This is a genomic window from Nostoc sp., from assembly GCF_036917275.1.
Classification (GTDB): domain Bacteria; phylum Cyanobacteriota; class Cyanobacteriia; order Cyanobacteriales; family Nostocaceae; genus Nostoc.
In genome coordinates this window covers 57,672-173,014 of sequence record NZ_JBALDF010000041.1, presented here as the reverse complement: position 1 = coordinate 173,014, position 115,343 = coordinate 57,672, and the positions used below count along the sequence as shown (strand labels likewise).

Annotated in this window: 103 protein-coding genes and 1 pseudogene (1 of these 104 only partly in view); 53 read left to right on the top strand and 51 right to left on the bottom strand. The window is 42.4% G+C overall.

The features are described 5' to 3' along the window. Nucleotides 1-533 precede the first annotated feature (533 nt). From V7K35_RS15960 to V7K35_RS15950, 3 genes are all read left to right on the top strand, one after another. The gene (locus V7K35_RS15960) at nucleotides 534-4,943 is read left to right on the top strand and encodes a CHAT domain-containing protein (RefSeq protein WP_335080225.1); all 4,410 of its coding nucleotides are present in this window, start codon (nucleotides 534-536) and stop codon (nucleotides 4,941-4,943) included. 313 nt (nucleotides 4,944-5,256) lie between these two features. Further along, on the top strand, nucleotides 5,257-5,451 hold the full coding sequence (locus V7K35_RS15955; protein WP_335080224.1) for a hypothetical protein: 195 nt from the start codon (nucleotides 5,257-5,259) through the stop codon (nucleotides 5,449-5,451). Between the two features lie 90 nt (nucleotides 5,452-5,541). Continuing rightward, nucleotides 5,542-6,267, top strand: a complete 726-nt coding sequence (locus V7K35_RS15950; RefSeq protein WP_334793267.1) for a TerC family protein — start codon at nucleotides 5,542-5,544, stop codon at nucleotides 6,265-6,267. A gap of 177 nt (nucleotides 6,268-6,444) precedes the next feature. Here V7K35_RS15950 and ndk read toward each other — a convergent pair whose 3' ends face one another. Beyond that, nucleotides 6,445-6,894: a nucleoside-diphosphate kinase gene (gene ndk / locus V7K35_RS15945; RefSeq protein WP_334793268.1), complete on the bottom strand. Its 450-nt coding sequence runs from the start codon at nucleotides 6,892-6,894 to the stop codon at nucleotides 6,445-6,447. Between the two features lie 229 nt (nucleotides 6,895-7,123). Here ndk and speA point away from each other — a divergent pair, with 229 nt between their 5' ends. Then, nucleotides 7,124-9,142 (top strand): biosynthetic arginine decarboxylase, encoded by a 2,019-nt coding sequence (gene speA / locus V7K35_RS15940; RefSeq protein ID WP_335080223.1) that lies wholly within the window; start codon nucleotides 7,124-7,126, stop codon nucleotides 9,140-9,142. Between the two features lie 351 nt (nucleotides 9,143-9,493). Here speA and V7K35_RS15935 read toward each other — a convergent pair whose 3' ends face one another. The 3 genes from V7K35_RS15935 to V7K35_RS15925 form a co-directional block, all read right to left on the bottom strand. Beyond that, on the bottom strand, nucleotides 9,494-10,663 hold the full coding sequence (locus tag V7K35_RS15935) for an NDP-sugar synthase (RefSeq protein ID WP_335080222.1): 1,170 nt from the start codon (nucleotides 10,661-10,663) through the stop codon (nucleotides 9,494-9,496). 231 nt (nucleotides 10,664-10,894) lie between these two features. Then, nucleotides 10,895-11,728 carry a ScpA family protein gene (locus V7K35_RS15930; protein ID WP_335080221.1) on the bottom strand — a complete coding sequence of 278 codons (834 nt, stop codon included), beginning with the start codon at nucleotides 11,726-11,728 and terminating at the stop codon, nucleotides 10,895-10,897. 329 nt (nucleotides 11,729-12,057) lie between these two features. Further along, nucleotides 12,058-13,143 carry an AI-2E family transporter gene (locus V7K35_RS15925; protein WP_335080220.1) on the bottom strand — a complete coding sequence of 362 codons (1,086 nt, stop codon included), beginning with the start codon at nucleotides 13,141-13,143 and terminating at the stop codon, nucleotides 12,058-12,060. Between the two features lie 112 nt (nucleotides 13,144-13,255). On the opposite strand from V7K35_RS15925, the gene pdxH reads away from it, so the two are divergent. Next, nucleotides 13,256-13,900 carry a pyridoxamine 5'-phosphate oxidase gene (gene pdxH, locus V7K35_RS15920; RefSeq protein ID WP_335080219.1) on the top strand — a complete coding sequence of 215 codons (645 nt, stop codon included), beginning with the start codon at nucleotides 13,256-13,258 and terminating at the stop codon, nucleotides 13,898-13,900. 5 nt (nucleotides 13,901-13,905) lie between these two features. On the opposite strand, the gene V7K35_RS15915 is transcribed toward pdxH, so the two are convergent. Continuing rightward, complete coding sequence (locus V7K35_RS15915; RefSeq protein ID WP_335080218.1) at nucleotides 13,906-14,526, bottom strand: FMN-dependent NADH-azoreductase; 621 nt, start codon at nucleotides 14,524-14,526, stop codon at nucleotides 13,906-13,908. Nucleotides 14,527-14,673: 147 nt separating this feature from the next. Here V7K35_RS15915 and V7K35_RS15910 point away from each other — a divergent pair, with 147 nt between their 5' ends. Next, on the top strand, nucleotides 14,674-15,078 hold the full coding sequence (locus V7K35_RS15910) for a winged helix-turn-helix transcriptional regulator (protein WP_335080217.1): 405 nt from the start codon (nucleotides 14,674-14,676) through the stop codon (nucleotides 15,076-15,078). Between the two features lie 149 nt (nucleotides 15,079-15,227). Here V7K35_RS15910 and V7K35_RS15905 read toward each other — a convergent pair whose 3' ends face one another. Then, nucleotides 15,228-16,130, bottom strand: coding sequence for a DUF3153 domain-containing protein (locus tag V7K35_RS15905; RefSeq protein WP_335080216.1), 903 nt, complete (start codon nucleotides 16,128-16,130; stop codon nucleotides 15,228-15,230). Nucleotides 16,131-16,247: 117 nt separating this feature from the next. After that, nucleotides 16,248-16,790 (bottom strand): tetratricopeptide repeat protein, encoded by a 543-nt coding sequence (locus tag V7K35_RS15900; protein ID WP_335080215.1) that lies wholly within the window; start codon nucleotides 16,788-16,790, stop codon nucleotides 16,248-16,250. A 170-nt stretch (nucleotides 16,791-16,960) separates the two neighbouring features. Here V7K35_RS15900 and V7K35_RS15895 point away from each other — a divergent pair, with 170 nt between their 5' ends. After that, on the top strand, nucleotides 16,961-17,359 hold the full coding sequence (locus V7K35_RS15895) for a hypothetical protein (RefSeq protein ID WP_335080214.1): 399 nt from the start codon (nucleotides 16,961-16,963) through the stop codon (nucleotides 17,357-17,359). Between the two features lie 447 nt (nucleotides 17,360-17,806). On the opposite strand, the gene argB is transcribed toward V7K35_RS15895, so the two are convergent. Continuing rightward, a complete protein-coding gene (argB, locus tag V7K35_RS15890; protein ID WP_335080213.1) occupies nucleotides 17,807-18,703 on the bottom strand; it encodes an acetylglutamate kinase in 897 nt (298 codons plus the stop codon). A gap of 189 nt (nucleotides 18,704-18,892) precedes the next feature. Between argB and V7K35_RS15885 the strand changes: the two genes are divergently transcribed. Both V7K35_RS15885 and V7K35_RS15880 read left to right on the top strand, forming a co-directional pair. Continuing rightward, the gene (locus tag V7K35_RS15885) at nucleotides 18,893-19,120 is read left to right on the top strand and encodes a hypothetical protein (RefSeq protein ID WP_335080212.1); all 228 of its coding nucleotides are present in this window, start codon (nucleotides 18,893-18,895) and stop codon (nucleotides 19,118-19,120) included. Then, nucleotides 19,110-19,499: a type II toxin-antitoxin system VapC family toxin gene (locus V7K35_RS15880; RefSeq protein ID WP_335080211.1), complete on the top strand. Its 390-nt coding sequence runs from the start codon at nucleotides 19,110-19,112 to the stop codon at nucleotides 19,497-19,499. Before V7K35_RS15885 ends, V7K35_RS15880 begins: the two co-directional genes overlap by 11 nt. Before the next feature lie 17 nt (nucleotides 19,500-19,516). Here the strand turns inward: V7K35_RS15880 and V7K35_RS15875 are convergent, their stop codons facing one another. Then, entirely contained in the window at nucleotides 19,517-19,783 is a 267-nt protein-coding gene (locus tag V7K35_RS15875; RefSeq protein WP_335080210.1) for a pentapeptide repeat-containing protein, read from the bottom strand. A 204-nt stretch (nucleotides 19,784-19,987) separates the two neighbouring features. Between V7K35_RS15875 and V7K35_RS15870 the strand changes: the two genes are divergently transcribed. Further along, a complete protein-coding gene (locus tag V7K35_RS15870; RefSeq protein WP_335080209.1) occupies nucleotides 19,988-20,590 on the top strand; it encodes a Uma2 family endonuclease in 603 nt (200 codons plus the stop codon). Between the two features lie 11 nt (nucleotides 20,591-20,601). Here V7K35_RS15870 and V7K35_RS15865 read toward each other — a convergent pair whose 3' ends face one another. Further along, nucleotides 20,602-21,147 (bottom strand): shikimate kinase, encoded by a 546-nt coding sequence (locus V7K35_RS15865; protein ID WP_335080208.1) that lies wholly within the window; start codon nucleotides 21,145-21,147, stop codon nucleotides 20,602-20,604. Between the two features lie 1,345 nt (nucleotides 21,148-22,492). Here V7K35_RS15865 and V7K35_RS15860 point away from each other — a divergent pair. Continuing rightward, nucleotides 22,493-22,687 (top strand): hypothetical protein, encoded by a 195-nt coding sequence (locus V7K35_RS15860; protein ID WP_273768857.1) that lies wholly within the window; start codon nucleotides 22,493-22,495, stop codon nucleotides 22,685-22,687. Between the two features lie 19 nt (nucleotides 22,688-22,706). On the opposite strand, the gene V7K35_RS15855 is transcribed toward V7K35_RS15860, so the two are convergent. The 3 genes from V7K35_RS15855 to V7K35_RS15845 all read right to left on the bottom strand — a co-directional run bounded on the left by V7K35_RS15855 (nucleotide 22,707) and on the right by V7K35_RS15845 (nucleotide 26,942). Beyond that, complete coding sequence (locus V7K35_RS15855) at nucleotides 22,707-23,408, bottom strand: LapA family protein (RefSeq protein ID WP_335080207.1); 702 nt, start codon at nucleotides 23,406-23,408, stop codon at nucleotides 22,707-22,709. Nucleotides 23,409-23,949: 541 nt separating this feature from the next. Next, the gene (locus V7K35_RS15850; protein ID WP_273768855.1) at nucleotides 23,950-24,570 is read right to left on the bottom strand and encodes a flavin prenyltransferase UbiX; all 621 of its coding nucleotides are present in this window, start codon (nucleotides 24,568-24,570) and stop codon (nucleotides 23,950-23,952) included. A 17-nt stretch (nucleotides 24,571-24,587) separates the two neighbouring features. Beyond that, a complete protein-coding gene (locus V7K35_RS15845) occupies nucleotides 24,588-26,942 on the bottom strand; it encodes a ribonuclease R family protein (RefSeq protein ID WP_335080206.1) in 2,355 nt (784 codons plus the stop codon). Nucleotides 26,943-27,806: 864 nt separating this feature from the next. Between V7K35_RS15845 and V7K35_RS15840 the strand changes: the two genes are divergently transcribed. Further along, nucleotides 27,807-28,694, top strand: coding sequence for a hypothetical protein (locus tag V7K35_RS15840; RefSeq protein ID WP_335080205.1), 888 nt, complete (start codon nucleotides 27,807-27,809; stop codon nucleotides 28,692-28,694). 80 nt (nucleotides 28,695-28,774) lie between these two features. After that, a complete protein-coding gene (locus V7K35_RS15835; protein ID WP_335080204.1) occupies nucleotides 28,775-29,077 on the top strand; it encodes a hypothetical protein in 303 nt (100 codons plus the stop codon). 367 nt (nucleotides 29,078-29,444) lie between these two features. Here the strand turns inward: V7K35_RS15835 and clpP are convergent, their stop codons facing one another. Beyond that, nucleotides 29,445-30,056: an ATP-dependent Clp endopeptidase proteolytic subunit ClpP gene (gene clpP / locus V7K35_RS15830; protein WP_298914379.1), complete on the bottom strand. Its 612-nt coding sequence runs from the start codon at nucleotides 30,054-30,056 to the stop codon at nucleotides 29,445-29,447. 697 nt (nucleotides 30,057-30,753) lie between these two features. Here clpP and V7K35_RS15825 point away from each other — a divergent pair. Together V7K35_RS15825 and V7K35_RS15820 are read left to right on the top strand one after the other, a co-directional pair. Next, on the top strand, nucleotides 30,754-30,909 hold the full coding sequence (locus V7K35_RS15825; RefSeq protein ID WP_273768851.1) for a hypothetical protein: 156 nt from the start codon (nucleotides 30,754-30,756) through the stop codon (nucleotides 30,907-30,909). Nucleotides 30,910-31,038: 129 nt separating this feature from the next. Further along, nucleotides 31,039-33,096, top strand: a complete 2,058-nt coding sequence (locus tag V7K35_RS15820; RefSeq protein WP_335080203.1) for a thioredoxin domain-containing protein — start codon at nucleotides 31,039-31,041, stop codon at nucleotides 33,094-33,096. A 101-nt stretch (nucleotides 33,097-33,197) separates the two neighbouring features. On the opposite strand, the gene V7K35_RS15815 is transcribed toward V7K35_RS15820, so the two are convergent. Both V7K35_RS15815 and V7K35_RS15810 read right to left on the bottom strand, forming a co-directional pair. Then, on the bottom strand, nucleotides 33,198-33,620 hold the full coding sequence (locus V7K35_RS15815; RefSeq protein ID WP_335080202.1) for a type II toxin-antitoxin system VapC family toxin: 423 nt from the start codon (nucleotides 33,618-33,620) through the stop codon (nucleotides 33,198-33,200). Then, nucleotides 33,617-33,844, bottom strand: coding sequence for a hypothetical protein (locus V7K35_RS15810; protein WP_335080201.1), 228 nt, complete (start codon nucleotides 33,842-33,844; stop codon nucleotides 33,617-33,619). The genes V7K35_RS15815 and V7K35_RS15810 overlap by 4 nt, the downstream gene beginning before the upstream one ends. Nucleotides 33,845-33,942: 98 nt before the next feature. Here V7K35_RS15810 and V7K35_RS15805 point away from each other — a divergent pair, with 98 nt between their 5' ends. Then, on the top strand, nucleotides 33,943-34,545 hold the full coding sequence (locus V7K35_RS15805) for a molybdenum cofactor guanylyltransferase (RefSeq protein ID WP_335080200.1): 603 nt from the start codon (nucleotides 33,943-33,945) through the stop codon (nucleotides 34,543-34,545). A gap of 92 nt (nucleotides 34,546-34,637) precedes the next feature. On the opposite strand, the gene V7K35_RS15800 is transcribed toward V7K35_RS15805, so the two are convergent. The 6 genes from V7K35_RS15800 to V7K35_RS15775 form a co-directional block, all read right to left on the bottom strand. Continuing rightward, entirely contained in the window at nucleotides 34,638-36,137 is a 1,500-nt protein-coding gene (locus V7K35_RS15800) for a family 10 glycosylhydrolase (protein WP_335080199.1), read from the bottom strand. Nucleotides 36,138-36,545: 408 nt separating this feature from the next. Further along, nucleotides 36,546-36,824: a hypothetical protein gene (locus V7K35_RS15795; RefSeq protein WP_335080198.1), complete on the bottom strand. Its 279-nt coding sequence runs from the start codon at nucleotides 36,822-36,824 to the stop codon at nucleotides 36,546-36,548. A gap of 116 nt (nucleotides 36,825-36,940) precedes the next feature. Continuing rightward, the gene (locus tag V7K35_RS15790; protein ID WP_335080197.1) at nucleotides 36,941-37,888 is read right to left on the bottom strand and encodes an FTR1 family iron permease; all 948 of its coding nucleotides are present in this window, start codon (nucleotides 37,886-37,888) and stop codon (nucleotides 36,941-36,943) included. A 201-nt stretch (nucleotides 37,889-38,089) separates the two neighbouring features. After that, nucleotides 38,090-38,524, bottom strand: coding sequence for a ferritin-like domain-containing protein (locus tag V7K35_RS15785; protein WP_104906910.1), 435 nt, complete (start codon nucleotides 38,522-38,524; stop codon nucleotides 38,090-38,092). Between the two features lie 123 nt (nucleotides 38,525-38,647). Further along, a complete protein-coding gene (locus tag V7K35_RS15780; RefSeq protein WP_335080196.1) occupies nucleotides 38,648-39,679 on the bottom strand; it encodes a ComEA family DNA-binding protein in 1,032 nt (343 codons plus the stop codon). A 164-nt stretch (nucleotides 39,680-39,843) separates the two neighbouring features. Next, nucleotides 39,844-40,869 carry a multicopper oxidase domain-containing protein gene (locus V7K35_RS15775; RefSeq protein WP_335080195.1) on the bottom strand — a complete coding sequence of 342 codons (1,026 nt, stop codon included), beginning with the start codon at nucleotides 40,867-40,869 and terminating at the stop codon, nucleotides 39,844-39,846. A gap of 691 nt (nucleotides 40,870-41,560) precedes the next feature. Between V7K35_RS15775 and V7K35_RS15770 the strand changes: the two genes are divergently transcribed. Then, entirely contained in the window at nucleotides 41,561-43,162 is a 1,602-nt protein-coding gene (locus tag V7K35_RS15770; RefSeq protein ID WP_335080194.1) for a glycosyltransferase family 39 protein, read from the top strand. Between the two features lie 55 nt (nucleotides 43,163-43,217). Then, nucleotides 43,218-44,366: a 7,8-didemethyl-8-hydroxy-5-deazariboflavin synthase subunit CofH gene (cofH, locus tag V7K35_RS15765; RefSeq protein ID WP_442939732.1), complete on the top strand. Its 1,149-nt coding sequence runs from the start codon at nucleotides 43,218-43,220 to the stop codon at nucleotides 44,364-44,366. Between the two features lie 116 nt (nucleotides 44,367-44,482). Here the strand turns inward: cofH and V7K35_RS15760 are convergent, their stop codons facing one another. Further along, nucleotides 44,483-46,174 carry an alkaline phosphatase family protein gene (locus V7K35_RS15760; protein WP_335080193.1) on the bottom strand — a complete coding sequence of 564 codons (1,692 nt, stop codon included), beginning with the start codon at nucleotides 46,172-46,174 and terminating at the stop codon, nucleotides 44,483-44,485. 414 nt (nucleotides 46,175-46,588) lie between these two features. On the opposite strand from V7K35_RS15760, the gene V7K35_RS15755 reads away from it, so the two are divergent. Continuing rightward, nucleotides 46,589-47,263 (top strand): response regulator transcription factor, encoded by a 675-nt coding sequence (locus V7K35_RS15755; protein ID WP_335080192.1) that lies wholly within the window; start codon nucleotides 46,589-46,591, stop codon nucleotides 47,261-47,263. Nucleotides 47,264-47,333: 70 nt separating this feature from the next. After that, nucleotides 47,334-48,566, top strand: coding sequence for a sensor histidine kinase (locus V7K35_RS15750; protein WP_335080191.1), 1,233 nt, complete (start codon nucleotides 47,334-47,336; stop codon nucleotides 48,564-48,566). 40 nt (nucleotides 48,567-48,606) lie between these two features. On the opposite strand, the gene V7K35_RS15745 is transcribed toward V7K35_RS15750, so the two are convergent. Together V7K35_RS15745 and V7K35_RS15740 are read right to left on the bottom strand one after the other, a co-directional pair. Continuing rightward, nucleotides 48,607-48,816 (bottom strand): PepSY domain-containing protein, encoded by a 210-nt coding sequence (locus V7K35_RS15745; protein ID WP_335080190.1) that lies wholly within the window; start codon nucleotides 48,814-48,816, stop codon nucleotides 48,607-48,609. A 146-nt stretch (nucleotides 48,817-48,962) separates the two neighbouring features. Next, nucleotides 48,963-49,238 carry a hypothetical protein gene (locus V7K35_RS15740; RefSeq protein WP_335080189.1) on the bottom strand — a complete coding sequence of 92 codons (276 nt, stop codon included), beginning with the start codon at nucleotides 49,236-49,238 and terminating at the stop codon, nucleotides 48,963-48,965. Nucleotides 49,239-49,472: 234 nt separating this feature from the next. Here V7K35_RS15740 and V7K35_RS15735 point away from each other — a divergent pair, with 234 nt between their 5' ends. From V7K35_RS15735 to psb27, 4 genes are all read left to right on the top strand, one after another. After that, nucleotides 49,473-50,240 carry a COG4705 family protein gene (locus V7K35_RS15735; protein WP_335080188.1) on the top strand — a complete coding sequence of 256 codons (768 nt, stop codon included), beginning with the start codon at nucleotides 49,473-49,475 and terminating at the stop codon, nucleotides 50,238-50,240. A 41-nt stretch (nucleotides 50,241-50,281) separates the two neighbouring features. Beyond that, nucleotides 50,282-51,025: a COG4705 family protein gene (locus V7K35_RS15730; RefSeq protein WP_335080187.1), complete on the top strand. Its 744-nt coding sequence runs from the start codon at nucleotides 50,282-50,284 to the stop codon at nucleotides 51,023-51,025. Between the two features lie 32 nt (nucleotides 51,026-51,057). Then, complete coding sequence (locus V7K35_RS15725; RefSeq protein ID WP_335080186.1) at nucleotides 51,058-51,756, top strand: phosphatase PAP2 family protein; 699 nt, start codon at nucleotides 51,058-51,060, stop codon at nucleotides 51,754-51,756. Nucleotides 51,757-52,026: 270 nt separating this feature from the next. Then, entirely contained in the window at nucleotides 52,027-52,431 is a 405-nt protein-coding gene (gene psb27 / locus V7K35_RS15720) for a photosystem II protein Psb27 (RefSeq protein ID WP_335080306.1), read from the top strand. A 279-nt stretch (nucleotides 52,432-52,710) separates the two neighbouring features. On the opposite strand, the gene polA is transcribed toward psb27, so the two are convergent. After that, nucleotides 52,711-55,650 (bottom strand): DNA polymerase I, encoded by a 2,940-nt coding sequence (gene polA / locus V7K35_RS15715; RefSeq protein ID WP_335080185.1) that lies wholly within the window; start codon nucleotides 55,648-55,650, stop codon nucleotides 52,711-52,713. Between the two features lie 212 nt (nucleotides 55,651-55,862). Here polA and V7K35_RS15710 point away from each other — a divergent pair, with 212 nt between their 5' ends. Further along, a complete protein-coding gene (locus V7K35_RS15710) occupies nucleotides 55,863-56,732 on the top strand; it encodes a Cof-type HAD-IIB family hydrolase (RefSeq protein WP_335080184.1) in 870 nt (289 codons plus the stop codon). A gap of 181 nt (nucleotides 56,733-56,913) precedes the next feature. Here the strand turns inward: V7K35_RS15710 and V7K35_RS15705 are convergent, their stop codons facing one another. After that, nucleotides 56,914-57,825, bottom strand: a complete 912-nt coding sequence (locus tag V7K35_RS15705) for a DALR anticodon-binding domain-containing protein (protein WP_335080183.1) — start codon at nucleotides 57,823-57,825, stop codon at nucleotides 56,914-56,916. A gap of 268 nt (nucleotides 57,826-58,093) precedes the next feature. On the opposite strand from V7K35_RS15705, the gene V7K35_RS15700 reads away from it, so the two are divergent. Then, on the top strand, nucleotides 58,094-58,852 hold the full coding sequence (locus V7K35_RS15700) for a Crp/Fnr family transcriptional regulator (protein WP_190899985.1): 759 nt from the start codon (nucleotides 58,094-58,096) through the stop codon (nucleotides 58,850-58,852). Nucleotides 58,853-58,930: 78 nt separating this feature from the next. Here the strand turns inward: V7K35_RS15700 and V7K35_RS15695 are convergent, their stop codons facing one another. The 8 genes from V7K35_RS15695 to V7K35_RS15660 form a co-directional block, all read right to left on the bottom strand. Continuing rightward, complete coding sequence (locus tag V7K35_RS15695; RefSeq protein ID WP_335080182.1) at nucleotides 58,931-59,977, bottom strand: PstS family phosphate ABC transporter substrate-binding protein; 1,047 nt, start codon at nucleotides 59,975-59,977, stop codon at nucleotides 58,931-58,933. A 205-nt stretch (nucleotides 59,978-60,182) separates the two neighbouring features. Then, nucleotides 60,183-61,160 carry a hypothetical protein gene (locus V7K35_RS15690; RefSeq protein ID WP_335080181.1) on the bottom strand — a complete coding sequence of 326 codons (978 nt, stop codon included), beginning with the start codon at nucleotides 61,158-61,160 and terminating at the stop codon, nucleotides 60,183-60,185. Between the two features lie 96 nt (nucleotides 61,161-61,256). Beyond that, nucleotides 61,257-63,329 (bottom strand): phospholipase C, encoded by a 2,073-nt coding sequence (locus V7K35_RS15685; RefSeq protein ID WP_335080180.1) that lies wholly within the window; start codon nucleotides 63,327-63,329, stop codon nucleotides 61,257-61,259. A 140-nt stretch (nucleotides 63,330-63,469) separates the two neighbouring features. Next, complete coding sequence (locus tag V7K35_RS15680; RefSeq protein WP_335080179.1) at nucleotides 63,470-64,090, bottom strand: PEP-CTERM sorting domain-containing protein; 621 nt, start codon at nucleotides 64,088-64,090, stop codon at nucleotides 63,470-63,472. Nucleotides 64,091-64,569: 479 nt separating this feature from the next. Further along, a complete protein-coding gene (locus V7K35_RS15675) occupies nucleotides 64,570-65,964 on the bottom strand; it encodes an ABC transporter substrate-binding protein (RefSeq protein ID WP_335080178.1) in 1,395 nt (464 codons plus the stop codon). A gap of 65 nt (nucleotides 65,965-66,029) precedes the next feature. Next, on the bottom strand, nucleotides 66,030-67,106 hold the full coding sequence (locus V7K35_RS15670; protein WP_335080177.1) for a PstS family phosphate ABC transporter substrate-binding protein: 1,077 nt from the start codon (nucleotides 67,104-67,106) through the stop codon (nucleotides 66,030-66,032). A gap of 25 nt (nucleotides 67,107-67,131) precedes the next feature. Further along, entirely contained in the window at nucleotides 67,132-68,532 is a 1,401-nt protein-coding gene (locus V7K35_RS15665) for a serine/threonine-protein kinase (RefSeq protein ID WP_335080176.1), read from the bottom strand. Nucleotides 68,533-69,016: 484 nt separating this feature from the next. Further along, nucleotides 69,017-70,030: a LysR family transcriptional regulator gene (locus V7K35_RS15660; RefSeq protein ID WP_334796335.1), complete on the bottom strand. Its 1,014-nt coding sequence runs from the start codon at nucleotides 70,028-70,030 to the stop codon at nucleotides 69,017-69,019. Between the two features lie 212 nt (nucleotides 70,031-70,242). Here V7K35_RS15660 and V7K35_RS15655 point away from each other — a divergent pair, with 212 nt between their 5' ends. From V7K35_RS15655 to V7K35_RS15620, 9 genes and pseudogenes are all read left to right on the top strand, one after another. Further along, complete coding sequence (locus tag V7K35_RS15655) at nucleotides 70,243-70,965, top strand: NnrU family protein (protein WP_335080175.1); 723 nt, start codon at nucleotides 70,243-70,245, stop codon at nucleotides 70,963-70,965. Between the two features lie 382 nt (nucleotides 70,966-71,347). Continuing rightward, on the top strand, nucleotides 71,348-71,587 hold the full coding sequence (locus V7K35_RS15650) for a helix-turn-helix domain-containing protein (RefSeq protein ID WP_335080174.1): 240 nt from the start codon (nucleotides 71,348-71,350) through the stop codon (nucleotides 71,585-71,587). A 639-nt stretch (nucleotides 71,588-72,226) separates the two neighbouring features. Further along, nucleotides 72,227-72,316: pseudogene (locus V7K35_RS29735) on the top strand (hypothetical protein); the annotation flags it as partial. Nucleotides 72,317-72,334: 18 nt separating this feature from the next. Beyond that, nucleotides 72,335-72,469 carry a hypothetical protein gene (locus V7K35_RS29730; RefSeq protein WP_442939731.1) on the top strand — a complete coding sequence of 45 codons (135 nt, stop codon included), beginning with the start codon at nucleotides 72,335-72,337 and terminating at the stop codon, nucleotides 72,467-72,469. A 126-nt stretch (nucleotides 72,470-72,595) separates the two neighbouring features. Next, nucleotides 72,596-72,769, top strand: coding sequence for a hypothetical protein (locus V7K35_RS29725; protein ID WP_442939734.1), 174 nt, complete (start codon nucleotides 72,596-72,598; stop codon nucleotides 72,767-72,769). Nucleotides 72,770-73,188: 419 nt separating this feature from the next. Beyond that, complete coding sequence (locus V7K35_RS15635; RefSeq protein ID WP_334796337.1) at nucleotides 73,189-73,575, top strand: thioredoxin family protein; 387 nt, start codon at nucleotides 73,189-73,191, stop codon at nucleotides 73,573-73,575. 345 nt (nucleotides 73,576-73,920) lie between these two features. Beyond that, on the top strand, nucleotides 73,921-76,023 hold the full coding sequence (locus tag V7K35_RS15630) for an NAD(P)H-quinone oxidoreductase subunit 5 (protein WP_335080173.1): 2,103 nt from the start codon (nucleotides 73,921-73,923) through the stop codon (nucleotides 76,021-76,023). 120 nt (nucleotides 76,024-76,143) lie between these two features. Continuing rightward, nucleotides 76,144-76,335, top strand: coding sequence for a type II toxin-antitoxin system HicB family antitoxin (locus tag V7K35_RS15625; RefSeq protein ID WP_118162850.1), 192 nt, complete (start codon nucleotides 76,144-76,146; stop codon nucleotides 76,333-76,335). Next, nucleotides 76,332-76,517, top strand: coding sequence for a type II toxin-antitoxin system HicA family toxin (locus tag V7K35_RS15620; RefSeq protein ID WP_335080172.1), 186 nt, complete (start codon nucleotides 76,332-76,334; stop codon nucleotides 76,515-76,517). Before V7K35_RS15625 ends, V7K35_RS15620 begins: the two co-directional genes overlap by 4 nt. A gap of 293 nt (nucleotides 76,518-76,810) precedes the next feature. Here the strand turns inward: V7K35_RS15620 and V7K35_RS29720 are convergent, their stop codons facing one another. Both V7K35_RS29720 and V7K35_RS15615 read right to left on the bottom strand, forming a co-directional pair. Further along, nucleotides 76,811-77,074 carry a ParE family toxin-like protein gene (locus tag V7K35_RS29720; protein WP_442939730.1) on the bottom strand — a complete coding sequence of 88 codons (264 nt, stop codon included), beginning with the start codon at nucleotides 77,072-77,074 and terminating at the stop codon, nucleotides 76,811-76,813. Continuing rightward, on the bottom strand, nucleotides 77,071-77,301 hold the full coding sequence (locus tag V7K35_RS15615) for a hypothetical protein (protein WP_334796341.1): 231 nt from the start codon (nucleotides 77,299-77,301) through the stop codon (nucleotides 77,071-77,073). The genes V7K35_RS29720 and V7K35_RS15615 overlap by 4 nt, the downstream gene beginning before the upstream one ends. Before the next feature lie 540 nt (nucleotides 77,302-77,841). Here V7K35_RS15615 and ndhD1 point away from each other — a divergent pair. The 3 genes from ndhD1 to V7K35_RS15600 all read left to right on the top strand — a co-directional run bounded on the left by ndhD1 (nucleotide 77,842) and on the right by V7K35_RS15600 (nucleotide 81,244). Then, a complete protein-coding gene (gene ndhD1 / locus V7K35_RS15610; protein ID WP_335080171.1) occupies nucleotides 77,842-79,419 on the top strand; it encodes a photosynthetic/respiratory NAD(P)H-quinone oxidoreductase subunit D1 in 1,578 nt (525 codons plus the stop codon). Between the two features lie 256 nt (nucleotides 79,420-79,675). Beyond that, nucleotides 79,676-80,398 carry a Uma2 family endonuclease gene (locus V7K35_RS15605; protein ID WP_335080170.1) on the top strand — a complete coding sequence of 241 codons (723 nt, stop codon included), beginning with the start codon at nucleotides 79,676-79,678 and terminating at the stop codon, nucleotides 80,396-80,398. A 150-nt stretch (nucleotides 80,399-80,548) separates the two neighbouring features. Next, a complete protein-coding gene (locus tag V7K35_RS15600) occupies nucleotides 80,549-81,244 on the top strand; it encodes a hypothetical protein (protein WP_335080169.1) in 696 nt (231 codons plus the stop codon). Between the two features lie 34 nt (nucleotides 81,245-81,278). Here the strand turns inward: V7K35_RS15600 and V7K35_RS15595 are convergent, their stop codons facing one another. The 3 genes from V7K35_RS15595 to V7K35_RS15585 all read right to left on the bottom strand — a co-directional run bounded on the left by V7K35_RS15595 (nucleotide 81,279) and on the right by V7K35_RS15585 (nucleotide 82,099). Next, complete coding sequence (locus V7K35_RS15595) at nucleotides 81,279-81,515, bottom strand: hypothetical protein (RefSeq protein ID WP_335080168.1); 237 nt, start codon at nucleotides 81,513-81,515, stop codon at nucleotides 81,279-81,281. 10 nt (nucleotides 81,516-81,525) lie between these two features. Next, nucleotides 81,526-81,813 (bottom strand): BrnT family toxin, encoded by a 288-nt coding sequence (locus V7K35_RS15590; RefSeq protein ID WP_335080167.1) that lies wholly within the window; start codon nucleotides 81,811-81,813, stop codon nucleotides 81,526-81,528. Nucleotides 81,814-81,877: 64 nt separating this feature from the next. After that, on the bottom strand, nucleotides 81,878-82,099 hold the full coding sequence (locus V7K35_RS15585) for a hypothetical protein (protein WP_335080166.1): 222 nt from the start codon (nucleotides 82,097-82,099) through the stop codon (nucleotides 81,878-81,880). Between the two features lie 320 nt (nucleotides 82,100-82,419). Between V7K35_RS15585 and V7K35_RS15580 the strand changes: the two genes are divergently transcribed. Then, nucleotides 82,420-83,394, top strand: a complete 975-nt coding sequence (locus tag V7K35_RS15580; RefSeq protein ID WP_335080165.1) for a hypothetical protein — start codon at nucleotides 82,420-82,422, stop codon at nucleotides 83,392-83,394. A gap of 2 nt (nucleotides 83,395-83,396) precedes the next feature. Beyond that, the gene (locus V7K35_RS15575) at nucleotides 83,397-83,888 is read left to right on the top strand and encodes a hypothetical protein (RefSeq protein WP_335080164.1); all 492 of its coding nucleotides are present in this window, start codon (nucleotides 83,397-83,399) and stop codon (nucleotides 83,886-83,888) included. Nucleotides 83,889-84,033: 145 nt separating this feature from the next. On the opposite strand, the gene V7K35_RS15570 is transcribed toward V7K35_RS15575, so the two are convergent. From V7K35_RS15570 to V7K35_RS15560, 3 genes are all read right to left on the bottom strand, one after another. Next, entirely contained in the window at nucleotides 84,034-84,477 is a 444-nt protein-coding gene (locus V7K35_RS15570) for a DUF29 domain-containing protein (RefSeq protein ID WP_335080163.1), read from the bottom strand. 125 nt (nucleotides 84,478-84,602) lie between these two features. Further along, nucleotides 84,603-84,875, bottom strand: a complete 273-nt coding sequence (locus V7K35_RS15565) for a LapA family protein (RefSeq protein WP_335080162.1) — start codon at nucleotides 84,873-84,875, stop codon at nucleotides 84,603-84,605. Nucleotides 84,876-85,028: 153 nt separating this feature from the next. Next, the gene (locus V7K35_RS15560; RefSeq protein WP_335080161.1) at nucleotides 85,029-86,444 is read right to left on the bottom strand and encodes a phosphoglucomutase/phosphomannomutase family protein; all 1,416 of its coding nucleotides are present in this window, start codon (nucleotides 86,442-86,444) and stop codon (nucleotides 85,029-85,031) included. 146 nt (nucleotides 86,445-86,590) lie between these two features. Here V7K35_RS15560 and V7K35_RS15555 point away from each other — a divergent pair, with 146 nt between their 5' ends. From V7K35_RS15555 to V7K35_RS15545, 3 genes are all read left to right on the top strand, one after another. Then, complete coding sequence (locus V7K35_RS15555) at nucleotides 86,591-87,445, top strand: PD-(D/E)XK nuclease family protein (protein ID WP_335080160.1); 855 nt, start codon at nucleotides 86,591-86,593, stop codon at nucleotides 87,443-87,445. Nucleotides 87,446-87,589: 144 nt separating this feature from the next. Further along, the gene (locus tag V7K35_RS15550) at nucleotides 87,590-88,984 is read left to right on the top strand and encodes a papain fold toxin domain-containing protein (protein WP_335080159.1); all 1,395 of its coding nucleotides are present in this window, start codon (nucleotides 87,590-87,592) and stop codon (nucleotides 88,982-88,984) included. A gap of 20 nt (nucleotides 88,985-89,004) precedes the next feature. Next, nucleotides 89,005-89,703: a hypothetical protein gene (locus V7K35_RS15545; RefSeq protein WP_335080158.1), complete on the top strand. Its 699-nt coding sequence runs from the start codon at nucleotides 89,005-89,007 to the stop codon at nucleotides 89,701-89,703. Nucleotides 89,704-89,790: 87 nt separating this feature from the next. Here the strand turns inward: V7K35_RS15545 and V7K35_RS15540 are convergent, their stop codons facing one another. Next, nucleotides 89,791-91,470 (bottom strand): transglutaminase family protein, encoded by a 1,680-nt coding sequence (locus V7K35_RS15540; RefSeq protein WP_335080157.1) that lies wholly within the window; start codon nucleotides 91,468-91,470, stop codon nucleotides 89,791-89,793. A gap of 491 nt (nucleotides 91,471-91,961) precedes the next feature. Here V7K35_RS15540 and V7K35_RS15535 point away from each other — a divergent pair, with 491 nt between their 5' ends. Both V7K35_RS15535 and recF read left to right on the top strand, forming a co-directional pair. Then, the gene (locus V7K35_RS15535; RefSeq protein ID WP_335080156.1) at nucleotides 91,962-94,832 is read left to right on the top strand and encodes a cation-translocating P-type ATPase; all 2,871 of its coding nucleotides are present in this window, start codon (nucleotides 91,962-91,964) and stop codon (nucleotides 94,830-94,832) included. A gap of 62 nt (nucleotides 94,833-94,894) precedes the next feature. Further along, entirely contained in the window at nucleotides 94,895-96,016 is a 1,122-nt protein-coding gene (gene recF / locus V7K35_RS15530; RefSeq protein WP_335080155.1) for a DNA replication/repair protein RecF, read from the top strand. 403 nt (nucleotides 96,017-96,419) lie between these two features. On the opposite strand, the gene V7K35_RS15525 is transcribed toward recF, so the two are convergent. After that, nucleotides 96,420-96,704, bottom strand: a complete 285-nt coding sequence (locus V7K35_RS15525) for a hypothetical protein (RefSeq protein WP_335080154.1) — start codon at nucleotides 96,702-96,704, stop codon at nucleotides 96,420-96,422. 345 nt (nucleotides 96,705-97,049) lie between these two features. Further along, complete coding sequence (locus V7K35_RS15520; protein WP_335080153.1) at nucleotides 97,050-97,688, bottom strand: histidine phosphatase family protein; 639 nt, start codon at nucleotides 97,686-97,688, stop codon at nucleotides 97,050-97,052. A gap of 659 nt (nucleotides 97,689-98,347) precedes the next feature. Between V7K35_RS15520 and V7K35_RS15515 the strand changes: the two genes are divergently transcribed. The 3 genes from V7K35_RS15515 (at nucleotide 98,348) to V7K35_RS15505 (ending at nucleotide 102,680) form a co-directional block, all read left to right on the top strand. Beyond that, nucleotides 98,348-100,240 (top strand): lipoxygenase family protein, encoded by a 1,893-nt coding sequence (locus V7K35_RS15515; protein WP_335080152.1) that lies wholly within the window; start codon nucleotides 98,348-98,350, stop codon nucleotides 100,238-100,240. 88 nt (nucleotides 100,241-100,328) lie between these two features. Next, nucleotides 100,329-101,678: a cytochrome P450 gene (locus V7K35_RS15510; protein WP_335080151.1), complete on the top strand. Its 1,350-nt coding sequence runs from the start codon at nucleotides 100,329-100,331 to the stop codon at nucleotides 101,676-101,678. 420 nt (nucleotides 101,679-102,098) lie between these two features. Continuing rightward, on the top strand, nucleotides 102,099-102,680 hold the full coding sequence (locus tag V7K35_RS15505; protein ID WP_335080150.1) for a hypothetical protein: 582 nt from the start codon (nucleotides 102,099-102,101) through the stop codon (nucleotides 102,678-102,680). Here the strand turns inward: V7K35_RS15505 and V7K35_RS15500 are convergent. After that, nucleotides 102,651-102,851, bottom strand: coding sequence for a hypothetical protein (locus tag V7K35_RS15500; RefSeq protein WP_335080149.1), 201 nt, complete (start codon nucleotides 102,849-102,851; stop codon nucleotides 102,651-102,653). The genes V7K35_RS15505 and V7K35_RS15500 overlap by 30 nt on opposite strands. A 98-nt stretch (nucleotides 102,852-102,949) precedes the next feature. Beyond that, entirely contained in the window at nucleotides 102,950-104,341 is a 1,392-nt protein-coding gene (locus tag V7K35_RS15495) for a malic enzyme-like NAD(P)-binding protein (protein ID WP_335080148.1), read from the bottom strand. Nucleotides 104,342-104,877: 536 nt separating this feature from the next. Here V7K35_RS15495 and V7K35_RS15490 point away from each other — a divergent pair. From V7K35_RS15490 to V7K35_RS15470, 5 genes are all read left to right on the top strand, one after another. Further along, entirely contained in the window at nucleotides 104,878-105,876 is a 999-nt protein-coding gene (locus V7K35_RS15490) for a helix-turn-helix transcriptional regulator (protein ID WP_335080147.1), read from the top strand. A 145-nt stretch (nucleotides 105,877-106,021) separates the two neighbouring features. Beyond that, nucleotides 106,022-108,637, top strand: a complete 2,616-nt coding sequence (locus tag V7K35_RS15485; RefSeq protein ID WP_335080146.1) for a TonB-dependent siderophore receptor — start codon at nucleotides 106,022-106,024, stop codon at nucleotides 108,635-108,637. Nucleotides 108,638-108,652: 15 nt separating this feature from the next. Further along, the gene (locus V7K35_RS15480) at nucleotides 108,653-108,895 is read left to right on the top strand and encodes a hypothetical protein (RefSeq protein WP_335080145.1); all 243 of its coding nucleotides are present in this window, start codon (nucleotides 108,653-108,655) and stop codon (nucleotides 108,893-108,895) included. Between the two features lie 50 nt (nucleotides 108,896-108,945). Further along, nucleotides 108,946-109,176 carry a helix-turn-helix transcriptional regulator gene (locus tag V7K35_RS15475; protein ID WP_335080144.1) on the top strand — a complete coding sequence of 77 codons (231 nt, stop codon included), beginning with the start codon at nucleotides 108,946-108,948 and terminating at the stop codon, nucleotides 109,174-109,176. A 67-nt stretch (nucleotides 109,177-109,243) separates the two neighbouring features. Further along, nucleotides 109,244-110,500, top strand: coding sequence for a PepSY-associated TM helix domain-containing protein (locus tag V7K35_RS15470; protein WP_335080143.1), 1,257 nt, complete (start codon nucleotides 109,244-109,246; stop codon nucleotides 110,498-110,500). A 61-nt stretch (nucleotides 110,501-110,561) separates the two neighbouring features. Here V7K35_RS15470 and psbA read toward each other — a convergent pair whose 3' ends face one another. From psbA to V7K35_RS15455, 3 genes are all read right to left on the bottom strand, one after another. Next, nucleotides 110,562-111,644, bottom strand: a complete 1,083-nt coding sequence (gene psbA / locus V7K35_RS15465; protein WP_334794848.1) for a photosystem II q(b) protein — start codon at nucleotides 111,642-111,644, stop codon at nucleotides 110,562-110,564. A 344-nt stretch (nucleotides 111,645-111,988) separates the two neighbouring features. Then, the gene (locus V7K35_RS15460; RefSeq protein WP_335080142.1) at nucleotides 111,989-113,488 is read right to left on the bottom strand and encodes an MBOAT family O-acyltransferase; all 1,500 of its coding nucleotides are present in this window, start codon (nucleotides 113,486-113,488) and stop codon (nucleotides 111,989-111,991) included. 203 nt (nucleotides 113,489-113,691) lie between these two features. Then, a protein-coding gene (locus tag V7K35_RS15455; protein ID WP_335080141.1) for a DUF1574 domain-containing protein crosses the window boundary here: on the bottom strand, nucleotides 113,692-115,343 show its 3' portion. 1,357 nt of this gene lie beyond the right edge of the window; only the last 1,652 of its 3,009 coding nucleotides appear in the window; its start codon lies beyond the right edge, outside the window; the stop codon is at nucleotides 113,692-113,694.

The following is a 115,343-nucleotide window of genomic DNA, read 5'->3' as shown; positions in this document are numbered from 1 at the left end:
ATAAGCTGTCACGCATTTAATTTGCACAACTAGGGCAGGCAAGATGCCCACCCCACAAGAGATTTTTTTTTGAGGATGCAAATTAAAAGATTTTTAGCTTAGAACCTAATATCTGTTGAGAATGCGGCTGAATAGTAGACTGTCCGTGAATCCTAAATGCTTATGAGGAAAGGTTTTGACGGATTAGATAGAAATTGCGATCGCAGTTTAATTCCCAGAAAATAATCTTGTAGTCAATTGGATCAACAGCCAAATCATGGCTCCCGGCACTGAGATGCTTCGCTGTACTCAGTATGAGAGCAAAAGACCCTTTTAAAACATCCTCTAAGATGTCTACGACCGGCTACGCCTACGCTTTCAGGCAACTCACCTATCGACTGCAATGTTCATTAATAGGTTCTTTTATTGTGTGCAAGCGTTTTGATGGAATGCTGATGTGGCAGGGCTTTTAAAAAACTTTGTGATCTACTAATTAAACATGGAAAAATATTGTATTCTAAATTAAAGAAACTTCTAAGGAATCAGCAACAATTGTGGGTAAGTTAGTTGTTTTAAAGCTGGAGGATAGTGATCCTGAGCAAGGGTTTCCAGTTACATTGCAGATTGGCGAAGATGACGCTCTCCCTTGGGTACAAATTATAGGTAAGCTACCTCCAGCCCCAGAGGTTCTTCAACACTACATCTACTGGCAATCAACATATCGTAGCTTAGGACTAAGTTCTCGGTTGACAGCTGAAGCCTTTCAAGTCACCAATGTTTCTATTCAAGAGAAATGCTACAATACCGCAAAGGAGTTGCTTAACCACTTGAATGCTTGGCTTAAATCTGAATCGTTTCGCTCTATTAGAGAGAAATTGTTAGAAAGATTAATGGCATCGGACGAAATTCGAGTAATTATTCAAGCCAAAGACATCCGACTTCAGCGATTACCTTGGCATCTGTGGGATTGGTTTGATCTTTATCCCAAGGCTGAAATTGCTTTAAGTACGTCTAGTTATGAATTTGTTGAACAGCCATTACCTCATAGAGATCATGTGAGAATCTTAGCGGTTTTGGGTAATAGTGCTGGTATTGATACCCAGGCAGATCGAGTATTACTAGAGCATTTACCTGAGGCTGAAGTTACCTTTCTAGCAGAGCCTCAACGCCAAGAGTTGAACGAAAAGCTTTGGGAGCAAGATTGGGATATTCTCTTTTTCGCTGGGCATAGCTCAGGTAAAGCAAATGGTGAATCTGGTCAGCTTTACATTAATCAAACTGATAGTTTAACGATTAATGAGCTAAAGTATGCGTTGAGAAAAAGTGTTGAACGCGGTTTGAAGCTAGTAATTTTCAACTCGTGCGACGGTTTGGGATTAGCCAGAGAGCTAGCTGATTTGCACATTCCGCAAGTCATTGTGATGCGTGAGCCTGTGCCAGACCAGGTTGCACAGGAGTTTTTGAAGTATTTCTTAGAGTTTTTTTCTCATGGTAAGTCCTTTTATGTAGCAGTGCGGGAAGCACGGGAAAGACTGCAAGGTCTAGAAGATCGATTTCCTTGTGCTACTTGGTTACCAACGATTTGCCAGAATTCAGCCCAATTGCCACCGACGTGGCAAGATTTGCGCGGTAGGATTGTTTCCAACTCCCACCTAGTTTACGAACCTAGGTTACATCCAATAACTCCCCTAACTCAGCAGAATTACTGCAACCACCAAGATTGGGGAGAGGCGGTTGATATTTCCGATTTTTCCGGGCGTACAGAAGAATTAACCATCTTGAAGCAATGGATTGTAAGAGACCGCTGCCGATTGGTGGTACTACTAGGCATGGGTGGGATTGGCAAAACTGCTCTAAGTGTATGCTGTGCCGAGCAGATTCAAGGAGACTTTGAGTACGTCATTTGGCGCTCATTGCGTAATACCCCACCTATTACAGAAATCCTGGCAGATGTTATCAATTTATTGTCTAACCAGCAGGAAACAAATTTATCAGAAAGCGCAGACGGTAGAATATCGCAATTGATTGAGTGTTTACGTTCCTCGCGCTGTCTACTGGTGTTAGACAATGTAGAGGCTATTCTGCGTAGTGGCAAGCACACTGGACACTATCATGAAGGATACGAAGGATATGGGGAACTAATCAAACGATTAGGGGAAGTATCTCATCAGAGCTGCTTAATGTTAACTAGTCGGGAGAAACCTAAAGAAATTACCTTATTAGAGGGAAAGCAAGTTCGCTCCTTACAACTACATGGCTTGAACCAGATAGAGGGAAAAAATATTTTTAACAATCTGGGTAACTTTTCGGCAACAGATGATCAATGGCAAGTTGTCATTGAACACTATGCTGGTAATCCCCTAGCCTTAAAGATAGTAGCTGCACTTACTCGAGATTTGTTAGATAATAATATTTCTATTTTAATAAAAGATTATCTAAATTCAGGACAGTTTATTTTTAATGATATTCACGATCTTTTGGAGCGACAGTTCAATCGCTTGACAGATTTAGAGAAAGAGATAATGTACTGGATAGCAATTAATCGTGAACCAGTTTTACTATCTGAATTACGAGCAGATATTGTATCCCCATTATCACAAAGAGGATTGATAGACACTCTAAACTCTCTAATACAACGTTCCTTGATTCAGAAAAGTGCAGCATTTTTTACCCAACAACCAGTTGTCATGGAGTACATCACTGAGAAATTAATTGAGAATATTACTCAAGAAATTGAGACTGGTGAAATTGTACTCCTTAACAGCCATGCTCTGCTCAAAGCTCAGGCAAAAGACTATGTTAGGGATACTCAGATTCGCCTCGTGCTCAATCCAATTACGAAATTCTTACTCAATACTCTAGGCAAAACAAATCTGAAATGCCAGCTAATTCAAATTACTTCAATGCTGCAAGAGAAATCTCCGTTACAACCAGGATATGTAGGGGGAAATGTTCTTAATCTACTTTGTCAACTGAAGATTGATTTAAGCGGCTATGATTTTTCTTATCTAACAGTTTGGCAAGCAGACTTACAAGGTGTGAATTTGCACCATGTAAATTTTGCCCACTCAGATCTAGCTAAATCAATTTTTACTGAAACCTTGCACGCTACTATGTCAGTAGCATTTAGCTTTGATGGGAAACTTTTAGCTACAAGTGATGTTGATGGTAAAATTTGCTTGTGGCAAGTTTCAAATGGGAAAAAACTACTCAGATGTAAAGGGCACGCCAGTTGGGTCTGGTCAGTTTCCTTCAGCCCTAATGGTCAAATACTTGCTAGTGGTAGCTTTGATCATACAGTGAGGTTGTGGGATGTCAGTACTGGTCAATGCCTCAAAACTTTGCATGGGCATGCTGATTGGGTATATTCAGTTGCCTTTAGCCCTAATGGTCAAACCCTTGCCAGTACCAGTGTAGACCAAACGATAAGGTTGTGGGATGTCAGTACTGGTCAATGCCTCAAAACTTTGTATGGGCATAGTAGCCGGGTCAGTTCAGCTAGTTTCAGCCTTGATGGTCAAATCTTAGCTAGTGGCAGTGAAGATAAGACGATTAAGCTATGGGATGTCACTACTGGTCAATGCCTCAAAACTCTGCACGAACATACCAATCGGGTACGAGCAGTCGTCTTCAACCCTAACGGTGACATTCTTCTCAGTGGCAGTAATGACCAAACAGTAAAGCTCTGGGATATCAGCACTGGTCAATGCCTCAAAACTTTGCACGAACATAGTGATGAGGTATTGTCAGTTGCTTTCAATCCGAATGGCAGAACTATTGCCAGTAGCAGTCAAGATAGGACAATTAAACTTTGGGATGTCAGTACTGGTCAATGTCTCAAAACTTTGCAAGGGCACATGAGTCAAGTCTGGTCAGTTGCCTTCAGCCCTAATGGTCAAACGCTTGCCAGTGGCAGTCATGATCAAACGGTAAAGTTATGGGATGTTAGCACTGGACAATGCTTCAAAACTTTGCAAGGGTATACCAACTGGATTTGGTCAGTGGCCTGTAGCCCTGATGGCCAGACCCTGGCTAGTGGCAGTGGAGATAAAATGATCAAGCTTTGGGATATCAGCACTGGTCAATGCCTCAAAACTTTGCAGGGACATACAAATTTTGTATCATCAGTCGCTTTCAGCCCTCAAGGTAAGACCTTGGCTAGTGGGAGTCCTGACCAAACGGTGAGGTTATGGGATGTCAACACTGGTCAATGCCTCAAAACTTTACAGGGGCATACTCATTGGATATATTCAGTCGCTTTCAGTATCGATGGTCGTATGCTTGCCAGTGGCAGTCATGATCGAACAGTAAAATTGTGGGATGTCAGCACTGGTCAATGCCTCAGAACTTTGCAAGGGCACACTAATTGGGTCTGTTCAGTCGCTTTCAGTATCGATGGTCGTATGCTTGCCAGTGGCAGTCATGATCGAACAGTAAAATTGTGGGATGTCAACACTGGTCAATGCCTCAAAACTTTACAAGGGCATATTAGTCGGGTGTGGTCTGTTGCCTTCAGCTCTAATGGGCAAACTCTTGCTAGTGGCGGGCATGATCAAACAGTGAAGTTGTGGGATGTCAGCACAGGTCAATGCCTCAAAACTTTACAAGGGCACACTAGTTGGGTATATTCAGTCGCTTTTAGTACCGATAGTCGTATGCTTGCCAGTGGCAGTCATGATGGGACAATTAAACTTTGGGATGTTAACACGGGTGTGTGCCTCAAAACTTTGCACGGATACACCAGTTGCGTTTGGTCAGTTGCCTGCAGCCCTGATGCTCAAACCCTTGCCAGTGGCAGCCAAGATGAGACCATTAAGCTTTGGAATATTAACACAGGTATGTGCCTCAAAACGTTCAGAGCCGCTAGACCCTACGAGGAAATGAATATCACAGGTGTTTTAGGCATTACTGAGGCTCAAAAAGCCTCCTTAAAGGAGCTAGGGGCTGTGGAGTTGATTGATTGACTATGATAATACATGTAGCTTGCTTAATGTTTGCTAACTGATATTAGGGACTTCCAAAGAATAAAATATACACCTAATTAAATTTTTAAGTAATTTGAAAAAAGATAAAAATGTAAAGCTTTTAGACAAACTTTGCCCCTGTTAAAAGAGCATTTAGGAACCGATGATCTAAGCAGAATTAAGCAACAATTCCAACAGAATAGCGATTTTATACTGATAAAGTATCCATCTGTCTTAGCCCGCCCAATACCTCGAAGTTACCTGCGTTTTGTGACAAACTTGTGTACTGTAATTGACCTTTTAGGAACCTTTTATGGTATACAACAGGGACTCCAAGAAATCAATTTATCTACAAAAGATACCAACGAGCGAAATGACAGCAGTCTATTGTCATCACATTAAGCAAAATGTTAAAATCTTTAGTGTATTGAATAACACCCAAAACACCCTAATGGCACGGCGATCGCATCCATTTAACCCCCTTCAAAATGCACCACAACCACGTTAAGCTGAATTAAAGTGGCAATTTATTGCGCTTTTTAATATGCAAATCTCTGTTTTTGTCAAATTTTAATTTTTTCTGCTTGAGAAACCCGGAATGCTAGACCGAATTTTTGATTACCTCGATTTTCATTTCAGCGTTGAAGCCCCGATAGTTCTGCTCATCCTGGTGCTTTTAGAGGCGCTGTTATCTGCCGACAATGCGATCGCCCTGGCTGCGATCGCTCGGGGGCTGGAAGACAAAGAACTTGAGCGTAAGGCCCTCAACTTTGGTTTAGTCGTTGCCTATGTGCTGCGAATCACCCTGATTCTTACCGCTACTTGGGTGCAACAATTCTGGCAATTTGAATTATTGGGCGCTGCTTACCTGCTGTGGTTGGTATTCCAACACTTTAGCTCTCAAGAAAGTGAAGACGATCGCAATCACGAGCCGCGTTTTAATTCGTTGTTGCAAGCGATACCCGTGATTGCCTTTACAGATTTGGCATTTTCTTTGGATAGCGTGACTACTGCGATCGCAGTTTCTCAAGAAAAATGGCTGGTGCTGACGGGTGCAACAATTGGTATTATTACGCTGCGATTTATGGCAGGATTGTTCATCCGTTGGCTAGATGAATATGAAAACTTGGAAGACGCAGGCTATGTAACTGTAGCTTTGGTGGGCTTACGCTTGTTGTTGAAAGTGGTCAACGAGAGTTTAGTTCCACCAGAATGGATCATGATTGCTGCCATTTTCCTGATTTTAGGCTGGGGATTTTCCAAGCGTGTTGGCACTGAATTGCCTCAACCAGTAGAACCGGAAAAGAGCGAAGTCTCGAAGTAAGAGACGCGATTAATCGCGTCTGTACAGGAGTTATACCAATTCTGTATGAAGATGCACAGAATATTAAACGAACCGCCAAGTACGCCAAGAGCGCCAAGAATAGAGAGTTACTCATTTAGTGCAGCTTCACATTAAATTGGTATTAGGAGTTATGAATTTTTAACTCCTAGCTCTCGATCACTCGTGCAACCAAGGTGTTAAGTGTGGTTGCCAATTAACTAATTCTTCATCCTTAAACCATAGGGCTATTTCTTGTTGCGCGGTTTCTGGAGCATCAGAACCGTGGATTAAGTTGCGACCAATATTCAGTCCAAAATCGCCGCGAATCGTTCCTGGCTCTGATGTTAAAGGGTTCGTCGCACCAATAATCTTTCTGGCAGATGCAACCACGCCATCACCTTCCCATACCATCGCCACCACTGGGCTAGAAGTGATAAATTCGACTAGACCAGCAAAAAAAGGACGTTCCCGGTGAACATCATAGTGTTGTTCAGCCAATTCCCGACTGACTTTCAGGAATTTTAAACCAACTAGGGTAAAACCTTTAGTTTCAAAGCGACGGATAATTTCCCCCACTAATCCCCGTTGTACTCCATCAGGCTTAATTGCTAAGAATGTACGTTCCATTGCTATCTCCAAAAACTTAATGAGTTTTTTATTAGTCAGTTGTCATTTGTTCTTCGTCCTCTGTCTTGAGTCTAAGGTTTTGCATTAATGACCAATGACTAATGACTGATAACACATGACTATTGACCAATCAGAGTTTATCTCAGAAATTATCTTTGGGTGCATATACGTTCCCAGATGAATGCGTTAAATTGTTAATTCGTGGGTGAAAAACAGAGGCTAGGAAGAAATGGGTGTTGAGTCAACTGCTACATCTGACGAAGTGGTACAAGTACCGTCCAATGGACAGAAATCTGAAGTGAAAAATCATAAACAGAAAAAGCTATTACCACCTAGTCCTACCACAGGAGATTTACCTCGCTCCTGGAAAATTGAGGATAGCGAAGCCTTATACCGCATTGAAGGTTGGGGACAACCTTATTTTTCCATTAACGCTGCTGGACACGTTACCGTGGCACCCAAGGGCGATCGCGGGGGATCTCTTGACTTGTTTGAATTGGTCAACGCCATGAAACAGCGCAACTTGGGACTTCCTATGTTGATTCGCTTTTCTGATATTTTGGAAGACCGGATTGAGCGATTGAACGCTTGTTTTGCCAAAGCGATCGCCCGCTACAACTACCCTGGCATCTACCGGGGCGTGTTTCCCGTCAAGTGCAACCAAGAGCGGCATTTGATTGAGGATTTAGTGAAATTTGGCAAGCCTCATCAATTTGGTTTAGAAGCCGGTTCCAAGCCAGAATTAATGATTGCTCTGGCTATCCTGGATACACCAGGAGCATTGTTAGTTTGCAACGGCTACAAAGACCGAGAATACATCGAAACGGCAATGTTAGCCCAAAGACTAGGGCAAACACCAATCATCGTCCTAGAACAGATTGAAGAGGTGGATTTGGTGATTGATGCCAATCGCCAGTTAGGTATTAAGCCGATATTAGGTGTTCGTGCTAAACTCAGTACCCAAGGTATGGGACGTTGGGGAGCCTCTAGTGGCGATCGCGCTAAATTTGGTCTGACAATGCCTGAGGTAATCGAGGCTGTTGACAAGTTACGGGAAGCTAACCTGCTCGATTCTTTGCAGTTGATGCACTTCCACATCGGCTCACAAATCTCTGCCATTAATGTGATTAAAGATGCCATCCAAGAAGCCAGCCGCATTTATGTGGAATTAGCGATGCTGGGGGCAGATATGAAATACCTTGATGTTGGTGGCGGCTTGGGTGTAGATTATGATGGCTCCCAAACCAACTTCTATGCATCGAAAAATTACAACATGCAGAACTATGCCAACGACATCGTGGCAGAGTTAAAAGATACCTGTGCAGAACGCCAAATTCCCGTACCAACACTGATTAGCGAAAGTGGACGAGCGCTCGCTTCCCATCAGTCGCTGCTGATTTTTGATGTTCTCAGTACTAGTGATGTCCCCCTCGACCCCCCAGAACCTCCACAAGAGGGAGAATCCCCAATTATTAATTATCTTTGGGAAAGCTTCCAATCCATCAACCAAGAAAATTACCAAGAGTTGTACCACGACGCTGCACAATTCAAAGAAGAAGCCATCAGCCGCTTCAATTTAGGAATTTTACGCCTCAGAGAACGAGCCAAGGCCGAACGCCTCTACTGGGCTTGTTGTCAGAAAATTCTCAACATTACTAGACAGCAAGAATACGTACCCGATGAACTGGAAGACCTAGAAAAAATCATGGCTTCCATCTACTACGTGAATATGTCAGTGTTTCAATCGGCACCAGATTGCTGGGCGATCGACCAGCTATTCCCAATTATGCCAATCCACCGCTTGGATGAAGAACCAACGCGGCGGGGAATTTTAGCAGACCTCACCTGCGACAGTGATGGTAAAATAGACCGCTTTATTGACCTGCGTGATGTCAAATCGGTTTTAGAGTTGCACACCTACAAGCCTGGAGAACCCTATTATTTGGGGATGTTCTTGAATGGAGCTTACCAAGAAATTATGGGCAATTTGCACAACCTATTTGGCGACACCAACGCCGTTCACATCCAATTAACGCCCAAAGGCTACCAGATTGAACACGTTGTCAAAGGTGACACCATGAGCGAAGTGGTGAGCTACGTCCAGTATGACTCCGAAGATATGGTGGAAAACATTCGTCAGCGTTGCGAGCAAGCATTAGAAGAAAAGCGCATTACCCTAGCAGAATCTCAGAGACTGCTACAAACCTACGAGCAGAGTCTCAGAAGATATACGTATTTAAATAGTTAGGAGTTAAGAGTGAGGAGAGACGCGATTAATCACGTCTGTACAGGAGTTAGGAGTGAAGAGTAGCCCTGTCAAAATGACATGATCTCGTTCCCATGCTCTGCATGGGAATGCTCATCTAGAGGCTCTGCCTATAGTCCAAGGAGGCAGATCCTCCCCAAATCCATTCCTATGCAGAGCAATAGGAACGAGAGGTTAATAGTTTTTGCGCGGTCAAAAAAAATACATATGGAACTTGCAAAACCAAATTGAACTTCATAACAAAGGTTTTAGCATACTTGCGACCACCAAAACGCAGGCTAGAGTTAGGAATAAAGGTTATAACTCTTAACTCCTAACTCCTAACTCCTAACTTTAATTTGCGTTTGTCCCCAACAATTCCTCTATCGCTTGTCGTTCAACAGGGGTATGTGATGGCACCGTCTGACGAGCATCGGTAATCAGCCAGTCTAAAGCAGCTGCTTGAACATCGATCGCAGCACCAGTTTTATCTACACAATAACGTCCAAACACCAGTTTATCGACTAAGCGGACTCCAGGACCCAGGCGCGACCATTCAAAAATCACGCTGTTTTCCACTGTTGCACCACTACATATCCAACAATTGGGGCCAATCATCGCTGGGCCGACAATTTTAGCTCCGTCTTCTATTCTGGTCATGCCACCAATGTAAACTGGGCCTGTGATATCCACTTTGTCCCAATTTACCGCAACATTTAAGCCAGTATAGATGCCAGGGGCGACTTCATGACCAGGGATTTGCACATTTTTAATTTCACCCAGCAGTACACCGCGAATCGCCCGCCAATAGTCTGGTACTTTACCAATATCTACCCATTCAAAGTCCATAGGAATGGCGTAAAAAGGAGCTTTGATTTCTACTAATTTGGGAAACAATTGACTACCAATGTCATATTCGACACCAGAAGGAATATAATTAAACACCTCTGGTTCAAAGATGTAAATACCTGTGTTGATGTTGGTGCTGAGGGCTTCTTCAGTTGAAGGTTTTTCTTGAAAAGCTTTGACACGGCCCTCTTCGTCAGTCACAACCACACCGTAGCTAGAAACTTCTTCCTTGGGGACAGATTTCGTAATAATAGTAGCGATCGCCCCTCTAGCTCTATGCCATTTAACCGCCGCACTTAAATCCAAGTCAATCAAAGCATCACCGCACAAAACCACAAAGGTATCATCAAAAAAGGGTGAGAAGTCTTGGATGCGGCGCATCCCTCCAGCTGAACCAATTGCTTCTCCCTCCAGTTTCCCCTCGTCATCAATTTTCCCTTCAAAGGAATAGGCAATCTGCACCCCAAACCGTTGACCATCACGAAAATAGTTTTCTATTTCCTCAGCCAAATGACTAACGTTGACCATAATCTGGTCAAATCCATGTCGGCGTAACAGTTCCAGCAAGAACTCCATCACTGGCTTTTGCAGGATGGGAATCATCGGTTTGGGAATTGTATAGGTAATCGGACGCACGCGAGTCCCCTTGCCAGCTGCGAGAATCATCGCTTTCATAAAAATTTATTCCTCAACCACAAGCCAGTTTACTTTCATCGAGTGATACTTAATCATCAGTTTTTATTTATGCTCTAAGTCATCCCTCAAAACAGGGATAACAGGAATTACTGGTTATCGCAACCATAGGTATACTTAGATGACAAGCGATCGCTTATCTTTTCAATTTACTCGGATTTTAGGGCTGAATCAAAAATCTGTAAATTATCTGTAGGGCTACTTTTGGCTTTTTTAGTTCATCGTCGGGTGCTCAAAAGGTTTGCAGGAGTTAGCTGAATCTGCAAGTAAGCGAATTTTAATCTCATGGTAAAACTCCTCTTGAAATAGCTCTACTTTCGATTGAGCCGAGAGTAGTAGTAGCGCCCAGAAAACGCTAACTAAATGACTGTGTTTAGAATCATGTCCAGACCCATTTTGGTTGAGAAGCTTTGTGTGAGTCCACAACTCTACAAGTTGTTCTAAATTCAACCAATTTTGTTCTAAATTTAGCTCCCTTGCCGATAAATTCAATACCTGCTCCAGTTCTCTAGCTACTTCCGTCAGATTTTCCTGGTGAGCTAACTCCAGCGCCTCCCGCATACTTTGGACGCTAGGTTGACGCCTCGGACGGATAGGTTTGCTGACTTTTTCTACCAGTTTCAGTTGGTTAGCCATGATCTGCAATTGCTTGATTAACTCTTGCAAAGTCACTCGGCGTTTTGGTGGCGGCATTGCCGCTGGACGACGACGCAATTGCCGTTCTAATGGTAGACGATGACCTGGATGTGATATTCCGTCTTCATCTTCCAGTTGGGCATCATCTACTACACCATCCTGGATATCTCCTACTGTTGACAATTGCATCAATGTATTTGCTTTGAATAATACCAGCATTGATGCTGACAAAAAGGCCTGTCCAGATTGAGACAAGTCCGCTTCATAACCTCTTCCTATTGCCTCCGGTGCCATCAGTTCCAAGTAACGGTCAATCACCTCAATCACTTGGACATCCCAAGGGTCAATTTCTCCCTGTTCAGCTTGGTAAATCAGAAGTGTGATTGTTTCTAATAGCTCAGAAGCTTCCATCAACAGGTTCTAAGTTAATTAATGAGAATCAAAAGACCGTAAATTCAACAGTAAACTCATTGACTATTGGCAAAGCGTGTACTTTATGAATTCCCTTGCGCTTCTTTTATTCAGGAATTGCCTGCTGGCAGTATCCCCTGAAATTTGCAAGTCCCTCACCATTGTGAATTGTGAGATCAGAATGTGCAACTTTTAACCATATCAATTTTAGATTTTAGATTAAAAAATCTTTTGGTTCATACCAGAATAACGTCCTGCTATGCGCTTTTATCCCTTGTGGGTGACACAAATCCTCTCATCCAAAATTTAAAATCTGCCCCCCTGCCATCTTAATCGTGGGGCGAGTCACGAGCAATGATCACAGTTGAGAGAAAGTCACCTGACTTGCCGCTCTTAATCGCATCGAAAGTGCCTTTAATAGTACCAGCAATGGGAACAGCAACAAGCGTCCCCAACAACCCAGCAATCTCAAATCCCATCAAAATAGCCACAAAAATCCAGATAGGATTCAGTCCGATAAAATTGCCGAGTAACCTGGGAGCTAACAAGTTATCTTTAAGCTGCTGCATGATAATTGCCGCTATGGCAACTTGAACTGCCAACCACCAATTTTGCAGCAGTACTAAAATTGTTACCAGACCAATGCCTAGAGACGCCCCGATAAAAGGAATGAGTTCTGAGATACCAATCAATATGGCAAACAATAGCGCAAAGGGCACCTTTATCACTAAGAAAATTGGCGTTAGGGTTAGCACCATAAACAGTCCTAGCAACAACTGGCTGAGGAAGAAGTTCTGGAAATTTAGGCGCAAGGATGTGTTGAGGGGATCTCCAATATTAGAGGGCAAAAGATTGATCAGACCATACCAGACGCGATCGCCATATAAAAGCATATAAAATGCAAGCACAATAACTAACACTAAGTCAAGCAATCCTGAGAGCAGTGTTCCAGCAAATCCTACTGCACCAGAAGCTAGCTGTTGCACCACATTTTGAATGTTGGCATTGATTTGACTGCTCACAACCCCCAGATCAATTGGCAAACGTCGTTGTTTTGCCAGCATCTCAAACTGCTCCAAGTTTGCTTGACTGGCACCTAACCAATCAGGGATGTTATTTAATAGCTGGATTGTTTGGTTAATCACCAAGGGCACTAGGGTGACACCTAGAATCACAAACAGGGTTAACGTTGCAAGTAAAACTATGATCACCGCCTGAGTACGCGTGATCTGAGCCCGTTCAAAGAACTTAACTGGGTAATTTAGGAGAAAAGCCAGAATCGCCGCAATGCTCAAGACGGTAATCGGATGCTGGAAATAGCGAAAAAGCACCGACAGTAACCAGACATTGAGAGCGATAATTGGACCGCTTAGACCATAAATTAACAGGCGTTGAAGGGAGGCCGAACGGCGCATCTTATGGAACCTATTTTATATATTTTTTGAGAGAATTTATAAAATTCTTGATGGCACTGATCATCATCATAGATATTTTTAACAAAGACTGATCGCAAGGAAACAAATCACAATGGACAAAACCGTGGCCGACCTTCGCAAGGATTACACCTTGGAAGATTTAAGCGAACTCGAAGTAGACCTCAATCCTTTTATCCAATTTAAAAAATGGTTCGATCAAGCTTTAGCAGGACGACTTCCTGAACCCAATGCGATGACCATTGCTACCGCCACCTCAGACGGGAAGCCCTCGGCTAGAATGGTGCTGCTCAAGGATTTTGATGAACGAGGTTTTGTCTTATTCACCAACTACAACAGTCACAAAGGACAAGAACTGGCAGAAAATCCCCAGGCGGCTTTAGTCTTTTGGTGGGCAGAACTGGAACGTCAAGTCCGAATTTCGGGGTATGTGGAGAAAGTTTCCGAAACTGAGTCTGACCAGTATTTTGACAGTCGCCCTGCCAACAGTCGCCTGGGTGCGTGGGTATCTAATCAAAGCGAGGCGATAGAAAACCGAGAAGTTCTGGAGCGACGCTTGCAGGAGTTTAAGAGCAAATATGAAAATCAGGAGATTCCCCGACCGCCTCATTGGGGAGGCTTACGAGTGATCCCCACAGAAATTGAGTTTTGGCAAGGTCGCCCCAGCCGTCTGCACGATCGCTTACTCTATAGCCGTTTAGATAATGGCACTTGGAATATTAAGCGGTTGTCGCCTTAAAATGGCTACCACTGGCTGATCAAATCTTGAATTGCTGCCCGTGCTTGTAATAGAGATTGGGTACGGGCATCATCACCTTGGGTTATGTTATTAGCGTTAATAAATTGAATGTCTGTAACCCCAATAAACCCGAAAATCGCCCGCAGGTATGGTTCTTGGAAGTTATAGGCAGCAGCAGGGGATGTTGCACTATAGTCACCGCCGCTAGCTGTAATGATAACTGCCTTTTTACCCTCGACTAATCCTCTAAAACCTTGATCATTTAAAGCAACAGTCCGGTTAATCCGAACGATTTGGTCGATATAAGCCTTGAAAGTGGAAGGTATATTAAAGTTATACATTGGCACTCCAAAGACGTAGCGATCGGCAGCGAAAAATTCATCTACTAACTCGTCAGAAATCCTGATTGCCTCAGTTAATTCTGGGGTATGGGTTTCTGGGGGTGAAAATGCAGCTGCAATCCAAGCTTCATCAACATGAGGTACTGGGTGATGCCCTAAATCTCGATAAGCGATCGCATCTTCAAGATGCGCCGCCCTCCAACCACTGACGAATTCCTTAGATAGTTCTCTTGAGTGCGATCGTTCAGCACGGGGGCTGGAATCAATATGTAAAATGTTTACCACGAAATATCTCCTGATTAACTAGGATTTACTGCTTTGACTTTTTGAGTCTAAATTTCAAAGCATTACATCAGATACTAAAAGTAACTAGTTACTAAAGTAAAGTAGTTACTATAAAGTAACTGTTGGACAATTTTGGCTAACTTATCGATGTCTGTCTCTAAAAATCCTGATGCTTGCCCAGTGAGTATTCTGATGTCCTTACTATCAGGGGCCTGGACAATGTATATACTGTGGGTGTTGTGTAATAGTGGACCTACTCGCTTTGGTGGATTGAAGCATCTAGTCGAGGGCATCTCCACCAAAGTTTTGACTGAAAGACTGAGAATGCTTGAGGCAGCAGAAATTATCTATCGCCATTATCAACCAACTGTGCCACCCCAAGTAACTTACGGTCTTACAGAACGTGGTCAAGAATTAATTGATGTGCTTCATCAACTTAATGCACTTGCTGAACGCTGGTATGGCAGCGAACAACCAGAACATAGCAATATTCAAAGGGAACGTTCCATCCACACCGAAAGTTCTTCCATCTCAAACAGAGAAAGTTTTTGAATACCAGCTTTTTCGAGGCTATTGTCTTGTGTACTTCCGCGCCAGATTACGCAAATCACGAAGTCCATTTTACAAAAAGCTGGGGGAAGTGTAAAAAAGCCGATGCATTTTTCATCGGCTTTGTTGACAATATTGAACAGATGAATAGTCTACTGTTCCTGGATCGCTGCTGCTTTAGCAGGAAACTGCATTCTGGGATCTGGCATGAAATTGTATCTCAAGTACAATCCTCCCCAGACAAACAGGGTAATTAACAACGCACCAATACCAAGGGGGCTGGGAAGCCAGAAAACAGCTTCTATGTGGTTTAGCTCACCAGGCTGGAGTTTCCACACTAGTTGATTGCCATTCTTTTCTGGCGCAACGGCAGTTTCAGTTAGTTGAATATTTTTGGCTCCCCAAGGAGTCTTTAAACTAAATTCCAAGTCGAGAATTGAACCAGCATTAGCCAGGACGTTACCTTTGCTGGCAATTAGAGAAAGCGATCGCAAATCCAAATCATAAATCAACCGATTTCGGACTAAAAGTAAAAAATTGTTCTCCTCCAGGAGGACGTTTGATTCAATTTTCGGCAGTTCTGAGTCAGATTTACTCTGCACAGACTCAGATGATTGATTAACACGGGAGTTAAAAAATTCGTTGAACTTCTCTTGCAATTCCTTGCCACTGCTAAAAGGAATTGTGACGATGATTTCTTCAGTGGAAATTCTCTGTGCTTTACCCTCAAGTTTACGGGCGCGGCGCTCTATGGTATTTAACCACTCATATACATAATCGCCACTAAAACTAGTTAGCCGTTCTCCCAACTTAATATGCTGTACTAATTCACCACTATTTGAGTTGTCAAAGTTAAGCCCCACATCGTACTTCACACAGCCAGACAGTAGCAGGGATGTTAACAGTACTAGCCACAGAATAGGATTTCGGATGGGAAAAACGCGGTTGATTCGATTTCGACCATTTAGTGGTAAGAGAAATTTCATCTTTGCCAACACAAAGGTAAATGGTCTGATTAACCACAAGAAAATATTTCCGAAAATTGAAGAATTCATAACTATAAATCTCCCCAAAAGTCAAAGTTTTTAACCAATCTTGACTTGTTTGTATTGTTTGAGATTCGTGGAACACCATTTTGGTCAAAAATTTCAGTCCAAAATCCAAAATTGATATCAGCCAGGGGTTCCTGATAAACTCAACCAAACCAAGTACGAGATGGTTAAACCAATGGCAATTAATGCCACCCAGATAAAGCGATTATCTCTGGTATTGACCTGACTCAGGTCAACAAATTCTGGCTCCGTAGGTTTAGGCTTCTGCTGCACAGAAGATTTAGTAGGTTTAGCAGCAATAGAAATTTTGAGTTCATTATCGGGTAATGTGCCCAAATCCGGGATTTGGGTCATCCATTCGCTCGGTCTTTTCAGCTTTGGTGCTTTTAAGATGTAAAGCATCTGTCGCGCTTGTTTGCTGATTTCAAAAAAGGGATGGCGTTTGAGTCTTTCGCAAAGCGCGATCGCATCATCCGTGCGTCCAGCCGCTTCATAAGCTGTCACTAGATGAATTTCTACTTCGCCCCCAAGGCGAGAATTACCAGTTAACAGGGCGCTAGCCTTTTCTAAATTTTCTACGGCTTCACGGTATTGCCCATTTTCAAAGGCAACTTTCCCAGTCTGGTAGCGGGTTTTAGCAATTTCTAAACTTTCTGCACTCACGTCTTCTATAAAAAATCAGCACTGTTTTAATTTTGCCAATGCCAGCAATCTTTTTGGAATCTTTTCAAAAGCTGGCAATCTGAAAGTGGATAAACTTCTAAAATTTTAACTAAGTAGCTGCGACTATTTTCTGATTAAAAATTCCGGTATCAAATGCAGGTGAGCAAAATATGTTGAAAATCAAGCATTCGCAACTGAATTGGCTCTTAGCAGGTATGACTTTAGCAGTTATGGGTGTAAGCATTGCTCCAGCTTCTGCCCAGCGTGTGAGAGTGATTGATGGTGGTTATGGAGTCAGGCGTAGCTGCGGAGCAGCTTGTCGTCAGACATCGCCTGCTGTCGGTTCCTTTATTTATGGTAGTCCGATTCCTACACCTATGCCTGTAGACCCAGCAACGGGATTAATGCCACAACGCAATAATTACCCCGATTCTTACTATCCTCACATAAGGCAACCCGATTCTTATTTTCCCCAGGTAAGGCAGCCCGATTCTTATTTTCCCCAGGTAAGGCAGCCCGATTCTTATTTTCCCCAGGTAAGGCAGCCTGATTCTTACTTTCCGAGGTAAGGCAGAACGTGAGATAATTCCACCCTGATTAATCCAACTTTGATTAATCCGACAATTCGAGACTCAACTGTAGTTAATCCGGTGATTATAAATAATTCATGGCGTCATACAACATTTAGCAGTGGGCGATCGCGGGTTATTATTACCTATCCCCGCTAGGAAAGTGGGGGAGCAGGGGGCAGGGGAGGCAGGGGGAGCAAAGGGAGCAGGAGAGGTAGAGTATCAAAGACTCGTCCACGAGTATCAAATAGGACTTACGCAAAAATTGCCAAAAAGCTTAATTTATCGAACCGCCAAGACGCCAAGAGCGCCGAGAATTCGTAGAGTGTGCGTAAGTCCTATCAAAGACTCGTCCACGAGTATTAAAGACTCGTCCACGAGCAAAAAACAAATTTTAATTTACACAAAATTACAGTTACAAATTATTCTCCCTGGCCTCATTTTCTTCTACGATGTAAACTGCGAACCGAGAATCATCGTCCCAATCCCAACATCAGTAAAGATTTCTAGTAATAGGGCGTGGGGAATGCGACCATCGATGATATGTGCTGCACGGACTCCTTGAGCAAGCGATCGCACACAGCAATTCACTTTAGGAATCATCCCACCGCTGACTATACCATTGACAATCAACTCGCGGGCTTCGCGGATATCTACTTTTGGAATCAAAGTAGATTGGTCTTTGTAATCTTTTAAAATTCCACTGGTATCAGTCAGTAAAATTAACTTTTCTGCTCCTAGTGCAGCAGCGATTTCTCCAGCTACAGTATCGGCGTTAATGTTATAAGCTTGCCCTGTCTCGTCTGCGGCGACGCTGGACACTACCGGAATATAACCATTGCTAGCGAGGGTGTCCAAAATCTTGATATTTACATTACTGACTTCCCCCACAAAGCCGATACCTTCTTGACCTTGGGGACGGGCTGTAAATAGATTACCGTCTTTACCGCATAGTCCTACAGCCAATCCACCAGCTTGGTTAATTAGCGCGACAATTTCTTTGTTAACTCGACCAACTAAAACCATTTCCACCACATCCATTGTGGCGGCATCAGTGACTCGCAGACCATTCTTAAATTGTGGTTCGATTCCCAGCTTATCTAACCAACTGTTAATTTCTGGGCCACCGCCGTGGACTACAATCGGACGCAAGCCCACGCAGGATAAGAATACAATGTCGCGGATAACTTTGTCTTTGAGTGTGCTGTCTTTCATGGCTGCGCCACCATATTTAACAACAACAGTGCGACCGGCGAATTGTTGAATATAAGGTAGTGCTTCGCTTAATACACGCACACGAGTGGCTTCAGCTTGCCTGATGTATTCCGAATCGTTGACCGTCATGAGGAGCCTAACAGAGAGAGTTAAAACCTATTTCAGTCAGTGTAGAAGACTTTGTAACTCCTCACAATCTCTGCTGCCAAAGTCGAGTATCTTTGTACTGATCAGCCATAGCTGTTTGGTTCGTCTCAAAAATGTGAAAATCTATAAAAGAAGGACTAGCAACCAAAATCGAAAATTATCAGGATAAATATGGACACACCGATTCTCAATCGGCTAATTGAAGAATTAAAAGTTATGCCTGAAGACTTGCAATATCGAGTGCTGGAGTTTGCCCGAACTTTAGTAAGTTCGCAAATTCATGGTGTTCCAGGTAGGCAATTATTAAGTTTTGCAGGTACAATATCGCCAAATGATATCCAGTTGATGCGTGAAGCAATTGAACAAGGTTGCGAACAGGTAGATATAGATGAGTGGTAGATACCTGCTTGACACTAATATTATTATTGCTTTATTTGCAAATGATATAGCAGTAAATAATCAGCTAGTAAATGCAGAAGAAATATTTATTCCCAGTGTTGCTATTGGTGAATTATTCTACGGTGCAAGAAAATCAGGGCGATCGCAAGGAAATTTAGAACGTATTGAGGAGTTTATTGCCAGAAATACGGTCATTGGATGTGATGTAGAAACAGCCCGTCAATATGGTGAAGTTAAGAATAAATTGCGTCTCAAAGGTCGTCCATTGCCTGAAAATGATATTTGGATTGCATCTGTTGCAATTCAGTATAATTTAATTCTTGTTACGCGAGATGCTCATTTTCAAGAGATTGAAAATCTAAAAACAGAAGCTTGGTGAATAGGCTGAAATAAATATTAAGGAAAATCCCCCTCCGATACAATAGCGTGGCTGAGATTGACACCAGTGAGATTAGCTTCTTCTAACCACGCACTACCCAAGTTCGCATGGCTGAGATTGGCACCAGTGAGATTGGCTCTGTCCAGCTTGGCACCAAACAAGATTGCACCACTCAAATTAATCCCTGGCAATTCAGCATCTCTCAATCTGGCGCTATCCACCTTAACTCCACTGAAGTCTCTCTCCCCAGTAGCATAACATCCCAACAATTGTTCTATATTCATAACCTACTCCGCACCAGCATCAATTAATACTATCCTTTTGAAACTCCCCCTGGATGTCGTATAACCAAGGCATCGCTACGAGTTAGTCGGTTCATCACCTTTATCATCGACTCAAACCTTGCGTTGCAAACATAACAGGTATTAGGCGATTGCTCCTTCAAACCTCTAGAATTAAAATCATTCGGCTGAAGCTAGGGAATGAAAATGACCACGCTGCTAATTCAAATTGAAAGCACACCCCTAACGGTAAATTTCCCCTCGCTGGTGCAGATGACAAATGAGCAGTTCTACGAATTTTGCCAAGCCAATGGAGATTTGCGAATCGAGCGCACTGCTAATGGGGAAGTCATCATTATGCCACCAGCTTTTTCAGATACGGGCAACCGTAACTTTAACATTGCTGCACAGCTTGGGTATTGGACTGAACAAGATGGCACTGGCATAGGCTTTGACTCCAGTACAGGTTTTACGCTACCCAATGGAGCAATGCGTTCCCCTGATGCTTCTTGGATTGAACTGGAGCGCTGGAATGCCTTAACAGATGCACAAAAAGCTTCATTTGCACCAATTTTTCCCAGCTTTGTGATTGAGTTACGCTCATCCAGTGACCGCCTGATAAAATTACAAGACAAAATGCAGGAGTATATCGATAACGGTGTATCATTAGGCTGGTTAATTGATCGGCAGAATCGAAAAGTCTACATTTACCGGACTAATCGGGAACTTGAAATTTTGGAAAATCCCGAAGCAGTTAATGGTAATCCAGAATTACCAGGGTTTATCCTACGAATGGCCAAAATTTGGTAAATTGAGTTTTCCTAATGAGAAACTTGTGTTTTGAGAACGCTAGGAATTGCCTCAAGTACTCGCTTGGCAACGTCTTCAGGTGCATCTCCCTCTCGCTCAGTGATATGCAAATCGGCTTGAGAGTAAAGTGGTGTTCGTTGTTCGAGGAGCGATCGCAATTTCCCTTTGGGATCAATATCTTGCAGCAGTGGTCTCGTGCTATCCTCAGCTAAACGGCTGTAAATTATCTCCACTGGCGCATCTAGCCACACTATCAAACCGTGGTGCAAGTAACCCCAATTTTCTCGCCGCAGTATAATGCCCCCACCGGTTGCTATAGTCAACTTTGTAAAAGCACAAACTTGTGAAAGCACGTCGCTTTCTAACTGGCGAAACCCTGCTTCACCAACTTGTGCAAATAACTGATTAATGGATTTACCTGTTGCTTGGGCAATAACATTATCGGTATCCACAAACCCATAACCCAGTTCCTTTGCCAGTAAGCGTCCTACTGTCGTCTTACCAACACCCATTATCCCAATTAAGTACAGGTTAACTCCTTGTAATAAGCTACTCACTAGTCGCTTCGCTCCAATTATGAATTTTCTTAACTTCTAAATCCTAACTTTTTACTCTACTTTACATTTGTGAGTTTAAGTTTGGGTTGAATTGGCTATGATTGCATCAATTGCTTGGTTACTCAGCATTTATTCTACGTATTTATATAATATATAATCCATTAGAAAGATAAACTCTAAGAGGATGTTTGAAAAGTAAAAAATATCATGCCCAACGGAGCGTCAGCGTAGTGAGGCATCTCACAATTTAACAGAAAATCGGGATTCTTCACTCCACTTCGTTACGTTCAGAATGACGAACTATACCTTTCATCGACTTTCAAACATCCTCTAACAGTACTGCTACTACGACTTTGATAAATTACATTAGTAATTTCCGCAGAAGTAAAACCCCAAAGTAAACTTCTAAGGGACTGACAAAAAATAAATTATCCAAACTTATTTGGACATTTGTAGGGAATTTTGGCCTTGTGCCCCTGCGATAGGATGTTTGTTAACTGGAAGTCCCTAAGAAATTTATTTTCAACGGGCATTAAAGTTTTTTCCTTTGTGGATATCAAATTTACATATAACTTTTCTAACTTTATATTGTTTTTAGCTTATATAAATTCATCTTATATTATTTGAGTTGAATCAACTGCTGTTATTACTGTAATTAATAGACATATCCGCAAATGAGTATCAAAGCCTTGTACAGCAAGAGTCAAAACCTAATTTTCGGATAAGTCTAATGTATTTAAAGTAACTTATACAATAGATTAGACCTCTTGCATAAATGCTTAAATTGTCATGTTGAACGGAGCGAAACAGAATAGTGAGATTCTTTGTTCTCTCCACTGCATTCCGTACCCTGCAGGAACGCTGCGCGAACAGAATCATATTCTGATTTTTTGACTTTTGCAAAAGGTCTATTAAGCATTTTTCTGTGAAATTACCATAAATAATAAACGATGAATTTCTCAGGAATGTAGTAACCTTCCTGAAGTAACTTGGTAATTGCTGCATAGCGATCGCTATACTTAACGAAAAAAATAATATAGCTTGTTTGAAACTTTATTCAAACAATTCCTGTCTATCTAAATAACCGAGACTTTGACTTTGGTGTGTAATTATTAAGTGTACTCAATACTGTGTTATTAACAGCACAATATCGTTATTCTAAAAGTTCAGTTATAACAAGCCCTACTCAATTAAATGTTCCTGATTAAGGTGTAAATGATGACTTATTTACCGCGATCGTCTAAAAAAGCTTTGCAAAGAAGTTGAAGTTTTGGTACAAAGACTACTGCATATTTCACCCCAATAAGCCTGAATGAATAAATATAGTATGAATGAGGTGTCAACTATGACTCGAATTCGTGACGTTGTACAGAAAGCTTTAGCAACTGGCTATTTGACAGTAGAAGCTGAAAATCAACTCCGACAACTGTTGACTACCCGATATGACTTGGAAGATTTTAATGCTTTCATGACTTTACAGGAAGCTGCCATGATTGGTAAGGTCAAGCAAGAGTCTAGAGAGCGGTGTGGCATCAAGTAGAGACGTAGCCTGCTACATTTTACCGACGGGAGCGCTTATCATCATCCTCAAAATCATCATCATCATTAAAAAATTCCCAATCATCATCATCCGCTTGATTGGTAGTCGGTGGCTGATAAGGGGGGATAATTACCCGATAATCAGCATCGTAAATTGATTCAGTTTTTCCCGCAGCTGTATTTTTTGGCTCACGGTAGTTGTAGGAGTAAACTGAACCAGACTGAGAACTGCTTTTGGCTTCTGATTGACGTTCGTAAGTTTTAGAGTCTCTAGGCTGTTGAGCTTGAGGATTAGGGGTAGGCGCTTCCTCTGACTTTTCATCAAAGTTCCAATCATCATCTTTAGTGCCATTTGTCTCCCAATCATCAAATACATCACTAGTAGGCTGTTCTTTTTTACTAGCTGGTGGTGGAGGACTGACAGGGCGAGATGTCGGTTCTTCTCTTTGGGTTGCCTTAGGACGAGGCGAAGTTGCGTTTCGCCGGTCAGGAGTTTGGCGTTGTCCTGCCACAAAATAATTGGATAATTTAAACAAGGTAGCAATCAATATAGATGTGAAAGCACCAGTGGCAGCACTGAACAAAATCCATATCGCTAGTGGTAATGGTTGAGTTCGCACGCCCAAAAATACTAGCGATAGGGGAGGTGACCAATTTTGGACTAACAACGGCGTTAGTACTCCAAGCACCGCCACCAATAAAATTAAGCGAATTACAGCCATAGCAATTTTGTCAGTTGTCAGTGGTTAGTTGTCAGTTATCAGTTGTCAGTTATCAGTCTGATTATTCTAGGACTTACGCAAAATCATCAAAAAACGTAGACGCGTTGACGCAGCCTCTTGTAGAGAAGCGGCTTGCCGCAGGCTACCGCAATCGCGCAGCGTCTCCAAGAGTTGGACATTAAGAAACAAGAGTTTCAGAGAGTTCTTGCCTAAGTCCTATATTCTTCACTAATTACTGTTCACTGATTACTGACACTATGGGCCATCTCTATCATTACCGCTCAGAGAAAGAAATCTCTAAAAAGTTACCCTCATATTGCCAACACTAGACAACTACGTTTGTAATCTTAGACCAAATTGCTAAAATTACTGGGATAAATAGCAATCTCACTATCCGTTCATCAGCTTTAGGTATTATGCGAACTATATTTATACTTCCAATCGGTATCGGCGTTAATTATCCTGCCAGTGGAAGTTTTATATAAACCGCGCTTAATTCGCTTACCCTTTTAGGACTATTATAAAATTTCCAATGAGGGCGTTAGCGACGACCTTGCCACCGCTGAATTGGGATGCAGTCAATATCTAGTTGATCTAAAGCTCGGGCAACTACAAAATCAACTAAATCCTCGATGGTTTGGGGATTATGATACCAGGCGGGAATAGCGGGGACAATTCTCACTCCAACTTCTGCTAGAGAGGTTAAGTTACGGAGGTGGATGAGGCTAAAAGGCGTTTCCCGAGGGACAATGACCAGCTTTCGTCCTTCTTTGAGTTGGACATCCGCTGCCCGTTCTAGTAAATCGGAACTCAAGCCAACCGCTAGCTTTGCCACTGTGCTCATGCTGCATGGAATAATTATCATCCCTAGAGTGGCAAAGGAACCACTAGCAATCCCGGCTCCAACATCACCCCAAGGATGGCAGCGGAGTTTACCCGAAAGTGAAACTCCAGCTTGCTCTCGCCAGAATTGTTCTTGCGCGGTTGGTTCTGGTGGCATCCGAATTTCCTGTTCTGACTGCCAAACCATGTAAGTAGATTTAGAGGCAACCAATTCAATGCTGTAATCCGCTTCTAGCAAAAATTTGATCGCGCGAACAGCGTAAATCAGACCAGATGCGCCCGATACGCCTAAAATTAAAGGCTTAGTGTTATTTGACACGTAAATTTTAGTGGATTTTACTCATCCTCCGAGTAAGGGTCTAGGTCATCAGGCTCAATGTCATTTGGTAAATAGAGGTCTGAAAGATCGTCATTGGAACCATTGCCAGTTAAAACTTTGGCTACACCATCGCTACCGACTGTTACCAAATCAATTTGCTGACGGTAGTAATCGACACTCTTAACTTGCACGGCGACGCGATCGCCTAATCTATAGGAAGCGCGATTTTTGCGACCAAACAGTGCCTGTTGTCTAGCACGGTATTCATACCAATCGTCTTTGAGAGAACTGACGTGTACTAATCCTTCTACCCTTAAAGGCACACCAGGATTACTACTGGACTCTACCTCGGCTGCTGGGACTTCAATTTCCACAAAGAAACCGTAGGATTGAACACCAGTAATTACGCCTTGAAATACCTGACCGATTCGCTGCTTCATCAGTTGGGCTTTTTGCAGCCCAGCTAAATCGGCTTCAGCTTCTTGGACTTCTTTTTCTCGGTCGTTAATTTGGACAATTACCCTAGTTAAATCGCTTTGCAGTTCTTGTTGCAATTCTGGGGGTAAAACGTTCCAGTTAATTTCCTCATGGCTGGAGGAGTGGCGGAGGTTAACGCGTTCTCTAACACGGGTATTGCGGCGATCGCGTCCGTTTTCGAGTAGCGTGTAATACACTCTCTGCATGAGCAAATCTGGGTAACGCCGCAAGGGAGCGCTAAAGTGGACATATTGCGGTAGTGCCAGACCAAAGTGAGATCCTTTGGTGGTGCTGTATGCAGATGGCTTAAGTGTATCTTGTAATAAGTAAGTAAGAACTTGCTCAGAGGGAGATTCCGCAAAAGCTGTGGTCAAATGTTGGTAATCTAAGGGTTGGATATCGACTTCTGGATCTAGTGTGAGGTCAACGCCTAAATTGACTGCCAATTTCAGCATTTCCTGGACATCTTCGACATCGGGTGTGCCTTGGACTCGCCAGATAGCGGGAACACCAAGAGCATTTAAGTGAGTTGCTACCAGTTGATTAACTAAGAGTACCAACTCCGTGAGTAGCGATCGCACTGGTAAATCATTCACCACCACAGCGCCGAGAATCCCCTCATCATAGTAGGCGTTTTGGCTGGGTGGCAGATTCAACTGGAGGCTGCCACGAGTCAACCTTATCTGTTTAACCGCTGTTTGCAAGGCTTGGAGGTCTTGCAGGATTTGAGTAACCTGTGGAGATTGATCTTCAGCTTTACCTGTAAGAATTGCCTGGGCAAGTTCAGTACTCAGTGCTGTTTCTACATTGATTACACTGGGTTGAATTTCCCACTCCAACACTTGTCCTGATTGGGGATCAATTGTAATTAAAAAAGAGATGGTTAAGCGATCGCTCCCAGGTACTAAAGAACAGCGTTCAACCACAGCGGGTGGCAAAATTGGCAGCACTAATTCTCCTAGATACACTGATTTGCTCCGTTTAAGTGCTTCTCTATCTAGGGCTTCGTCAGGTTGGACATAGTGGGAAACATCGGTGATATGAACGCCCAAAAGCCAATTTCCGGCTAGGTTTTTTTCTAAACTAAAAGCGTTTTCTATAACTTTGGTGTCGCCATTTAGCCCTTCAATGGTGAGAGTAAACAAATTACGCAAATCCAGCCGATTTTTCAGGTCTGCTTTGAGCAGCTTTTTGGGTAACTTGGCGGCTGCATCTAGGACATTATCCGGGAAAGTGCGGGAAAGGTCGTGTTTGCATGTTACCAAATCTATATCAGCAGCGGCTTCGGCATCGCTGCCAAGGATTTGCACCACTCGACCTAGTGGGGGATATTGTGCCAATGGGTAACGCAAGACTTCCACATGGACAAGGTGATCGATCGCTTCTGACAACTTCGCCTCGTTAGGTTGGATCTTGAGTTCAAACAGCAATCGATCATCTAAGGGCACAGCGCGAAAACCGCTATCCACCTGCTTAATTCGTGCCAGTAATGTGTGGTTAGAACGTTCTAGAATCAGCTTCACCTCCCCTTCAGGAGAGCGACGGCGACTGCCTTCTTTGAGAACTCGTACCAAAACGCGATCGCCATTCCAAGCATTACTCAAATGACTTTCGCGGATGTAAATATCCTCAGATCCTTCCACATCTTGAATAGCAAAGCAAAAGCCTTTACTAGAACAACGAAGTTTTGCCTCGATTATTCCCTCTTCTGAGACATGGCGATACTTACCCCGTTCTTTTACTAAAATACCGATTTTTTCGAGAACATCTAAAGCAATGTGAAGTTTTTGTAAGCTTTTTTCATCTTCACAGCCAAGTTTCTTTTCTAAAACCTTTCGAGCTACCAATTTATCATCAGTGAAATTGGCAAGGAGTGTAGCGATTGAAAATTCCATGCAGTGAACCGACCTTTGGTCAAAACATCATTTTTTGTTTACATCTGGTTCTTTTCTGTATACCCTCACGGCTTACAGAAACAAGCTGGAAACGAATTGCCCTGAGGCAAAGCTTCCTAAGTTCTAAGGAAAGGAAGCCCAACCCAGCCTTGCAAGAAACTACTCCCGCAGTTACGAGCAAAGGAAGCCTACCAACGGACAACTCTGGGTGTTTACGAACTTCTCACTGCACAATGCTCTCAGAGTTCGCCTGCGTTCAAGTTTCTTCACCTAACCAAACTTCAGATTGCACACCTGATTAAGATTCAGCCCCGCTAGGTAATTAGGCGACGGGTTTTTGAGAAGCTGGGTTTAGAGAATCCATACTGCCCAAAAGCGCTATGCAGGGGAGTCACTGCGCTCAGAGGGGTCTCCCCAAATGGAGCAAGTGACGTGGAAACTACAGGTGTTTGATTGTCTAGAGTGAAGGTAGTTTTACGCCATTAGACTCTGATTTGAACTAGGAGGAACTGCCGATGAACCCAATTTTCCCACATGTAGAATCGGTAACAATTAGGTAATCAGCTTAATTAGCAGTGAGGGCGAACCTTATCTTCATTATTGTAGATTTAGAGCACACTTCCAGAAAATAGTTCTAGATATTGAGTTGGGTTATCAGTATAGCATTGTAGACAAGACTACCCAGGTAAGTTAGCGATAGTCAAAAATTTCGTCAAAAAAGAGCTACTGCTACAATTAGGACACAACACAAAGCATTAAAAGGGACTGGGTATTGGGTATTAGGGATTAGGATTAAAATAATTCTTTCCCAGTCCCCAGTCCCCAGTCCCCAGTCCCCAGCAGATTTAGATTGGTAGCAGTATTATGTTGGCTCAATTCCAGAGCTTGTATCCCAAGGGCAGTCTTATTTCTGAATTAGTGCAAATTTTTCAAGGAAAATATATTGTCCGGGCAAGCGTGCAAATTGAAGGCGTAACCCGTGCTACGGGTATGGCAGCGGCAGAAACAGTAGAAGCAGCAGAAGACCAAGCCAGAACGAGGGCACTGATAGTTTTGGGTATTACAAATGCGCCACCCCAATCAGTGGCATTTACCTCAAATCCAATTTCCCCAGCGCAGCTAAACCCTTCTTTGAACATCAAAGGTGGATTGAATGAGGCTGCTGCCTATTCCTCTGCAAAAGATGAGGATTTTGTTAGTAGTCAGTGGTCAGTGGTCAGCGACAAAGAAATATCTATCCCGCCTTCCAGAGTCCGCAACATCAAACCAGAAGTAGTAACAAGCAGTAACGAACAATACGGCTACAGCGATGCTGCGCCCCTATCAAACGATACCTATAGCCAAGATTTAGGTCAAAACTTTCCTGTGACTGCCAACCGGGAGCTAGAATTTGATCCTCCAGTTGAAAACTTGGAAATAACTTTTGATAACCAGGTGGAAAATCAGACTTTTCCAGCAATTTCTGCTAATAATGTCACACCATTTACACCTCGGAGTTATAGCCCTCAAGAAGATGTCGCTACCCCGTCAGTGACAGGAAAGAGAAAGAAGAAAGCTGAACCCGTGGATTTATCGGATGTAATTGCTAAAACAGATGTCGAACTCCAGCGTTTAGGGTGGACACCAGAACAGGGACGCGAACATTTAATTGAAACCTACGGTAAGCGTGGGCGTACTTTGCTAACTGAAGAAGAATTACACGGATTTCTCAAATACCTGCAATCTCAGCCAGACCCATTAGCGGGATTTTGATTAGTCAATAGTCATTTGTCTTTTGTAATTGGTAAGGGTCAATCAGAAAAGACATAGGCTATTAAAATACTAATGAAGCTATGGAATCGGTAAATTTTTCTGAAGTAATTGCTCAAACAGATATCGAAATGGAGCTACGAGGCTGGACAACAGACCAGGGACGGGAATATCTTAAAAAAACTTATGGGAAGCGATCGCATTTTTTGCTGACACAAGTAGAATTACTAGACTTCCTCCAATACCTTGCATCTCAACCGACACCAACATTAGACGAAATTATCATTGCCAAAATTAATGTTGAAATCCAATGGTTATGGTGGACACAAAAGCAGGGATGGGAATATATCAAAAAAATCATGGGAAGCGATCGCGTTTTTTGCTAACCGATGATGAATTGCATGAATTCCTTCAATATCTCCAATCTCAGCCAGACCCAAGAGCAGGATTTTGATTTCCAACTTCTAAATCAAGTTTTGCACTTCTAAATCGAGTTTTGCACTTCTAAATCAAGTTTTGAACTTCTAAATCAAGTTTCCAACTTCTAAATCAAGTTTTGAACTTCTAAATCAAGTTTTGAACTTCCAAATCGAGTTTTGAACTTCTAAATCGAGTTTTGAACTTCTAAATCGAGTTTTGAACTTCTAAATCTAGTTTTGAAATCAAATAACCCCTTTTCATTTCTGAAAAGGGGTTATTTTTAGGGTTTAAGAGAATTAAAAGTGGTAAATCACCATTTGCAAATCGTGACTATTAATTAAGAACAGCAACTGCTGGACGGCTACCAGCGGCGTGACGGTCAATCACTTGGTCAATCAAGCCATATTCCCTCGCTTCCTCTGGTGACATGAAGAAGTCACGTTCAGTATCTTCAGCAATCCGCTCAATTGGTTGACCTGTATGTTCAGCTAAATAGTTGTTTAGCCGTTGCTTGTGGTACAAAATTTCCCGCGCCTGAATTTCAATATCAGTCGCCTGTCCTTGAGCGCCACCTAGAGGTTGATGAATCATAATCCGAGAATGGGGTAAACTCATTCGCTTACCCTTAGCACCACCACTGAGGAGGAAAGCGCCCATACTTGCCGCCAATCCGGTACAAATTGTACAGACATCAGGGCGAATATGTTTCATAGTGTCAAAAATGCCCATGCCAGCCGTCACCGAACCACCGGGAGAATTGATATACATATAAATGTCTTTCTCCGAGTCTTCAGCATCCAAATACAGCAGTTGGGCAACAATCAAGTTAGCAATGTTGTTGTCAACTTGTTGTCCCAAAAAGATGATGCGCTCACGCAACAGCCGTGAGTAGATGTCAAAGGCGCGTTCACCTCGACCCGATTGTTCAATAACGATAGGAATCATGGAAGCGTGTTTGTGGCTACTTTAAATACATTTTATCGGTGACAGCACGAAACTGGGGTCATTGGTGTCAACTTAAGCTCAAATGCAATGATCCCACAGGCGTTTTACCCCCCTTAATCCCCCCTTATAAAGGGGGGAAACAGGAAATTTAATTTAGTTCCCTCCCCAATCTATCGGGGAGGGTTAGGGTGACGCGGCATCGGAATGGGAAGCCAGAGAACTGAATATCACGTCTTGACAAGGGTTTCACATTAAGTTGACACGCACGAAACTGGGGTTTATCTCTAGTGTTCCCAGGCAGATAAATTAAACCTTGCTGGTTTTTCTTTACCTAAAAAGAGGGCAAAAGGTGCTTATGCAATAGATTTAACCCCCAAGGGCACTTTTTAGCGGCAAAAGCCGTCTCAGAGAATATCCCCATTTAGGGAAAGACAAATCAAAAAACTCCAATTATCGCCAACCTCATATCTCGGCTTTTGTTGGACTACCTTGGCGATGTAGTAATTAAACCGATAACCGAAATTCGACCTGCTTAGAGAAATATGTTAAATATCCAGTAAAATATTAAACATTTTCTTAGGATTTACCTCAGCAATTATTAAATTATTTTTGTTAAATTCGGTAAATCGATAGTACGAGGTGTATTTAGAATAACCAGTCTTACTTGAAATGCTATCCACACAGAGAGAGACGTGCCATGCTGGAAAAACTTGTACAAGCCGCCATCATCACCTTCTTGCTCCACCTGATAGTAGGACTTAGCCCAAATACTCTGATTCAGACAAAGACAGCATCACCTATGCCAGAAACGCCACCAAATATTGTTAGCTTGCTATTGCGACCTTTTCAGTAAGAATGTTTCACAAATTGCACAGGTATCGGCGATATCAAAGACATGCACTACTACCTGTTAACTTAAGGGCTAACACTCTTGGGAACAGGATAGACTGAGCAAAGAAGGCAACTTACTTGCTATTTGATCATGACTAATCGCCTTGCTGAAGCTAAGAGCCTCTATCTCCGCAAACACGCCGAAAACCCGATTGATTGGTGGTCTTGGTGTGACGAAGCACTTGCAACTGCAAGGGCGCAAAATAAACCGATTTTTCTCTCCATTGGCTACTCTAGTTGCCACTGGTGTACTGTTATGGAAGGCGAGGCTTTTTCTGATACTGCGATCGCCCAGTACATGAATGCCAATTATCTTCCCATCAAAGTAGACAGGGAAGAAAGACCTGACCTCGATAGCATCTATATGCAGGCTTTGCAGATGATGAGCGGTCAAGGGGGTTGGCCTTTGAATATTTTTCTTTCCCCAGAAGATTTAGTGCCGTTTTACGCTGGTACTTATTTCCCTGTAGACCCGCGCTATGGTCGTCCTGGATTTTTGCAGGTGTTGCAATCGCTTCGCCGTTATTACGATATAGAAAAAGAAGACTTACAGCAACGCAAAGCCTTAATTATTGAGTCTTTGCTTACGTCTGCGGTGTTACAATCCGGTACAACAACCGAACTTGAAGACCGGGAATTACTCCGTCAAGGTTGGGAAACCAGCACAGGTGTAATTACTACTAGGCAATCTGGCAATAGCTTTCCGATGATTCCCTATACAGAATTAGCATTGCGGGGAACTCGATTTAATTTTGAATCTCAGTATGACGGCAAACAAGTTTCTACCGAGCGGGGACTAAACTTAGCGCTGGGAGGCATTTATGACCATGTGGGTGGTGGTTTTCATCGCTATACTGTTGACCCTACTTGGACAGTACCCCACTTTGAAAAGATGCTCTACGACAATGGACAGATTATGGAGTATCTGGCTTCTTTGTGGAGTGCAGGAATACAAGAACCAGCCTTTGAAAGGGCAGTTGCTGGTACTGTACAATGGCTGAAGCGAGAGATGACTGCGCCTGAAGGTTACTTCTATGCTGCTCAAGATGCCGATAGCTTCACCCAACCCACGGCAGTAGAACCAGAAGAAGGAGCCTTTTATGTCTGGAATTACAGCGAACTACAACAACTGTTAACGCCTGAAGAACTCAGGGAATTACAACAACAGTTTACGGTGACACCTAACGGTAACTTTGAAGGACGTAATGTCTTGCAAAGAAATAATTTAGGGCAACTGAGTGCAACGCTGGAAACGGCATTGAGCAAGCTTTTTACAGCTCGTTATGGCGTTAGTCTTGAGTCACTAGAAACTTTTCCCCCGGCTCGTAATAACCAAGAAGCAAAAACTGCTAACTGGCTAGGTCGCATTCCTTCAGTGACAGATACAAAAATGATTGTCGCCTGGAATAGCTTGATGATTTCTGGGTTGGCTAAAGCTGCTGGGGTGTTCCAACAACCGTTATACCTGGAATTAGCAGCACAAGCGGCGAATTTTATCTGGGAAAATCAGTTTGTGGATGGGCGTTTCCACCGACTCAACTATCAAGGAGAACCGACCGTTTTAGCGCAGTCTGAAGATTATGCCTTTTTTATTAAAGCTCTCCTGGATTTACAAGCTTCCAACCCTGAGCATAAACAATGGTTAGAAAATGCGATCGCTATCCAAGATGAATTCAACGAATTTCTCTGGAGTGTTGAATTAGGTGGTTACAATAACACATCTAGTGATTCTAGTCAAGATTTAATTGTCAGAGAGCGTAGTTACGTAGATAATGCTACACCATCAGCCAATGGAATTGCGATCGCTAACCTTGTGCGTCTGGCCTTACTCACCGATAATCTAGATTATTTGGATTTAGCCGAACTTGGTTTGAAAGCTTTTAGGAGTGTAATGCATAGCGCTCCCCAAGGTTGTCCCAGCTTATTTACAGCTTTGGATTGGTATCGTAATTCTACCTTGATTCGCAGCACAACTGAGCAAATTAACACTTTGATCCCCAGATTTCTACCAACGGCTGTATTTGCCATCACATCTGATTTACCAGAGAGAAGCGTTGGGTTAGTTTGCCAAGGTTTGAAGTGTCTTGCACCAGCAGAAAGTGTAGAGCATTTGTTGCAGCAAGTCCAGCAAAGTCAGGTGAGGGCGTGAAATAATTTTATTTCTCCGAACTAGGATGTTACCAGCAGGTTATCCAGTCTTGATCGTAACTTTCTGTGCGGTTGCTCATTTGACCCCGGATAGTGATGAGTTTAAACAGACCAAGGATTAATCATTACAACCCCTGTCCCAGCAAAATCTTTTTCATTACGGGTGACAAGTGATGAAGAGTTATGAATTGCTATCGCTGCAATAAGAGAATCCATAACAGGTAGAGGTCGTCCATTTTGTTCTAGCTGCCCGACTAAATTTCCCCACAACACCATTGTTGAGACATCTATACTTAAAATTCTTTGTTGAAAGCGATTGGGTAGGGTTTCATTCAGCCAAGTTGTTAGAGATTCTTTCCGCTTAGATGCAGTAATTTTGCTGATGCCTTTAGCAATTTCGCCAATTGTAATGACGCTGAGGTAAAGTGTTTCTGGCACTTGGGCATCTAGCCAATCTAAAACTTGTTGATTTGGTTGTTTGGCAACAAGTTCGGAAATCAGGCAGGTATCAAGCAGGTAAGTCATAGGGTGAAGGCATCATGGGGAAGGCTGCGATCTCGACTAAGGTCGAGTTCTTCGGTGAGTTCAGCCAGGGGCGATTGATGGAAAAACTCTGAGAGTTTGCTTGGTTGATCTGGGTGGGTGTTATTGTTGTGTGTGGTCAGGCTTTGGGCAAGGAGTTGGATGATGTACAGTTTATCGTTGGGGGAAAGCTGAAGGAGTTGTTGTTCGAGTTCTTGGCTAGCCATGATGGGTTTAAGTAGAAGATAAATTTATTCTACTTTCAGCGTCAGAGTTAATTTAGTTTGACTTTTGACTCGTTTTCTACCCTCTATTTTTTTGACGAATGACTATTGACTCGCCTAGCAAATTAACCGCCATTGTATTAGCAGGCGGTAAAAGTTCTCGCATGGGTCAAGATAAAGCTTTGATTCCCATTCAAGGGGTGCCATTGTTGCAGCTAGTTTGTGGTATTGCTCAAAGCTGTGCTGATACTGTTTATGTAGTGACTCCCTGGCCAGAACGCTATCAAGACTTGCTTTTGCCTGGTTGTCAGTTTATTCGGGAAGTACCTTTATCTAAGGAATCTCTAGCCCACGGGCCTTTAGTTGGTTTTTCCCAAGGACTAGCCGAAGTGCAAACAGAATGGGTGCTGTTGCTAGCTTGCGATTTGCCGAGGTTGCGGGTTGAGGTGTTGCAAGATTGGGTAACTAGACTTGATAATGTGGGGGATAATGCGATCGCAGCTTTAGCCGATCATCCTAAAGGCTGGGAACCTCTGTGTGGTTTCTATCGCCGTCGCTGTTTGCCACAACTCTTAGAGTTTATCAACCAAGGGGGGCGATCGTTTCAGCAGTGGCTTCGGCAATATCCGGTAGAAGTTTTGCCCTTAGCAGAACCCGAAATGCTGTTTAACTGTAATACACCAGAGGACTTAGCTTTAAGTTAATTGAAGAAGAATACAGAATACAGAATTCAGAATTAATTAATGGGGGATGAGGGGAATTTTCTTTCTGAATTCTGACTCCTGAATTCTACTATTTAGCGAGTGCGACAAAATTTGCGATCGCTATCACTCTGAGGATATTGCCAAGAATAGGCAAAATGGCTAACTCCCTTGAGTTGGGGGGCAAATTTGCGAAGTGCTTGCATTTGCGCTTCTAGGGATGGACGATTACTGATGGATTTTCCCCACACACCAGCTAAAGCAGGGATTATCTGCGTACCAGGTTTTGCCATACTCAAAACCCGTTGCACTTGTGCCACGATACAACTGACATTACCGCAATTTCCGTAAGACATAGGATGCCACTCTAATGTCGTGGGGAATCGATCCCAAGGTTGTAAGCGGGAATCATACCCTTGTCCTACAGTTTGGTTACCATCGGGGAAAAACACCACTCCTGTAGGAATTCCTTGCTTCTTTGCTGGGTAATTGGCTATGGTGACAAAATCTAGAATTCCTTGCATGGCGTGGGCAACGGTGAGCTGCCACAACTCCCATTGTAAAAGTAGTTGTCTATCAATTACAGAGACGATTGATTTTTGGGCTGGTCGGGGAATGCGTCCTTGCCAGAGGGGTTCCCCTTCCTGGGGATAAAGTTTATCAACTTCGGCGATATCTCCAGTGGTGACGTATCCTCGACTCAAAAAGCGGCGAATCAAGTCCAGCCCTTTGTAATTTTGTGCCCGTTTAAATAAAGCTTCTTGGGTTGCGGGACTAAATAGCCATAAATCTGAAACTTTAGTAGCTATCGAATCACTTCCTGCTTGTCGCGGATAGCGCACATAATCCAATAGCAAGCCATCTGGACGACGGCGCAAAACTTGCTGTATTAATTGATAGTAATCGCGTTTTGCTTGCAAGTTGTAGGGGTCGATAAATACTTGAGAGCCATTATCTACCACATATAGGCTGGTTTGACCCTTACCATTACGAGCGATCGCTGGTTCTCTATCTTGGCGCTGGGCATAAGTATAGCCGAAATTTGTGGTAAACATCCAGGCGTAAACCTTCAAACCGCGTTGCCGACCTTTTTTTATTGCTGTGGCGAGTAAGTCAACTTTTTCTGCCCCTGGAGTGCGAATCACAGAAGGCCAAACCGTCGAGTTAGCTGTTGCTGGTAATAATACCTGACCGTCGTAAAATACTTCCAAATAAACTTGGTTATAGCCACGGTTAACAGCCCGATCCATAATTTGATCAATTATTCCTGGCTGAATGTCACAGGGATATACGCGTAACCAGACGGCTTGGATTTGCGGCCAAGTCTGAGCGCGACACTCGTGTAATTCTTGTGCGTGTCTTTCTACCATGTTTTGGTAGCGCGTTTGAGCATCTTGCTTGCCTTTGAGGGCTGACAAACGTAAGTTTTCTTTTTCTTGCGCCGCCGCTGATGATAACTGACAATATTGGGTTACTTGCGCCCTTGCTGGTTCGCTTCCAAAGTTGGGGAGTAACAAACTACTAGTGAAAACAACAGCGAATAGCCGCCGCCAAAATAATGTTGATCTTGCAACGTTCAAGGGATGGTTAGACATACCTACCAGTAGATGGACACAATAATTATCGACCCCAATTTAGATAATTGTGGGCAACGTGTATCGAATTATATAGTTAAGTAGTAAGGGTTTTAAAACCTATTTTTTCAAGGCTGCCAAAGCCCTATTTGTGTTGCCGCATTTTTTTATAAAGATGAGTATAGTTTTAGCTGCTTGCACAACTGCAATTACTCAGCAGCCACAAAAAAGGTCACAAACCCTACTGAGACGAAAAAGAGAAATTCTCAGCAATTACCTAAAGGATCAGCAAAAAGAGTTGTTGCTCTTTCTTCTCTTTTTGCTGACATTATCTTCTCGACTTGATCAAACAAAAGTTATCGGAATCACTGGTAGTAAATTATTTAAGAATGACTCAAGATTCAAGGATATTCTCCGTGTTAGCAAAGGTCAAGCAATTTTGGATAATGGAATTGCTGATTTTGGATTGACAATGTTAATGCGTCCGTCTGCAATGTCAATGCGTCCCTCTACAATGCCAATGTGTTCGTCTGCAATGCCAATGTGTCCCTCTGCAATGCCAATGTGTTCGTCTGCAATGCCAATGTGTCCCTCTAAAATGTCAATGCGTCCCTCTACAATGCCAATGCGTCCCTCTACAATGCCAATGTGTTCGTTTACAATGCCAATGCGTCCCTCTGCATTTAAAAACGCTACAATTTTATGCAAAACTGTACTTAGCTCAATAAATATAATTTAAAATCTGATTTGCAGATTCTACTTTGACTGGGAACGAGGCAAAAAATATAAAATTGACTGTGCTTTTAATCTTTTGCAGAACTAATTTATTTTTGAGCAAAAGGGATATTCTTTTTACCTTCAGGAGAAGCACCTCTAAGGCTGCGTAAATACAGTCCTCCAATGACAAGTAAAAATGCCACATATCCTACTGCTTGTACAAGATAGAGATTCTCTGTGTAACCAAATAAAGATTTGAGAATAATCCCAGGAAACTGTTCGTCAGGCAAGATTGTGGAAGTATTTGAAACTATTGGCCCCAAAATACAGGAGTGGACTTTAGTAAAACGTTCGTAATAGAAACAAAGGCTTTCTGTGGCACGACTGCTAAGGGCAAGGTTAGCTACAGCGTCGTCAAAATGTTTCAAGCCTGAAACTACCAACCCAGCGACAATCAACACTAATAAAACGCCCATTACCTGGAAAAACTGGCGGATGTTAATTTTGACACCCCATTTAAATAGCAGCACTCCAATGGCAGATGCCGCTACCAAACCAGCAATAGCACCCGATGCTGGCATTAATCCCTGTTGAAAATTAGCAGCAACAAACAGAACAGTTTCAAAGCCTTCACGGACAACGGCAACTAAAATTAAAGTAAAAACACCCCAACCAGCATTTGAGTTTTGTGTCAGTGCTTGTGTAACTGCTCCCTCAACTGTAGCTTTCATAAATCTGGCTTGTTTGGTCATCCAGATTAGCATCCAACTGAGCATTGCGATCGCTAATACACTAAACACACCTTCTAACCCTGGCTCAACTACAGAGGTGTATTGAGGATTCACTGCTCCCAGTACTGGAATTATCCAACTGAATAGCACACCGATTAAGGTACTGACGACAATGCCAACGCCGATACCAGCATACACCCAAGAGTTGAGTCGCGATTGTTTAGCTTTTTGGAGCAAAGCTAGGACAATGCCAACAACAAGGGCAGCTTCCACTCCTTCTCGAAGTGTTATTACAAAAGTAGGTAGAGCAGTACTAAAATTCATCTTTTATCCTTTGTCTTTTGTCCCTGTACCCCTTCTCTTAAGCAAGCTACGCGCAGCGTCTCCCTTAGGAGAAGTTCTTATGGCCGGAAGCCAAAAATTGAAAAATCCAGAGCAGAGGAAATATCCGCTCCGGTTTTTCGCTGCCTTCATACTTCTATCTTTGTCATTAGTCCTTAGCCAATAATTAATGACTAATAACTATTAACCAAAATCACGTAGCATCTTTTTCAATTCGAGATTATGCATCTCTTCTTGCCCAATCATGCCGCGAGCGAATTCTTCAAGATAAATGCTGGCATTGGTGACAGTTTCGAGCAAATCTTTATACAGATCCAATGCCTTTTTTTCATGAGACAAGCTTTCTGCCAAGATATCCTTGACTTTATGCTGGTAGGTTTCTTCCATTGGGGCAATTTTCAGGGAGGGATGCCCATCTAAACCGGTGAGAATTTCTCCCACTTGTTCGGCATGAAGTAAAGACTCACTTGCCTGTGCTTTGAAAAAAGCCACAATTGGAATACGGTTAGGACCAGTCACCATCAAAGAATAATGTGTATAGCGCACTACCCCTGCTAGTTCAAATTCCATGATGGCGTTCAGCAGGTCAATGGTCTTTTTCTGGTCAAGTTCTTGCATCAGTTGTTAGTTCAAGTAACGAATAGAGTGTAATGAGTTAGGAGTAAGTAATTCGTAACTCCTAATGATTTCCTCATTTTAAACTCTTTACCCTACCCTTCCCATTAAATGAAAGTGTTATCGCTATGCTTTGGTATTAGATTTGTCAACCACTTTTTGAGAGTTTTCCTCAATGGTTTTCACTAGCTTAGTAACATCACTAGGAGTTTTGACTGCTTTTGCTGGTGGGATGGCGGCGGGCCAAACTTTTATTAGTTCAGCGAAACTACTATCGATCGCTTTGTGTGCTTCGGGATCGGCTTGAGCTACTTGACTAGAAATTCCTTTGTATAAATCATTGGCGTAAACGACAAAACCACGAGAGTCTTGATACTCAATAGGCGCGGTTATTTTACCATCTGCGATCGCAGCACCATATTCGGAGTTAGCTGAATCTAGCAATTCGTTAATTACCTGTAGCACAAATCCTGGTTTGGAGCGTTGTGCTGCTGGCAAAGCTGCGATCGCTCCGTCAACTGATTGCATTGAAGAAGCAAAATTAGTCTTAACTTTACTATCTTTTGAATTAGATTTCACTAAATCTTGCAAACTCACCAAAGTTGTCTTAAATTCTTTGACTTTGCGCTCATTCAATTGTTCTTCTACGTCAACGTAAATCTCCTCAACTGGATGTCCTATATGAGGTTCTGCCTGTTTCGGCTGATTTTGATCTAGTAGTTCTTGTGCTACCAAAAGATGCCCTTTCATTAAGCCTAATTTAGACATATAGTCAACATCTTTTGCCTCACCTGTGAGTACCACTTCTTGAACACCAACCTGGTCTTTAATTTGGTTGAACTGCTCTTGAGTAATTACTTTTTTAGTAACTAAATCTTCTGGGCTGCCATAGGGACGACCTGCCTGAATTTTGTTGGATAAAGCCGGGACACCTAGCTTGGCTTCAAACTTATCCAATTCTGACAATATTGCAGTGTTAATGTTAATTTTTTCTTTGCTACTGTGATCACTATGACTGTTCTCACTGACTGCCTCTGTAGCTTGAGGGCTAGTAACTGGTGCTGAGGGATTTTCTGCCGTTGGTGTACTACTACAGGAACTTAAGGTAACTATTGCCGCAGCTGCCACTGTTAAACAGATATAGCGAAATTTTTTCATTTCTGATCCTCGCACAACTAAAAAAGGCATTAATTGAAACATTTCAAACTATTACTATCAGGTAGTTTGTTTGACATATTGTCATAGATATTACTGTTGCATATAATGAGATTTTTTATCAACTATTTATTTAAAAATTTAATTACGAATTACTAATAATATTGTCAGGAATGTTTAACAGGATTTTGAGAGTTGCTCTGGGCAAGTACTTCAAATTGACCCATGCAACCGTTTTCTGCGATCGTATCCTGATGGGGATGGAACATATATTTACCTGGGTAGCGAAAAGCAAATTCCAAAATGTGCCTTTCGGCCATACCCATCGTAATCACATCAGCTTTCTCGCTAGGAGTCATACTCATGCCATAGCGATAGACATCAAAGAAGTTGGCGTGGAGATGAAACGTCACTACCGGATCATATTCAATGATGTTGAGAACATATAGCCGAATCAACTGATCTTGGTAAATAGGAATGGGATGATCCATGTAATGATGGGGCGAACCGTTGAAGGCATAATAATCATTATGGCCATCATCATTCACGTCATACCCAGCCATGACTAGTACAATTTCATCAGCCGGGGGACGGGGCGTAGGTGGATCGATGATAAACATTCCGTACAGTCCCTTGGCGATGTGACGGGTAACTGGTTCAATATGGCAGTGGTACAAGTGTACTCCATAGGGTTCAGCATCAAATTCATAAATTGTGGCTTTGCCATTGCTGATTGGGCGAACCCCATCCATTTCTGCCGGATGAACGCCATGAAAATGCAAAGAGTGAGAATGTCCTGCTTTGTTGAAAAAAAGCACTCGCACGCGATCGCCCTGTTTTGCCCGTAGCGTTGGCCCTGGTATGCGACCGTTCAAATCCCAGATGTTGTAAGATACAGCACTATTGAGTTTTATTATGGAAGTATCGGCAGTTAATTGAAATTCTCGGATAGTCCGCCCATTTTCCTGCTTTACCGTCCCATAATCAAAATCCCTTAACATTTTCATCGGGTTAGTACCGTCGTCTGGTGCTTCCATATCTAGTGGTGGCACTCTGACTATTGACTTACTTTGTAGATTTAGCATCTGCCAAAGTCCAGCTGCACCAATCACTCCAGCACCTGCTAGCCCTAGCTTCAAGAATTCACGACGGCTCCACGGTTTTCCATTTCCTAGAGCGAAGTTGTTGGGCATGACATTTAGTTACGGTTAGCACCAAAAAAGAATTGTAAAAGATTTGCAATTGCTAAATAGAGGAATGAATAATTATTGTCAATAATTATATATTACATCAAAACTGCTAATTAGGTTGTGAAATCCAGAACAAGCGAGAATCAGTCTCGGAAAACTCTAGCAAAAGTCTCTGAGTTTTAACAGTATTTATACGTCATTTTATGTATAAACCATATACAGAGAGAACTAATTATTTCATAGTTATTCCTGATATGCTTATTGCTTTCGGAGTATTTGGAGAAACCTTAAATTTGAATGTTCAGGAAAATTCAATCAAATATAAATATTTTTGTTATTATAGCAGCTACTTTACTATCACTTGGAGTGTTGGGTGGTTAGGTTATTGGTGGACAGCAAGAACTACAATAAGGAGAAATTGCACCACATTCAGTGCGCCTTTTATTAAGTGCATTGACAAGTAGTGGTGAAACCTTTTTTTTAGATAATGGTTTATGTAAACCAATCCGCTTAGGTTAAGCTTTTTTTCTCCTTGCTTCTCCTGCCTACCTTAAAAAATAAATTTCCTTAACTTGTTATGAAGCAGCTTGCAACGGCTCTTAACTTTATTAATCCTAAACGTCTAAAAAACTGGTTTACAAACTGCTGCTACTGTACTTTATGAACCTGTAATCAACGTTACAATTCGATATTTATGATAAACAGACAATCAGTATTTGCAAAATATTTTCCTCCTATTTGGCTACGATTTTTAATCATTATTTTATTAATCTTAGGGATATTTTTTCGCTTTGCTTATCTGGATCGAAAAGTCTACTGGCACGATGAAGCTTATACATCATTACGAATCTCTGGTTATACTAAGACAGAATTTGTTCAACAAGTATTTAATGGGCACGTGTTTGCTGTTGGAGATATTCAAAAATATCAACAGCCTAATTCTGATAAAGGTTTAGTCAATACAATCAACTCTTTGGCGGTGGAGGATGCTCAACATCCTCCACTTTATTACGTGATGCTTAGATTATGGATGCAATTTTTTGGCAATTCAGTAGCGACTACGAGAAGCTTGTCAGCCATAATTAGCCTGCTAGCCTTTCCTTGCATTTATTGGCTGTGCTTAGAATTATTTCAGTCACCCATAACGGCATGGATAAGCGTAGCTCTTCTAACAGTCTCGCCCTTCCATGTGCTCTACGCCCAAGAGGCAAGGGAGTTCGGTTTGTGGATGGTGACTACTTTGCTAGGGAGTGCCGTACTGCTGCGAGCAATAAGGCTGGGTAGCAAGCAGCTTTGGGGGATTTATGCAGTAACAGTGGCACTAGGATTGTACACCTTTTTGTTTTCTGGGTTGATGGCGATCGCCCACGGTATTTATGTATTTGCCATTGAACGCTTTCGATTTACTAAAAGCGTTAAAGCTTATCTAATAGCAACTAGCGTTGGCTTTTTAGCTTTTGCTCCTTGGATTTTAACTGTTATTAATAGCTTGTCTGAAATTGATCGCACAACAGCCAGCGCTCACACCAGACAATCTCTGTCAGTTTTGCTTTCTAATTGGATTAAGAATATTAGCTATTTATTTGGTGATTTTTGGCGCTATGAAGTATTTTTTCCAGATTTGAATTTGCCAGTTTTACGCTGGGGTCGATTTTTAATTCCCTTAATACTAATCTTGGTAGTATATTCCTTCTTATTTCTTTATAGTCATGCAGGGAAACGAGTTTGGTTATTTGTTTTTCTCTTAAGTGGAGTACCTGCTTTAGCTCTCATATTGCCTGATTTGATTATTGGAGGTAAGCTCAGTCTGCGATCTAGATATGTCATTCCGTGTTATCTGGGCATTCAGCTAGCTGTTGCTTACTTGCTGGCGGCTCAAATTATTTCTTCTAAGTTAATAACCCGCAAATTTTGGCAATTAGTAATGGTAGTAGTAATTTCCACTGGAGTTGTATCCTGTACCATCAGTTCTCAAGCCGAGACATGGTGGAATAAAGGCAGCCATGCCAACCCTAAAATAGCTCGAATCATTAATCAAGCTAATCACCCACTATTAATTAGTAGCAATTATTCTCTAAATATTGGTGACCTAATGTCTCTCATTCATCTGCTAGATGAAAAAGTGCAGATGCAATTGGTAATTGAACCAAGTATACCACACATTCCTGATAGTTTCAGCAATCTATTTTTGTATAATCCTTCTAAAATATTTCGATCTGAGCTTGAGAAGAAATACAAACTGGTCGATGTTTTCCAGTATAGTAGGCTGTGGCGCCTAGAAAAGAAAAGCAGCTAAATTTTATTATTTACAAGATCAGAAAATTAATATTTACTGAGAAATTAAGAAAGTAATGCTGACAAAAATTACTGTTGAAAAAATTCTTGAACGTGTCTTGATGGGATACGACTTATCTCTCGAAGAGGGAGTGGTATTGTTAAAACAAAGTGAGCCAGAAGCGATCGCAGCAATACGTGATACATCCGACACACTCCGCCACACTCAAGCAGGCGATACGGTTACATACATAATTAATCGTAATATTAACTTTACTAATATTTGTGAGCAGCACTGTAGTTTTTGTGCTTTCCGTCGAGATGATGGTGATGTTGGTGCATACTGGTTAGATTCGGCGCAAATTTTAGAAAAAGCGACAGATGCAGTGCAACGGGGTGCGACGGAAATCTGTATGCAGGGGGGATTAAATCCACAAGCGCAGATAAATGGTAAATCTTTACCCTATTATCTCAAGGTCGTGGAAACCATTAAGCAGGAATTTCCTCAGATACATCTCCACGCTTTCTCTCCTCAAGAAGTAGAATTTATCGCCAGACTTGATGGACTTGGGTATGCTGATGTAATTGCTGCTTTGCGCGATGCTGGTGTTGACTCAATGCCAGGAACAGCAGCTGAGGTGTTAGACGATGAAGTAAGGCGGATATTGTGTCCAGAGAAGATTGACACAGCCACTTGGCTAGAAATTGTCAGCACAGCTCATAAATTAGGCTTGCATACCACTAGCACCATGTTATCTGGACATATTGAAACCCACGAGCAGCAAATCGGGCATTTAGAAAAATTGCGATCGCTCCAACAAACCGCTATTAATCAGGGATATCCAGCAAGGATAACAGAGTTTATTTTATTACCCTTCGTTGGCCAAGAAGCGCCCAAACCATTACGTCGCCGTGTCGGACGCGATCAACCAGTTTTGAGTGATGCACTGCTGCTAGGCGCTGTGGCGCGGATTTACTTAGGTAATTGGATTCCTAACCATCAGCAGAGTTGGGTAAAACTGGGGCTTGCAGGTGCAACGGAAGCCTTAGTTTGGGGTTGTAATGATATCGGCGGCACATTGATGGAGGAACATATTACCACAATGGCAGGTGCTTTGGGTGGTACATGTATGGAAGTGGAAACCTTGGAAAATGCGATCGCTTCTTTAGGAAGACCTTACCAACAACGCAATACTCTTTATCAAAAAGTTAATAGTTACTCTTAACTCTTATCTCTGTGTTCTCTGCGCCTCTGCGGTTTAAAAGTAATTTATTTCACCGCCGAGGCGCAGAAAAAAAACAGCCTTTACAACTCAGCTAATCTTCAACCCTTAACTTAGTTTCAACCATTTATGAGTTGCTTGCATCGTCTCCATAGAGAGACAGTTAACATCAAGCCCATAAAAGATAACAAGCCAAGATTCGTATTTGGCTCTGGGACTGCACGAATATCAGAAATTTCTAAACCTGGTAATTTTTTAGTACCTTCCTTCACAGCACCCTGTAATAACTCAGGATCTAACCCCAACGCATCTAGAGCCGTAACAGCAACTTGAGTTGTTTTTACCGTCTGCGTTTGGATTGTACCTTTGAGTCCAGAAGCTAAAACCCCACTAGCAGCAATTAATCCAACATGGGTATCGTCATCCGAAAAACCTCCATGTTCAGCCCTTTTTGTACTATCTGAAATTACATATCCAGGATTCAATTTGATAATTAAATCTGGTGTACGGTCATCTGACAACGGATTGCCAAAGCCTGCTTGTTGTAGTGCATCACCAGATAACACCTCATTAATTGCCGGATTATTCAGATTCTTTAAAAGAGTTGTCGCAGTATCAGCTTGGCTTTGATCTGCAAGCCAAAATAAGCCAATATCATCTTGTGTTGCTTGATTTACAGTAATCCCAGCTTTTTCTAAAACATCTGTAAATGTGTTTTCAGAAATCAGAGTAGCTGTCCCCTCACGGGGATTTTGACCGTGTTTTGCTGTCAATACCACTAATGTTGAATCAAACAAATTTTGTTGCTTCAATGCATTAACTATGTTCCCGATACTAGCGTCTGTATGTTGTAAAGCATCAACGAAACCTGGCGAAGGTGTTCCATCAGCAGCAATTCCACCATCGCTACTAGCATCTTTCTGAGCAACACTGAGAGCTTGAAAGTTCATGCCAAAAATAGCAGGAGTTCCGGGATTAGTGATGCCTTGAGAATCCTTCCCAACTATTTGGTTTAAAAGCGCATTTACCTTTAAGTCATCATAAGCCTCTGTAAGACTAGTGCTTTTAGTTGTGGTTTTAAATGTGAGATTACTAGGATTTTTAGCTGTTGATTGATCGACTAACTTGCCATTTTCCAAAGCTACTTTCGCATTGATTTCTGGAGCATAAAAGTCATCAACTCCCTTGCCTGAAGGCCCATTAGCAAGGTCATAGGCAGGATGTTTGTCAATAAATGCGGTGTGTAACCCGGCATCGTGGGCTACCTCAAAAATTGTATTGACATTCAGGTAGTTATGAGGATAAATAGGTTTTCCTGTGCTGTCTACTGGCAATTTACTTGAATCAATGCTACCTTTCCCAAAATCACCTCCTCCACTAAGAAGATTAGAGTTTTTATCAATGCTTTCATCAAAGAGAACTTCAGTACCAGCAGGACTCCCTAGTTGACTTAATAATGAGCGACTATATGAATTGTCATAATAAACCCCTGTAGTTTTTGGGCTTGCTCCTGTTAAGTAGTTCAATTCACCAGGAAAGGAATCGGATGGTATGCTGCTAAAGGCGTTAGTGTAAGTAACACCATCTGCTTGCAAATTCTTAATATTCGATAAATAAGGTTGAAGCAAAGGATCAGCGATATCAGCATCATGTAGTCCATCTACTGATAAGAGCAACACATGTTGATAAAGGCTGGCTGCTGTTGCTGCTGAGTTATTAAATTGTAAAAATGTCTGTCCTGTTAAAATAGTTGTGCTGAAAATCACTGTTTTTAAAACAGTAGGTAGATGAAAATTGCTAAATCGAGTCATCCTATTTATGTCCTTTCATTGATAAAGTAACCTATGCATTGTTCTAGGTTTGTGGTTATTAACGTTATAAATCAATAGAAATTAATAGTTAAATAACCGAACGTAACTCAGCTAAAACAATACAATATATTGTGAAAACTGCTTATTGACAAAGGTATTTGGTTCCTAAATTAGACAAGCTTAAATTCCTCTATTTCTCCTTATTCCACTCGAAGTAACTATTTAATTTAGGAATTGGCCATTTAAGGAATTAGCTTGATTAATATTACATTTTTTAAGCATTCATAAAAACATTAATCAAACTAAATTAAGTTCAGGTTAAGAATATATGATAAAAGTTTTAAGATTAACCTTATAGTTCAGATAATCCTGATTCGGTGTTAGCAAGCCCTAATGATTTAGAGATAGAATATTATGAGAATTTTGATAGTTGAAGATGACGATCGCATTGCTAAACCATTAGCCGAGTTTTTAAGACGACAACACCATATTGTGGATATAACAACCGATGGTTTTGCAGCCTGGGAATGGTCGCAGTCAGGATTATATGAGCTAGTTTTATTAGATTTAATGCTTCCTAAATTAGATGGAATTAGTTTATGTAAGCGTTTACGCGCTACTTCATCTAATGTTTTGATTTTAATGCTGACAGCAAAAGATACAACAGACGATAAAATTATAGGACTCGATGCTGGTGCTGATGATTACTTGGTTAAGCCATTTGAATTAAAAGAGTTAGCAGCACGCATCAGGGCTTTAGCTCGAAGAACTCCAGATATTCGTCCCCAGATTTTAATCCACGGTGATTTGCAACTAGACCCAGCAACTCAACAGGTTACTTATGCAGGAAATATCATATCATTAACTCCTAAAGAATATATGATATTAGAATATTTTTTGAGAAATCCCAATCAAGTTGTCACTCGTTCTGCAATTCTTGACAAACTGTGGGACTTTGATAAATCTTCGGGAGAAGGAAGTATTAAAACTCATATTACAAATTTGCGGAATAAACTTAAAGCATCTGGAAGTTCAGAGGACTTGATTGAAAATATTTATGGCATTGGTTATCGTCTAGGACATAATTAAAATAATTAAAAAAATATTAATTTTAGATATAATTTACTTAATTATTTAACAAATATATAGCGAAAATAATGTGTTTAAAAAAATTAGATATCGTTTATTATTGTCTTATTTAGTAGTGTTTGCATCGCTGCTAGGAATATTTGCGATCGCAGTCCGATTTGCTTTCACTCGCAGTCTGAGTGAGCAAATAACAGATAAACTCATAGCTATAGGCAAAGGTGCGGCTGCAAATGTAGAATTTGAAAAAGGTCGCCTAACAATTGAAAGTGACTTTCGTCCACAAGACTTAATTGCTTATCATCAAGGATTACAGTGGTTTGATACTCAGGGAAATTTAATTAACCAACAAGGAAAAAGTGTTTTAACTTTACCTTTCTTACCAAACAAAAGGGTACAAATTCAGAGAGGTAAAGTTCCTATCCAAGTGGTGACTGTTCCAATTATTGCTAGCGATAATGGTGAGCTTGTTGGGTATGTAAGGGTGAGCCAATCTTTAGAAGAATTTGATGAAACTCTGCAAAAACTAGACTGGGTATTAGGGGGTGGAATTATTATAACTTTGCTTCTTAGTGGTATTGGCGGAATTTTGCTAACTCGTCAAGCAATGCAACCCATTGAAGAGAGCTTTCAAAAACTCAAACAGTTTACTGCTGATGCTTCCCATGAACTACGCAGTCCGTTAATGGCTATCAAAATTAATGCCGAGTTACCGCTACAATATCCAGAAGAAATAGGCCCAAAAGATGCAGAAAAGTTTCAGGCGATCGCCAGCGCTACTAACCAGATGACTCGCCTCACAGAAGACTTATTATTGTTAGCACGCACCGATAAAGTCCCGACTCAGAATAGGGATACTCTCAATTTAACGTCAATATTAGAGAACCTAATACAACTGTATAAACCTCAAGCTGAAGCTAAACAAATTAACTTTAAATTTCAATTAATTGCTAATTTTCAGCTAATAGGTGATTCAGTTCAATTAACGCGACTGTTTACTAATTTAGTTGAAAACGCACTGTGTTATACACCATCAGGAGGCGTAGTCGAAATTAAAACTAGTCGCATCGGTTCCCAGCTTTATGTCAACGTGCAAGATACAGGTGTGGGAATTGCACCAGAGCATATTGACAAGGTTTTTGAGCGTTTTTGGCGAACAGATCAGTCTCGTTCTTATTGGTCAGGTGGTTCTGGTTTAGGGCTAGCGATCGCTCAGGCTATTGCCCAAAGTCACGGTGGATTAATTAGTGTTACGAGTCAATTAGGAGTTGGTAGTTGTTTTACTGTGCATTTACCAACCTCTTGACAATGTGATTTTAAGTTCCTTACTTACCATCATCATTGGTTTAGCGATCGCCATCACTAGTTTCTTTAACTTGAATACTACTCTTGGGACGAGTTGCTTCATTCTTCTCATCTTGTTGATTAGCATTTTCAGCGTAGAGAACTTTGCCGTTACCAGCATCTACTGTAACTTCTTGCTGACCAATTTCTACAGCATAAATTAAGTTACCATCTTCATTTTCGAGTTTGACACTTTTTGCCTTACCTCCCACAGATACTTCAACTGCTTGCTGTGCTTGTTGTGCTGTAATTTTAGCTAGCGGTTGCAGTTTTGCCGCTTCTTGTGCATCGTCGTTGGTTTCACCGTCTCCATCACTGGCTTCAGCAACTTTAGTAACACTTAGGACTTACGCACACTCTACGAATTCTCGGCGCTCTTGGCGTCTTGGCGGTTCGATAAATTAAGCTTTTTAGCAATTTTTGCGTAAGTCCTAACACTATGATGCTGGCGTGCAATTGCTACAAAAGATTGTGGTTGTTTTGCAGACACAACTTTCGACAATTCAGCAAGTCCTAAAGTACCAACAAAAGCTGCTACCAAAATAATTTTTGTTGAAGTCTTCATGCTTGAAAAATTCCTTGAAGTCTGGGCTTGTATTTTCACTGTAGGTAATAAAAGTCCAGAAATAGTCAAGATTGATTTGAGTTCAACAAATTTAATATCAAATGGTGAAATTAATTTTTAAGTAGACATTTCAGCTATTTTTAGTGTTTCTACCAGGATAAAATTCAGTTTTCAATCAAATCTTGACTATTTCTTGACTTTTGCTGTGTAAAGTACAATCACTCAGTAATTTATGGCAACACAGCTAACTTTAGGATGTGATGTAATCTCACTTCTACGGAAAAATCAAGAAGGAGAAAGATTATGAAAAAGATATTAAACAGGGTTCCAGAGGTGACAATTTACTTCTGGATTATCAAGGTTCTGGCAACCACAGTAGGTGAAACCGCAGCAGATTTTTTGTCACCAACACTGAACCTTGGTTTAGGCATTACATCTTACATTATGAGCGGCGTGTTATTGATTGTGCTGTTGAATCAGTTTAAGCTTAAACGCTATGTTCCAGCAGTTTTCTGGTTTGTAGTCGTTTTAATAAGTATCGTTGGCACACTAATAACTGATAGATTAGTAGACGAGCTTGGAGTTAGTTTGGTGACAACTACTGTAGTTTTTAGTGTTTCCTTGTTGTTAGTTTTTGTCCTCTGGTATTCAAACGAAAAAACATTAGCCATGCACTCGATCAATACAGCTAAAAGAGAGCTTTTTTATTGGGTGGCTGTTTTGTTTACGTTTGCCTTGGGTACTGCAACAGGAGACCTTTTAGCAGAGTCTTTGGGACTAGGTTATGCACAATCAGCACTGATATTTGGCGCTTCAATTGCAATCATAGCGATCGCTTATTATTACTTGTGGATGAATGCAGTTTTGGCATTCTGGTTAGCTTACATCTTGACTCGTCCACTTGGAGCATCTATAGGTGATTTACTATCCCAATCTACTACAAATGGTGGCTTTGGTTTTGGTACTGTCGGAACCAGTATCCTTTTTCTTTCTATAATCATAAGCCTGGTTATTTACTTAAGCCTTAAGCAGAAGAAACCAACCTTACTGCCGATTGACCGACAAGACTAATTAGCGATCGCTGACTTACTATTTTTTATTGTGAAAAATAAATGAACAAAGTTGCAAAAGTCACAATTTTCTTCTGGATCATGAAGATCATCGCCACAACGCTCGGCGAGACGGCAGGTGACTACATCTCAATGTCTCTTGGGCTAGGGTATTACGTAGCTTTTGCCGTAACGTTCGCCATTCTGGCTATTTTACTGTTTTTTCAAATTCAATCCGACAGATATCGTCCAGTCCTTTATTGGTTGGCCATCATCGCTACAACCACAGCTGGAACCGAAGTTTCAGACCTGATGGATCGATCTCTTGGGCTGGGTTACGCAGTGGGATCGCTTATTTTGGTAGCTGGTCTGTTGAGCATTCTTGCCATCTGGTACTACCGCGATCGCGATCTGAGCGTTTATCCGATCGCTAGGAAAGATGCAGAAACCACCTACTGGCTAGCTATCGTGTTCTCCAACAGTTTGGGAACGGCTTTTGGTGACTTTCTGACAAGCAACTTGGGACTGAGCTATATCCAGGGCGCATTCGTGACAGCCAGCGTCATTGGTGTTGTCATCGCCCTTCACTACGTAACAAAGTTGAGCGATATTCTCCTGTTCTGGCTCGCGTTTATCTTCACACGTCCCTTCGGAGCCACCTTCGGAGATTTTCTTACTAAGCCAGTCAAAAATGGCGGTCTATCACTTCCAAGGGAATATGCTTCGGCGATCGCCTTTATCCTGCTGGCAGTTGTGCTATTCTTTTCCGTGCGAAAGGAGAAAAAAGTGCATCACCCAATTGAGTGATTGCGTTTAAGCATAATGAATAAAATTAAAGTATGCTCCAAAAAATTTATAATTTCTGGTTGCGTCATATACATCCTCGTTTAGCTCCCTTAATTGCGACAATTGGTATTGTTGGACTTGCTAGTTGTCTGCTCATTCTTTTTGTTTTAGCAAAACTGGCTGAAGAGGTTTTGGAGCGAGATGCTTTTGCATTTGATACTACTTTTTTGTTGTGGCTACATCAGTTTGCCAATCCAAATTTAGATAACTTAATGCTATTTATTACAAATCTTGGTAATCCTAGTACAGTGGTTATAGTTGCAGGTATTACTGTCTTATTACTTTGGTGGCGACGTTACCAAGAAAAAGCGAAAGTTTTTATATTTGCTTGCTTAGGAGGATTAATTTTAAATACAGGGCTAAAGTTGTTTTTTTCTAAACCTCGCCCAGAACTGTGGCATCAATTGATTTATGAAAAATCCTTTAGTTTTCCTAGTGGTCATGCACTAGGCTCTATGGTACTTTATGGTTTGATTGCTTACGAATTAGCAACTCACTATCATCATTTTGCCAAAGTTATTTACAGTTTAACTGTTATTTTAATTGCTGTTATTGGGATCAGCCGCTTATATCTAGGAGTGCATTGGCCCACAGACATAATTGCAGGTTATGGAGTCGGTTTTTTGTGGCTGATGATATGTATTACGATGCTTAAATTGCAAAGATTGAAGCAAGAAAAATTAGTTGATTAAATCTTTAAATATGTACATTTAAGGAGTTGTTGTTGGTAAAGTCTCTCGCAAAGAAGGCATCTGGGTGAGAATTGTCTCATCAGATTTTTTAATCACCCGATTTTTTTGCCCAATATGCTTGTAAATGAGCGCCTTTTAGGAAAAAAACAGCCCAGCCTACTCCTTAGTACAGACGCGATTAATCGCGTCTCTCCCCATTCCCCACTCAATTGATCCCCAAGTTACCAATTCAAGATAGGATAGACGTTGATTTACATATTCTTTTACTTAATGCATATGAAGCGCTATTGGTCGCGTTTGCTTGCGCTGGTTTTGGTTGTATCTATCGGCTTAATGGGCTGTTCTGGCAGTCCAGATAGTTTAAGTGGGGATTATCGCCAAGACACCTTAGCTGTGGTCAATGTTATGAGACAAGCTCTGGATGTATCACAAGATTCACCAGACAAAGCAGCAGTTCAAGCAGAAGCGCGTCAAAAAATTAATGACTTTTCAGCTCGCTATCAGCGGGTTAACTCTGTTTCTGGTCTTGGCTCCTTTACAACCATGCGAACAGCCCTCAACTCCCTAGCTGGACATTACAGTTCTTACCCAAATCGTTCTGTACCCGAAAAACTCAAAAATCGTTTGGAGAAGGAGTTACAGCAAGTTGAAGCAGCGCTTCAGCGTGGCGCTTAACTCTTAACTATTGCGTGCTCTATCATCAATCAAGGGTCAATACTTTTGACTCTTGATTACTTTGTCAACTTGATGTACCTACTAATATCAATTCTCCGTAAACTTGCATTAATGATTTCTTCTTCCTTCTCTACGAGACGCTGCGCGTTGGCGAAAGCCTCTGGCAGAGATGGCGATTCGTTGAATAAAAATTAAGTACATCTTCATAGCAAATTGGTATAAGGCAAAAGTACTTATAATACCAACGTAATTGTTCAAATCCCCAGTCCCCAGTTCAACTTACTTCGTCTCCATCCAATTTTCACCGACACGCGCCTCGACCAGCAAGGGTACACTCAACTGGACTGCATTTTCCATCACCGATTTAATTTGCGGTTGTAATTCTTCCCACTCCTGAGGGGGGATTTCAAACACTAATTCATCGTGAACTTGCAACAACAAATGCGCCTGATAGTTCTTCAAAACCTCATGCAGTCTTACCATTGCAATTTTGATAATATCAGCGTTGGAACCTTGAATTGGTGCATTAGCAGCCGAGCGTAATAAACCTGCATCATAAGCACCTAAATTCTTTAATTTACTCAGATCAATATCTTCTGGGTTACTACCTTTTAATTTACGCAAACTGTTATTGGTAAAGTCAAAGTAACGACGACGACCGAGAATAGTTTCTACATAACCAAGAGATATCGCTTCTTTTTTGACTCGCTCCAAATATGCAAAGACTTTCGGATATCGTTCATTAAACCGCTTAATAAACTCATTGGCAACCGTTTTATCTATCCCAGTTGAGCGCGAAAACCTTAGAGAACCCATTCCATAAATCACGCCAAAATTGATAGTTTTCGCCATCCCTCGTTCTTCTGAGGTTATATTTTCTTTTTCAAACACTAACCGCGCCGTAACAGTGTGAACATCTTCATTTTGCTGATATGCTTGCACTAATATCGGCTCTTGACTCAAATGAGCCAAAATCCGCAATTCAATTTGTGAGTAATCAGCAGCCACCATTAACCAACCAGATTCTGGCAAAAATGCCTTGCGAATTTGGCGGCTAAAAGCTGTCCGAATGGGGATATTTTGTAAATTCGGATTAGAAGAAGATAATCTACCAGTTGATGTCGCTGCTTGATTAAAATCAGTATGCACCCGTTGGGTATCTGAACGTACCAATGCAGGTAATGCATCAACATAAGTTGATTTTAATTTAGATAGGGTGCGATACTCAATTATCGCCTCAACAAAACCACTTTTATCATCTTCTTGGAGTCTTTCCAATGTTGCTGCATCTGTAGAGTAGCCTGTTTGAATTTTACGAGAATGTTTGGTGCTTAACCCCAACTTTTCAAACAAGATTTGGCTCAATTGCTTAGGAGAACCTAAGTTAAAATTTTCCCCAACTTTTTCAGTTGCTTCCTCTTTTAACCTGGCTAACTCAGTTTCTAAATGCTGCGAAAGTTCTTGCAAATAAGCTGAATTAATGCGGACACCTGTGTATTCCATTTGGGCTAAAACTGCTTCTAGTGGCTGTTCCACTTCCACTAATAGCTTAGATAAAGCTGGAAATTTATCCAGTTCCTCACGTAATTTCGGGACTAAGCCAAAGGTAGAATAAGCATCCATACCGCAGTAATCTGCTACGGCGGAAATATCTATATCAGCGATGGTTTTACCTTTAGGAACTAAATCTAAGTAACTTTTAGCCGTCAATCCCAAATATCGCTGCGCCAAATCCATCAAATTATGACTAGAATCTGGATTTAGAATGTAACTTGCCAGCATCGGATCAAAAACTACTCCCGCCAAATTAATTCCTTGACACTTTAGAACTAAGCGGTCAAATTTGGCATTTTGTAGAGCTTTGGGATAATCGGCACTTTCGAGAATTGCGCGTAGTGTTTCTAGGGCAAAATCTTTATTCAAATTTTCCCCAGTTTTATGCCCCAGAGGAATATAGGCTACCTCATCTGGTTTCGTTCCCCAACAGCAACCAATTCCTACTAAATCAGCGTCTCTTGGTTCTAAATCGGTGGTTTCAGTATCCCAAGCAACGGGAGTCTGTGGATTAGTGAATTTTTGCAAAAGTTTCACTAACTCAGTTAATTTGGCTTCAGTATTGATGATGCGTGGTGTAATTGGGGAAGTAGATTGTTGTGGAACTGCTGCTGTATCACTAGCACTGAAAAACCACAAATCATTATCTTCATCAGTACTCAATTCTAAGTTAGTGTTGGGATTAATTGTGTCTTTTTTAGCTTCTTTTTTTTCTTCAATTTTGCCACCAAAACGTTGCTGGAGGTCGTTGATTTTTCCTAAAAAAAACTTAAATTCTAACTTTTCTAAAATTGGTGTTAGGAGATTTGTATCAAACCCTTTTAATTTGCAATCTTCTAAATTAATTTCTATAGGAACATCCAAAACTATAGTTGCTAAATACCGAGACTTATCGGCATCTTCTTTACCACTTGCCAGTTTTTTCTGAGTTGCGCCTTTAATTTCATCTAACGCAGCATAAACATGCTCAAGGGAACCATAGGTATTTAACAACTGCACTGCTGTCTTTTCTCCAATTCCCTTGACTCCAGGAATATTATCCGATTTATCACCACAAAGAGCTTTGAAATCCACAATTTGTGAAGGTAAAACGCCCATTTTTTCTTTGACTTGTTCTGCTTGAAATTCCGTAATGCTATTTGTAGAGCGCTTTAGGGCATCTGGACTAAAATTCAGAACAGTGATTTCTTTGTCAGAGTCAATCAGTTGAAATAAATCGCGATCGCCAGTCAGAATTTTCACCCTATACCCAGCAGCAGTTACTCGCTGTGCTAAGGTTCCTAAAACATCATCTGCCTCATAACCAGGGGCAGTGAAAATTGGTAAATTGAAGCCATTGAGCAACTCATGCAGGTTTGCTAAGTCGGGAATGAAGTCTTCTGGCGTTTCCGGGCGATCGGCTTTATAAGTATCGTCGGCTTCGTGGCGAAAAGTTGCCTCGCCCAAATCAAAAGCGATCGCCATTGCTTGGGGCTGTTGTGTTGCCATTACCTCCAACAGGCACTTCACAAAACCAAAACATATACTGGTAGGAATCCCCGTTGTAGTCCGCAGTCCTCCATCTCGCCCTTTGGCGAAAGCAAAGTATGAACGATAAGCCAGGGAGTGTCCATCTACGAGGATGAACGTGGGGCGTGTTGCAGTTGCAGAAGTGATTTCAGACATAGCCCTATTTTAGCCAGAAGCTTTGTCAGATAGTTAGCAATTTCAGATGCTCGTTCAGCTTGGCTTTAGCGACAATAGCGCAGTTTTTGCGTACTAATTGCTCCTGTACATAATTTAAGACAAACTGATGTCTACGTATTTGCAGCTTTATTACTCCCCACTGGTTTCTAGAGCCTGTTAACCTCTTACTGGAACTTAAAATCTAAAAAATTATGCACAAAGCATCTGCTACACATTTAGCATCTACTGATAATCAGCCCGCTGCAAAAGACATTAAACTACTAGTTTTAGATATAGATGGCACGATCGCTGGACATTCTAACGCCATTAGTGCAGGTGTAAAGCAAGCAATTGTTGCAGCGCAAGCCCGAGGAATTCAAGTGGCGATCGCTACAGGTCGAATGTATCGTTCAGCCTTGCACTTCCATCAAGACATTGGCTCTACCTTACCATTAATGGCCTATCAGGGAGCTTGGATTCAAGACCCGATCACCCAAAAAGTTCATCGCCATTGGGCTGTTTCCAGGGAAATTGCCCACAAGCTAATCGACTATTTTGAGCAGCCTGAGTTGCGATCGCTCCTATCTGTCCACTTTTACATCAATGATCAGCTATACGTCCGTGAGTTAACTAGAGAAACCCAAATTTATGCAGAACGTTCTGGTATCACCCCGATTCCTGTGGGTGATTTGCGCCAAACCTTAACGAATGAACCAACAAAAATTCTCGCTTTGTGCGATGACACTGATGTGATTGATCAGCTATTGGGGAATATGCGCCGCCAGTACACACCTGCTGAACTTTATCTCACAACATCTGTTGCTACCTTTTTTGAAGCAACTAACGCCTCTGTGAATAAGGGAACTGCTGTGCGCTACCTAGCCGAAGAATTGCTGGGATTACAGACAGCCAACATTATGGCTATTGGCGATAACTTCAATGATGTGGAAATGCTGGAATATGTTGGACTTGGTGTAGCTATGGGCAACGCACCAGCAGGAGTGCAAGCGATCGCTCAGTGGGTAGCTCCTAGCGTAGAAGAAGACGGAGCAGCAGTAGCAATTGAAAAGTTTTTGCTGTAATCAGGGCACTTCTTCAGAGTTAACCCATATAAATCAGAAAGGACACCGACGACTGGCCGTGTTTCGTCTCGGTGCCCTAGCTGGTTCGCTCCTCACACACCTGCTAATGTAGCCCAGGTCATGCATTCAGTCAATAGCTATTATAAAAGTTTTTATTTTCTACCTAAGCGACATTACCGATTTATAATTCCAAGGGCGCAAAAACACCCAAGTTTTCCTCAAGCACATATCTTAATACTGATTGAGTAGCCATAAGCAATCCAAGTCTGGCTTGGGCTAGCTCTGGTGAGGTAATTTTCACCTCACCCCAAATCCGGCAATTAGACCAGAAGTTTTCAAAAGCTTGGCTCAAATTCAGCGCTACTTTTTCCCATTTCACAGAACCGCTAATATCAGGACACTCAATGTTATCTACTACTTGCACTAATTCAGCAATTAGACGACGCTCACCTGGGTGATTTAGCCGCAATGTTCCATCACAATTGAGCCAAGGTAAAGGGTTAGGGAAGATAACACTCCAAAAAGCTGGACTAGTATTTGGAACTGGTTCTCTAAGTTTAATCAATCCTTCTCGGTGAGCCATCAGCACTAGCGAACAGCAACGTGCATGGGCATACTGAACAGCAAACAATGAATTAGGTATTGGGCACTTGTACTGAGCGGCGTCGTTGGCGCAGCCTCTCCAAGAGTTGTATTGGGCATCAATTGTCCCCTGCTCCCCTGCTCCTTCTAAACTCCCCACTGCAAGACTTTGTAACCAAGCCGCTAAGGTAGAGTGAGTTAATTCAAAATGTATCCAGCCAGGGGGAACAATTTGGACGCTAAAAACGTCGCCACAAGTCTTTGATAAATCAGAGGCGATCGCACTGGCAAGCTCCATAGCTTTTCGATTCTGAGATTTTGATAGTCGCAGGGCCACACTTGATATATATAAAACTCTATTTTCATCTCTATCTTTATAGAGATGAATTTTTTCGTCTTTTACGCATATATTTTCTAATTTATAAGTATCAATGCTTATTAATTTTTCCAGACGACTATATAATAGCTGTTTAATTGACGTATATTTCCTAGCTAGTAATTTATAATGCACGTAGTTTTGTTTAAATAGCCATGTAAAATATATTTACTGATTTTCTGTCATCTATCTTGCGAGATAAATATAATTTAGATAAAGAAAAATGAGAAGAGGATAAAATTTGATGAATAATCGATGAATAGTAAGTAAACTTTACTACCATCATTGTACAGTAGGAAGTATAACAAAAGAGTAGAGAGTAATTTGCTTTCTATTCTTTGGATTGGCTGGCGCTGTTAGGCGTTAAGCCTCGCCAACACAAAGACACTCCTTGCACCTTTTCATGACGTCTTTGTCTTCAGCCGAACGCTCTTTGTTACCTATGCAATCTCCATCCTCCTTTTCTGAGGCATCACGGCCTTTTTTAACTTGGCAACGAATTCTTGACTGGGCTCAAGAACACTACCGCTGCCGTACCTTTAGCAAAGATGAGCGCATTCCAGCCCGACCTGGATTGCTATATTTGGTGCAAAGGGGTGCGATCCGCATGGTAGGAACCGCCCAAGTGAGTGCGACTGCCAGTCAGCTAACGTCTCGACGAATCAACAGAACTCCAGAAGAAGCGTTTTTGGGTTTTGTGGGAGCGGGACAGCCATTTGAAATTGTTGCCCAATCACCATTCACACTCCAGGCTTACGCCCATGTTGACCAAACTGCGGTGCTATGGATGTACTGGCATGACTTAGACAACTGGCCTCACTTCCGTCGCGAAGTTATGGATGCCTTTAGGTATCAGCACCAGCGTAAGCTGCTGTGGCTGAGTGCCTTGGGACAACGCCGCACAATTGACCGCCTCTTAGGATTTCTCACATTGTTAATTGAGGAATATGGAGAGCCAGCAATGAGCGACACTGATCCTGATGTGATTCGCGGTTATTGTCTGCCCTTCCCCCTCACCCATGCCCAAATTGGGAGCGCGATTGGTTCGACTCGTGTCACCGTCACCCGCTTGATGGGTAAGCTGCGTCAACGCGGCTTAATCCTCACCCAAGGGGATAATCTCATTTGCTTGCCAGCAGAATCGATTAATAGAGCTGGTTAAAGCACAGTTCAGAGCGGCGATTTCCGCCACTCTGTCTGAGTACGATGGGCTACGCCCCGTCGGAGGCGATCGCTCTTGTCAGCGAATTTTGACAAACCCAGCTTGGCTAATCAGTTCCTGTCCTTGCTCAGTCAGTAGTAAGTTGGCGTAAGCGACACCTGCTTGCTGCTCAGTCTGACCATTCTGTTTGACCACCACAAACAGATTGCGAGTAATAGGGTATTTTCCTGATTGGAAAGCCTCAGTGTTCAATTTGTTCCGTTTACCAGGACATTCAGACGGGAGGACAGAAGGTTCTTGGTATGGAGCAATGTATTGCCCTTGCGTCCGCCCCAACGGCAAGGCTTTGATAGAGCATTGAGGAATCACTTCTGGGGCAGAAGCGTAGTAGATGCTACCAGGACTACCAGCCAATTTTTGCAAGGCTTGGGTGGTTGTGGAGATAAATTCCACATTGGAGCTGAAAGCTTGACCACCCAAGATGTCTTGAACAAAAAGTTCGACTGTACCGCCATCAACAATGCGGCGAGAATAGGGCTTAATCGGGATATTGGGGCCGCCCACCTGGCTCCAATTATTGATTTTGCCTGTATAAATTGACTTTAACTGTTCTATCGTTAGTCCTGAGATATTCAGGTTAGGGTTAACTGCGACTGCCAAACCATCAATTGCCACAGGAATTTGTTTCAAGGTGAACCCACGCTGCTGGGCACGGCTTAACTCCTGATCTAGAATTGGTCGGGAGGACTGGGCAAAAGCTAATTGACCGTCTATCAGCGACTGGATACCAGTACCAGAACCAGGAGATCCATTGCTGGGTTCTACATAGCGCAGCCGAAGTTCTGGTCGCGCCGCTTGAATTCCTGGATCAACTACCAGTCGAATCGGTGCCCAAGATGTACTGCCTCCGTAATTGAATAATCCTGTAGGAACATCCTGTACTGAGGCAAAAGTCTTGCCACTAGGTTGTTCTGATGCAGTTTGGGGTGTTTTGGTGCTACCAGAATTAATTGTATTTAGGTCAACACCAGACTTTCTGGTGAACCACCAAAAACCTCCAGCAACTAGCCCTACCGTAATTAGGATGGATAAAACAAGAATAGGTATTTCGTTTTTTTGGGACATACTAAATTACCCGCGCGTCCATTCAATATAAGTGCTTGACTTGATAGGTGCTTGCTACTTGAGATTGTATTGGGAGGACGGGTGTTTTGTTAAGGAATTATGATAAATCCTAACTTCTGACTACAATAGATGCCAAGGTATAATAAATTTCCTCATCAATATATTCGCCAAAAACTTTGTCTGACACTTCTATGCTTAGTTGAAATTACTCAAGGAACGGGCTTAGAAGAAGTCCTCCTTGGAGATGGTTCGCATTTAATCCACGATCAAGCCTGAGTAGGGAGCCTTTCCCCAGATGGCGATCAAAGATGTCGCCATAGTTGCCTACAGATACGAGAACGCGGCGCTGCCACTCCTGATCGAGACCCAGTTCTGGTGCAAAGATCGGCATCGCTCCAGCACCACCCGCATACCAGGGCGTTTCCGGTCTTTCTGCATTGATCAATGTATCCACTGTCCACGCGACGATCGCAGACCACTGAGCGTCCGCGGTTCCGGTTGCAGCGATCACCGGAAAGGTCGTCAGTGACTCCGGGAGGATGCGGCTCGATAATCGGTTTATCCCAGCGTCGAGGCGGATATTTGCAAGGGTCGTGATCTCACCAGCGATCGCGTGGCAATTTTGCACGTTGTATGTATCTATCATCTCCCCGTCTTCAGAGAATGGTCGACGGAACCAGTTCTTATGGAGTGCACCGAAGTAAGCTGTCAAGCTCCGCTCGACCGAACTGCCAATCATAAAGCAGATGCTTTCTTTGGCCAGGTCGCTGACGTGCTGTGCAGCCGAGGTGGACGCCACCATTACCGCATTGGATTCTACGAAGATAGTAGGGCCAGGTACCAACTTGCCAGCCAGCTTTTGCTCGTCAATCTCCGATCCTGTGAGGAAATATACGTCGTCCTGCTGGTTACGCACAGCATCGAAGTCCTTCGGCGTTTCGTACTCATGATATTCGATGCGGTCAGCAGATCCCAGTACGGCGGCGGCGATCGCCCGGCAGACGTCGACGTTGAGACCACTCCAGCCTCCTGGCTCGGCTTGAGTTGCCAGACCTGTCCGCTCGACGCTGCCACAGCGAACCACATTGTGTTCCTTGACACGTTTGATCACAGAACCCGCCTGAGCAGTGGAAATCGAGCAGTTGACACCAAGCAGAGTCAGCAAGACTAAGATAAAGCGCATGAATTATCCTCAGGGAATGTCGAAAAATGGGCATATTTGAAGAGTGCTGAATAAGTAAAGTGAGATTCCCTACTTCTTTACTCAGCACTCAGCACTTTAGGGGTTAGCCACTGGATAAGTACTTGGTAGTGAGTTAAAGCCCTTGGGGATTTTGTTGACTATCCCCTGACGCTTGTCCTCCGGCGTAACTCCGATCGCCCGGCAGCCTTGCCCACCGTAGTGCGGTAGTGTGTTTACAACGCTGTCTGGAATCTTTGCAAACGAGGCTGGCAGTGGCGGCGAAACACCGAGTAGGCGCTTCGGATCAAAGCCCGATAGTAGGCTGTCGGTGATCGGCGAATTGATGTCCCGTGGGCCGAGGTACTTCTGCTCAAATCCTGGCGGCCCGAACTTGTTGAACTGTGGGGAGTTGCCAGCAGCAAGTGCCTGTACCTCATCGGGCAGGCTGGCAAGTGCAGGTAAACCAAAGATCGTGTTAATCGTCTCGATCACCGAGTTGTGATCGCCCTCGACGTGTGAGACGGCGTGCGTCCGGGCGTAGGGTGAGATTAGGATCAGTGGCACACGGACACCACGGGAGAGTGGCAGCCCGTCAGGGCCATAGGACAAGATCCTCGGTGGCACATGATCGTAGAAACCATCGGACTCGTCGTAGGTAATGATGATAGCACTTTGCTGCCAAAGCTTGGGATTTGAGGCGATCGCGTTGATCACCCTGGCCGCCATCGCTTCGCTGAGCTGGCGATCAGTGTAGCCCGGATGATCATCATCACCCGACTTCGCCGCATTAATCGCGGCGATTTCATCTGCGGGTGTGTTAGGGTTCGTAATCGGCGGCTTCAACCCCTGCTGGTTCGTGTAGCCACCACGAATATAGAACACGCCACTTTTGGGCAGCGCATTTTTGGCTATGTCGCTAAAAAAGTCATTCAGCCCACGGAGATTTTTGCTCACCTCTGGCGTGTTGGCGATATAGCCGAAATACTGTGCGCCGTTGTGATGGGTGACATAGGCATTGTGCGAGGCGACTCCGTTAGCATCGGTCGGTTCGAGATCGTAGCCTTCTTGATACCAGCGCCAATTCACAGGCTCAGTTCGGAGTTTCTGGATATAAGGGATATCCTGCTGAACGTCGGCTAGATCGAATGAAGGATTCCTGTTACCAGCCAAGACCGACCGAATATTGCGCCCCTGGAAGGTGAGCGGCAGACTGGCGAAGGTCAGGTTCGAGGAGATGTTGTTATCGGCGTAGCTCTCTCTTGTACCAGCAGGTTGCTTGTTGTTCGTTGTTGTGTCGAATTGGGAGCCATAGAAGGGCTGTGGATCGTTGACCAGGGGTACACCCTGCGTCGTGCCAGTATGGCTGCCCACAGTGTAAGATTTACCACTCGAACCATGCTTCACCCACTGCGTTTCACCCGACTGCCCCGCGATCATCGCCACCGCATTCGGGGTTGAGGGCGTGTCTTCGGTTGCAAAGATGTTGTCGAAGACCGTAAAGCGACTAGCCCACTTCCAGAAGAACGGAATGGTGTCGCAGTCGATGTGCGACATGACAAGGCGGGCGAACTGCTTGCCCTCAGCAATGTTAGCTGCTCCACCCTTCGACGCGAAGCGTGTGTACTCGTCGGAGGCGAACTGATCCATCTGTGGCTTGCCGTCCACAACGTGGAGCTTGGTTGCAAGTCCGGTGTGCGAGTGGTCAACGCTGTCAACGACGCTGGAGTTCTGCTCAGGCCCGAGCCGGAATGGCTGAACTGTGACGGTCTTGCCTTTAGCATCCGTATAGCTCTGGGTGAAGCCCGGCGTTTTCTTTGGGTCACGAGGCTTTTGTCCATCTGAGTAGAGTCCGTTAACACCGGGCAATGTGCCATACTCGTTGTCGAAGGAGTGGTTCTCGTTAAAGATTACGAAGACATATTTGATCCGCTCGTGAAGCAGTTTCGTGAGCAACTTCGGCGGCAGCTTGGGTTCCTTGTGCGGATCATTTAAGTATCGCGTCACGTCTGGCGTTACATTTGGCTGAGTTGTGACAATTGAGTTTGCTGGCAATGCTTCATGTCCAGAGGCATCCTCTGCGATCGCCGAGCCGAGAAACATCGACGGTATGATTGAGGACGGTAGTAGCAAGAGTGTTAGAGCAAAATAGAACTTTGTAAATCGTTTCAAAGCACATCTCCTTTGTAATTCTTATTCATATACCGCAAGCGATTGATTTAAAATAGATATTTGGCTTCCGCCGCGCTTTATTAGTTCCGAAATTCAGAAGAACTCAACACCTTTGAGCAGAAGCAAAATTATGCCGCTATTTAAGCTTTTTGCTTTCTTTTCAGCCACAAACTAATAGTAGTAACAACTACTGTTCCAGCAAAAGTTTGAGGTTCAGGAACAGGCTCACTTTTAGCAAAAGTAACGGCAGTAATGCCGGAGCTTTGGACACTTCCCAGGTTACTGTTGTCCAAAAATTTTCCATCATTGGTACTACCCGTACCTGTGAGATTTCTGTCAAAATATAGTTCTAAACTGTACAAATCATGGTTTTGCTTTGTCAATAAGCCTGCGTCTGCAAAAGCAAGTATGTTTTCTTGAATGTAAGCTGTATTGCCAGCCAAACTGTTAGATAATGTTCGCAAAACAGTATTGTCATTAACTAAGTTGACAGTCCAACTTGTCAAATCTACAAAAGAACTAGAAGTGGGTAATTGATCCATATCCACTGTGTAAGTCCCATTAAAAGAACCATTTGCTAAATTCATAGGTAGCCCTACTGAACCATCAAGAGCCGCAGGAGCAAAATTTCCTGAAATATTAAATGTTTTCAAGTTGACAGCGTGGGCAGGATCTGTACCAATAGCTGCAAGCATAGCGAAACCAAGCGCTGCGGTAGCAGTTGCTTGCGATAACCTTTTTAAAGGTGTTGCATTCAGCATAATTTTGCTGTTAATATTTTTGCCCATAGTTTAGAAAAGTGCGTTCTTTGCACACCGAAAATAATGCCAAAGTGAAGACACTGCTGTGGCTAGGCTTGAAGGTATAAAGAAAAATCTAGAAGTCAGATTGGTACAATTTTCATCGCATCAAATTATTCTTGATTTTCCCCACAAAGGACAAGGTATTAAACAACTCGTCCATTAGCCCTCTGGGTTCGGCAGTTACTCACTTGGGAAAACCTCAAGATTGCACTACCTCACCAGGTGCTAAAAATCCCCACTTCTGTATTTTGTTACCTGAAAATTAATGAAAAGTTAAGGAAAAGCAAAGTTTATTAAATAGTCATGGCAGTATTACCCCGATTTCTCACAAGTGAGAAAAAAGCATTCAGACAATCTGGATAGCAGATAAGTAAGGTAAAGAAAGATAAACTAGGCTAAAACCCTGCTGCCTCGTGCTCTCTGCCTTTCTTCGATGATTATCGCACTGGTTCAAAGTCATAACCAGCGCCAGAGCGAGAACCAGGAACAATTTTCACAAGTTTGACTGGCGCATTGCGATCGCCTGATGCTAAAAACCGAATTGTACCAGAAGCGCCAGTGGCAGAATAGTCAGAGGAGAAGAGTGCTTGTTGGACTCCTGCTCGTGTGGGATTGCGTTTTAATGCCTCAATCAGAGCTACAGTGGCATCATAACTGAGGGCGCTTCGCCAACTCACATCACCGCCCCATAACTGGCGTGATTTCTGGGGAAAATCTGACTTAGGATCGCTATCAATATGCCAGGGAACTGCCAGTACCATCCCCGTAGCTTGTTCTCTGCCAATTTCTAAAGTTTTGACGGTGTAAACATCATCTCCCGCCAGCAGAGTTAACTTTTTCTGGTTAATCTGAATTACTTGTAACGCTTTATCCAGAGTTTCAGTGTTAGCAGCTAACATCAACACTTCTGCACCTTGCTTAGTTGCTTGTTCTAGACTTTTAGCCGCACTAAAATCCACCTTGGATAAGTCAAATTCGCTGGATACTTGTCCACCCTCTAAGGAAACAGATGAAACAAACTCAGACTTTAAAGACTGGCTATAGTTACTCTGAGAATTAAAGAAAACAACTGCATTTTTTTTCTGCAAGGTTTTCACCATGTAGTTAGCTAAACTTCTAGCAGCCATAAAATCACTGGGAACCGTGCGAAAAACGTAGCGGCTAAAGTTAGAAATTTTTACAGATGTGCTGGTAGGAGATATGGCTACAAGTTGTCCAGAAGTATAGATAGTACCTGCGGCTAAGGTGGAATCACTAGTATTCGGCCCAACTACACCTAATACTTCTGAATTGGTGACTAAGTTGGAAGCGATTTGCTTGGCTATTTCTGGATTGTCATCGTCGTTAGCTATCCCTACCCTCAACGGCACTCCCTTGACTCCTCCAGAGCTATTAACTTGATTTTGGGCTTGGGCGATGCCACGTAAAATTTCTAAAGCAGCATTAGGGTCAGTGCCGAATGGTACAGAAGCCACAATGGTGTAGCTCTTGGAACTGATGCGGGCATTGTTAAGAAAAATTAATGCTTCTGGATCGTTACGGTTGAGTTTTAGGGCAGCTGTGAAATTAGCGATCGCTTTATCATAACTTTTAGCAGCGATCGCCTGTACTCCTTCTTTTTTTGCAGGAGAAATGTCACCTGGAGTCAAAGTTTTTTCCCCAAAACTAATCCGGTTTTCTAGGGATGGATTGCTGCCTGTTTCTTGATTTGAAATGATGGTATTACCAATTTTGAACCCACCATTAGTAAACCACCAAAAACCACCGCCAACTATTCCAACTGTCAGCAACAGAGCCAAGGCTAAAATTGTGGTTTCATTCTTTTGTGACATAAAGAAATTTGAATAAAATAAAAATGTTTATTATTTGATTATTTTGTTAAATCTAACCGCTTTGATCATTTAATTCTGACAAATCCAGCCTTTTGGATCAGTTCTTGACCCTGAGGTGTCAGCAACCAATTTGCATAAGCTTCGCCAGCTTGCTGATCTGTTTGACTATTCTGTTTAACAATTACAAATAAATTGCGGGTAATTGCATAGTCACCGCTACGAAACGCCTGAGTATTCAACTGATTACGCTTAGTGGGACATTCAGACGGAGGTACAAAGGGTTCTTGGTAAGGAGGCACAAATTGACCGCTTGTGCGCCCTAGTGGCAAGGATTTTATCATACACTGGGGTACAACCTCTGGGGCAGAAGCATAGTAAATTCCGCCAGGATTTGCAGCTACTTTTCGTACTGCTTCAGTGGTCGTGTTAATATAACTAACGTTGACAGCAAAATTCTCTTTATTTAAAATATTTTCAACAAAGAATTGCACTGTACCCCCAGCTTCTTTGCTACGAGAATAAACTGTAATTGGTAAATTTGGCCCGCCCACCTGTTGCCAATTAGTAATCTTGCCCGTGTAGATATCTTTGAGTTGGGCGACAGTTAAACCAGGAATGTTGAGATTGAGGTTAACTGCGATCGCAATTCCATCAATCGCCACTGGAATTTCTTTGAAACTAAATCCTTTTTGTTTAGCTTCTGTATTTTCTTCAGCCTTAACCGAGCGAGAAGATTGAGAAAAAGCTAGTTGATTGTCTATCAACATCCGAATGCCAGTTCCAGATCCTGATTCACCTGACGGAGGTTGAGTATAGCGTAAAATAAACTGAGAGCATTGGCTTTGGAGTACGGAGTCTACGTCTTTCCGAATAGGTGCCCAGGTTGTGCTACCACCATAATTGAATGTCCCCTCTGGGAGATTGGGCACGTCACATTTGCTGATGGTATTATTTGTCTTACCAGTCTCTATAGGCTTAGGAACAGAAATGGTATCTCTGGGATTGCTATTCTCCGACTGGTTCGCAACAAGTTTATTTAATTGCGCCCATCGTGCCATAAAAAACCATAAGCCACCAAAGATTAAGCCAATGGTAATGACTACGGCTAAGAAAAGGCTAAGTGTTTCGTTTTTCTGAGACATAGGTGGCTGTTAAGACCAGGAGTTTTTAAAGTAACAGAGATAATAATTTATAAATAAGTCGAAATACGGCTGTTAATGAAATGGCTATTAAACCTGCTGCAACTGATAAAAAAACTACTGTCTGAATACCAAGACCCCCTTGTAAAAAGGGGAGAAAAAAAATAATCGCAAAAGTAATTGTCGGAATAATTAATAAATCGAACTTTTCAATCCACCGCCTGGTTTGGGCAAATATCAGTATCCCTAAAATCACACATGCAACAGTGAAAGTAGCTATTGGTAATTTTACTAGACTGGAGAGGGCGATCGCGATCAATGCCCCCTCAAATCCACTAAATGCCGCCCCACCCAATAATTCCACTGTAGAAAACGCTGGCTGAGTTGGTGGACGGCGGGGGACGACGGGACTGGAACTTTTAGGTGGTTGTGTTGGGAGTGTTACAGAAGGCGAATTAAGTTGTGTCGCGGCTAGAGGCTGTGAGTTAAGTGCATCTAGAACCTCCTGGGCTGATTGGAAGCGCTGATTAGCAGCAGGTAGCAGCATTTTATCTAAAATATCAGCAAGGCGAGGGTTGATAGTCACTTGCGGTCGCCATTTCCACTGATTGGTATAGGCATCAAATAGTTGAACTGCTTCCTGATTTGTCAACAAAGTAATAAGAGTTATAGCTAAAGCGTATAAATCTGTAGATGGAAATACTTGACCTCCAGCCATCTGCTCAGGTGGTGCAAATCCCATAGAATAAATTCCTGTGGAAGAAGCAGCAGAACCAGATGCAGCGTTTGTCACAAGCTTAACTGCGCCAAAATCTAGAAGAAAAAGTTTACCATCACGACGGCGCATGATGTTAGACGGTTTAATATCTCTGTGGATAATGCCTCTATGATGGACAAACTTTAGCACCTTCAGGATTTCTTGCAGCACCTCCAACACTTGCTGTTCAGAAAATTTGCCTTGTTGAACTAATTCTTCCTCTAGGTTTTGCCCATCAATATATTCTTGTACCAAATAAAAAAACTGGTCTTGCTGTCCTGGCTGCAAACTATTAACTATCACTGGAAAGAAGGCAAACAAGTCAGGAATTTGCTCGTGATCGTTACCAAGCTGTGCTAAAACTTCTGCTTCTCGCTCAAACATTATCTGTGCTTGTTGCAGTTGAGTTAAAGTTAAATTACCCGCTGGTTGAAACTGCTTAACTACGCATTGACGCATTCCGGGAATTCGGCGATCGCGTGCCAAAAACGCTGCTCCAAACCCCCCTCTTCCCAGCAGCTTAATTGTCACATATCGACCATCTAGCAGCAGTGGCATCCCACAGGTAGTACAGTACTTTTGCTGCGTTGTTTTCAGCGTCGTAATATCATCTAAATCGGCAAAATAGTTTTGTGGGCGTGGGCAACGTGGACGAGTACAGTAAACTTCCATTTTCGTGATTAGTCATTAGTCAAAATAATTCGTAATTGATAATACTCGCCTCTGGCGAGAAGCAAGCTATGTAATTCGTAATTCATTCAGGCTACAGAGCGACTAAATTTATTTATAAAGAACAAGAAACTTTTTTCCTGATATCAAACCCCTAGCTTGCTATGGTACGCTGCGCGAACAGCTATGAGGTAATAATTACGAATTACGTAAGCGCAGCCTTTCCGTAGGGGATTACGAATTATTTGGTCATTGGTCATTTACAAAAAAACAAAGAACAAATGACAAAAAAAGAAGTATGAGCGCCGACTGACGGCGATAGCACAGCCTCAACTCTACCAGAGGCTCTGCCAACGAGTTTGCGTAGAGAGCATGTCTGGTAGAGAGGGTCTGGTTACTATTCCTGGAACCCTACTCAAAAGCCAAGCTACACGCAGCGGCGACCTCAAAACAAGGGTACAGAATTTCAAAGACTAATCACCAGATTTTAGTCTTCGCCGCCGGAGGTGGGCGTCCCTATATCTAATGTAGTTACCACTATATTTTTTTGTGGCAATGTTAACACATCTTGATTCCATCCAGGATTAGCAAACTGGGGCAAAATTTCCCGACTAAAAGCTTCTGCGGCCTTGGATCTATAGCGATTGGGATTAAAAATCAGCCACAGTGTCCGTTTGACGACGACGCCTTCAATGTTGGCACAGTGCAGAACACCCATTTGTAACTCTTTAGCGATCGCGCTAGTTGAAACAAAGGCAGCCCCCAAACCAGATTGCACAGCATTTTTAATTGCTTCAATGGAATTTAGTTCCATTTCAACTTTAAAACGTCTTGTATCAATCTCACAGCGTCCTAGCACTTGGTCAATTACTTTGCGGATAGTTGATTGGGAATCTAGGGCAATGAATTGTAATTTGTATAGCTCTTCTTTTTGGATTTTTTCATGTTTGGCTAAGGGATGAAATACAGGTAGAATCAGCGCTAGTTCGTCTTCAGCGTAAGGAAGAACTTCTAAAGATTCTGATAGTTCACCCGGAATTTCACCGCCGATAATTGCCAGATCAACTTGTCCGTTAGCGACACTCCAAGCAGTTCGCCTGGTGGAGTGGACGTGTAATTGCACTGCCACATCTGGATATTTGTGTCGGAACATCCCAATCATTTTGGGCAAAAGATAAGTGCCAGTGGTTTGAGAAGCACCGACAATCAAAGTACCGCCTTGGAGATTTTGTAAATCCTCGATCGCGCGACAGGTTTCCTGACACAGGCTGAGGATTTTTTCACCGTAACTTAGGAGTAGATGCCCTGCTTCGGTTAATTGGGCGCGTCGTCCGCCACGGTCAAATAAGGGGACATCCAGCTGTCGTTCGAGATTTTGGACTTGCAAGCTGACGGCAGGTTGGGAGACGTAAAGACTATCAGCAGCGCGCTTGAAGCTTCCTTCTTGAGCGATCGCTATTAAAATACGTAACTGATCTAAAGTGAAAGGAAGGTCAGACATAAGGCTCAACCCACAAACTTTGAAAGGAGCGGATGCACACAATAAATCAGGTTTGGCAGCAATCAGCTAGGCATGATTTGTTGCATATTAAACTTGAAGGCTTAATTTGAAAAAGACAGTAGCACAACATCTTGACTCAAGTCCCCTTTTGAACACTTTGTGGTATTGGTTGTACTGAATTCAATTTTCTTTAAATTACTTCACCCGTGTATATGTTGCTGATTTCTTGGTTGACACCTAGTCATTTTGTCATACTGGGGTTACAAATAGTTTTTGCGATCGCTCATAGTGGAGGTGCTGCTTTGCGCCCTTGGGCAGAAAAATACATTGGACCAAGGCTTTATCGCATTCTCTTTGCATTAGTCAGCTTAACGTTGGCTGTGATATTAATTATTTACTTTTTTAGGCACCGCTATGATGGTTTGCAACTTTGGCAGGTACAAGGGGTGCCAGGAGTGCGAGAATTTGTTTGGCTGCTGTCAGCGATCTCGTTCTTGTTTTTATATCCTGCTACCTTCAATCTACTAGAAGTTGCTGCCATTCAAAAGCCTCAAGTTCATCTCTACGAAACAGGAATTATTCGGATTACCCGTCATCCTCAGATGGTAGGACAAATAATTTGGTGTGTTGCCCATACTCTGTGGCTAGGTACTACCTTTACCCTTGTAACTTCCATTGGATTGGTGTTGCATCACTTGTTTGGGGTTTGGCATGGGGATCGCCGTCTGAGCGATCGCTATGGGGAATCCTTTGAAATTGCTAAACAACGGACTTCAATTATTCCTTTCAAAGCAATTATTGACGGCCGTCAATCTATCAAATGGCAGGAATTTATCCGCCCTGCCTATTTCGGAGTTACTATTTTTATAGTTTTGCTATGGTGGTCGCACCCTCTGTTGCTGGAAGCAACTAGTAGGATCAGATGGGAAATTTAGCTTAAAGAGCAAAAGCCTCTCGCCTACCCGTTCACGGTAGCCTTCTGCAGAAAAGCGAGGTGATGAGACGGTACTCACTCATGGGATTTCCCCCAAGATCCTTACGGGTGATGCTTGTGACGCAAAGGTAGCGCAGCTAAGGCCAGTCAGACGCTACGCGTAGCTTGCTTCCCCGTAGGGTACAAGTCGGGAAACCCCCTGTTAGCATCAGGCTCACCACACTGCTCCATTTAATGCGCCTGAGACGACGATTCTACCCCCCGAATGAATCAACAAGCGTAGCTCTCGACAATCAAGGAGGTGGATGAGGAGATGAACAAATGTCTTGATTGTTGGCGGAAGAGATATTATCATGGTGACTCAAGCGTGATTAGGTCGATTCATGTTGAGAGCGGTCAAAGTCAGACTTTACCTAACAACAGCCCAGCAAGCTCATTTGGTACAAGCCTATAGCTATGTTAGCTGGGTTTGGAATCAGTCTCTATGTGTAATATCTCAGACTTCCAAAAAGGCGGGTAAGGGCTTGTCAGCTTACGACATGAAGAAACAGATTCTAGTTTGGAAAGTTGAGTATAAATGGCTCAAAGTATTTATTCCTAATGTTTGCAGCAATCCTGTTTAAATCTGTCTTAAGCTTTTATCAACTTCTATGATGGTCTGACTAAATACCCAACCTTTAAGACTAGGCACGGTAGACAGTCTCTTCAATATCCAGCTAACGTCAAAATCATCTCTAACTCAGAGATGAAATTTCCTAGAAAACTGGCAGTGGTAAAAGCGAACATTCCCCATGACCTTGTTGGTAAATTGAGAACTATAACTATTTCTCAGATACATGATGGTAGATAATGCATCTTTATTAATTGACCATGAAGCTGAAAAGATACCATCTAGCAACGCCCTTCTCCTGACGGAGACGCCAAGAGCGAACGGGTGACGCTCGTTGCGCTAAAGCGTCTCACCTTCTCGCATTCGTGAGAGGCTAACGCCAAGGGAGAAGACTCGCTAACGCTGCGCTAACACCAGTCGCCTACAGAAGGAGACCAACTTGGGTGCGCTGGTTCACCAGATGCTACAACGGGGGAAAATACGCAACGCACTGGCTCAAGAAGCGAAGGCGATTGGCATTGACGTTGGATTGATTTTGTTGTCACTTCTAACGGGTTAAAATATCAGAATCCAAAACACCTGATAAAAATACGAACGAAACTTAAAGCGTAAACAGCGAAAGCTATCCCGAAAAAAGGATAAGACTACTAACAAACGACGTAAAGCTAAACTAGCTCTGGCTAAAGCTTACTCAAAAATATCTAGAGTTCGAGAGGATTTAATACACAAGGTATCCCGTAAGATAGTTAACGAAAACCGAGTGATTGTGATAGAAAGTTTGGTAGTTAAAAAGTTGGTTAAAAGCTACAACCTTGCTAAATCGATCAGTGATACTGAATGGGGAATATTCCAAACCATGCTTAAATGTAAGACGAAAGGGGAAGGAAAAATTTAGCTCGAAATTGGGCGGTTTTTCCCGTCATCTCATCTCTGTTCTAATAGCTTATTGCTAATTTCTAAGATGGACTCAGGTGTGCGTTCTTTCCTTTGTCCTCACTGCAATACACACCATGACAGAGATGTGAACGCGGCAATTATTATCAGAAATAAAGGCTTGCGGATCTTGTCGTTGGGAACGAGCGATACTGCCCTTGGAGGCAACGTCAGACTAAAGCGTTATGGGCGCAAGTCTACTATTGCCAAAGCTGTTGCCAATAAATTGGGAAACCGACACTTACCGCTTGCCCAAATGTAGGTAGTTCATGCGATCCTTATTGTCAGCATAAAATCCAAAATAGATGATAATTTCACCTGATCAATTACCCCGAATCAATGTACGATCAGTTAAAACAGCTATTCAGTGGAGGTGCGTTCAGTTAGTTTGAGATTTTATATTGGTAGTTGGTCAGTTGCTTTTGCTTGGGAATAAATGGCAATTCAGTCAAATTCACAGGTAGAGATCGCAATAAGGGGTCTAACATCCAAAAAAGCCACCGTGAGAATCGCGCTGGTTTTTTTGTCAGAGACACATCAACGCGCTCAATTTTTGCCTAATTATTCTGTGTCCTGAGATTTGGTTCCTGAAAGCATCTATCGGCAGTTAACGACTTACCAATCCTCACTTCAGTGCTGACAGGTAATTTGATATAAAAACCTTATAATCCAAGAGGCGTCATGGTGTTGTCGGTTAGTGAGCGGACATTTACTCAAGAAGTTTTAGAATCTCCTATTCCTGTTTTAGTTAACTTTGAAGCACCTTGGTGTGGCTTGTGTCGGATTATCCACCCGCTATTGTTGCAATTTCAAGCCCAATGTGGGGAAGAAATTAAATTAGTTGGGATTAATGCCGATCAAAATTTTAAATTGTCTACTACTTATAGGCTAAAGTCACTACCAACCTTACTATTGATTGAAAATGGTACTCTTCGGCATCGCTTGGAAAGCTTTGGCGGCAGAGAAGATTTACGTCTAGCTTTAGAAGACATTAAAGCTAACTACAGCAGTTGCCCAAAAATCTACAAAAGTCCGAAAACAGCTGACTTAGAGTATCGGCCTGCTTGATTGGCATTGGGCATTAAAACTAACGCTCTTTTTTGTCTGTGAGCAGAGAAAAAGTAAGATGCTGACCTTGAATCTTTTTCAAAGCCTCGCTTAATAAGCATTGCCAAAAAATCCTTGTTTGGAACTAAGCACGGAGAAACAATCTTTTAAATATTCTCTAATGAGAGGAAAAAAGAGCGCTAATGACCAATAACAAATGACCAATGACCAGTGACGAAATCTAAAACCATGCTTAACACCCCACCCAATCACCCTTGGGTGGGTTATTTTATCCTAAAGGGTGTGTGTCACAATTATTAACAGTTCCGACACGCTAGTCAAGAATTATAAAAGTAGGCGTCAGTGATGGAAGTAATCTATCAGTATGCCTGGCTGATTCCGGTGTTCCCTCTTCTTGGGGCAATGCTGGTCGGTCTAGGGTTAATCTCGTTGAATCAGGTGACAAACCGCCTCCGCCAGCTTAACGCTGTGGTGATTATCTCCATGATGGCAGCAGCTATGGGGATGTCGTTTGCCTTGCTCTGGAGTCAAATTCAAGGACATGCGTCTTATATTCGCACCTTTGAGTGGGCGGCAGCAGGTAATTTTCACCTGAGCATGGGCTACACTATTGACCACCTGACAGCCCTAATGCTGGTGATTGTCACAACGGTAGCCTGCTTAGTCATGGTTTACACCGATGGCTACATGGCTCACGATCCGGGTTACGTGAGGTTTTACGCCTATCTCAGTTTGTTTGGCTCCTCAATGTTAGGTTTGGTGATCAGCCCCAACCTAGTACAGATTTATATATTCTGGGAACTGGTCGGGATGTGTTCCTACTTGCTGGTCGGCTTTTGGTACGATCGCAAGTCAGCAGCAGATGCCGCTCAAAAAGCGTTTGTGACCAACCGCGTGGGCGACTTTGGTCTTTTACTCGGCATTTTGGGGCTGTTCTGGGCAACAGGAAGCTTTGATTTTAATGTCATGGGCGATCGCCTCGCCCAACTCGTCGAATCAGGTTCTATCAGCAATTTTCTCGCTGTCCTGTTTGCGATTTTAGTTTTCTTAGGCCCAGTTGCAAAATCAGCCCAATTTCCCCTCCACGTCTGGCTACCAGATGCAATGGAAGGCCCCACCCCCATTTCTGCCTTGATTCACGCAGCAACGATGGTGGCGGCGGGTGTTTTCCTGATTGCCCGGATGTACCCAGTATTTGAACACGTCCCAGCCGCAATGAATGTCATTGCCTTTACTGGGGCTTTTACGGCGTTTTTGGGGGCAACCATTGCGATTACCCAAAACGACATCAAAAAGGGCTTGGCTTATTCAACCATTTCCCAACTTGGTTACATGGTGATGGCAATGGGAATAGGTTCCTACAGTGCTGGACTATTCCACCTGATGACCCACGCCTATTTCAAGGCGATGCTGTTCTTGGGTTCAGGTTCGGTAATTCACGGCATGGAAGGTGTCGTTGGACACGACCCTGCCTTAGCGCAAGACATGCGCCTAATGGGCGGACTGCGAAAGTACATGCCGATCACGTCAATTACCTTTTTGATTGGTTGCTTGGCAATTTCTGGTATTCCGCCCTTTGCTGGTTTCTGGTCAAAAGATGAAATTCTGGGGAAGGCTTTTGAGGCTAACCCACTTCTCTGGTTTATCGGCTGGCTAACTGCCGGTATTACTGCTTTTTATATGTTTAGGATGTATTTCTCGACATTTGAAGGCGAATTCCGGGGTAATGACGACAAAATCAAGCAAAAACTTAAAAAAGCTGCGGCGACAATTGTCCTGGAATTAGAGTCACAAGAACCAGTCCCGAATTTTGGGCCTGGGGCGATGAAGAAAGGAGAATTGGCGGCAACTAGTGAGCATCATGACTCCCATGACTCCCACGGGCATCACAGCGACTCCCCCCACGAGTCGCCGTGGACGATGACACTGCCGTTGGCACTGTTGGCTGTGCCTTCGATTTTGATTGGTTTGGTGGGAACTCCCTACGCCAATTATTTTGAAGAGTTTATCTTTCCTCCTAGCGAAACTCTCTCCGAAGTTATAGAAAAGGCTTCCGAGTTCAATCCGACGGAATTCTACATTATGGCGGGTGCCTCAGTCGGAATTTCTTTGATTGCGATTACTTTGGCTTCGCTGATGTATTTGCGCCATAAGATTGACCCGGCTGCGATCGCTGCTAAAATCAAACCACTTTACGAGTTATCCCTCAACAAGTGGTATTTTGATGACATTTACCATCGGGTTTTTGTTGTCGGCTTGCGTCGCCTAGCTAGACAAGTTATGGAAGTTGACTTCCGCGTTGTAGATGGTGCTGTTAACCTCACAGGCTTTTTCACCCTTGTTAGTGGTGAAGGTCTGAAGTACCTAGAAAACGGTCGCGCTCAATTCTATGCCTTGATTGTGTTTGGGGCGGTTTTGGGCTTAGTGGTTGTCTTTGGTGTCACCTGATTTCTATAGGGGTGGGCGACTGTCCGCCCCTAAGTTTTTTTTTAAGAGTCTAATTTAGACTCTTTTTTTGGCGGATAGTTCAGTAATTCGATAGTTTAGAAAAAGGCAGCGAATAGGCACATGACAAAGAAGAAATACATTTACTGGCAAGATGATGATATGTGGTTAGGTTATCTCGAAGAATATCCTGACTATTGGACTCAGGGTGAAACAGAAGAGGAGTTAAGAGAAAATCTACTTGATATTTACAGTGAATTAACAAGTGGAAATATCCAAAATATTCGTAGAGTTGCAGAACTTGAAGTTTCATGAAACGAAGAGATTTAATCAGTAAGATTGAAGAAATGGGTTGTATCTTCGTTCGTCATGGTGGCAAACATGATTGGTATCAGAATCCAATAACAAAAATTTCTCAAGCTGTTCCCAGACATAGAGAAATCAAAGAGCAACTTGCAAAACATATTATTAAGATGCTTAGTAATGAAGCTGGCTAATGCTTAGAATAAGAGGTAATTGTACTAGAGAGTTTAGGTACTCACTATGACCATATTTGTGCTTTTAGCTCTTCTCTTGTTCATAAATTCAAGCTAAACCAATGATGCCGTTAACCTCACGGGCTTTTTCATCCTTGTTAGCGGTGAAGGTCTGAAGTCCACAAAAAAGGTCGCGCTCAATTCTATTACATTATTTATTGAATTGAAATCTAAGGATTTTTAGGATCAAGAAAAATTACTAATATTTAAAATATAGAATTTTATTATAAGTGGTAAATCAAATAGCGATCGGGTTATGAAAAAAAACTTTCATAATCGTCATGGCTACCTATCCAGAACCATGTAACTGTATCACCCTCTAAAACCCCAATTGCTCGATAATTGCGAGTTATTCTGACAGACCAAATATTCTCCTCGTTATTTATACATTTGAAATGCAAAGACGGATGAAAAGGATTTTCTCTCCATAACTGATAAGCTTTTTTTACACTCTGTCTAACTTGCTTGTTAAGAGACTGATATTTATCCCAAAAAGAAGGAAGACTTGCAGAATTCATAACTTTTCATAGTTCATTGGTTTTGCAAGTCCTTCTGCAATCTCTCTTTTAGCAGATTGGGCAGATGCAATCAGTTGTTGTTGAGTTTTCTTAAATGATTTATCCCATTTGAATTCATCTTGCAAATCTTCCAGGTACTCTCGGAGATGTTCTGCAACTCTTTCTTGCACATCTTCAGATAAAGATTCCATCATCTTAATTACAGTAGCGATCGCTGGAGATGACATAATCGAATTTCCTTTATCAACTTTCCCTGTCTATTTTACTAAAAAAACTCAATCAAATCACCTATTGTCGTGATGAGAGCGATCTGTTGCCAAAGTTATACAAGGACGAGTACATCTGTTGTTTCTCCATTTAGGTTGGTGACATAACGGATCTGACTTTCAATTTGTGTGATTATCATTATGGTTATTTCTCCTGTCATGTTTTTTTGCACCAAATCGCTTTTTACATTAATCATCAAACAGCATCGTGTATTTTTAACGATAGGTTAGACTACGCGTAGACGCAGAGCGGCTTGTCGTAGACATCGCACCACTAAACTATAATTTTAGCGGCTTTTTTAGGGTAAATTTTTGACACTTGGGAGTATCTCAAACTACATTTTGCACCCCCAACTGTTAAAAAAGATTCTCAAGAGAAAAAATAGGAGATTGCTAATTTAATTAAATCAACCTAACGAGGAAGACGAAATCCTCAAAAAGCTGTTAGTTAATAACTAGTGACTTTTTGCCAAACATGATTTTGATAGCAGACGAATTGTGATGAATACAGCTAATTTTCCGTGGCTGACGACGATTATTCTGTTTCCGATAGCGGCGTCGCTACTTCTTCCGATCATCCCTGATAAAGAAGGCAAAACAGTGCGCTGGTACTCCCTGATCGTAGGGCTGATAGATTTTGCACTGATTGTTTATGCTTTTTATACTCAGTATGATTTCTCCAATCCAGGTTTGCAGTTGGTGGAAAGTTACCCCTGGGTACCCCAACTAGATTTGAATTGGTCAGTAGGGGCAGATGGCTTATCCATGCCCCTAATTATTTTGACTGGATTCATTACCACGCTGGCGATTTTAGCAGCTTGGCCTATTACCTTCAAGCCCAAGCTATTTTACTTCTTGATTTTGGCGATGTATGGCGGTCAGATTGCCGTGTTCGCTGTCCAGGATATGCTGTTATTTTTCCTGGTGTGGGAACTGGAACTGGTGCCGATATACTTTCTGCTGTCAATTTGGGGAGGCAAAAGGCGGCAATATGCAGCGACCAAATTTATTTTATACACTGCTGGCGGGTCGCTGTTTATTTTGCTATCTGCCCTGACAATGGGATTTTACGGCGATACGGTGACGTTTGACATGCGATCGCTCGCCTTAAAGGACTTCGCCCTAAATTTCCAGCTTGCCCTCTATGCTGGCTTCCTGATTGCCTACGCCGTCAAGTTGCCGATTATTCCCTTGCACACCTGGCTACCTGATGCCCACGGGGAAGCTACAGCCCCTGTACACATGTTATTGGCAGGGATTCTCCTGAAAATGGGCGGTTACGCCTTAATTCGGATGAATGCCCAAATGCTCCCCGACGCCCACGCTTTCTTTGCGCCAGTATTTGTAGTTTTGGGGGTAGTTAATATCATCTACGCTGCCTTGACATCCTTTGCCCAGCGCAACCTGAAGCGAAAAATTGCCTACTCGTCAATTTCTCACATGGGCTTTGTGATGATTGGTATCGCCTCCTTCACGGATTTGGGATTGAGTGGGGCAGTATTGCAAATGGTTTCTCACGGGTTAATTGGGGCGAGTTTGTTCTTCCTTGTAGGGGCAACTTACGATCGCACACACACCCTGATGTTGGATGAAATGGGCGGTGTTGCTAAGAGAATGCCGAAGATTTTTGCTATGTTCACCACCTGTTCAATGGCTTCTTTGGCATTGCCAGGAATGAGCGGTTTTGTGGCAGAATTAATGGTGTTTGTCGGCTTTGCTACTAGCGATGCTTATAGCTCTACCTTCAAAGTCATTGTGGTGTTTTTGATGGCAGTGGGAGTAATTTTAACTCCGATTTATCTGCTGTCGATGTTGCGGGAAATTTTCTACGGAGAAGAAAATAAGGAATTAGTTTCTCACCAAGCTTTGATAGATGCTGAACCACGTGAAGTATTTATCATTGCTTGTTTGTTGGTGCCAATTATTGGTATTGGTTTCTATCCGAAGTTGCTGACTCAAATGTACGACGCCACAACTGTACAATTGACAGCAAGATTGCGTGATTCTGTGCCGACATTAGCACAGCAAAAAGACGATGCATTAAAGGTTTCTTTGAGTGCGCCGTCAATTGCTAATTAAGTTGCGATCGCTAGTTTAGTTGAAATATTTATTACTTTGAGGGCAGGTAGAAAACCTGCCCTTTTTTGATGTACATTGCTTGGAGGCGATCGCTAATAAGCTAAAAATCTTTTAATTTGCATCCTCAAAAAAATAAATCTCTTGTGGGGTGGGCATCTTGCCCGCCCTAGTTGTGCAAATTAAATGCGTGACAGCTTACCAATTCTGTAATAGATTACCTACAATCTATCTAAAATAAGATTTGGCAAAACCGCTCATGTTAAACTACAATCCGCTACATTGTTTGCCATCTTCCGAAGAATTACCCGACTCAGATGATACCGCTGTGGATAATGAACTCCAAAATTTAATTCCCGGCTTGCTGAAAACGACACTAGCTTTGGTTTGGTGCGATCGCTGGGATTGGTTCTTTGGTGTTGATATGGGTATTTATTATCACCCAGATAAATCAGCCATTGTCCCTGATGGGTTTCTCAGCTTAGGAGTTAAACGCTTCATTGATGAGGACTTGCGCCTGAGTTATGTGCTGTGGGAAGAAAGTAAACTGCCGATTTTAGCACTAGAAGTTGTTTCCCAAATATATCGGGAAGAATATAGCAGCAAGAAAGAATTGTATGCCAAAGAATTAGGAATTTTGTACTACGTTGTATATAGTCCCCTACGGCGTAAAAAGCTGCCTTTGGAAGTGTATCGTCTAGTTGATGGGGAATATATCTTAATATCAGGAAATCCTGTTTGGCTACCAGAGATTGGTTTAGGAATTGGGCGAGAACGGGGAATTTATCAAGGTATAGTGCGGGAGTGGCTGTACTGGTATGACGAGGAAGGGCAAAAATTGTTGACACCAGAAGAACGTATTAGGGAAGCGGAAGAACGCGCAGCTTTTGAAGAACAGCGACGTGTGGAAGCAGAACAACAAGTGAAAATGTTAACGGAAAGGTTAAAGGCACTTGGTGTAGATCCAGAAACTTTGTCATAGATTCACTAAATTTCGGAATTTTCGCTGTCTTAATGTTAATTTGCTTGCTGGTTAGGGAATTATATCTATAAAGTAACTAATAGCTTGACAGTACAAATCGTAAAGACTGGTTGCTCGATAAATATATTTACCAAAACCTTCATCAAAAATATGGAAGTTAAATTAGGATTTGGAGCAGTCCCAAAACCTCAATATGTTTTTGTCAGCAAAGAAGCCGATCACTGCTGGTATATGCTCGCTGAAGATGAAAGACGCATCCCTATTTATGAGAGAGCTTTGACTGGCGTAATTACAGGGATAGAAGTTAATAAAAAGGTTGAAAATACATTCGGAGAAGTTATAAGAACAGATTTAAATGTTTTGGCAGATAAACCTTATATTATCCGCTCAGGAAGCGATACCTATTTCTGTAAAGGCTTATTGCTGTCTTTAGATATTCTTACTTTTGAACAACTGCGTCATCCACTTACTATTGCCGTTAGTCCTGGAGATAAAAAAGTAGTATTTTGTAACATTTACGATCCAGTCACTTATCGCTCTGTAGGTGTTAGTTGGGATGGACATAATGAAATTGATTGGCAAACTCTAGGGCAAAAAGTCAGTTTAAAAATTAATAAAATTAAAAATTTAAATCAAGAGCCAATACAAATATCTGCTAATACAACGGCATCAGAAAATCATGCAGTTTTGATAGCTCAAAGTGACACATATTTAGCACAATTAAACTGGACTCCAGAGCAGGGAAGGGAGTATTTGCACCAGAGATATGGCAAGCGATCGCGCCTACAACTCAGTGATACAGAAATTTTGGACTTCATTGATTATCTAAGGCTACAACTAACCTAAAACTGCCCAACTAGCCATCCGATTTAGTCTGGTATTAAGTTGACTTCGCCTCAGATGCTGGATAAGCTTTGTGTGCTTCTGCGTAAATTTTTAATGCTACAGCCATTTGCTGTTCGGCAATCTCTCCCTGTGCTTTAAACCAAGCAAAAGTTTCAGAATCTACCTGAACTGTGATTGTTACAGCTGACTTGGGCATTCGCAATTGTGCTTTAGCAAAAAATTCTTCTGACAAGGGTGGAATATCTGAGGTGTCGATGTCTTCGTCACTCATTGCATCGACTCTAACCCAATCGGTTTTTGAGGTATTGTTCATAGCTTTTTCGTTCGTGAGATAGTGCCTTTCTTAATGAGATGATCCGAACCATTTCTTCACCTGGCTCGGTGTAAATAACTACTACAATTCGACCATTAAGTAGTCCAATGCCGAGATACCGTTCCTCTCCATAGTCCTCTCGTTCATCTAGGTAGACAAGCATGGGTAGATTAAAGATGCGGAAAGCATCAGCAAAGTCGAAACCATGCTTTGTGATGTTGCTTTGGTTTTTACGCTCATCCCACTCAAACTTCATGGACACAATATACCAGTGATACCGGGCAAATGAACTGTGACTACATCACCGGGATTGAATGTCACTAAAGTATTTCCTCACTTTTAGGGAAAATTGAAGCTGCGTACTGTAAGGAGAAGGATGCTAAATCAACCTGATCTTGCTCAGTCCAAGTATCACTTTGGTCGATGATGGACAAATTTTGCTGGACTAGCTCATTCAGAATCAGGTTTGCCAAGCGTAGCTGCTCAGTCGGTGATAAGTTACAAACAACTTGGCTGTATATCTCTTGGGCAGTATTGGACATAATTAATCCTCCTGCCCTTCATCCTAACAGTTGTGATCCCTGCGGCAAGATGCTATAAAACATCTACCCGAAAGTAGTCTAGTGGCTAAAGATAGATAAATTGTTGGGTTTCCTTACTTCAAATCAATCTACAGTGATGTGCGATCGCACTCAACACAAAAAGGATTGACAACTGCATTCATCGCAGTCTCAAATTTATACCTTCTGAATGTTAATTAGTTGGTATCTCAGGGAAGTATAAGTATAAGGTGATGCTTTTTTTTCATATTTAACCCTTAGACAATTACTAACCAAATACTAATTACAATCAGGAGTATTTCATGATTCCACTTATCTTAGGTGCTGCTGCTTTGGCTACTGGAGCCTTCGGAGCGCTAAAAGGTGCTGAAGGGATTGGCAATATGAATCAGGCAAAGGAAATTGGTGAACAGGCTCAACAAAAATACGAAAGTAGCTTGCAAAAGTTAAAAGCAGCTTGGGAAATTACCAACCAGTCAGCAGAAGTTTATGGTCAAATGCAACTTCGTATCAAACAGGGTACAATTTCAAACTTTATAGCTTTTATTGAGAGAATTGGTCAGCGAGCTTCCCAAAACAATCTGGACATTGTAGCTGGATTAGACATCTCCACTCAGCAAATTCAGGAGTATAAAACAGAAGTTATCAAAGCTGAACAGTGGGTGAAAGGTGGTGTGAAAACAGCCGTTGCAGCCTCAGCAGCAGGTTCTGCTGCAATTACCTTAGCAAGGAGTGTAGGCACAGTTCAAGTTTCCAAGTTCTTTGGATTGTGGGCTAGTGAAGTCGCTATCTCCCAAGTTGGTGGTGCTGCGGCTTGGACTGGAGCCATAACTTGGTTAGGTGGTGGTACTAGTATGGCGGTTGGTGGTGCTGTATTGGGAGGTATTACACTCGGCCCGGCGTTAATGGTTGGGGGTTTTCAACTTGCTGGTAAGGGTGAGGAAGCTTTGACTAAAGCGCGGGAGTATGAAGCTAATGTCAACGTAGAGATTGCCAATATTGAAGCAGCTCAAGATTTTCTATTACAGGTTAAACGGCGAACAGTGGAACTGGCTAATTTAGTGTGTAATTTAAACAATCGTGCTAAATCTGCACTTGAGCAGCTTGAAGCCCAACCTTTTAATCGCGATCGCGATGCTAGCAAGTTTCAAGAAGTAGCACTTTTAATTAAAGCACTTGCAGAAATTATGAAAATTCCTATTTTAGATAATGAAGGACTGTTAAACCCTTCTAGCTTAACTATCCAAGCTAAATACAAAACTCTGGGAGGTATTTAGCAATGGTTTTGCAAAGTATTAATACAATATGCACTGCGGTTAATGCCACAAAATCGTTAGTAAGCATTATTTCCAGTTACAAGCAAATTGGAGAGCAAGAACGGACTAAAAGGCGTGAGATAGCAGCTTTGGAAAAAACACAATGTCTTGACATAGTTTTTTCAGCTTATACTGAATATAAAATAATTGCCGAACAAGAACAGACAAAGCGGCGAGAGATTGATGCTTGGGAAAAAGAAACAATCACCAAGATTAACGCCCAGCGAGAGTTGCTGATAGCGTATCTAGATGGCTCTTTTGATGAACGTGCAGAAAACTTTCGCGCTTTGTTTGCTGTCGTTGATAATGCAATCGCATCCGGCAATAATGAACAACTAGCCCTTACCTTAAATTCAATCACAGAAATTGCTAAATCCTGCCCTTTCAAAGAACTTGCAAATTTAGCTTCTGTTCGCGCCGCCCTAGATGATCCAAATCACGAATGGACATTTTGATTTTATAAAAGTGCGATCGCTCTGCCAAAACTTTCTAAAAAAGCCTACCAACATAGGCTTTTTTCATGTGGTGCGAAGCTTCCAGGCTACAGACGTTTTGAGATAATAGCGATCGCTACTAACCACACAGCCACCAATACACTTATCAAATATCGCTTGCTTCTGGTAGCCAGTCTTCATCCAACAATAACTCTAAAGAATATGGACACTCTTCTGGAAACACAGATACAAGTATCCCCGTTTGCTTGGCTGCTTGCCGACGCGCCCTTTGATAACTTTCTTCAAGTTGCTCTGTAGGATAACTCTTGAGACTAGGACTATCGAGTATGGCTAACTCAATTTGGGTACGAGAATCAGTAATAGAATCCAACCAACTATCTGAGCGACGTTGAGGTTGATATTGCCACTTGAACAGATGCAACAGTAGGCGAGTTAGTTGACTAGCAATACCTCGTCGTTCACTTTTGCCCAAACTTTCAACCTCTTCAATCAGATGTTCCAGATCGACTTCCTGCCAGCGATGCGATCGCAATAGTTGGGCTGTCTGTTCAATCCACAAATTAAAATCTGCTGTATAAATTCCACTCATAGACGTTTTTGATCAGCTGCATAGCTTCGTAGACAGTAATTCGCATTCCTCGAATACAAGGCTTAACACCTCATTTTCCTGGTTTGATCGTAATAATGTTTTGGTACTGCACAGCTATTCAAGGCTCAAAAATCTTCATCAACAAAAAATTCGGCATCGTCTTCCAATCGAGAATTACGCTGTCCAAAACTAGCAAGTCCCCAAAGAGGTTGCAGCAGCGCCATGCCAATTAACCCTATACCGGCACTAAAAGTTAGCACTAAACCCATTGGTATTTGAATCGATTGGAATGTTAAGAATTTTAACGATACGGGTGTGGCATTTTGGACTGAAATAATCGCGATCGCTATCACCCAAACCGCTACAACTAGAGATGTCAAAAAAGGAGCGATTTTCATACTTTCAGCGAAGTGAGGATTTAGGAGTGAGGAGTTAGAAGTTATTAATTCACATTTTGATAGAAATTAGAAATCAAGAGTTCAGAATTGCTAATTTACAACTCTTAACTTCTAATTCATAACTCTTAACTCTTAACTCCTAACTCCTAATTCTTATGCCTCTAGTTTAGCAATGGCACTCTCTAACTCTTGGGCGATTTGAGTGAGTTTTTCGGGAGTGTTGGTTTCTAGATAGACGCGCACTAGTGGTTCTGTGCCAGAAGGACGCAGTAAAACCCAGCTACCCTCTTCTAAATACAGCTTAATACCGTCTTTACGCCCCACTTCCTTGACTTTAATTCCTGCTACCTCTGTGGGTGGATTTTTGGTAAAAGAGTCGATGACGGCGGTTTTGTGCGCCTCTGTGAGGTGCAAATCAAGACGGTTGTTGTAAAGTGGACCATCGGCTTCAGCGATCGCTTCCTTAACCAGCTGACTCAAAGGTTTGCCTTCATAGGCGATCGCTTCTGCCACCAGCATATCGGCTAATACCCCGTCTTTTTCGGGAATATGCCCAATAATACTCAAACCACCTGATTCCTCTCCACCAATTAACACGGCAGTTTCCCGCATTTTTTCGCCGATGTATTTAAAACCAACTGCTGTTTCGTAAATTTGCAGCCCATTTTTAGCAGCGAAATTATCCAGCAGGTGGGTTGTAGCGACAGTGCGGACTATCGCGCCGGTTTTACCTTTGTTTTTGATTAAATGACGTGCTAGGAGTAGCAGCACAGTATTAGGAGTAAGGACGTTTCCTTGTTCATCGACGATGCCAAAGCGATCGCTATCTCCATCCGTTGCCAAGCCCAAATCTGCTTGATCGCGAACTACAGCTTCCACTAACTCTACTAATTGTTCTCCTTTGGGTTCTGGCATTCCACCGCCAAATAAAACATCCCTCCAATCGTGGAAACTTTCTAACTGAACGCCACTATGTTGCAAAACTTCATCTAAATAGCCACGAGAGGTAGAATAGAGCGCATCGTACTTTACCTTTAAATTAGCGCTTTTAATCCGTTCTACATCAAGTAGGGTGTAGATAAATTGCAGGTAATCTGGTTTGGGATCGAAAATAGAAATTGAACCCGATGGGTTGCTCCCAGGCAACTCATCCGATGCACTTTCGATATTTGCCACAATAGTATCAGTAATCTCTGGAGTGGCAGGCCCAGCATAATCGGGTATATATTTAATTCCACAGTAGGGTGCTGGATTATGGCTAGCAGTAAACATCAACGCCCCTGCGGAATTTAGGTGACGGGCGTTGTAGGCAATTACTGGTGTGGGACAATCCCTGTCAGTAATTTTGACAGTCCAACCCAAATCTGCCAGGACTTGGGCCGCTGTTTGGGCAAACTCGTCAGCTAAAAAGCGAGTATCGTAGGCAATAAGTACTGGTCTATCTTTTGTGTAGGCTGTTTCTAAGTAAGTGGCGATTGCCCTTGTTACTTTCCGCACATTTGGGAAAGTAAAGTCATCGGCAATAATCCCTCGCCATCCATCGGTGCCAAATTTTATCTTGCTGGACATTTTTGCCACTTGCTCCCGTACATTATCAGTACTATTAAAGCTTCCCGCAAAGCGTGTGTAGCAGCAAGTATTCTCCGAAGTTCTTTTCTAAGGAAGCCTTAGGTTAAACTTCTCCCCATCGTATTTTCTCTCACTGTTTCTGAGCAATGTCAACCCCCGATCGACCTTTTGCCAGTTATCACCTTTGGTCTCTAGTTGCCCCAGCAACCGGGCAAGAACGCTGGCATTGCCAGATGAGACGGGGGTTTATCAAAGCACGGCAACACGAACCACAGATCAAAGCGCTCTTAGCGCAAGCCACCGCACCCCAGCGGATTGGGATACTCGCCCAAAAAGGTGTTTATGAGTTTCATCATCACAGACATCTGTTGAAGCAAGCAGATGGTGTAGAAAAAGTTGCACAGTTACTGAAATTAGGCAACTCAAGCAATCAAGTCCAGCAACGTGTCTTGCAAATTTTAAAAAAATATCACGATGCTCCGTTGCTTTTGGATAAAGATATTATCCAATTAACTCCGGGCGATGAAGGCTTTCCTAAACCGATAGTAATTGAACAAGAAGATTATTGCTTTCGCTTATATGCGGCTATGGACTGCGTTTTCATTGAATCTGATCGCACAATACATATTTTAGATTTCAAAACTGGGAAGTCTGCTTTTGACCGACGACAGGCATTAGTTTATTTATTAGCTGCCCGTTATCTTTATCCAGGACGGGAAGCTGTTGCATCATTTTATAATTTAGAAATATGCAAAAAGTCAGAGTTAATTAGCATCAACAATAGTGAATTAGAATCTTTAAAATTAGAGTTAGCTAATGTTGCCCACAAGCATCAGCACGATTTGCAAAAGTATCAGGAAGAAACTACTAATTTTAGTAAAATTTTCCCTCCCAATCCTGGCTCTCACTGCCGCTTTTGCCCATTTAACTCAATCTGTGACTTTGCCGACTTTAAGCAAACTCAATCATATCCACTGCCCAGTTTAAGAGTTAATAGCTAATTTTTTACCTCTTTATCTTAGTTCAATCTTCAAAAAAATTTGCTAAATCATCGTACTTTTACTGTTCTCGCTTTTCACTCCTATCAGACAACCTAGATGTAAACTACACCGATTTTTTTCTTGGGTTATCAGGGGTTAAGACTAATGCGATTAATGATAAATAAATTTGTTTTTAAATCAGTTGGAATTTGGACTTTTCTTTTACTTTTAATATTTAAAGGGATTTTACCTCAACCTGCCTATGCATTGCTGTCGTCTCTAGATGCTTGTGCTGTTAAACCTGAATGTGCTGAGGCTATAGGCTTGGAATTATCTTCTACTATTGCTGCTCCTACTGCGGAGGCTGCTGGAACGACAGCAATTAGCACAACTACAGCTACCGGAGCTACTACTTCTTCTGTGGAAGCTGTTGCTGGGACTACAGTTGTTGGGGATATGCGCCTACCTGGAGTTGCGGCTTATTATATTTGGAATCGGGGTCAAAATCAGAAGGCTCAGGAAAAGGCTAAGGAAAAGTATTGTGAGTCTCACGCTGATATTGTTGCTTGTGGTGGGAAAGGTGGCCCCACAGGTACTGCTTGGTTTCCTAATACAATAACTTTTACTCAGCAGTCTGATGGGAGCTATTATCTTTATGGAAAGTGGATAACTCCTAACTGTACTGCCTCTCCTAATTATGCTTCTGGTTTAGGGTACTTTACTAACCCATATCTTTTACTTGTTGACTTCTCTCCCGTTCCAGGATGTGTTGGTCAGGTTGCTATTGAAGGTGATCCAACCCAGTGGAAGAATTGGAGCCAATATTTACGGAATCAAGCTGTTAATTCGCTGACATCCTCTGATTGGCAAGGTTTAATTAGTTCAATGCCAGCAGGAGGCATATTAAATCCTGGAGATAAGATTCATGCTCCTACAATTGTAATTCCAGGGCAAGAGACAGACGACCCTAATACGCCCGCAGATGAGCGTTTGTTGAGAAAGGAGTCTGGATTTTTTACTTTTCCTGGAATTCCTGATTTTGATAAAGATGGCATTCCAGATTCAATTGACTTAGACAATGATAATGACGGAATAGTAAATACGAATGATCCAGAACCGTACAATCCTAATGTTCCATTCGCAAGCAGTGCGCCCGATCAGTCAGCAAAAGTTACTCCTGAAGTTCTTCAAGACATCCGCGATATTGTAGATCCCTATAAAAATAAAGAGTGTGTTCCATGCGCTGCTGAAATTGAGGCTTACTTGAGAGAGAAAGGTATTCATGGAGAGCGCATTAAACTTGATGCTGTCAAAATAGTGGATGAAGATAGCAACATCTATGATGATAGCCATCCACCAAAAGCAGAAGAAGACGGTTATATTATTTCAACCAACGGTCATCATGAAGGAATTGCGATTAAAATAAATGGAGAAGAAAAGGTTTTTGATAACCTTCATCCTGACGCAGTTACAAGGCAGCAATGGATGAACGATCTCACATATCATAGTAAGGTATTTGGACAATCCGATTTTCGTAAATCAGGATACTTATTCCCATAATAATTGGAGTAATCAATATTATGAGCAATCTATCTAGACTTCTCCAAGATATTAAAGAAAATCCAGTTATGTATATAGATAAGCCATCAATTACTCACCTTAGTTCCTTTGTAAGTGGGTGGTATTTCAGTCAAATAAATCACTTCGGATTCAATCCAGAAGGTTACCCAATGCAAGGATTTGACGAGTGGATGCAAGAAAGAGCAAAAACTACAGTTTCACGCTCATGGACTGAGATAATTCTGTTTCTTTGTCGGACTGAGAGAAATGCCTTCTACAGATTTTTTGAAGAATATGAGCAGTTTATAAAACACAAAGATGATTCCAAAATTCAAGAAAGTGAAGAAAAAGCTAGCCCTACTGAAGATAATTCAAAGTTTCGTCAATTTGATATTTACAACGAGATTTTAAAGGGCATAAAGAAAAGACCGGGTATGTACTTAAGAACTAGTCCAATCACTGAACTAGATATGCTTTTGCGAGGATATAGTCTGTCTCGAAGGGAAGTTGGCGTACCTCCAACAGAGCCAGAAAGGGAATTTGAAGGTTTTCAGTTATGGGTTCAAGAAAAATATGGAATTAACTCAGGTCAGTCATGGTCTAAAATAATTCTTTTCTATTCTGTAGACGAGCATGAGGCACTACAGAAATTTTTTGAATTGTTTGAAGAATACTTGAATAGGAACAAGAGTTTAGAAGTAAACGAAAATTATGGTTAAGCAAAAAGTATTAAGGTGCGTTAGCCTACGGCATAACACACCCTACTTACTTTCTGATAGTCTTTGCCCAATTCCCAATGCCCTAATTTAAAAAGGCGGTAATTCTTTAAGAATTGTGAACCGAATATGATTAATCGCCAAATCGCCAATAGGGATATCTTCTTTGGTTAGCCGCGCACCTTTGCTTGTCACAGTTTCAAAGGTGATACCTTTGCCAATTTCAATGTGATACCAGCATAAGCCCATAAAAAAGCGCGTCGGATAAGGCCCACCTTCAGCCACATCGTCAGGATTTGATTCCATTGGCAACCAGCCAAAATTCGGGACGTAGAACTCCAGCCAAACATGATTAAAGTCGGGTTGTAGCGGCACTCCTAGTAAGTCACTATGGGGAGGACATTTGTACCTACCTACGGTGCGGCAAGGGATGCCATTTAAACGGGATAAGGCAAGTAAAACGCCGACATATTCGCCACAGGAACCAACGCCCCTTTCTAAAACTGTATCTGGCGGGTCAATGTAAGGTTTAATACCGTAAGATAATTCATCATAGACGTAGTTGCGGATTTTGTGCATTTTCCGCAGCACATTGGTTTCAGAACCAATCGCTTCTCTGGCGGCACGGCGAACAATGGTAGTATCCATTGCTAAATCGTCGTCATCTACTAGGTAGCGTGTTTGTAATTCTGGGGATATTTTAGGTATATCTTCAACATCTCTTGGTGTGATGCGATACTTAATTCCTCTAACTTCCAAAAGTGCTTTCCAGCCAAATATATGTCGTTCTCCTGGGGTAAGAGAATCAAATTTAAAGACTGCTACACGTTGCCCCTCTACCACATCTTCAGTAAAGGGTATACCAATGGGTTCAACGTGTTTCACCTTTTGACGCTCAGTTTCCGAGGGTAGGGCGATGCGCCATTCCACATCAGGTAAATTAACTTCGTCTAAGGGTGCAATTTCCTCAGCATAGGACATTTCAATCAGATAACCATTAGAGAGGGCGTAACGTTTATCTGGCTGGTAATGATAATACAGGGGGTGAATAAAAGTGCGATCGCGGAACGTTAGCTCATGACTCGGATCAGCATTTGGGTTGTCCCGGATATAAGGCTCCTCTGAGGCGTAGGCGATGTAAATACTTTCTTTGCCTGTTTCGCCATTTTTATGGATTGCGATGCCTGTAGGAGATTCAAAGGGGGTCAGGACACTGAATTGAAGTTCTCCTGTTGCTCTGTCCATCGCGTAAACTGATTGTTCGGTGCGATCGCAAATCCACAGCATTTCTTGACTCACTGCCAAATTCTCTATCCCAACTCCAGGGGCATAAAATCTGGTAATCTCTTTCCGCGTTTGGCGGTCAAAAATCAAAATGTAGCCTAGTTTTTGGCAACTGACATAAACTGTTGTTTCCCAAACAGCAACGCCATCAGCCTCATAAGGCAATGTCACAAAATGTTCTAGATCCAAAGCATCGAGCTTGCACAAGTAAACACTATTTTCTCGGCTCACCCACAGGGTATCTTCCCACGCCGCCAGACCAGTGACATCAGTAAATTCTTTAACTTGATGGGGATTAATAATTTTGCTGTTGTCAGAGGTGGGATCAATCTCTAATAGATGCCCTTTAATACTGTCAATGGCAATCAGTCTGTCTTTAATGAAAGTAATGCCACACAGGGTAGCAGCAGTAAGCGGTCGAATTGTTTTTTGCCCAAACATCTGGCTTGCGGTCACAGTGGGGGGTGTGAAACTAATATTAAGCATATTTATTGAATGGTTTAGCACGCCGAAGCAATTTAAAATTAAAAATTCGGCTGGAAAAGTTTTCTAGGTGAGGAAACCCTACTAGCACACCAGTTCGCTTGAGCGGGGGTAAATACGCAAGCGATTGGCTCAACTTTGGGCAAAATTTAAGATGTTCGCGTAGCGGATAGCAGAGAAGAAATGCAATCGTGCCATGCATTTTGGCTATTAAGCAGATGTGAATTAAAAATAACGGCCTCAAATTAATTGTGACATATGCTATGTAACAAAGCTTCCAAGCTCTATTACTCATAATTATCGGTACAAACTTTTCCGAAAAACTCTTTCGTGAGAAATAATACTATCTGAAAAAAGGAGAAATTTACAAATGTTAAGAATTACAGATCCACTCATGCAACTGGGCGATCGCCTTAATGTAACTTTAAAAAATGGAATTCCTGCCATCACTAAATTATGATCGAATTTTGTAACCATTTCCTGTGACCTACACGATGTCTGCTAATTCTCTGCCTGAAGGTGCCGCCGTTTGGCATAGTTTAGAAGTTAATAAAGCGCTAGACCTGCTCGATAGTAACGCAGACAGTGGCTTAACATCCCAAGATATTCAACAGAGGTTGCAACAATACGGCCCCAACGAATTAGAAGAAACTGCTGGCCGTAGTGCTTGGGAAATTCTGCTGGATCAGTTCAAGAACATTATGTTATTGATGCTGATTGGCGTAGCTCTGATTTCGGGGTTTTTAGACCTGATGCGTTTGCAGTCGGGCAATTTGAAACCTGGTGAAGTGCCATTTAAAGATACGATCGCTATCTTAGCAATTGTCATCCTCAATGGCATACTCGGCTACGTCCAAGAAAGCCGTGCCGAAAAAGCCCTGGCAGCCCTGAAAAAAATGACCTCTCCCTTAGTGCGGGTCTTCCGCGACGCTAGACTGGTGGAGATAGCAGCTAAGGAACTAGTGCCAGGGGATGTAATGCAGCTGGAAGCTGGGATGCAGATAGCCGCAGATGGACGCTTGATTGAAGAGTCTAATTTACAAGTGCGGGAGTCGGCATTGACGGGTGAAGCCGAAGCTGTGAATAAACAGGCAACATTAAAATTACCCGAAGAAACAGATTTAGGCGATCGTCTAAATATTGTGTTTCAAGGAACTGAAGTAGTCCAAGGACGGGCGAAGGTTCTGGTGACTAACACCGGAATGACTACTGAACTAGGCAAAATTGCCACCATGTTGCAGGCTGTGGAAAGTGAGCCGACACCTTTACAGCAGCGGATGACTCAACTGGGCAATGTCCTGGTTACAGGTTCTTTGATTCTCGTGGCGATCGTCGTTGCTGGTGGTGTGATCCAGGACGGAGGTTTTAAAAACATCCAAGAACTCTTGGAAGTTTCCTTGAGTATGGCTGTTGCTGTAGTGCCAGAAGGTTTACCTGCGGTAATTACTGTTACCCTGGCACTGGGAACTCAGCGAATGGTGCGCCAGAATGCCTTAATTCGCAAATTGCCAGCAGTGGAAACATTGGGTTCTGTAACTACCATCTGTTCTGATAAAACCGGTACCCTGACTCAAAATAAAATGGTGGTGCAATCGGTTTCCACTAACGACAAAACCTTTCGCGTCACTGGAGAAGGTTATGCTCCCATAGGGGATTTCCAGTTAGATGGTCAAAAAATTTCCCTAGAGGAATCGCCAGAAATATCAGCGTTATCAGTCGCCTGTGCCGTTTGTAATGATTCGGTGTTGCAAAAAGAACAAGGGGAATGGGCGATTTTGGGAGATCCCACAGAGGGGGCATTATTAACACTGGCGGGAAAGGCGGGAATTGAAAAAGACCAGTGGAGCAGTAAATTAACTCGCGTTGCGGAGTTTCCCTTTTCCTCGGAACGCAAGCGGATGAGCGTGATTTCTCAGGTGCAGCAAGTCGCAACAGGTGAAGCATCTTCGAGAGGTGTTGACCCAGCCATCGCTGGTTTCCTCCAATCTGAACCTTACTTAATGTTTACCAAAGGTTCTCCAGAATTAACCTTGGGACGTTCCACTCAGATTCATTTGGGCAATCGTACAGCCCCTTTGACCGAAAAACAACGCCAGAAAATTTTGGCAGAAAATGACCAAATGGCGAGTAAAGGTTTGCGGGTGCTAGGTTTTGCCTACAAACCCCTGGCACAGATCCCACCGGAAGGTTCAGATGAAGTATTTGAGCAAGACTTGGTGTGGCTAGGATTAGTAGGAATGCTAGATGCGCCACGCCCAGAGGTGAGGTTAGCTGTGCAAGAGTGTCGGGATGCAGGCATTCGCCCAGTGATGATTACCGGTGACCACCAGTTAACAGCACGAGCGATCGCTACCGATTTGGGAATCGCCCAAGAAGATAATGCCTCCGGTGTCCGCCTACTCACAGGTCAAGAATTGCAGCGGATGAATGACCAGGAATTAGAGCAAAATGTTGACCTGGTGAGCATCTATGCTAGGGTTTCCCCAGAACACAAACTGCGAATTGTCCAAGCATTGCAACGCCGGGGCAGATTTGTAGCGATGACAGGCGATGGTGTAAACGATGCCCCAGCCCTCAAACAAGCCGACATCGGTATTGCAATGGGCATTACTGGCACTGATGTAAGTAAAGAAGCCAGTGATATGGTGTTACTTGATGACAACTTTGCCACCATTGTCAGCGCCACCAAAGAGGGTAGAGTTGTTTATACCAATATTCGCCGCTTTATCAAATACATCCTGGGCAGTAACATTGGCGAAGTTCTGACAATTGCAGCCGCACCCTTAATTGGTTTGGGAGGCGTTCCCCTTACCCCCTTACAAATTTTGTGGATGAACTTGGTCACAGACGGTTTACCAGCTTTGGCATTAGCTGTGGAACCTCCAGAACCGGATGTGATGAAACGCCCACCTTTTAGTCCGCGCGAAAGTATTTTCGCTAGGGGATTGGGTTCTTACATAATTCGCATTGGTATAATCTTTGCCATTATCACCATTGCCTTGATGTGGTGGGCTTATCAACATACCCATGCCGCTGGGTATCAGGGCGATCGCGATGCTTGGAAGACAATGGTATTCACTACCTTGTGTATCGCCCAAATGGGTCATGCGATCGCTATTCGTTCCAACAACCAATTGACCATTGAGATGAATCCCTTTTCCAATATATTTGTACTAGCAGCTGTTGTTGTAACCACGATTTTGCAACTGATGCTAGTTTACGTCCCACCCCTGCGAGATTTTTTTGGTACTCACTACCTGAATATGCAGGAATTGGGGGTTTGTATTGGCTTCAGTGCCCTAATGTTTGTGTGGATTGAAGCGGAGAAGATATTTTTGCGGATTATGGGCAAGAAGGCCGTCTAAAAAAGAGATTTTAGATTTTAGATTTATCTTTAATCTAAAATCCAAAATCCAAAATCGCACTTATGTACCTCAAAACTCTAAACCTCCGACAATTTCGCAATTATCAAGACCAAAAGGTTGAGTTTAATGCTGCCAAAACAATTTTGGTAGGTAATAACGCTCAGGGAAAGTCGAATTTGTTGGAGGCGGTGGAGTTGCTGGCGACATTGCGATCGCACCGAATGACCCGCGATCGCGATTTAGTTCAAGAAGGGGAAGCTATAGCTCAAATTAATGCTACTCTAGAGCGACAAACAGGCGTGAGTGACCTTACCTTAACCTTACGCCGCAACGGTCGCCGTAGCGTTGCTCTCAATGGTGAATCTATCCGCCGTCAAATGGATTTTCTCGGCGTTCTGAATGCAGTCCAATTTTCTAGCCTGGATTTAGAACTAGTACGCGGCGGCCCAGAAGGTCGCCGCAACTGGTTAGATACACTCTTAATTCAACTTGAACCAGTTTATGCTCACATTTTGCAGCAGTATAATCATGTGTTACGCCAGCGCAATGCTTTTTTAAAAAAAACTCAAGACTCAGCACCCAGCAATCAGGATTCAGAACTGGCGGTGTGGGATGCACAGTTAGCCACCACAGGGACACGGGTAATTAGACGACGCGATCGCGCTATACAAAGATTAGCTCCCATTGCTAGTGCTTGGCACGCCAGTATCAGCGGCAGTACAGAAGTTCTACAAATTAAGTACGTGCCTAATATTCCTTTAGAGGATAATCAGCCAGAAGAAGTCCAGCAAGCTTTTTTAGCAAAAATTCAACAGCGAGCGATCGCTGAAATGCACCAAGGTACTACTCTGGTCGGTCCCCATCGAGACGAAGTAGAATTAACTATTAACCAGACACCCGCTCGTCAATACGGTTCTCAAGGTCAACAACGAACGCTGGTTCTAGCCTTAAAATTAGCAGAATTACAATTAATTGAAGAAGTCGTCAAAGAGCCACCGCTGCTATTACTAGATGATGTTCTTGCCGAGCTAGATTTGTCCCGCCAAAATCAATTGCTTGATGCTATTCAAGACCGCTTTCAGACGCTGATTACTACCACTCATTTGGGTTCTTTTGATTCCCAATGGTTAAAGTCCTCCCAAATTCTTTTTGTGAAGGCAGGAGAAATAATCCCACAAATCTAATAATTCGTAACCGTTCACAGGATAATAAACGCTACAGTCAAAAATGCGTTACTGAGGTGGTAGATTAAGAGTCATGGATGAAAACTGCCTCGCCTGTTGACTGTTGTGACTACCCTTAAATCTTAGCGTCGGAACGTTTTGGAATTTATAACTCAAGCCGTTAGTGCTAAACGCCAGGGTCAACCAACTCCTTCTTTACTTCCACAAGTTCCTGCCGAGTAAAGTTGCTGTCAAAAATGCTGCTTAAAACCCACGAATTTATACAGTTTTATTTCCTAAATTGAATCAGTCTGCTCTCTACAGATACTTGGTGTATTCCTACTCTTAGCTACGTGCAGCGTTCACATACAGAATCAGACAAGCGATGTCTAAGGGCGGGCTATTTGGGATTGCGCTATTGCGGCTAATCATCTGTTTGAGAAGTTTGAGCATCTTCAACAGGACTGGTAATTGGGAAAGAAATAGGATTAGTAGATGGGGTTAGTGAATCTAACTGAGGTTGTTCGAGTGATGCTTCGATGCTTGAATCATTCAAATAGGAGGCGAATATTTTATCATAGTTAGAAGCAACAGCTAAAAAAGCGCCACCCAAAATATAGATAGGTAATGGCAGATTAAATTCTTGCAACCAGTCAAACAGTTCTGCTAAGGCAAACAGCACCAAAAAGCAGGCAAGCCAAACCTTCATATTTTCATTCTCTGGATTGAGACAACTCTATTACTAGCTTAAATAGCTTGCATAAGGGACTGACAAAAAATAAATTATCCAAAATTATTTGTACATTTACAGGGGATCTTGGACAAGATCCCCTACTTATACCATTTCTTTGTGAGGCTGCGCCAAATTTTCTTGGCTTCTTATTTATTTCTTTGCTTGTAAATGCAGTTCCAGCTATTCTCCAATCGCTTTGTGAAAGTTTAGGATGGCAAACTACTAGTACAACACGGTGTAAATAGAGCAACCATTTAAAAACCCTAAAGAGCTTATTCCGTAATACTTTTGACTTCCGCCTTGCGGTGCTAGTAAGGACTATTATGTTCCCGGACGAAAGCGAATACGATCGGGTATATGATGGCGATCGCCCAATATTTCTAACAAAGGACCATTAACGTCAAATTTAACCATACTTACCGAGGCGACCAAAATATTCACCCGATAGCGATAGCGTCCCAAATCAATTCCCAATAAACTGCAAAGCATAATCCGAATCGTGGCTTTATGGGAAACTACTAAAACATTACCTTGAGAATGTTTTTCTTGAATTTCAGCAATTACAGTCATAGAACGGTTAGCAATATCTACCGCAGTTTCTCCACCTAGTGGTGCATTCCAAGCGGGTTCTGTCAACCATTTTACATAATTTTCTGCGTAATTCTCTTGGGTAAACGATTTACTCTTAGTTTCCCATTCACCGTAACTACCTTCTCTAAGTCCGTCACGCAACTGCATATCCATACCGATAGCATCACAAAATGGCTTGGCAGTTGCAATTGTGCGCTTCATCGGGCTTACATAAACAGCCTCCCACTTCAATTTTTGATAAACATCGGCAAAACTCTCTGCCATCTGCATCCCTTCTTTTGTCAACTGGGCATCAGTTTTACCGCAGAAATTACCACTTTGACTAAAAGTAGTTTCTCCATGTCGCAGTAAATATAAATTGAGTGTCATAGCTTGTATCGCGATTGGGATAAAAGAGTTTGTGCAAAAATAAAATACCATCAATCTCGCAATCGAGTATGTGACAACAGGACAAAGTAATCAACCAAAAAAGTCAATCAACCACAAACTTTTGATTTCGTTGACAAAAGTAGCGGTTCCAACTGGTACTATTGATGTATTAAATATTTTTTTACCCCTCCCTAACCCTCCCCGATATATTGGTGAGGGGACTGGATTTTCTGGTTTCCCCCCTTTATAAGGGGGGTGATAAAAATCACAGTCAAACACTTTTCAAACATCCTCTAAGGCTCAACGCTGTGACGTGCCACTATTCCTTTGAATATGTTTTTAGTTGAGATTCCTTTAATGAAAGCTAGAAATTTCTGGTTACTAATGAATCTGAGGATTTTGTTTATTATGAATCAGTTAGAAGTAAGCGATAAACTATATAAAATTTCTTTGAGAAAAATTAAAAATTTCAATTTGATTGCAATTAGGACTTACGCAAAAATTGCTAAAAAGCTTAATTTATCGAACCGCCAAGACGCCAAGAGCGCCGAGAATTCGTAGAGTGTGCGTAAGTCCTAGCAATAATACATTTAGCTAACTCAAATTTGTGCATCCTCAACTGTTAAAGTTATCTAAACCACTACATGTGAATAGGGGCAATGACTGCTTCATCATCAGATAATTCGATAACTTACCCAAGTACTTATAGTCTATACATCACTAGGCAAGAGTATAAATATAACTATACCTATATTCCATCTATTGCTATGGTGGATCAGGTTTCTGCTGCGGAAGAGTTCACCACTAATTGGTATTTTTTATTAGCCCAGCAGTTACGAGTTCTTTTTGTGAATACCTTGATTGTCAATAGAGGAAATCAGGGTTCTGAATCGATTCGTGATGATGTCGAAAGGTTTATTTTAGAAGCCTTAATCAAGGGAGCAATACCAGCCCAAATCAGCATTCTGGTGAGAATCCTACAAATTATCCCCCAGCTTTTGCTTAAACAGATATCTCAGGATGTTAGAGAACTCGACGATCTTTTCTTTTCTATTCTTAAAGAAAACGGACTTGTGATCCTCAGAGATACTCTAAATCAGGTAATCACCCTTCTATATGAAGGACAACCCACAGGACATGCAACCAGTCTCAAGGACTACGAAAATTTGTTTGTGGTGATTGGTGTACCAGCGATCGCCAAAACTTACCAAGAAGATGAAGTATTTGCATACATGCGAGTAGCTGGCTACAATCCCGTGATGATCGAGCGAGTAACTACTCCAGGCGATCGCTTCCCAGTCACAGAGGAACATTACCAAGCAGTGATGGGAACTGACGATTCATTAGCAGCAGCAGGAGAAGAAGGAAGGCTCTACTTAGCTGACTATAAAATTTTATCCGGTGCGATCAACGGTACATTCCCACATGAGCAAAAATATGTCTATGCTCCCCTAGCACTGTTTGCCTTACCTAAAGGCTCAGACCCCACCCGTCTATTGCGTCCGATAGCCATTCAATGCGGTCAAACCCCAGGATCAGATTATCCAATCATTACCCCTAATTCCGGTAAATACGCTTGGCTTTTTGCCAAAACAGTTGTCCAAATAGCAGATGCCAACTTCCACGAACCGATTACTCACCTAGCAAGAACTCACCTGTTAGTTGGTGTTTTTGCGATCGCAACCTATCGACAACTGCCACTTACCCATCCCCTAAGAATTCTGCTGCGCCCGCATTTTGACAGTACCTTAGCAATTAACGATGCTGCCCAACGGATTCTGATTGCTCCTGGCGGTGGTGTCGATAGATTACTCTCAGCATCAATCGATAACTCCCGCGTTTTAACAGTGCTGGGGTTACAAAGCTATGGGTTCAATAGTGCCATCTTGCCTAAGCAATTCCAAGAGCGCGGTGTGGATGATCCCAACCTATTGCCTGTTTATCCTTATCGGGACGATGCACTATTAGTTTGGGATGCCATTCATCAATGGGTTTTGGACTATCTGAATTTATATTACCTTACCGATGAAGATATTCAAAAAGACACAGCCCTGCAAGCATGGGCAGCTGAAATATCAGCTTATGATGGTGGTCGTATCCCCGATTTTGGTGAGAATGGGGGCATTAAAACGCTCAATTACCTGAATGATGCCATTACACTGATTATTTTCACCGCCAGCGCTCAACATGCTGCGGTTAATTTTCCGCAAAAAGATTTCATGAGCTATGCCGCGGCCATCCCAATGGCAGGTTATTTACCAGCCTCAACTCTCAAAAGAGAAGTTACTGAGCAAGACTATCTGAATTTGCTCCCCCCCTTAGATCAGGCGCAACGGCAATACAATTTACTCAGCTTATTGGGATCTGTATACTATAACAAGCTGGGCGAGTATCAGCAAGGATACTTTACAGACCAGAAAATAAAACCATTGTTACAGGCATTCCAGAGTAATCTTCAGCAGGTAGAAGATACGATTAAGCAACGTAATTTGCACCGGACAACATATGAGTATCTGCTTCCTTCTAAAATTCCTCAGAGCATCAATATCTGAATTAGGGAAGGGAGACAAGGAAAAAAAGGAAATAACCAATGCCCAATGTTTTATGAACAATGACCACTAAAACTCCAAAGTAAATATTATGACACTTAAAGATAAAGTCCTACAAGGTCATGATCGCCAGCTTTGGCTTGCACCTATACTAGCCAAAGTAGGTTATGACACTGCGATCGGCAAGTTTTTGCGCTTAGTTTTTTATTACATGGATGCCTCAATCATCCTCAACGCATGGCGAGACTTTCTCTACATCCGAAAGGACAATATTGGAGACAAATATTTTGCTGTGGATCAAGCAATTATGCATTCTTCTCACTCGCAGGTGAAGGAACTAATGCAAACCCAGCCACAGCTGCGGGGAAATGATTTAGGTATCATCAGAATATTAGCTCCTAGCTACCTGCTAGATAATCCTCTGAGCTTAGGAACTAACGGTAACGAACACACAGGACTGCGTGCTGTGTTCTTACAAGCCTTACCGGAACCGTCTGAACAGATAGACTTTTTAGGGTATCTAGTTGAGCAAAGCCTGTTAGAGGCTGCTAGACACAGCAAATTACATATCGGCAACGATTTGCCAAAGATTATGCTGTCGATTTTGCACCAACTGGTTTTTCAGATATCTTTATCTGAGGAAGAAATCACAGCATCGAGTGGTTACATTAAAGGTTTTGTTCTGGCATCTTTACCAAATTTTATTAGCAAGTATTTGCTAGCAATATTAACAGCGCCAAATATTCGGCATCGTCAGTATTTAACCAAGCGATATAAACAATCTGCCAGATGGGCATCTTACTTTGAAACAGGCGCTCAATATCAGTTAAACGAACACCAAATCGCTAATAGCCTTTTTGATATGATTCATCTTGCTGGTACTGCCGGTACGAGTGCGCTTTTAGGATCTGTTATTGGTGTTCTATGTCTGGATAATGCCCTCAGAAATGATGTATTGTCAGAAGTCAATGCTGTTTGGAATGCCAAGGAAAGTTTAGATCCAGACGCTCTAGAACAGTCAACACTTCTCAATCAAGTGATTTTGGAAACAGCTCGTCTCTATCCACCTGTGCGATTTGTTAGCCAACTCACCACTGAAGCAGGTGAAGTTGAGATTGGAGAACAAAAATGTCCATTCCAAAAAGGTACTCGCTTGCTTGGCTCTATTTTGACGGCTAATCGGGATGCCAATAAATACCAAAATCCAGATGATTTTGACCTAACACGGAATTTTTCAGATATCTTATCTTGGAACGGTGAAGGGCATGAGCGAGCCTGTCCTGGTAGAACCTTATCAATTGGCTTTATCAAGATTTTCTGCTTACATCTGTTCAAGAACTATCAATGGGACTCAATTACAGAAGTCAAGTGGGATTTTGAAAAAGTGACTGCCGTTACTCCTAATAGTTTAGTGCTACAAGGTTTTGCTCCACGGCTATGAGTGAACATGTCAGGTTTGGAATTAGAGAATGTTTTAGAAGACTCAAAAAATATTTTATCCCCCCTAACAACCCTTAAAGGGGGGGATAAGAAGTTAAAACCTATCCTTGAAAGAGTGAATTTAGGGTAATAGACCTCTTGCATAAGTCGAATAGACCCCCCTTAATCCCACGCCACTTGCTACAACGGAGGGAACCTCCGCAACGCAGTGGCTCCCCGATATATTGGGGGGAAACTTGAAATCTTGCCCCCTCCCCAATATATCGGGGAGGGTTGGGGAGGGGTGATTCAAGGATTTTTGCAAGAGGTCTAATATTCATCTGTTTAATGGATCGCCAAATTTTTAGACATTCTCTTATAAGCCTGTAATCATTTTTATTTTTTGTATGTATTACTTACGAAGTAGGAACTACAAATTAGTATGGCTGAATTAATCGAGAAAAAGCAACTCAATAACATTGCAACCTGGATGATTCCAATCAAACAAACAAACTTACCATCTGTCCTTAAGGGTGTATTTTTTCTGGATGGTAATCCACTGCCAGATACTTGCATCACTATGTACAATTTAGAATGGGATACACAGAAAAGAAGTTTGGATTTACCAGTCTTTGCACCGTTGCAGTGGACTTTTCATAACTCGATTGGTGGTTGGATATTACTACATTTAATTCAATGGTTTAAAGTAACTTACAAAATTCAGTTTACAGATGAAACTTTGCAGCAAGCTCAAATCATCCCTTTTTTGTTAGGAATAGAAATTTCAACATCGATTGTAAGTTTTACAATGTCTCAAGACAAAAATTCTCCCAATGGAGATATCTGGCACAGAAAAAACGTTTGGTTCGGCGGATTTTCTAGGGCTGGGGAGTATACTCTCCGCAAGGTTGTTGGTGAAGATGGTCGTTATACTCCAGCTTTTAACAATATGCTTACTAGGGTTCCAAATGAATGTTTAGTGATTGCAAGAAACTTAAAAGACAACGCATATAATAATTATTAAAAAGCCTACTTCCTCTTCATCTAAAACAGCGCCTACCAAAAATTCATCTGCTGTTTTCTCGACAGCCGTACCTTTGAAGAAGTCACGATTCAGGCTGGTGTACAACTCCAATGGATGAATCAACAGGAAATATTGCAAATCTTCTTCGCTGATAATCTTGCGTTCTACCATTGAATAGGTATTAGCAGCGATCGCAAGGAGATTGCATAGAAAAATGTGCTGTGGGACGGGCGAGACGCTTATCCCACAAAAGTCGTTCTTTTAGCTAATTAATTCCGAGCAATACCTTCTTGACGCGCTGCACGTTGCACAGCAGCAGCAACAGCAGTGACGACACGCTCATCAAAGACTGAAGGAATAATATGTTCCCGAGCCAAGTCTGAAGGCTTGACTAAGGAGGCGATCGCACTTGCGGCTTCCAGATACATTGTGGTGGTAATTGCCTGGGCCCGACAATCTAAAGCACCACGGAATACCCCAGGAAAAGCGAGGACGTTATTAATTTGATTTGGGTAATCACTGCGACCAGTAGCGATCACAGCAACATATTCACTAATTAATTCTGGCTGAATTTCTGGTATTGGATTTGCCATTGCAAACACAATTGCATCTTTCGCCATTGAATGCACCATTTCTGGTGTCAAAACTCCCGGTACACTGACACCAATAAAGACATCTGCCTCTTGCATTGCACCCGCTAATGTGCCTTGAGCTTTCACAGCAAATTCAAGTTTTTCTTCTGTCAAATCGGTACGACTGGTAGAGATAATCCCTTTAGAGTCGCACATCCAGATTTTTTCTGCCCCAGCTTTACGGAGTAATCGAGCGATCGCCACTCCAGCCGCCCCAGCACCATTAATCACGATCTTGATTTGGGCCATTGACTTATTTACCAGCTTTAGGGCATTAAACAACGCGGCCAAGGTGACAATTGCTGTACCGTGCTGGTCATCGTGAAAAACGGGGATATCTAACTCCTGGCGTAATCTCTTTTCAATTTCAAAGCAGCGAGGTGCAGCGATATCCTCTAAATTCACACCCCCAAAAACTGGAGCGATATTCTTAACTGTCTGGATAATCTCTTCTGTATCTTGGGTGGCGAGACAAATGGGAAAAGCATCTAGCCCAGCAAATTCTTTAAATAGCATTGCTTTACCTTCCATGACTGGCAGAGATGCTGCTGGTCCCAGATTTCCCAATCCCAAAACGGCACTACCATCGGTAACAATCGCAACAGTATTTTGTTTGATGGTTAATTTGTAAACCTCCTCTGGATCTTGAGCGATCGCTGTACAAATTCGACCGACTCCGGGCGTGTAAGCCATTGCTAAATCAGACACACTTCTTAGGGGAATTCTGCTAGTAATGCTGATTTTGCCCCCGCGATGCAAATTAAAGGTGCGATCGTAGACGCTGAGTAACTTAATGTCTGGCAATGCTTTGACTGCTTGCACAATGGTTTCAGCATGTTCGGTACTAGCAGCATCCACAGTCAGATCGCGGATGGACTCTTTGCGGGTTTGCTCGATTAAATCGATTTGACCAAGATTACCGCCAGTGGTAGCGATCGCCTGGGTTATCGACGCCAACATCCCTACACGATTGGGAATCTGCAAGCGCAGCGTCAAACTAAAACTAGAATTAGGAGTTAGGTCTGCCATGTTGATTTTGGATTTTAAGTTTTAGATTTTATATTAAATTGAGACGAAAACTAAAATTTGAGATTTGTAGTCAGTGGAAACACAATGAATGTAAACTTTTGAGGGAACCCTCAGTAGTTAGTTTACTCACTACTCACAGTTTTGATAATTATTTTTATTTATACCAATGCATTCACTAATATAAATGAGTAACAATTTAGTAATTGTACCCAAATACACCAGATATTTTTTTAATATTTTATCTGTGTAAATATTTGTATAACTATAGCTCCATGAAAAAAGCGCCCTTTAGACAGAGAGCGTGAATTACAGGCGCGTAGGCGTAGCCCGTCGTAGACATCGTTGCCACAGGTACTGCCTCACCACTGTACGTTCGCTCATTTTGTCAGGGTGAGAGGAATTAATGCCTTGAGGGAAAAGGAATATGACGATAAGCAGTACTAGCAGCATTTTCCGGTAGTCTGTAGAACATGCTGTAGACATGACTCTCCCTACTAATGGATACTATTTCTCAATAAGTAGTTGAGAGTATTACCATGACCATTCGTCTAACTGGGACAGAAGACTTTGGGGAATTTTGCCAGGATGTGCAGTTGTTTAATGACTATGAAGGAAAAGAACAATTGTCTACTTGGTTTGGTAAATACAGCTTTCGCTGGACTGGGTTTCGCCATAATCTTGGGTTAGGAATTCATAACAATGAGTATTCTCAACCAGTAATTTTTGAGCAAAAACACGATGACTCACCTTTGCTGACATCTAAGTTTTTTCTGTCTAGTGGTGTCAGAACTGTTACACCAAATGTGCCCGGAGTCAGTGACGATTATGAAGAAGTTGCAGGTTATAACTACTTATTTTGCTTGCCTGATGTTCGGGAGTTTGAACATTTTAATGTAAACCAACGCACTGAGTGTATCAGTATTTATTGGTATCCTGATTTACTTAATAGTTTCCAGGGAAGCTTTGAAGAGTTGCCTACTTTGCTTGAGCAGTTGAGAGAAAATCCAATAAAAGAGCGCTTCCATCAGCCGTTAGAAGCAACCACACCTGCAATGTGGTTAGTACTCAAACAAATATTGCAGTGTCCGTTTCGAGAAAAACTTAGACAAATGTATTTAGAAGCAAAAGTGTTAGAACTACTGACACTTCAGATTGCACAATGGGGGGAAAATCATCAGGTATTAAAGCGATCGCTCCATTTCCGTGCCGATGAAATTGAACGTTTGCATCACGCCAAAGCTATTTTAAATCAAAGGCTGCCACATCCACCTTCTCTACTAAATTTAGCCAAAGAAATCGGACTCAATGACTTTAAGCTCAAACGCGGATTTCGAGAAGTGTTTGGGACTACGGTATTGGGATATGTGCAATTTTTGCGGCTAGAGCAGGCAAAACAGCTACTCCGAGGCACTAATTTGCTAATCGCACAAATTGCTTATCAAGTGGGATACGAAAGTACGAGTCATTTTAGCTATCTGTTTAAGCGGCAATTTGGCATGACTCCTAGAGAATATCGTCAGCCAAAAGGCTTGTAGTAAAAGGAACATCCCGATTCCGATAAAAAAAAATCCGGTTTCAGATATTTGCCCTTACCTGAATTTTGTATTCTCATAAACAGAGTTATATAAAATAATTCTCAACTATCGACTCTGTTTTGAGAAATCCGGTTGGGTGTGTGGAATGATGAAACTGTTGCGTAGGCGTAGCCCGTCGTTGAGATCGCTGTTTATTTCCTGTTTTTTTATTGCTGTGGTCATACAACCAACTCAGGCAAAGCAAGTAACTGAAATTCAAAGTGTACAAGAACTAGACCGTTCTGCAAGAACAGTCAAAGAATGGTTTGCTCAAATAGAACAGCAGAACCCACCAGCCCAAAGCCAGGAAGGTGAAGTTATACAAGTGACTTCTGTGAAGGCAAACCCCACATCTAACGGTGTGGAGGTGATTTTACAGACTTCCATTGGGCAACAATTACAAGTAGTGAATCGTTCTTCTGGCAATAACTTTATTGCTGACATTCCCAATGCTCAACTGCGTTTAGCTAATGGTGATGCATTCACATTTCGTTCTACTAAACCAATTGCAGGGGTTAGTGAGATCACAGTTACTAACTTTAATGCCAATACTATCCGGGTGAGTGTAACGGGGGAAGCAGGTGTACCAATTGTTGAGTTGTTTGACAGTCAAGATGAGGGTATTATCTTCTCTGTGGCAACTGCTTTACCCTCCACACAGTCACAGCAGCAACCTCAAACGCAACCAACTCAGCCAGAAACTCAGACACAGCCTAGTCTTCCATCAACACAGGGCGATGAACCGATTGAGCTTGTAGTCACGGGTGAACAAGATGGATACACTGTGCCAGAAGCATCAACTGCAACTTTAACTGATACACCTTTACGTGATATTCCTCAGTCGATTCAGGTAGTTCCCCAACAGGTAATCAAGGATCAGGGAATCACCCGGATTGTGGATGCGGTTCGCAATGTATCTGGGACTCAGATAGGAGGAGGCTATGGCAATCTTTTCGGTGAAGTCAGAATTCGTGGTTTTTCGGCCGATAGCTTGGTAGATGGGTTTACTGGTTTACTTCCTGTCAATGGTGCCAACATTGAACAAGTGGAAGTGCTTAAAGGTCCAGCTTCAGTACTGTTTGGAGAAGGAGATCCGGGTGGTCTGGTAAATTATGTGACGAAAAAACCTTTGAGCAATCCCTATTATTCTGCTAGTTTCACGGCTGGCAGGTACGATTACTACAATCCTGCAATCGACCTATCTGGTCCACTGACAACCGATAAAAAATTATTGTATCGTTTGAATATTTCCTATGAAAATTCTGGCAGCTATCGGGATTACATTGAAAACGATATATCATATCTCTCTCCGGTTATCAGCTACAAAATTAGTGATGCCACAACTTTAGACTTCGCCTATGAATATCTCAATTCTAAACAAGGGTTTGATCGAGGCTTTAGTCCAGAAGCAATCTATTTAACGTTGCCCAGAAATCGGAATTTAGCTCAACCCGATGATTTTTCCAATACTGAAAGCCATCGCCTCGCGCTAACACTCAATCAGCAGTTTGGTGAAAATTGGCGGCTGAGAAGCAGATTTTCCGCACAATTTGATGAAGGTAGTGAAAAAGTTACCCAAATTGGCAATCCTCTTTTAGAGGATGGTCGAACGTTGCCGCGACAGCAGTATGGTGATGGTCCAAATTATACACAAAGTTATGCTCTGCAAACCAACTTAATTGGTAAATTCAACACGGGTGCGATCGCCCATCAACTGCTGTTAGGTCTGGACTGGAGCCATCGCAGATCTGATACCAATAACGCTTATGGTATTGATGATTTCCCTTCGATAGATATTTTTGAGCCAAACTATAATGTTCCCTTGCCTGACCGCATCTATAGCGGCCCTTATACCAATAAAAATAACGGCATAGGAATTTATCTGCAAGACCAGGTGACATTGTTGCCCAATCTGAAGTTGGTTCTAGGCGGGAGATATGACTTTGCTGACACAACCACTGAAGATTTTAGTATTCCTGATGAGCCGCAAAAGTCTGGATTTAACTCTCAAGCCTTTTCACCACGTGTAGGGATTGTTTATCAACCAATCGAACCGATTTCGCTGTACGCCAGCTACAATCGCTCTTTTGTATCCAACTTAGGGACTCTAAAAGTAGGCCGGACGCAAATAGAGCCTTCATTCAGTACACAGTACGAAGTCGGCATCAGAGCTGAACTTTTAGACAAGCGACTTTCAGTAAACCTTGCAGCCTATGACATTACTAAAACAAATATCCCCACTACAGACCCTAACAACGACCAATTCTCAATTGCAATTGGAGAAGTGAAAAGTCGAGGAATTGAACTGGATGTAGCCGGGGAAATTTTACCGGGTTGGAAAGTCATTGCCTCTAGTTTTCTCAATGATGCTTATGTTAGTAAAGGTTATGCCGGACTTCCCGAAGGTCGCCATCTGACAAATGCACCATATCATGGCGCGAGTTTCTGGACAACTTATGAATTTCAAAAGGGTAACTTGCAAGGATTACAGTTTGGTGCGGGGTTGTTTTTTAAAGGCGATCGCACTGCCAACATCGATGATCCGTTTACTCTACCGTCTTATGTCACAACCGATGCCTTAATCGCTTACAAACGGGATAATTGGCGGGTTGCGCTCAACTTTAAGAATATCTTCAATGTCAAATATTACGAATCAAACGACTATCTTACCTTCCCCCAAGCGCCATTTACGCTACAGGGCACAATTTCAGTGACCTTTTGACCCCACCCTAATCCTATGCCACTTGTAGGTTTTTTACAAGAATACTTGAAAAGTGCCTCAGGGCGATCGCTTATCGCCGGAATCATCTTGTGGTCTGGTTGGCGCAAGCTGATGGCAGGCTTCAAAATTAAGTGGTATGCCCACCCCAAGCGGCTTACAGCAGAATTCAAGTATTTGAACCACATCTATCGTAGGGGCACAGCAATGCTGTGCCCCTACCGCGTGGTCTATTTACCTGAAAATAGCTGTAATCTTTGATCACGGTATTGAGATATGTGCAACAGTCAAGGCGGTTAGGACATTAACAGATGATAAAACTTAGACACAAAAAGGCTTTTCACCCAGTCCCCAGTCCCTTGCTATATGTGCAATCCCTGCGGCTAGAGCAGGCAAAACAGCTACTCCGAGGCACTAATTTGCTAATCGCAGAAATTGCTTATCAAGTGGGATACGAAAGTACGAGTCATTTTAGCTATCTGTTTAAGCGGCAATTTGGCATGACTCCTAGAAAATATCGTCAGCCAAAAGGGAGAGGCTAGCACCTGCCGTAGGATGCCCGAACGCAAGAGCGTTTTCTTTAGGAGAAGGGCTGTAAAGGATTTCCCGATGAGCGACTGCCGTCGGGATTGCCGGACTTGTAGAAACTGGCGTGGAATTGAGGGCGGTAATCCGGGGAACAATAAAAAGCTACCTCCTTATCCTACCAATTGCTTAAACTTGAAATTGTGCAAAGGAGTGTTTACCTTGAGTAATAAAAAACTACGTAACTGGATATTTACCCTACATCGTTATTTGGGTCTAGCACTAGGACTGATTGCAATCATCATCGGATTGACGGGTAGTTTATTGGTTTTCCACACAGAAATTGACAACTTTGATCAGCATCTTCAAAGTGGCAGCATTATCCTTCAAGGAAAACAACTACCCATCGAAGCTGTTGTCAACACTGTCAAAAAAGCCTACGCCGACCAACCAGACGCAACTATTCAACGGTATTACCCGTCCACAAAGTCAGATCAGTCAATAAAGGTTATCCTTAAAACCAAAGAAAGTGATTGGCTGCCAATCTACGTCAACCCCTACACAGGGGTAATCCTCAACCCCAACTCCAAGCCAAGTTCGCTCCAAAAGATATTTTTAGACATTATCTATCCACTCCATTACACCCTCTTAAGTGGTGACATTGGCACGAAGTTTGTGGGCATTGTGGGATTACTGTTCACAATCTTGAGCATTACAGGCATTATTTTATGGTCTGGTTGGCGCAAGTTGATTGCTGGCTTCAAAATAAAATGGAATGCTCATCCCAAATGGGTTAATTTTGATGTTCATAAAGTTGCTGGTGTGATTACAGCCACGTTTCTAGTCTTTACCTTTTTCACAGGCTTTTGCTGGAACTTTTCTGAATTTGTCAACCCGATAATCTACGCACTCACCTTCTCCAAACCTCAACCCGATTTGGTTTCTGTACCTATTTCCGGTCAGTTGCCGCTAGGATTAAAAGACCAGTTAAAAATCGCTCAAGCTGCCTTGCCCAATGCATCACTTAGTCTAATTGGCTTTCCAAGTAAACCAGAAGAGACTTTTTGGTTTAACTTTAATCTTGGCGATGTTTCTCTTGACCAGTATAGCGGTAAGGTTTTACAAGTATCTACGACGGCAACTGCTTCATTAGGCGATCGCATCCTCAATTCCTTCAGCGATTTGCACTACGGCACCTTTTGGGGACTTCCATCCCGTATTTTCTACATGTTTGTGGGATTTGCACCGTTGATTTTATTTATTACTGGTTTTCTGATGTGGAAGCATCGTTATCGGACAAAATCTCCTACAGAATTTATTAACCAGTCCCTTTTAAGGTAATTACAACTAAAAAGCGCCCCCCATTTCTGGAGGGCGCTTCTTATTTAGCTAATCTTCATAATTAACCGTTGATAGCAGGAGCAGTCATTGCTACAGGAGTAACTTCACCAGCAGCTAAGTCAAGGGGGAAGTTGTGAGCATTGCGCTCGTGCATTACTTCCATACCCAAGTTAGCGCGGTTGATTACGTCTGCCCAGGTGCTGATGACGCGACCTTGAGAGTCAATGATTGACTGGTTGAAGTTGAAACCGTTCAAGTTGAACGCCATTGTGCTGATACCCAAAGCGGTAAACCAGATACCGATGACAGGCCAAGCTGCGAGCAAGAAGTGCAATTGACGGCTGTTTTGGAATGATGCGTATTGGAAAATTAAACGACCGAAGTAGCCGTGGGCTGCAACGATGTTGTAGGTTTCTTCTTCTTGACCAAACTTGTAACCGTAGTTTAATGATTCGGTTTCGGTGGTTTCACGCACCAAGGAAGAAGTTACTAGAGAACCGTGCATTGCAGAGAACAAGGAACCGCCGAATACACCAGCCACACCTAACATGTGGAAGGGGTGCATCAAGATGTTATGTTCTGCTTGGAACACAATCATGAAGTTGAATGTTCCGCTTATACCCAAAGGCATACCATCAGAGAAAGAACCTTGACCGATGGGGTAGATCAAGAATACTGCGGTAGCGGAAGCTAAAGGTGCGCTGTAAGCTACGCAGATCCAAGGACGCATACCTAAGCGGTAAGAAAGTTCCCACTGACGACCCAGGTAGGTAGCGCAACCGATCAAGAAGTGGAAAACTACTAACTGGTAAGGACCACCATTGTACAACCACTCATCTAAGGAAGCAGCTTCCCAGATTGGGTAAAAGTGCAAGCCGATGGCGTTTGAAGAAGGAACAACTGCACCAGAAATGATGTTGTTTCCGTAGATCAAGGAGCCTGCAACTGGTTCGCGGATACCATCAATGTCTACAGGAGGAGCAGCGATGAAGGCAATTACGAAGCAGGTGGTAGCAGCTAGCAGGGTTGGAATCATCAGTACACCGAACCAACCGACATAAATACGGTTGTCAGTGCTGGTGATCCACTCGCAAAAGCGATCCCATACGTTAGCGTCAGAGCGCCGTTGTAAGGTTGTGGTCATGGTTTTATAAGTGCTATGAATTGTTAAATATGGAACAAGCGGATTCATTATCGCCTGTTAAATTTCAGTCTAGATTAATTTACTTTGATCTGATCTGTGACTTAATATTCTTTAACAATCTCATCAAATATTCCTAATATAAACAATAGTGATAAAAGTAATAGATTGAGACTTTGTAAGCGATTTCAACACCAAACTAGCTATTTAACTAAATGACGCGATCGCCTAGTTAATTGTCTTTACATTCCTTTACAAATAACCTATTGAAAAAATTTTAAGTTTTGTTGATTTGTAACGAAATAATAAGTTGTAGATTGTCTTATGTTTTTATTGATTGTAGAAGCTTAAAAATCAAAGTAGATGTAGGGCAAACTGCCTTCAGGAGCTAATAACCAAACAGCGTAGAAACATAGAGGGACGAAGACAAGCTTAAGAGGCCAATTAAACTCTAACTTCAGCATCCGGTTAAAGGCATAGACTACAGCCATAAGGGCAGCTAAAGCTAGAAGTACCCAAGTGAGTTGGTATTGGCTCATATTTAAGGCTTCTACATAGACCTTTTCAGCAAACTGGGCGTCAGCTGGATAACCCCAAAGATGTCGAATTACCAAAGAAGAGTCTTGGAGATTAGGTAAGCGGAACCAGATCCAAGAGGTAAAAACCATCAGTTGGGTCAATAACCAAGCGACAAAGATACCCAGAGGATTTTGCCAGAATTGTTTTAGATTTTCAAAGCGATCGCTCATCGTATTTGTAAGTCGATGAACCACCAAGGCTAACCCGTGGAATATGCCCCAAACAACATAACCTAAAGCAGCACCGTGCCAGATACCAGCGATTAGCATCACAATAAATAAATTCCAGGAGGTACGCACTAAACCTCGACGGGAACCACCCAAAGGAAAGTAGACATAGTTACGTAGCCAATCTCCTAGAGTCATGTGCCAGCGCCGCCAAAATTCTCCAATATTGGTGCTGAAGTAAGGAAAGTCAAAATTCTCAGGTAGAACCAAGCCGAAAAGCAAAGCACTACCACGGGCAATGTCTACGTAACCGTTGAAATCTAGATATAATTGCAAGCCGTAGGCGAATGTAGCTAACCAGAGATCGGTACTACCCGCCCGTTGTAAGTTACCAAAACATAAATCAACGAAAATTCCCAGGTGGTCTGCCAAAATACCTTTTTTGACCGCGCCCCTAGCAATTAACCACAGCGCCTCAGATACTCTATCGGCACTGGGGAAGGTTAGGGTATTGAATTGATTTGCTAAGTTGTGGTAGCGCGTAATCGGGCCGGAAATCAGTTTGGCAAAGAACAATTTGTAGGTGGCAAATTTGAGGAACTCCTCAGTCGCAGGGGCACCACGATAGACATCTATTAAATAAGCAATGCATTCAAAGGTAAAAAATGAAATTCCCAAGGGTGCAATCAATTTAAAAGAGCTATCTGGTGAATTTGTTTGCACATGAAAAACAAACTTTAATAAAGGGGTAAAATACTTAAAAACTAATAATAGTAGAACATTTAGAGTTATCCCCAGCCACAAAAGTTTTAGACGACGACGATTCCAATCACCTTGGGCAAATTGCCACTCTTCATTGGAAATTTGCAAGTCAAGAGAATGTTTTCCTGGTGATGTGTTTTTTCCAATTTCCAACCCCACAAGGAAATTAATAAATGTCAATGCTAATAGTAATGGGATGTACTGGATATGCAAAGATGCATAGAAAACCAAACTAGCAATTAGCAGCGTCCACAATCGCAATCTCTGTTGTGCTAAAGACCAGTAAATCCCTAACACACTCAACAAGAACAGCCCATAGAAAATTGATATAAAGTTCATTTGTTATTTGTTATGGAACATTGGGCATTGGGCGCTTGTACTGAACGGTGTTGAAATATTGGGTATTGGGCATTGGGCACTTGTACTGAGCACCGAGGTAAAGCGTAAAGCCTGCGGCATAGCTACGCTTAGGGCGCAGCCTCTCCAAGAGTTGTATTGAGGATTGGGCATTTGGTTATTTCCCCCCTTGCCCCCTCACTTCTCTACTTCGCTGGCCAAGGAATCATTGGATCATTAGCCAGCTTTTTGGAGACTTCGTAGGCTCCAAAGCGGTTGAGGTGACTGGGATCAGAAAAGTAGTCATTTAGTTTTGACCACTGTTGGCTCAAATCACGATAAATAAAGTTGGGATTAGTAGCCAAATGCAACATATATTGCTGAAATTCTTGCTCATATTGTGTACGCACTGGATCTAAATAATCTTCCGTCAGAGGCATGTTGACAAACACTAAGGAAATTTTCTGAGACTGGGTAAACTGAAGTACTTCTTGAAAGGCAGCATCTTGCTCTCCTTGTACCTGGAAAGATTTATAGTCGTTGTCGTAATTTCCGGGAACTCTAGAATGTTTTTGATAGTATCTAGCAGGATTGAAACGAATAGACAAAGGTAGAAAGCCATCAAAATCAACTGCTTGCTGGGAAGTACTTTCATCTGAAGTACCATCTGTTAGCTGTTTTTGTGATGTAACTGTCTGATTGCGACCAAGCATGAGCAGTTGTTTTTGCAGTAAACTTTTAATTTGGTCGCGGTTTTGGTAGCTACCAGAAAGAGATGCTAGAGCCTGATTTAACGAATGATTGACAGCTTCATAGGTGCTAATCTCCTGTTTTTCTTCTTTTATCTTTTGTTCTCCCGAACTTACCTGATTTTTGGGCGAATCATTGCTATTGGCAGTTAGTGGCGCTTTTTGGAATGCTTGTTTATAACCAGCTGATGCAGCGATGGATTTAAACGTAATATCCTCACGTCCACCGTTAAAAGCACGCGCACCATCTGCCCAGATAATTATTTTAGGCAGTTCTGATGGTTCCAGTACGTGGCGAATCACAAAGTCTACAACTTGTGCGGTAGCACCGTTGATCCCAAAGTTAAACACGTCAAGATTTGGATAGCCCTGAGTCGCTAAAGCTTTAGAAAGTGCTGCCGGATCTATTCCCCTGAGGGCGCGGGAGGAGCCAATAATCAACACATTTGGCGGACTACCAGTTCTAGCCAAACGCTGTTTATACAGTGCTAGTTGCTCGTCTAACTGCCTGACATTAAAACTTGGCATCTGCGATCGCGCTGCTAAAAGAATAGCTGTTGCGGTTGCCTTTTCCTTCAATGGTGCGGCTGCCAAATTCTTTGTCGGGGGATCATCACTTTGGGTAAATTCAGAAGCATTAAATACAGAACTCTGATTTGGAGGAGATTTTGTCTCGGAAGTGCTAGGAAAAAATGTCGGTTTCTGACTCTGAGTTTTCCCTGATATCAAAGATACATTTTGCCCAGAAGATGAAGACAAGACACTCGCTACTTTTGGCGTCGGCGTAGCCCAGGCAATAATTTGACCCAACACCCAATCAGTTTGGAGGGTAAGTAATAATCCCAGTGTCCCCCAAACCAGAGCAATCTTAAGTCCTTGAACATCTGGTTTATGTTCGGCTAACTGCTGGCTTTCGCTAAATAGCTGGCTTTTCAACAGGAATTTTTTCGCTGTTGCACTCGCCGTTACCATCCAATCTCGCGCTACTTCTGTGACAAAACTTTGAACTTCTTCTGTGGTTAAGTTGGGGCGCAAAATTGGTTCATTAGTCTCAGAGGTTACCAGATCGTTAACGTATTTAGAAGTAGCAGCAAATTCTGGGGTTGCTT

Bases quoted from the DNA above. Each gene is read 5' to 3' on its own strand.
- V7K35_RS15955 (WP_335080224.1), top strand. From the start codon at position 5,257: ATGGTATACAACAGGGACTCCAAGAAATCAATTTATCTACAAAAGATA.
- V7K35_RS15950 (WP_334793267.1), top strand. From the start codon at position 5,542: ATGCTAGACCGAATTTTTGATTACCTCGATTTTCATTTCAGCGTTGAA.
- ndk (WP_334793268.1), bottom strand. From the start codon at position 6,894: ATGGAACGTACATTCTTAGCAATTAAGCCTGATGGAGTACAACGGGGA.
- speA (WP_335080223.1), top strand. From the start codon at position 7,124: ATGGGTGTTGAGTCAACTGCTACATCTGACGAAGTGGTACAAGTACCG.
- V7K35_RS15935 (WP_335080222.1), bottom strand. From the start codon at position 10,663: ATGAAAGCGATGATTCTCGCAGCTGGCAAGGGGACTCGCGTGCGTCCG.
- V7K35_RS15930 (WP_335080221.1), bottom strand. From the start codon at position 11,728: ATGGAAGCTTCTGAGCTATTAGAAACAATCACACTTCTGATTTACCAA.
- V7K35_RS15925 (WP_335080220.1), bottom strand. From the start codon at position 13,143: ATGCGCCGTTCGGCCTCCCTTCAACGCCTGTTAATTTATGGTCTAAGC.
- pdxH (WP_335080219.1), top strand. From the start codon at position 13,256: ATGGACAAAACCGTGGCCGACCTTCGCAAGGATTACACCTTGGAAGAT.
- V7K35_RS15910 (WP_335080217.1), top strand. From the start codon at position 14,674: ATGTCTGTCTCTAAAAATCCTGATGCTTGCCCAGTGAGTATTCTGATG.
- V7K35_RS15905 (WP_335080216.1), bottom strand. From the start codon at position 16,130: ATGAATTCTTCAATTTTCGGAAATATTTTCTTGTGGTTAATCAGACCA.
- V7K35_RS15895 (WP_335080214.1), top strand. From the start codon at position 16,961: ATGTTGAAAATCAAGCATTCGCAACTGAATTGGCTCTTAGCAGGTATG.
- argB (WP_335080213.1), bottom strand. From the start codon at position 18,703: ATGACGGTCAACGATTCGGAATACATCAGGCAAGCTGAAGCCACTCGT.
- V7K35_RS15885 (WP_335080212.1), top strand. From the start codon at position 18,893: ATGGACACACCGATTCTCAATCGGCTAATTGAAGAATTAAAAGTTATG.
- V7K35_RS15880 (WP_335080211.1), top strand. From the start codon at position 19,110: ATGAGTGGTAGATACCTGCTTGACACTAATATTATTATTGCTTTATTT.
- V7K35_RS15875 (WP_335080210.1), bottom strand. From the start codon at position 19,783: ATGAATATAGAACAATTGTTGGGATGTTATGCTACTGGGGAGAGAGAC.
- V7K35_RS15870 (WP_335080209.1), top strand. From the start codon at position 19,988: ATGACCACGCTGCTAATTCAAATTGAAAGCACACCCCTAACGGTAAAT.
- V7K35_RS15860 (WP_273768857.1), top strand. From the start codon at position 22,493: ATGACTCGAATTCGTGACGTTGTACAGAAAGCTTTAGCAACTGGCTAT.
- V7K35_RS15855 (WP_335080207.1), bottom strand. From the start codon at position 23,408: ATGGCTGTAATTCGCTTAATTTTATTGGTGGCGGTGCTTGGAGTACTA.
- V7K35_RS15845 (WP_335080206.1), bottom strand. From the start codon at position 26,942: ATGGAATTTTCAATCGCTACACTCCTTGCCAATTTCACTGATGATAAA.
- V7K35_RS15840 (WP_335080205.1), top strand. From the start codon at position 27,807: ATGTTGGCTCAATTCCAGAGCTTGTATCCCAAGGGCAGTCTTATTTCT.
- V7K35_RS15835 (WP_335080204.1), top strand. From the start codon at position 28,775: ATGGAATCGGTAAATTTTTCTGAAGTAATTGCTCAAACAGATATCGAA.
- clpP (WP_298914379.1), bottom strand. From the start codon at position 30,056: ATGATTCCTATCGTTATTGAACAATCGGGTCGAGGTGAACGCGCCTTT.
- V7K35_RS15825 (WP_273768851.1), top strand. From the start codon at position 30,754: ATGCTGGAAAAACTTGTACAAGCCGCCATCATCACCTTCTTGCTCCAC.
- V7K35_RS15820 (WP_335080203.1), top strand. From the start codon at position 31,039: ATGACTAATCGCCTTGCTGAAGCTAAGAGCCTCTATCTCCGCAAACAC.
- V7K35_RS15815 (WP_335080202.1), bottom strand. From the start codon at position 33,620: ATGACTTACCTGCTTGATACCTGCCTGATTTCCGAACTTGTTGCCAAA.
- V7K35_RS15810 (WP_335080201.1), bottom strand. From the start codon at position 33,844: ATGGCTAGCCAAGAACTCGAACAACAACTCCTTCAGCTTTCCCCCAAC.
- V7K35_RS15805 (WP_335080200.1), top strand. From the start codon at position 33,943: ATGACTATTGACTCGCCTAGCAAATTAACCGCCATTGTATTAGCAGGC.
- V7K35_RS15800 (WP_335080199.1), bottom strand. From the start codon at position 36,137: ATGTCTAACCATCCCTTGAACGTTGCAAGATCAACATTATTTTGGCGG.
- V7K35_RS15790 (WP_335080197.1), bottom strand. From the start codon at position 37,888: ATGAATTTTAGTACTGCTCTACCTACTTTTGTAATAACACTTCGAGAA.
- V7K35_RS15785 (WP_104906910.1), bottom strand. From the start codon at position 38,524: ATGCAAGAACTTGACCAGAAAAAGACCATTGACCTGCTGAACGCCATC.
- V7K35_RS15780 (WP_335080196.1), bottom strand. From the start codon at position 39,679: ATGAAAAAATTTCGCTATATCTGTTTAACAGTGGCAGCTGCGGCAATA.
- V7K35_RS15775 (WP_335080195.1), bottom strand. From the start codon at position 40,869: ATGCCCAACAACTTCGCTCTAGGAAATGGAAAACCGTGGAGCCGTCGT.
- V7K35_RS15770 (WP_335080194.1), top strand. From the start codon at position 41,561: ATGATAAACAGACAATCAGTATTTGCAAAATATTTTCCTCCTATTTGG.
- cofH (WP_442939732.1), top strand. From the start codon at position 43,218: ATGCTGACAAAAATTACTGTTGAAAAAATTCTTGAACGTGTCTTGATG.
- V7K35_RS15760 (WP_335080193.1), bottom strand. From the start codon at position 46,174: ATGACTCGATTTAGCAATTTTCATCTACCTACTGTTTTAAAAACAGTG.
- V7K35_RS15755 (WP_335080192.1), top strand. From the start codon at position 46,589: ATGAGAATTTTGATAGTTGAAGATGACGATCGCATTGCTAAACCATTA.
- V7K35_RS15735 (WP_335080188.1), top strand. From the start codon at position 49,473: ATGAAAAAGATATTAAACAGGGTTCCAGAGGTGACAATTTACTTCTGG.
- V7K35_RS15730 (WP_335080187.1), top strand. From the start codon at position 50,282: ATGAACAAAGTTGCAAAAGTCACAATTTTCTTCTGGATCATGAAGATC.
- V7K35_RS15725 (WP_335080186.1), top strand. From the start codon at position 51,058: ATGCTCCAAAAAATTTATAATTTCTGGTTGCGTCATATACATCCTCGT.
- psb27 (WP_335080306.1), top strand. From the start codon at position 52,027: ATGCATATGAAGCGCTATTGGTCGCGTTTGCTTGCGCTGGTTTTGGTT.
- polA (WP_335080185.1), bottom strand. From the start codon at position 55,650: ATGTCTGAAATCACTTCTGCAACTGCAACACGCCCCACGTTCATCCTC.
- V7K35_RS15710 (WP_335080184.1), top strand. From the start codon at position 55,863: ATGCACAAAGCATCTGCTACACATTTAGCATCTACTGATAATCAGCCC.
- V7K35_RS15700 (WP_190899985.1), top strand. From the start codon at position 58,094: ATGACGTCTTTGTCTTCAGCCGAACGCTCTTTGTTACCTATGCAATCT.
- V7K35_RS15695 (WP_335080182.1), bottom strand. From the start codon at position 59,977: ATGTCCCAAAAAAACGAAATACCTATTCTTGTTTTATCCATCCTAATT.
- V7K35_RS15690 (WP_335080181.1), bottom strand. From the start codon at position 61,160: ATGCGCTTTATCTTAGTCTTGCTGACTCTGCTTGGTGTCAACTGCTCG.
- V7K35_RS15680 (WP_335080179.1), bottom strand. From the start codon at position 64,090: ATGCTGAATGCAACACCTTTAAAAAGGTTATCGCAAGCAACTGCTACC.
- V7K35_RS15675 (WP_335080178.1), bottom strand. From the start codon at position 65,964: ATGTCACAAAAGAATGAAACCACAATTTTAGCCTTGGCTCTGTTGCTG.
- V7K35_RS15670 (WP_335080177.1), bottom strand. From the start codon at position 67,106: ATGTCTCAGAAAAACGAAACACTTAGCCTTTTCTTAGCCGTAGTCATT.
- V7K35_RS15665 (WP_335080176.1), bottom strand. From the start codon at position 68,532: ATGGAAGTTTACTGTACTCGTCCACGTTGCCCACGCCCACAAAACTAT.
- V7K35_RS15660 (WP_334796335.1), bottom strand. From the start codon at position 70,030: ATGTCTGACCTTCCTTTCACTTTAGATCAGTTACGTATTTTAATAGCG.
- V7K35_RS15655 (WP_335080175.1), top strand. From the start codon at position 70,243: ATGTTGCTGATTTCTTGGTTGACACCTAGTCATTTTGTCATACTGGGG.
- V7K35_RS15650 (WP_335080174.1), top strand. From the start codon at position 71,348: ATGTTGAGAGCGGTCAAAGTCAGACTTTACCTAACAACAGCCCAGCAA.
- V7K35_RS15635 (WP_334796337.1), top strand. From the start codon at position 73,189: ATGGTGTTGTCGGTTAGTGAGCGGACATTTACTCAAGAAGTTTTAGAA.
- V7K35_RS15630 (WP_335080173.1), top strand. From the start codon at position 73,921: ATGGAAGTAATCTATCAGTATGCCTGGCTGATTCCGGTGTTCCCTCTT.
- V7K35_RS15625 (WP_118162850.1), top strand. From the start codon at position 76,144: ATGACAAAGAAGAAATACATTTACTGGCAAGATGATGATATGTGGTTA.
- V7K35_RS15620 (WP_335080172.1), top strand. From the start codon at position 76,332: ATGAAACGAAGAGATTTAATCAGTAAGATTGAAGAAATGGGTTGTATC.
- V7K35_RS29720 (WP_442939730.1), bottom strand. From the start codon at position 77,074: ATGAATTCTGCAAGTCTTCCTTCTTTTTGGGATAAATATCAGTCTCTT.
- V7K35_RS15615 (WP_334796341.1), bottom strand. From the start codon at position 77,301: ATGTCATCTCCAGCGATCGCTACTGTAATTAAGATGATGGAATCTTTA.
- ndhD1 (WP_335080171.1), top strand. From the start codon at position 77,842: ATGAATACAGCTAATTTTCCGTGGCTGACGACGATTATTCTGTTTCCG.
- V7K35_RS15605 (WP_335080170.1), top strand. From the start codon at position 79,676: ATGTTAAACTACAATCCGCTACATTGTTTGCCATCTTCCGAAGAATTA.
- V7K35_RS15600 (WP_335080169.1), top strand. From the start codon at position 80,549: ATGGAAGTTAAATTAGGATTTGGAGCAGTCCCAAAACCTCAATATGTT.
- V7K35_RS15595 (WP_335080168.1), bottom strand. From the start codon at position 81,515: ATGAGTGACGAAGACATCGACACCTCAGATATTCCACCCTTGTCAGAA.
- V7K35_RS15590 (WP_335080167.1), bottom strand. From the start codon at position 81,813: ATGAAGTTTGAGTGGGATGAGCGTAAAAACCAAAGCAACATCACAAAG.
- V7K35_RS15585 (WP_335080166.1), bottom strand. From the start codon at position 82,099: ATGTCCAATACTGCCCAAGAGATATACAGCCAAGTTGTTTGTAACTTA.
- V7K35_RS15580 (WP_335080165.1), top strand. From the start codon at position 82,420: ATGATTCCACTTATCTTAGGTGCTGCTGCTTTGGCTACTGGAGCCTTC.
- V7K35_RS15575 (WP_335080164.1), top strand. From the start codon at position 83,397: ATGGTTTTGCAAAGTATTAATACAATATGCACTGCGGTTAATGCCACA.
- V7K35_RS15570 (WP_335080163.1), bottom strand. From the start codon at position 84,477: ATGAGTGGAATTTATACAGCAGATTTTAATTTGTGGATTGAACAGACA.
- V7K35_RS15565 (WP_335080162.1), bottom strand. From the start codon at position 84,875: ATGAAAATCGCTCCTTTTTTGACATCTCTAGTTGTAGCGGTTTGGGTG.
- V7K35_RS15560 (WP_335080161.1), bottom strand. From the start codon at position 86,444: ATGTCCAGCAAGATAAAATTTGGCACCGATGGATGGCGAGGGATTATT.
- V7K35_RS15555 (WP_335080160.1), top strand. From the start codon at position 86,591: ATGTCAACCCCCGATCGACCTTTTGCCAGTTATCACCTTTGGTCTCTA.
- V7K35_RS15550 (WP_335080159.1), top strand. From the start codon at position 87,590: ATGCGATTAATGATAAATAAATTTGTTTTTAAATCAGTTGGAATTTGG.
- V7K35_RS15545 (WP_335080158.1), top strand. From the start codon at position 89,005: ATGAGCAATCTATCTAGACTTCTCCAAGATATTAAAGAAAATCCAGTT.
- V7K35_RS15540 (WP_335080157.1), bottom strand. From the start codon at position 91,470: ATGCTTAATATTAGTTTCACACCCCCCACTGTGACCGCAAGCCAGATG.
- V7K35_RS15535 (WP_335080156.1), top strand. From the start codon at position 91,962: ATGTCTGCTAATTCTCTGCCTGAAGGTGCCGCCGTTTGGCATAGTTTA.
- recF (WP_335080155.1), top strand. From the start codon at position 94,895: ATGTACCTCAAAACTCTAAACCTCCGACAATTTCGCAATTATCAAGAC.
- V7K35_RS15525 (WP_335080154.1), bottom strand. From the start codon at position 96,704: ATGAAGGTTTGGCTTGCCTGCTTTTTGGTGCTGTTTGCCTTAGCAGAA.
- V7K35_RS15520 (WP_335080153.1), bottom strand. From the start codon at position 97,688: ATGACACTCAATTTATATTTACTGCGACATGGAGAAACTACTTTTAGT.
- V7K35_RS15515 (WP_335080152.1), top strand. From the start codon at position 98,348: ATGACTGCTTCATCATCAGATAATTCGATAACTTACCCAAGTACTTAT.
- V7K35_RS15510 (WP_335080151.1), top strand. From the start codon at position 100,329: ATGACACTTAAAGATAAAGTCCTACAAGGTCATGATCGCCAGCTTTGG.
- V7K35_RS15505 (WP_335080150.1), top strand. From the start codon at position 102,099: ATGGCTGAATTAATCGAGAAAAAGCAACTCAATAACATTGCAACCTGG.
- V7K35_RS15500 (WP_335080149.1), bottom strand. From the start codon at position 102,851: ATGGTAGAACGCAAGATTATCAGCGAAGAAGATTTGCAATATTTCCTG.
- V7K35_RS15495 (WP_335080148.1), bottom strand. From the start codon at position 104,341: ATGGCAGACCTAACTCCTAATTCTAGTTTTAGTTTGACGCTGCGCTTG.
- V7K35_RS15490 (WP_335080147.1), top strand. From the start codon at position 104,878: ATGACCATTCGTCTAACTGGGACAGAAGACTTTGGGGAATTTTGCCAG.
- V7K35_RS15485 (WP_335080146.1), top strand. From the start codon at position 106,022: ATGATGAAACTGTTGCGTAGGCGTAGCCCGTCGTTGAGATCGCTGTTT.
- V7K35_RS15480 (WP_335080145.1), top strand. From the start codon at position 108,653: ATGCCACTTGTAGGTTTTTTACAAGAATACTTGAAAAGTGCCTCAGGG.
- V7K35_RS15475 (WP_335080144.1), top strand. From the start codon at position 108,946: ATGATAAAACTTAGACACAAAAAGGCTTTTCACCCAGTCCCCAGTCCC.
- V7K35_RS15470 (WP_335080143.1), top strand. From the start codon at position 109,244: ATGAGCGACTGCCGTCGGGATTGCCGGACTTGTAGAAACTGGCGTGGA.
- psbA (WP_334794848.1), bottom strand. From the start codon at position 111,644: ATGACCACAACCTTACAACGGCGCTCTGACGCTAACGTATGGGATCGC.
- V7K35_RS15460 (WP_335080142.1), bottom strand. From the start codon at position 113,488: ATGAACTTTATATCAATTTTCTATGGGCTGTTCTTGTTGAGTGTGTTA.